Here is a 113,566-nt window from a genome sequence, read left to right on the forward strand (position 1 = left end):
TGCGGATGTTCCGGGGTCACACGCCGTCGGCGCGGATCATCCGCCGTACCAGGTCCACCCAGGTGGCCTGGAGGCGTGCCACGGGGACTTCGCACCCGACGTGCAGGTAGTCCGTCGTCTCGAAGGTCGCGAAGGCGAGCAGGGCGTGGGCGAGCATGTCGTGGTCGCCGTCAACTCCTGCCTCTCGTAGGAGAGTTGATACGTGCTGGTGGAAGGCGCGGCCGGTGTCGGAGGCGTGGCGACGTTCGTGCAGCACCTGGCGCCCGAGCGCGGCACCCAGGTCCGCGTCGGCGGCGATGCGCTCGATCAGGGCACCGCCGAACGCCTCCAGCCGCTCCCTCGGGGGTGCGCCCGGACCCAGCGGCGGGGCACCTTCGGTGTACGCCTGATGGAACGCGGCCTCGGCCTCGCCGAGGAGGGCGAGCAGGAGTCCGTCGCGGTCGCCGAACCGGCGGAAGAGCGTGCCCTTGCCGACTCCGGCGGCCTCCGCGACCTCCCGCATCGTCACGTGCTCGGCCCCGTGCTCGGCCACCAGCCGGGCGGCCGCCTCCAGCAGCCGGGCGCGGTTGCGGGCGGCATCGGCCCGCTCGGCGGCGGTGCCGTCCGGAGCGTCCATCACGGTGTTCCTGTCACTTGTGCCGAGGGGGTGGCCGGTGCGCAGGTCGAGGCGGGAGGCGTGCAGCCGGCACTCGACGGTGAAGCCGTCCACTTCCCCCGGTTCACAGGGGTGCGTCGGGCGGCGGGCTACGGCGTCCGGCCCGGAGAGGCACGTGTGAGGGGGCTGATCGCCGAGGCCGGCGACGCGGCGCCGGGCCGTGACCCGGCCTCGGTCCGAAGCGGCCTCGGCGGATGGGCCCAAGCCTCGTCAGGGGGTGAGCTGCTGGTGCCCTATGACCGAGAGCAGTTCCAGCTTGCTGTGGCTTTCCGTGCCGGGGCGGGTGGTCAGCACCACCAGGGTCTGGGCACGGTTCTCGGTGAACAGGACCTGGCCGTCGACATCGATGCGGCCGAGTTCGGGATGGAGGATGGTCTTGCCCTCGTCGTAGCGCTGGGCGACCTCCTGGAGTTCCCACAGGCGGACGAACTCGGGGCTGTGTTCCTGGAGTTCGGCGAGGATCCGGGTGGCCCGGGGGATGTCGCTGCCGGCGGTCAGCGCGACCCGCAGACGGGCTGCCTGGGCACGGCCGTGGCGTTCGTGGTCCTCCTCGGGATACACCAGGCGCTCGGCGGGGTCCATGAACCAGCGGTAGTAGGCGCTGCGGGCCAGGCCGCTGTGCCGGGTCTGGTCGCCGAGCAGGGCGATGGCCAGCGCGTTCATCGCGAGGGTGTCGGCCATGTCGGTCAGCACCAGGGCCGGGGAGTCGTCCAGCCGGTCCAGCACCCGCATCAGCGTCGGGCTGACGTGCTCGGAGCGGTGGAAACGGGCCGGGGCGTTGTGGCCGATGAGGACGAAGAGGTGGTCGCGCTCGTCCAGGGTCAGCCGCAGCGCCCGGGCGAGAGCGGTGGTGATCTGGACGGAGGGCTGCGGGGCGCGCTGCTGTTCCAGGCGGGCGTAGTAGTCGGTGGACATGCCGGCGAGCTGGGCGACCTCCTCGCGGCGCAGACCCTGGGTACGCCTGCGCTCCCCCTCGACCAGCCCGACATCACGCGGGCGCAGTGCCTCACGCCGGTGGCGCAGGAATTCCGCCAGTTCCTTCTTGTCCATGCCCACCATCCTCACCGCTCGCCGCCCGGCTATCCAGAGACCGCCGATCCATGGATGAACCGTCTCTCCCACCCGCGCGAAGACGCTCATACGGTCGACGCCAGCATCTCCCGACCGAACGGAAGAGCAGATGACCGTTTTCAGCGATCACAGCATCGAGCTTTCGCACCTGCCTTTTCACTATCGCGAGGCGGGTAGTCCTGATGCGCCGCCAGTCGTTCTTCTGCATGGCCTCATGTACGACGCGCGGGACTGGGACGAGATCGCGAGTTTCCTCGCCGAGCGCTACCACGTCCTGGCCCTCACTCAGCGCGGCCACGGCGAAAGCACATGGCCCGGCGAGTACTCCTTCGAGCTGGGGTGCGGCGATCTCGAAGCCTTCACCGATGCGCTTTCCCTGGACCGGTTCACGCTGATCGGCCACTCGATGGGCGCACGGGTCGGGTGCGTCTTCGCGGAGAAATGGCCCGAGCGGATCGAGCGGATGGTCTGGGAGGACACCGCTCCCATCGACGTGGACTTTCCCGAGGGTTCCGAGGAAGTGCCGGGGGCGGCGCGTTTCGATTTCTCCGCGGCCACCTCACTGGTGCACCAGATCCACAACCCCGATCCGTCCTGGTGGAACAACCTTCCCAAGATCACCGCTCCGACGCTCGTCATCGGCGGCGGGTCGACCAGCTACACCCCCCAGGAGGGGCTGGCCGAGGCCGCTCGCCTCCTCCCTGACGGCCGACTGGAGACGATCGAGGGCGCCGGGCACCTGGTCCACCGGACGCGCCCACAGGAATACAAGGAAATCCTGCGTAAGTTCCTTATCGATAACGGAAATTCATGACTACGAACCACATAGCACTCGACGTCGGGGATACCCGGATCACCGGCATCGAGGCATCAGGCCGTCCCGGGATGCCGTTGCTGGTCTGCCTTCCCGGAGGCGGTTACAACGCGTCGTACTTCGACGTGCTCGGGTATTCGCTGGTGGACGCCGCGCGGTGCGAGGGCTTTCCGGTGGTGTCGCTCGACCGTCCGGGCTATGGCGGCAGCACCGCGCTGAAGGGGGAGATCTCGTTCCGCCGCAATGCTCAGGTGCTGCAAGGGGCCATCGCCGAACTCTGGCACCGTCACCTCTCGAACGCACCAGGGATCGTCCTCGTCGGACACTCGGTAGGTGGTGCGGTCGCGCTGCATCTGGCAGCCGGCGATCGCACCTGGCCGCTCCTCGGTGTCTCCGTCACCGGAATCCACGACGAATCGCAGCGGTCGAACGAAGCGTTGAAGTCCGCGCCGCCGGCCAGCTCGATGGAGTTCAGCCGTGAGCACCTCCTGCGGTTCATGTACGGACCTGAGGACACGTACGACCCGAGTGTGCTCGACCTCGCGAAGCACGCCGAGTCCCCCGTTCCCCTGGCTGAGCTGGTGGAGGTGGCGGGCCAGTGGTGCACGGATTTCGCATGGATCGCCGCGAAGATCGAGGTACCCGTCCACTACGGACTGGCCGAGCACGAAGGCTTCTGGCACAGCAGCGACGAATCGGTCGCCGCCTTCGGGAACGCTTTCACCGCCGCGCCCTCGGTAACCGCTCGGCGCATCCTGGGCGGTGGCCACAACATCGATCACCACTATGTCGGCGCGGCCTTCCACAAGGAGCAGCTCGACTTCGCGAAGGGGCTGGTCTCCCCCGCTCAGTAGTTCAGTGGTTCAGAACATGGTGTTGTCGTTCGCGGACGTCTCCGGGATGTCCTGGATGACGTCCCAGTGCTCGACGATCCTGCCGTTCTCGAACCGGAAGATGTCCATCACCGCGGCGCCGCGGTCGGCCGAGTCGTAGGTCCTCTTGTAGTGCACCGCCACCAGGTCCTTCTCGCCGAACACGCGCTTGAAGTCGAACTTCAGCTCCGGGGACAGGGTCGTCCGCCACGTCACGTACGCGACGAACGGCCCCGTTCCGTCGGCGGACAGCGGGTTGTGCTGGATGAACTGCGCGCCCACGTACCGGTCCGCGGCCTCCTGGGGCTGCTTCTTGTTGAAGGCCAGGTCCAGGAAGGCGACGGCGACACGCTTGTTGTGCTGCACCTGGCTCTCCGGCCGGTGGCTCCTGTCATCGGATTCCGGATGGGCGGAAGCAGTACCCGCGGCGGCGAATGCGGCCACGGCAGACGCGCCGAGAGTCGCGGCGACGGCGGAGCGGCGAGAAATGGGGTTCTTCATGGTCATCTCCCGAGGTAAGGACAGAACTGTTCGTGCAAGGCGGGGCTGAGGCGGCGCCGCCTCACCGGGCCTACGTGACCGGCAGGAAGGGCGGGGCGGCGCCTGCCGTCACCGTGGGAGGGCCGCAGCAGGCGACCTGAGGCCGTAGCAGGCGGCCCTGGCGGTCACTTGACCTGTATGACCCGCTTGGAAATGCGCCAGCCGTCGGCCGTGCGGCGCAGCTCGTCGGCGTAGACGGCGCTGACGACGGTGCCGCCGACGAGGCCCAGAGCCTTGGACCGGACCCGGGCCTCGTCGCCGGGCCCCTCCGACACGACGACGTTCGTCGTGTGATGAGCGCTCGCGTGCCCGTCGGCACTCAGGACGGAAGTGATCGCCTCCAGCCCGACGACCGGGGCGAAGCCGAAGACGCTTCCGTCCCATTCCGCGTCTTCGGTGAGGACCTCGCCGAGACGGCCCAGCTCGCGGTCGTCCATGAGGTGGCCCCACAGGGCGAGCACCCGGGCTATCTGGACGGTGTCTTCAGGGGTGGGTCGCATGCCGGATCCTTCGCTCACACGCCGCTGAGGATGGCGAGGACGTTGTCGTAGGAGCCGTTGGCCTCCGCGTCCCGCACGAACCGGGCACGCTCCACGACGAGCTCCTTCGCGTCGGGCTTGTCGCGCAGGATCCCGAGGGTCTCGTCGAGGAACTCGTCCAGCGGCATGGAGTTCTCGTCGTCCTGCTGGCCCAGCAGGGTCGTCCGCACGCCCGGCGGGGCCACCTCGATCACCTGGACGCCGGCGCCGGCCTGCGCGAGCTGCACGCGCAGGCTCTCGGAGAAGGAGTGCAGCGCGGCCTTGGTCGCGTTGTAGGTCGGGGTGATCGGCAGCGGTACGAACGCCAGCGCCGAGGTGACGTTCACGACGGCCGCGTCGGACTTGCCCACCAGCAGCGGCAGGAAGGCGTACGTCACCCGGATCGTGCCGAGCAGATTGACCGTGACATGGTCCTCGGCGACCGGGAGCGAGGCCGGGTCGAGGAGGTTCTCCTTCAGCATGATGCCTGCGTTGTTGACCAGGACGTTCAGCTCGGGGTAGCTCGCCGCCACGGTCTCACGGACCCGGGCGATCGAGTCGGGGTCCGTGACGTCGAGGACGAGCGCATCGATGCCCGGGTGCTCGGCCGTGATCTCGTCGAGCAGCTCCTTGCGCCGGCCGGCGACGATCACCTTGTTGCCGGCCTCGTGCAGACGCAGGGCCAGGCCGAGCCCGATACCCGAGGTACCGCCGGTGATCAGGATCGTGTTGCCGGTCATCTTCATGGGGATCTCTCTCCTTCGCTACGGCGGGCCGGTGAGCGCCCGCAGCCTCGACCGTAGGAGCGCCGGCGAAGGCGCGGGAGAGGAAGGTTTATCCATGGATCAGTGGTCCCTGCGTGGTGGGGACAGTCCTGGACGTGCTCACGCCCAGCAGTCAGCGATCGCCACCGCACGCGGCTGCTTCACCTGACGACTGCCGCCGGCCACCCCCTGCGCGCCTGGCTCGAAGACTGGCCGCCCTTGGTGTCAGCTGCCGTAGAGGGTGGTCAGGTCGACCAGGAGGAGATCGTCACGACGGTCGGCCAGGTCGACCAGGTCGGGGTGGAAGCCGTGCAGGGCGTACAGGGCCAGGGTGGTGGCAGCGGTGTCGTACCCCTGATCCGCGAGCAGGGCACGGATACGTTCCAGGCGCTCCAGGTCACCGGTCCCACGGCGGGCGGCCGTCGCCTTGGCCTCGCCCAGCAGCGCGATCCTTGCGCGAGGGGCCTGCGGGCGCTCGCCGGCCAGAAACACCCAGACGAGGGCCTTCGCGGCTTGATCGGGCCAGGGGTGGCGGCCCCGGCCGTTGCTTCGGTCACGTCCAGGCGTCGTGGATTACGTACCGAACGCCGGGACGGGCAGGGTGAGTTGAGGCCTGGAGAGTCGGCGGCTCTCGGCCAGTTGCTCCTGAGGCTCTTGGTCAGTTGCTCTTGCCGGTGGCCTTGTCGGCCTTCTGCCCATTGCCGGACCCGCCGGCCGAGCCGCCCGAGCCATTCGAGTTGCCGGAGTTGCTCGGATTCTCCGTTTTGCCGGCCTTGCCGGCCGCCTTGTCGCCGTTGCCCGGATTTCCGGTGGCGGTCGCCTGAGCCAGCTGCTGGGCGCAGTACGCGGCGACGTTCTTCTCGCCGCCCGCGGCCGCGATCAGCCGCTGCCAGGCCGTCGCGTCCATCGCCTTGCCGCGGCCCTTGACGTTGTCGTATGCCCGGCAGTGGGCCTCGGTGTCCTTCGCCGTGTCCGGGCGTTCCCGCGTGCCGGAGGCGCCGGACGTGCCGGAGGCGGACGGTCCGGCGGCCTTGTCGGAGGCTCCGGCCGAGGGGTGTGCCTGCCCGTTCTTGTGGCCGTCGTGCGAGGAACCCACCGCGCCGATCGCCGCGACCGCGACGCCGCCCAGGGTGAGGCTCGCCAGGGCCATCGTCAGGGTGGCCTTCAGCGAGCGGCGCGTGCGGCGCTGCTCGCGCGGCCGCCAGTCGTCCCGCCGCCGGGTCCGCGCCCCGTGCACCCCGGCGTCCCGGGCGGCCCGGAACGCGGCCACCGCCCGCCGCTCGCCCTCGGCGTCGAGCGCGTCCTCGCGCATGGCGGCGGCGAGCAGGAGCTCCAGCACCGGACCGGCCGACCCGACCTCGGCGCCCGCCACCGAACCGTCGGGGTGCACGCGCCGACGGCCGCGGGGGCTGCCGTGGCTCTGCCGTTCACCCATGTCCGTATCCATCCCTGTCCGACGGCCGGCCGTCGTGGCCGTTTCTGCCGTCCTTGACGTTCATGCCGCCGTTGTCGTTCATTTCGACTCCCCCAGCGTCCGGGGATCCTCATTCGTCACACCTGCGGTGCCGAGCCGCCGTGCCAGGCCCTTCAGTCCGCGGTGCGCCGCGGTGCGCACCGCGCCCGGGCGCTTGCCGAGGACTCGGGCCGCGGCGGGGCCGTCGAGACCGACGACGACGCGCAGCAGCACGGCCTCGGCCTGGTCGCGCGGCAGGCTGCGGACCAGTTCCAGGGCGCGCTCGGTGGAGAGCGCCTCCAGGGCCAGGTCGTGGGTGCTGTGCGGGCCGGGCAGTTCCAGCACGTCCTGTTCCAGTGCCGAGGACCGGGGCCGTACCTTCTGCCGCCGCAGATGGTCCAGGGCACGGTGCCGGGCGATGGTCGCGGTCCAGCCGCGGAAGCCGGCCCCGTCGCCCTTGAACCGCCTGATGTCCCGGGAGATCTCCAGCCAGGCGTCCGAGGCCACGTCCTCGGCGTCGGCGCCGACGATCCCGCGGAGATAGCCGAGCAGGCCGGGCTGCACGAGCCGGTACGCGACCGCGAAGGCGGCCTCGTCGCCCTCCTGGGCCCGCGCGACGGCCGCCCCCAGCTCCCCGTCGTACGCCTGCCCGCGGCGGGGTTCCCGTCCCTGGCCCAACACTGTCCTCGTTCGTGCGAATGCGAAGCGGACTCTGCCGAGCCCGCACTGCGCGACACGTCCGGCCGTGTGCACGCCCCCACGATCTTCAGCGTCCGCAGTCACAGAAGTGTCACAGCGCATCGGATTTCACGGGTGTGCGGGGCGTGCCACGCCCTCGGCCGACCGACCGTCAGGCCGCGGTCCTCCGCGCCCGCCCGTGCAGCATCAGATAGAAGGTCTGCAGGGACTCCTCGGGACCGCCCGCCTCGAACCGGTTGTGGACTTTGCCCACGGGGTTCCAGACCCGCCCGTCCGGCATCCGTACGCCGACCGGCTGGCCGAAGTAGGCGCGCTGGTCGGCGTCGAAGTCCACCCACACCGCCCCCGCGCGGCGCACGAGCACCTCACCGACGTACGCACCGAGCCCGAACAGCGTCTCCCGCGGCCGCTCCCGGTCGGCCCCGCCCTTGCGCAACCCGTCGACCAGAAAGTCGACCACCCGCAGGCTGGCCACGGAGTAGTCCAACGGCAGCCGGTTGCGTGCGGTGACACGCGCGACAAATGCCGCCGCCCACGACCGCATCTCACCCGCGCACGGAATACGTTCGTCCACTGTGCTCATGGGACCCCACCCCTTCGCTCGGCCGGCGGGGGCCCTTCAACTCCCCCGGCTGACCAGCGGATGCGGCGCCAGGAACATCACGGGGCGCAGACGTGTCGATCAACACATGGGAAAATCACAGGGGTTGTACAACCTTTTCGAGGGCCGCGATGTCGTGCGGCGACCGCGGATCGATTTCGTAGTGGGTGCCGAACTGGCTGCTGAAGCCGACCACCCGCACCGTCTGCCCCAGCCTCAGGCTGGAGACGTCGATCCCCGTCTGCACATTGACGAAGACCTGCACGGGGCCCGAACCGTCGTCGACAGACAGCTTGTACCCATAGGGGAGGTCACTCGTCGGCCCTTGAGTGATCCTGCCGACGACCTTGACGAGCCGCCCCTCGGTGGCCTCTGAGACCGCGGCGGTGCCGACCCGCTCCGGTTTCACCGCCCGGCCCTTGTGACCGAGTTCGACATCGGAAGGATCGGCCGGCACCAGGGTCAGCAGTCCGGAGCTGTCCCGGAGCGTGCCGGTGATGTGTGCGCGCTGACGCGGGTACGCATGCACGTCGCTCTGCAGGCTGACGTAGATGCCGGCGGTCTTGTCCTGGAGTCCGAATCCCTTGTCGCCGAAGCTGGATTCGAAGGCTCCGGAGGGAGTCGTCACCGAGCCCGCCACGGTGACCACGGTCCCGACCGGCAGGCTGCGGGCGTCGGCGATCGAGATCGTCTTCACTTGTGGCACAGCGAACGCCGAACCGGTCCCCAGCGCGGGCGCCAGTATCAGGGCGAGCAGAGGCGCGAAGAGCAGCGTGAGAAGCCGACGGGTCAGGCGCATGAATGCACTGTCCTTTCCGAAAACTGACAATAGGCGTCGAACGGTCTTTTCGGACCTGCCGCCGTCCTTCGCAACCGTGTCCAACGGACTTCGTCCTCGTTCTTAGGAACACACTTCCTAGAAGTACAATCCTAAGAGTCAGGAAAGACAGGCGAGGTTCCCATGGCCCATCCCGGACACCGCAGCCTGCCCAAACCATCCGACATGTTCGCCCGTGACTGGGAGTGGAGCGAGCTGACGGCCTTCGCGACCGCGGAGGGTGCCGGACCGCGACTCGCCGTTGTGTCGGGGCGACGGCGCCAGGGCAAGACCTTTGGACGATGCACTGGAGCTGCTGTTCAACCTGGCCGCCGAACGGCCGACGACCATCGTCATCGATGAATTCCCGTACCTGGCCAGGTCGTCTCCTGCCCTCCCGTCACTGCTCCAGCGGGCCGTCGGCGTCCGCCGTGATGCCGCCCACCACAGCCGGCATCCTCGCGTTCTGCTCTGCGGCAGCGCCATGTCCTTCATGGGCGGCCTCCTCTCCGGCACTTCCCCTCTCTACGGCAGGGCCTCGCTCAACTTGGTGGTGTACTCGCCCGACTTCCGCCAGGCCGCGGAATTCTGGGGCATCGACGATCCGCGGCTTGCCGCTCTCGTTCACGCGGTCGTGGGCGGAACTCCGGCCTACCGGCGCGAGTTCGTAGGCGACGACACCCCCGCCGATTTCGATGACTTCGACGACTGGATCGGTCGCACCGTGCTCAACCGAATGCGACCGATCCACAGCGAGGCCGACTTCCTCCTCGCCTCCGAGCCGGACCTGCGCGACCGCTCCCTCTACCACTCGGTCCTGGCCGCCGTCGCCGACGGCAACAACACCAGCGGAGGCATCGCAAGCGCGGTCGGCCGCAAGGCCACCGACATCTCCCACCCGCTCACGGTGCTACGGAAATGCGGGCTACTCACCGTCGAGCCCGATGCGTTCCGGGGCAATCGCACCGCCTACCGCATCGCCGAACCGCTGATCGCCTTCCACCACGCGGTGGTTCGCCCTCAGGCCGCCTTCCTCGCTCGCCCAGGTGGCGCGGCCAAGGTCTGGGAGCGCGGACAGCACACATTCCTCAGCAAGGTGGTCGGCCCGCACTTCGAGCGGCTGTGCCGGGAGTGGGTCTCCTGGCATGCAGATCCGGAGACCTTCGGAGGGCTACCGATCGACGTCACCACCGGAACGGTCCCCGACCCCGCCGCCCACACCTCCCACGAAGTCGACGTCGTCGTACGCGGGGCGGTCGGCCAGGACCAGGGAATCCTGCTGTCGATCGGCGAAGCCAAGTGGAACAAGGTCATGGACGTACGCCACCTCGAACGGCTCCGCCGCATCCTCGACCTGCTGACCGCCCGCGACGAGGTGATCCTCGTCGACCTGCAGCGGCTGTACGGCGGGGCCTGAGTCCGTGACCGCACCGTTGCCCATCCACGCCGGTCCGGAGGCGTCGACCACCATGGACCAGCGTGTCCATGCTTGGCGAGCAATGCGCGGGCGGGCCCGCTCAGAAGTTGTAGCAGGCGTAGTCGCCGTCGGGGCCCCGGGCAATCCGGTCCGAGCCCCAGCAGTGCAGCATCGGCCCGATGCGGTAGACGGCGGCGCCGCCGACCAGCAGCACGGCTGCGGCGAGCACGGCGGTCACGATCCGCATCACCTTCATCCGCCGTACGATCCACCATGCGCGGGCGACGGCCGGCACTCCCAGGATCAGGGCGATGGCCGAGACCGGCGCGTTGTTGTGCTGGAGCCCGGGGAAGGCATCTGGATCCACGGCCTTCCGGACGGCGGCGTAGGCGAAGAAGAGCAGCACCAGCCCGAGGAGCAGCAGCCCGACGGAGCCCGCTCCGCGCCCGACGGCCCGGCCCCGGCTCGGCGTCGTGTCGGCGTCCGGCGCCGCAGCGGCGTCCGCGCGTACGAGGTGCCGACCGAAGATCGCCCGCAGCCGGTCCGCATCCTCCGGGTTGCTCAGGCCGCGCTTGGGCAGGACGCCGACGCCGACGGCGGACTTGTCGGCGCTGAGCAGCACGAACAGCTCCGGGGTCTCGGCATAGCGCGGGTAGAGGTGCCAGTCGTGGGTGACCGAGCTGTGGGCGGTGGTGAGGCAGATCCCCGTGTCGCCGACGACGGCGCGGAAGTCGCCCTGCCGCTCGCTGAGCCGGTGGAACTGGCGGGCCTGCAGCCGCGGCACGACGGTCATGAAGGCGGCGGAGGCCATCAGCGCCACGTACAGGTACCACGGTGTGTCACGTCGGCCGTCACCGTGTGTCGACAGAAGGACTCCGACGGCCGTGACCACCAGCGCGAAGATCAGTAGCCGGCGCCGGAAACGGCCCGCTCTGGTGATCTTCGCCCGGGTGCGGATCGCTGCCGCGAGGTCGTCGACGGTGAGCCGGTAGCCCAGCTCCACCGATCTCTCCGCGACGGCGTCCGTCGCTTCCCGGTCCTCGGCCATGTCCCCTCCCCGGTTCGGTGATCAACCGGATCGTAGCGTCGGGGAGTGACGGGACGTGCTCGGGGTCAGGAGCCAGGAGCGGAGGGCTCGTTCGCCGACAGCACCTCGTTCGGCCTCGGGGAACAACGGAACGGCCGTTGGCGCCAAGGGACGATCTTGTGCTCTCGGCCGACCAGCAGATCCGGCACCGTCAACGACTCCGACTCGCATCGGGTGCGACTCTCTCGCGCTGGATGCGAGTCAGCGGCACGGCGGTCCTCGTGACTGCGCCCTGGTCGCCTCTCGCAGAACTCCCAATCGCTCGCCCATGCTGGGCGCACCATGACGATCGCCCCCAGGAACCCTGGGGGCGATCGCTGTTCACATGTGCCTGCGGATCAGTTACCGATCAGTCGGTGCGGTCAGGCCACTACCTTCGGGTCGTCACTCGGGAAGCCCTCGGGCAGGCCCGGCACGTCGATGGTCCGCCGGTACACGCCGGCCAGGAACTCCACGGCACCGACCGGGAACTCCGACCAGTCGCCGTTGGCTCCACGCACCACCACGGGCCAGGAGTCCGGGTCGGGTGAGCTCATCCTCCAGTAGAGGTAGTCCCCCTCATTGGACTCCGCCCAACGCAATAGACCACCGGGCCGCGGATAGGGGACGTAGTCCTCGGTGTCGCCCATCTCGTACAGATCCTGGAGGATCTCGGCCGACTCCCTGGCCCCGGACGCCCACGACGTCTCGACCCCGGGCCGCGGAACGGACACGAAGAGGAAGTCGTCGACGACCAGTGCCGGATACGCCTCCGCCAGGGACCGGTAGTCGGACGGCAGCGCCGTACCCAGGTCCGCTTCGAGGGCAGTCCAGTCCACGCTACGCCCCGCCGGCACACGCCACTGCGTCATCGACGGAAGCGCGGCCTCCAGCTCTTCGACCCTCAGCATGTCGTCTGCCAATCCATGCTGTTCTGAACCACGACGTTGGTGAACAATGGCCCGTCCTCGGTGTAGGCGGACATGGTGATGCTGTCCGGTATTCCCGTGGAGTGACTGTAGTTGAGCTTCCCTGTGTACTGGACCCACTTTCCGGCCGCGAGCTGCTTCTCCATCTTGGTCTCGCAACGCCGCATACCACTGGTGTTCTGGCGCCCGAACCCGGTGAAGAGGTTCTCCGAGACCCAGTCGCCGCCCATCTTGTCCCCGAGGATGTGCGAGCGGTGGAAAATGGGGTCTCCGTTCAGGTCCTTGTTCTGCGCCGGGTCCGGGAAGCCGTAGACGTCCACCTTGCTACTGGTGGACCTCTTCGCCCCCTTGGGCTTGTAGTCGCTGGGGCAGATCAGCGCGGTCGCCCCCTGGGAACGGCCCTCCCCGTCCAGCGGCTGGTACTGGAATCGGGATGACTTGGGCTCGCTGTCACACCGCTGCTTGTTGTTCGAGTCGCCGGGCAGGGGACCAGGACGCGACCGGGGAGCCGGCTCCGGTTCGGGCTCCGGTTCGTCGTCGCTGTTGAAGAGGTCCTGGATGCTCGACGTGATCGAGTCGAAGGCGGAGTTGAGGGAGTCCGACACGTCCTTGTCGGTCGCGGCCGCGTACGCCACCACCGCGACGACCACGACGACCGCGGCGGCGCCTTCGATCGCATCGTCGATGCCGAAGAAGTGGCCGTCCATTTCGACGTTGCTCACCGGGTTGCCGCCACCGAAGGCGTAGCGGTTTCCGGTGAACGGGTCGGCACCGAGGCCCATGTCGGCCAGCGCGCCGGTGTACATGTCCCGGGTGGTGAAGCGGTTGAGGCCCGGGCTGTAGTCGCGGAAGCCCATGTCGTACGTGCCGGACTGGGCGTCCCAGCGCTTGCCGTTGTAGCGGTAGGGGTTGTAGTCCTCCTTGGTGGGGTTCTGGGCGTCGGGCTTGTCGATGCCGGTGAACTCCGAGGTGTCGTCGCTGCCGTAGGCGGTGTAGCCGTAAGTGGCCTTGGTGTCGCCGTTCTTGTCGGTCAGCGTCTCGACGTCGGTGTGGTTGTTGTAGCCGTAGTAGGTGTCCTCGGTCGTCCCGTCGGTGTTCTGCTTGACCTGGGACAGGCGCTCGCCCCACGGGCTGTACTGGAAGGACTTGGACAGCTGGCCGGCGACCTTCTCGTCCAGGACCTCGCCGGAGAGGCCCAGGTACTCGTAGTCCGTGGTCTTGCCGTCGGCGGTCTTGGACAGGGTGCGATCGAGCGGGTCGAAGGTGTACTTCGTCGACTTCATCGCGCCGGTCCCGTCCATCTTCTGGGACTCGACGACATGGTCGAAGCCGTCGTACACGCTGCGCCCGACGACCGTGCCGTTGCTGGTGACCGACTCCTGGCGGCCGAACGGGTCGTAGTTGTACTGGAACGCCGTACCCGCGACGGACGCGCTCTGCAGCCGGTTGCGGTCATAGGTGAAGGCCGTGGACGTGCCCTCGACCGTCTGGCTGACGACGTTGGAGTTGTCGTCGTGGACGTACGTGTCGGTCGACGCGCCGTTGCCGGTCTTGACCGACTGCTTGAGCCGGTCGACCGGGTCGTAGGTGTCGTTGGTGGTGGAGTCGAGGTACGCCGAGTGGTTGTCGGCGTTCATCTTCCTCGCGACGTCCTGCGTCTGGTTGCCGTTGGCGTCGTAGGTGTAGATGTGCGAGGCCACCAGGGTGCCGTCGGCCTTCTTCTCCGCGGTGGTCTTGAGCACACCGTCGAGGAAGTAGGTGTTGTCGACCGTGTTGCCGTTGTTCTTGGTCTCCCGCAGGACCTGCCCTCGGTCGGTGTAGGTGTACGACGTGACCTTGGGAGACGTGTCCGTGGGCGACTTGCCGACCGAGATCGTGTCGGTCAGATCACGCGCGTCGTAGGTGTACCTGGAGAACTGGTCGGGGTGGGTGACCGTCTCCGGCTGGCTGTTGGCGTCGTAGGTGTAGGAGGTGGACTTCTTCTCCTGGCCCGCCAGCGCCTCGGTGACCTTCTGGATCTGGTCCAGGCCGGTGTAGGCGATGGTGTAGGCATCGATCTGCGCACCGGGGGAGGTGTCGTCGATCGACGTCAGGTTGCCGTTGACGTCGTAGGCGTAGGCGAAGGAGTGCTTCTCGTTGTCCGTGTCGGCCGAGTTGTCGCGGACGAGCTTGACGCCGTCGGCGACGACCGCGCCTGCGCTGTTCTGGAACAGCTGGAGCTTGGCCGCGTTGCCCTGGGTGAGGGTGAACGAGCCGAGGCTGACCCAGGTGCCCGGGGCCGTGTTCTGGTCCCGGATCACGTCCGTGGTCGTGCCGTCGGACTTGGTGACCGTGTACTTCGCGGTCGTCGCAGCGCCGCTGACCTGGGGGTACTTCACATAGGCCGTGTAGGTGCCGTCCTTGGGGATGTTCAGCGTCCAGGTGAACGAGTCCGTCCCGGTGCCGGCGGCGTGCACCTGGTGGTCGTAGCCCTGCTGGCCGGGGAGGCTCGCATGGGTCCAGGTGCCGGTGGAGCTGGTGTTCTGGGTGTCGGAGTTGTCGACGAGCGGGACCGCGCTGCCGACCGGCACACCGTCGTCCGTCTTCGACTTCAGCTTGCCGTCCGGGTAGAACGACCAGCTCATCGTGCGGTTGGAGGAGCCTCCCGCCGAGGTGAGGGTCCGGGCGGTCTGCCGGCCCAGCTCGTTGTAGTCGTAGGTGGTGACGATGTCCCACGGATCCGTCGACGACTTGGTCCAGCCGTTGTCGAAGTACGAGTACGTGGTGTCACTGCGGACCGTCTGGCCCTCGGACGGCGGCATCGAGGTCTTGGAGACCCGGCCCACCGCGTCGTAGGACGTCTCCGTGTAGACGTTCGGGTCGTTGTAGCGGCCGTCCGCCGGGTCGTACGGCTGGAACTGCTTCACCGGGCGGTTCAGCGCGTCGTACTCGGTACGGGAGGTGAAGTCGTCGGCGGTCGCCGTCTCCGCACCGCGCGGAGTGATCACCTTCGTGGTGTTGCCGACCTGGTCGTACTCGTACTTCGTCGACCGTGTCGTGGTGCCCTCGTGCGGGATCTTGACCTCGGTCTGCTTGCCCCGCTCGTCGTAGGTGATCAGGGTCTGGTTGTTCTCGGCGTCCTTGCTGGCGACGACGAGCGAGTCCTTGTCATAGGTGCGCGAGCTGGACTTGCCCAGCGCGTCGGTGACCGTTACGGCCCGGTGGTCCAGGTCGTAGGCGGTCTTGCTGGTGTAGTCGGTGGTGTCGGCGGTCGCGTTCTTCTTCGGGTCGACGACCGTGACGAGGTTGCCGACGTCGTCGTACTCGTAGGAGATCTTGTCTCCGCCGGAGTTGACCACCGAGGTGAGCTGGTAGATCTCGTCGTAGTTGTGGTGGGTGACGTAGTCGGTGGTGTCCGTCGTCGTCGCCGTGCCCTTGGGCTCGGTCGTCGACTTCAGGTTGCCGACCTTGTCGTACGTGTAGTCGGTCCTGCGCTCCGGGCCGGTCGGGGTGTCCGTGGGGTCCGTCGACGAGACCATCTGGTCCCCGGAGTCGTACGCCGCCGTCATCACCGCACCGTTGGGAGCGGTGGAGGTGGTGACGTTGTCGTTGGCGTCGTACGCCGGCGCGGGGGTCGTGATCAGGACACCGGCCGCCTGGTCCTTGGGCACCGTCTTGACCAGCGGACGCCCGTACGTGTCGTACGTCTGCGTGGTCTTCTTGCCCAGCGCATCGGTGACCTGGGTGACCTGGCCGCGCTCGTCGTAGGCGTAAGTGGTCGCCTTGTTCAGCGCGTCCGTGATGGTGTCCGGGTAGCCGACCGGCGCGAAATCGCTGTACGTCGTCGGGTTGCCGTCGGCGTCCGTCGCCTTGGTCAGCTCGCCGTAGGAGTCGTAGTCGTACGACGTGGTGTAGTCACCCGCCGTGGTCGTCGCGACGCCCTTGGGGTCGGTGACCGTCTTCAGGTTGCCGAAGCTGTCGTAGCCGAACTGCCAGGCGCGGCCCTCCGGAGAGGTCTTACGGAAGAGGTCGGCCGAGAAGCCGTCCGCGCGGGTCTGGTACTCGTACTTCGACGCGTTGACCGGCCACTTGGTGGTGTCCGAGACGCAGGTGGTCGTCTGGTCGGGCACGCCCGACTTGTTGTTCTCCGCGTCGCGCTTCCAGAGCGGGTAGCCCGTCTTCTGGTCGTAGCAGTACGCGGTCTTGGCGCCGTTGTCCTCCTCCAGGTACGTGACGTTGTTGTCCGCGTCCCACGACATCTTCGACGTCTGGGACTTGGCATTCGTCGTCTGGACCGGGCGGCCGAAGTCGTCCGTCACGTACTTCGTGGCGTGCGTCTCGGCATCCGTGACCGTGGTGTCGGTGAACTTGGTGTTCGCGGTGTCGGCCGCGTAGGCGAAGCCGGTGTCACCGTTGAGACGGTCCGTGATCGTCTTCGTCCACCAGTGGTACTTCGGATCGTCACCGGTCTGCGGCGCGTAGTACGCCAGTTTGGTGTCGTGGCCGCGCGGGTCGGTGGCCGTCACCAGCTTGACGTTCTTGTTGCCCTGGGTGGCGTCGTAGGTGAACTTGAAGACCTTCGGCTGGGACGAGCCGTCGCCGTCGGTGAACCGACCGAGCAGGCCCTTGGTCGTGTAGAAGAAGGAGATCTTGCGGCCCGAGATGTCGGTGACCGACTTCAGGTGGTCGTAGATCTTGGAGTTGGTCAGATTGGTGCCGGTGACCTTGGCGCCCGTGTCGTCGATGTAGTCGTACGACGCGTCGCCCTTCTTGTAGTAGTCGACCGTGAGGGACTGACGGCCCGCAGGGTCGGTGATGTACTGCAGGAACTTGGTCGGCTTGTTGTTGGACTTGCGTTCCTCGTACGTGTACGTCTGCGTGTTGCCGTTCTTGTCGACGGCCGACGTCAGATAGCCGTCGCAGCCGAAGTAGAACCGCGTGCCGTCCGGCCGCAGCAGCGTCCACGCGTCCGGCACCGGGTCCTTGTCCGGGGTGCAGTCCAGGCCCGTCTTCATCGTGATGCGGTAGTGGACGCCCGCAGGGGCCTTCCAACTCCCGTCCGCCTGCTTGGTGAAGACGTGCGTGGTGCCGTCGCCGTCCGGGAGACGGATCTCCGTCGGGTTCGGGTTCGGGTGGAAGTCCAGCGGTGCGCCGAGGCGGACGGGCCCGGCGAGCTGAGCGGACCAGCCCGCGCCCGAGACGGTGTCGCTCGTGTCCAGCGAGTTGTACGAGAAGCGCGCGAAGGTCGTTATACCCCGGCCCGGGTTCGTGAACGCGTTGTACGACCACACCGTGTTGCCGGAGGCGAGGTTGTTCATCACGGTCGAGCCGGCGCCCGTGTTCTTCCCGGTGTACGAGTAGAACTTCTCCAGGCCCAGCGAGTCCGAGGTCGGGTCCTCGACCGCCACGTTCTGCTTGAGCGGAGGGATCGACGTGTTCGTCACCGACAGCCAGCTGCCGTCGGAGACCTTCTTGACGTCCCAGCCCAGCACGTAGTCCGTGCGCTTGCTGCCCGAGTCGGAATTGATCGGCGTGGCGACCTGCGCCTGGATCGTCGCCGACTGGCCGGGGTTGAGCGCCGGGATCGCCGTCGACAGCTGGTTGCCGCCGGTCGTCACGTCCGTGCCGTCCGGGAGCTTCCAGGTGTACGAGAGGACCCGCTCACCGCTCGCCCACGCGGAGCTCGTGGTGTTGGTGACCGTGAAGTTCACCGTGTAGGTGGAGTTGGGGGTCATGCGGGCCGGGGTCTGCGGCGCGTAGTACGTGTCGTCGGTGGTGGAGTCGACGTAGATCACGCGCAGCAGCGGGCCGAGCTGCGGGTCGGCGGCCTCCGACGCGAGGAACAGGGTGCGTTCCTGCGGGCCGGTGGTCGTCTCGTCCTTCAGCTTGACCAGGGCGCCGTGGTTGGAGGTCGGCGTCTTGATCCAGCCCTGGGTCAGCGAGGTCGCGTCCCACCAGTGGCGGCCCACCTCCGAGACCGAGGCGACGGTGTCCGACACCGTGCCGGAGTAGTCGCCGCCCGCCGTCGTCCAGGCCGTGCCGGTCGCGGCGTTGTTCCAGGTGGCCTGTGTCTCGTTGAAGTCCTTGTTCAGGCCGTGGAGTTCGTAGATCGCACCGTTGGTGCCGGTGGTCGTCTCCGCGCCCCACATGAACAGGCGCGACTCCAGCACGGTGGCCGTGGTCGGGATGCTCGACGTGGTGAACTTCAGGGCGGCGCGGGCCTTGCCGTAGGTGGTGGAGTTGTTGCCGACCTCCAGCCATTTCTGGCCGACGCCGAAGGAGGAGATGGTGTCCTCGTTCGTGGTCGGCTGGCCGGAGGACAGGGTGGTGTCCGTGACGCCGGAGGTGCCCTGGATCAGGCGCATGGTGCGGCCGGCCTTCGGGACGCCGACGATGCGGGTCGGGGAGCCGAGGAGCTGGCCATTCTTGGTCTTCACCGCGAGCTGGTAGTAGTACGACCGGCCGATCTCCACCGAGGAGGAGTCGGGTGTCGGGGTCGCGGTGGTGTCCGTGTACGCCGTCGCCGACTTGTCGATCGGGGCCACCAGGGTCGCCGCGGACGGCGTGAACACCTGCTGCGTGGAGCGGTGCAGCTGGTACTCGGCGATGTCGTAGCCGGAGTCGCCGGTGGTGTTCGTGTACGCCGGCCAGCTCAGCTCCGGGCCGGTGGAGTGCACCACGGTCGGCGAGTCGAGGGCGGTGCCGACCTTGCCGTACGTGACCGTGAGGCGGGGGATCGTCGCCGTCTCGCCGCCGTAGTCGCCGTCACCGGACTCGTAGCGGGGGCCGCCGGTCGGGGCGGTGGACGACTCGTCCGTGGCCTTGAGGACGAAGCCGTTGTTCGTCGACGTGCCGTCGAGCCACTGCTGGACGGTGTCCGTGACCGGGAACTTGTGCCACTGGTTGTACTCGCCGACGTTCTTGACGATCGACGCCGGGTTCACCCAGCGCACCGCGTCCGCGACGACCGCGGTGGACGCGGAGGCGGGGCCGTCGCCGAGGACGACCTTGCCGGTCGTGCCCGCGGAGAAGTTGATCTGCGAGCCGCCGTTCAGGGACGACCACACGCCGCCCGTGCCCGACTGCTGGTTCACCGTGTACGTCGTGGTGCCGTCCTTGCCGGTCACCGTGTACGGGGCGTTGGTCGCCCGGTCGCTGCCCGCGACGTAGTGCGCGTCGACGCGGTAGGAGGCGGTCTCCGGGAGCTTCGGCTGCCAGGTGTACGTGTCACCGGCGACCGAGTCCTTGTTGGAGCGGTAGTCGGAGCCGATGCCGGACGAGGAGCTGGTGGAGGGCCAGCTGCCGACGGACGCCGTGGTGCCCGAGTCCCCGTCGTCCACCTGGACGGTGGTGCCGGACAGCTCGCCGACCAGGGAGCTGGTGTTGGACCAGGTCGCCGTCGACTCGTCCCAGGCGCCGGTCGCCCGGTAGGCGCCGATGGTGACATCGTTGGCGTTGGTGGTGTGCGCCTGGTCGAAGTACATCTCCAGGCGCGCGGAGTCGATCTTCGTGCCCGAGGGGATCTCGCTCAGCGGGAACTTGATCAGTGAGCGGGCGGTGCCCGTGTCGGTCTTGCCCGCCGACAGCTTCCAGGTCGTGTTGAAGTTCGTCGACGCCTGGTCCGAGAGGACCATCGTGTCCTGGGAGTCGGTCGGCGAGGGCGCGATGGTGATCGTCGGGTCGATGACGACCGGGTACTGGCGCTCCTTGGCCGCCAGCCACTTGGTGTCCGGGGTGACCGTCAGCTTCCAGGACCTGCCGTCCCGGGTGAGCTTCTGGGTGACCCTGGTGCTGTAGGTCTTCCCGAAGACCGACCTGTCGGCCTTCTTCGCGTCCGTCATGTACGGCGCGGGGATGACAAGTTCGGGCGTGTGCGGCAGTTCGCCGTACAGCGCGATCGAGCCGTCCCGCCGGGCCTTCGGGGTGAGACCGTGCGTGTCCAGCGTGAAGGTGAACTTCAGCGGGGCGGCGGGGCGTTCGGAGAGGGTGATGTTCTCCTTCACCCGGCCGGGGCCGACGGCGTACTGCAGGTCGGCGCCCTGTGTCGCATCCTTGTACGTGACGGTGGAGCCCTTGGCCGTCGGCTTCAGGTCGCGGCTCGCACCGTCGAGGCCGAGGCTGACGGAGCGGCCGTCGGGCGACTGGAAGCGGACCAGCCGGTCACTGCCCCCGCCGAACCAACTGCGGCCGTTGTTCGTGGTGTTGGCGAACTCGTAGCCCTTGGTCCTCGACTTCCGGACCGAGGTGTCGATGGGCTTCCAGGACCTGGTCCCGGCGTCCCGGTACGAGGTCGGCAGCGCGGACAGCTCCGCCTGCACCTGGCCGTCCGACAACTGCCAGAAGCGGGCACTCGCCGTGCGCCTGCTCTTCAACTCCTTGACCCGGTGGGCCTTGGGCGCCTTCTTGCCCCTCGGCAGTTTCTGCCGGTCGGCCACGTCCAGCTCGTCGTGGGACGGCGGCTTGTCGAGCTTCGGGCCGTCGTCGTCGGAGAACCAGCCCTTGACCGTGTCGACGATTCCCTTGCCGCCACCTCCCCCGGAATCCGAGGCGGCATAGGCCATCTGCGGCAATGCAGTTGTCACTACCGCAGACACGACAAGGCAGGAGATTGCTCTCCCGTATCGGACTTTCACGTCCAATGCCCTTTCGTAGGCGGCGCCCCCGGAATGCGGGCACGCCGAACTTCCGGACGGGGGTCCCGGCCGGATTCTTTGAAGTTGCTTTGTGGCGGCCCGAGTTGTAATCAGGCAACCGGATCGGTGTCAACAGCAGGCAGTAATCGGACAGTTGATGGTTCGTCCGTTTCCTCCGCCCGCTGGCCTGTGCGTCTTCTGTGCGCTATAAACCCGGCTTCGTAATGCCTCTCAATGCCTCCGAGCCGAAAGCCGAAGCCGATGCCATCGACCGAAAAGGAATCCACCGCGGGCCTGGACCGGCGTGGGCTGGGCATCGCCGCGGCCGTGGTCGCGGCCTGCGGCGGGCTCGTCCTGTACGGCGTCCTGAACACACCGGACGCACCGAAGAAGCCGGACGTCCCGACGGCCGCCGTCACCTACGAGGTGACCGGCGAGGGCAAGGCGGACATCAGCTACGAGTCGGGCGGCAAACAGGCCTCGGTCGCCCGTGCGGCACAGCTGCCGTGGCGGAGGACGGTGCGCGTGCCCCTCGGCCACGCGCCCCTCGTCGCCATCACGCTCGGCGAGAAGGGCGGCCGGGCCGGCTGCTCCCTCGCCGTCGACGGCAGGCATGTACAGGCCGCCTCCGCCTACGGGCGGTACGGGCGCGCCACCTGCCAGAGCGAGCCGGCCTCGCCCGAGGCTGCGGCGACGGCGACGGCGACCGCCGAGTGACGTTTGGCCAGAGCAGAACGCTGTGTGTAAGTGCCACCTGCTGTGACAGGTGTGGCAGTCATGGTCTTTTTCTAGGGGTGGGGTAGTTGAGTCCTCGCGGTACGCGTGCGTACAGACCGCTGAGCATGAAGAGACGGGCGTGGCTGACGATCGGGGCGGTGGTCCTGGGCGGCGGTGGCGTGGTGACGTACGCGGTCGCCAGTCCGTCCTCCGGCCACGGGACCGAGGGACAGGCCAAGCGGCCGGTGAGGGTCTGGGACCTGGCGCTGCAGAGCGCCGGGAGCGGCAAGCGGGAGCTGCCGCGCACGGAGACCAAGCAGTTCTCGATGCTGGGCGTCTCCTGGACGGGCGCCACCAAGCGGCTGCACGGGACGGCCCAGGTGCGCACCCGCGACGCCGGGACCGGCAAGTGGACCGACTGGCAGAACCTTGAGGCGAACGTCGACCCGCTTCAGGACCCGGAGGCCGGCGCCGACGCGCGCGGTGCGTCCGAGCCGCTGTGGGTCGGCCCCTCCGACGGTGTCCAGGTCCAGGTCGTCCACAAGGACGGCTCCACGAGCTCCGGTCTGCCCAAGGGGCTGGAGGTCAACCTGGTCGACCCCGGGGTGGCGACCGCCGCGGAGCAGAAGCAGGCCGAGCCGGCCGCGTTCGTGGCGGACGTGACCCCCAGCGACAGCGCGTCGCCGACCGACTCCGTGACGCCCACCGACTCGGTGACGCCCAGCGACTCCGCGTCCCCGAGCGACAGCGCCACGGCCTCGCCCACGGACAGCACCTCGGCGTCCCCGAGCGACTCGGCGTCCGCTTCGGCCTCGCCCTCGACGTCGAGCAGCACGTCCCCGAGCCCGACGGCCACCACGCCCACCGCGCCGCCGTCGACCGTGCCCGAGCCGCCGATCGTCTCGCGCGCCGGCTGGGGCGCCGACGAGTCGCTGAGCCCCGACCCGTCGGACTACAACGCCGATGTGAAGGCCGTCTTCGTGCACCACACGGACGGCACGAACGACTACTCCTGCGCGGACTCGGCGTCGATCGTGCGGGGCATCTACGCGTACCACACGCAGACCAACGGCTGGAACGACATCGGCTACAACTTCCTGGTCGACAAGTGCGGCACGATCTTCGAGGGCCGCAAGGGCGGCGTCGACCTGCCGGTGCTCGGCGCCCACACTTACGGCTGGAACCGCGAGTCGGCGGGCATCGCGGTGCTCGGTGACTACACCACCACCGGCGCCACCGACGCGGCCCTGGAGTCGGTCGCGCGCATAGCCGCCTGGAAGCTCGGCCAGTACAACGCCGACCCCGCCACCACCGTGCAGCTCAAGGCGGGCGCGACCCAGACGAACTACTTCGGCACCAGCTTCACCGCCGGCAGCTCGTACACCTTCAACCGGGTCTCCGGCCACCGCGACGGCTACAACACCCAGTGCCCGGGCAGCTCGCTCTACGCCCAGCTGCCCACCGTCCGCGCCTGGGCGTCGGGCCCGGTGCAGGGCCTGAAGCTGACCTCGCTGTCCGGTGCGGGCCTGTCCGGCTCGACGTACTACACCAAGGGCGCCGTCACGGCGAAGTGGTCGACGACCACGCCGGGTTCGCTGATCTCCAAGTTCGAGCTGCTGGTGGACGGCAAGGTCGCCGCCACCGCCTCGGGCACGTCCACCTCGGTCGGCACGACCCTCGCCGCGGGCACCCACACCGTCGCCGTACGGGCCGTGCACCAGTCCGGCAAGACCACGACGACCGCCGCCGTGAACGTCGTCGCGGAGACGACCGCACCGACCTTCACCACCGCCCCGAAGCTCTCCCTGCGCACCGGCACGGTCAACACCACCGCCGTCCCGGTCACCCTCGGCTGGAAGGCGGCCGACAACGCCGCCCTGAAGTCGGTGAGCCTGCTGACCCCGACGACGGCCACCTTCGGCCCGACCACCACCAGCTCCAGCCGCACCGCGGGCTCCGGCACGGCGAGCACCTGGTCGATGAAGGCGTACGACTACGCGGGCAACACCGGTACGTCGTCCGCGTCCTTCACCCCGGTGATCCTGCAGGAGACCTCGGCCACCAAGTCCGGCAGCTGGACGGCCCGTTCGTCCACCAGCTACCTGGGCGGGAAGTCGTACTCCAGCGGCTCGAAGGGCGCGAGCCTGACGTGGACCTTCACGGGCCGGTCCGCCTCCTGGGTGGTGTCCCGGGCGTCCACCTCCGGCCAGGCGTACGTCTACGTCGACGGCGTCAAGGTCACGACGGTCGACCTGATGTCGTCAACGACCCAGTACCGCCAGGCGATCTGGACGAAGACCTGGTCCAGCAGCGCCAAGCACACCGTGAAGATCGTGGTGGTCGGCACCAGCGGCCGCCCGACGGTCACGACGGACGGCCTCGTCTACATCAAGTAGGTCGACATCAAGTAGCCGCTCACGAGGTCGTGTCCACCGGTTCGGGCGTCCGCTCCTGCGCAGTCTGCGGGGTGGGCGCCCGGTCCGCGTTCACGACCACTCCCGCGATCGTCGCGGCCAGCAGCAGCGAGCCCATCGCCCACCAGGTGGCGACGTTGAAGCCGTGCACGCTCGCCTCCGCCTGCAACGACCGCGGATCGACCCCCGGCCCCGCATGCGCCGTCAGATACCGCGCCGTCACCGTCGCGGCGATGGTGTTCAGCAGCGCCGTACCGATCGAACCACCCACCTGCTGGGCGGTGTTGAAGGTCGCGGAGGCCGCACCCGAGTCACGCGGCGCGACGCTCCCGGTGGCGAGCGACACGGACGTCATCATGGCCGTACCCATGCCGAGCCCGAGCATCAGCATGCCGGGCAGGATGTGCGAGGCGTAGGCCGGTTCGGTCCCCACCTGGGCGATGATCGCCAGCGCGCCCGCCGCAACCAGCAGCCCCGGCACCATCAGCAGCCGCGGCGGCACCTTGTTGAGGCCCCGGGCCGCGATCTGGGTCGAGCCGACGATCATCCCGGCGGTGATGGGCAGATAGGCGACACCCGTCTTGACCGGCGAATATCCCAGAACGCCCTGCATGTAGTAGGTGAGGAACAGGAACACGCCGAACATGCCGATGGTCACGAGCAGCGTCGTCAGGAAGGCGCCGACCCGCTGACGGTCCTTCACCACCGACATCGGCAGCAGCGGCACCCGGGCCCGCGTCTGCCACAGCCCGAACGCCGCGAGGAGTACGACCCCGCCCGCGAGCAGCGTCAGCACCAGCCCGTCGCGCCAGCCCCTGGACTCCGCCTCGGAGAAGCCGTAGACGAGCGAGAGCATTCCGGCCGAGCCGAGGAGTGCGCCCGGCACGTCGAGACGGCCGCCCGGGTGGCGTTCGCCGGGCGCGAGGAGGGCGAGTGCGCCGAAGAAGGCGACCAGGGCGATGGGGACATTGACGTAGAGGCACCAGCGCCAGTTCAGGTACTGGGTGAGGAACCCGCCCGCGAGCAGACCGACGGCTGCCCCCGCGCCGATGATCGCGCCGAAGATGCCGAAGGCCTTCCCCCGGTCCTTGGGGTCGGTGAACGTCGTCGCGAGCAGCGACAGCGCGGACGGCGCGAGCAGCGCGGCGAACACGCCCTGCAGGGCCCGCGCGCCGAACAGCATCCCGGAGTTGACCGCGGCCCCGCCCAGCGCGGAGGCGGCGGCGAAGCCGAGCAGTCCGATCACAAAGGTGTTCCTGCGGCCGACCAGGTCGGCGACCCGGCCGCCGAGCAGCAGCAGCCCGCCGAAGGCCAGGGTGTAGGCGGTGATGACCCACTGCCGGTTCCCGTCCGACATGTGCAGTGCGGCCTGCGCGGACGGCAGGGCGATGTTCACGATGGTCATGTCGAGGACGACCATCAACTGAGCCAGTGCGATGACGACCAGAGCCCACCAACGACGGTTGTCAGCCATGACCCCATCGTGCGCCCACCCCCTCCATTTTGGGAACGGCAGCGTCTCTTATTACGGTGTTTTTGCCGCGAGGGTGGCGTCCCGGCACAGCAGCCGCAGCGATCCGTCCCCGTGAAAACAGCGGCGGGCCTCGTCGATGGGGTCCCACATCCGGCCGTCCGGGGTGCGTATCCAGTGGTCGCCGCCGGTCGCCCACCACTCGGCGCCGGCCTGACGGACGATCACTTCACCGGCGTAGGCCCCGAAGCCGCGCAACACGCTCTCCACCGCGGCGTACGGCGCCCCCTCCTGCCGTATCCCCTCGATCATCCGGTCGACGCGCCACAGGCTCTGCGCCGAGTAGTCGAGGCGCAGCCGCGCTCCCTCGCGCATCGCCGCGACCGCGTCCGCCGCCCACCGCACGGGCTTCGTCGCCGCGTTCGGCCTGGTCTCGTGGAAGGTAGTCACATACACAGGAGCGGCGTCGGCGGGCCATCCGTCACGTGATTTCCCGGGAGTTCCCGAGACCGGCGCAGTACCGCCCCACGGCCACCGCAGGACAGTCACAGTCCTCCCTCAGGTGGGCGTTCTGCCCGGGAGTGACGCTTCGCCCCTTCCGTGCGCTCCTCTCACTGATGAGCCTGTACTTCCATCTCCGCGCGGTGCCGCCCTCGGCCCTGCGCAACAGCGCGAACTGGCTGCAACGGCTGTTCGAGGACGACTGGGACACCGTGCGCCGACGGATCGACCGCCACCGGGAGGAGATGCTGGACCACCACTACGCCGACCACGACGTCCTCTACGCGGGAACACCCCCGCACCGGACGAAGGACAGCCCGCAGTCCCACGTGATCCTCGGCGGCCGCCCGGTCCCCCACCAGGACCCCGAAGAACCGCCCTTCCTACTCCTGACCGCGGCCCAGACGGCCCGTGTCGCCGTGTACCTCATCTCGGCCGACATCGAGACCCTGTGGCACCGAGCCCGCGACGAACTGCTCCCCCGCTACGGCGGCCCCGACATGGAACAGGAGACACACGCCCTCTTCACCTCGACCCACCGCGACCTCACGGCGTTCTACACGAACACGGCCGAGTACGGCGATGCGGTGGTGAAACGTCTACTGCGCTGAAAACCCCAGGGCGCAGCTTTTAGCTTTTAGGGGCGCGGGGCTGCATCGATTTGCGGCTCCGCCGCGTGGGCGCGAGCAACCACAACAAACCCGCACCCGCCAAACAACCCAAAGCGGCACTACCTTCGGCGAGCCCTCCGCGAGACAACAGCCCGCAACACTCGCCGCCCCTCACCGGACACCTCCAGCGCCTGCCGCAATCCGGCAGAACCATGCCCGGCAAGCAGCTCCAGAACGGTGACCTGTCGCCGAAGCTCCGCGGCAACAAGCGGCGAAATCCCCTCCGTACGCCCCTCCCGCCGGGAGTCGACAGAGGCCCCCGGATCATCCATGGGATCCAGCAGCCGATGTATCTGCAGCGCAGCGACGGAGCAGGCGTCGGCCCACACCCGCACCTGAGCGGCGGCCCGGTCGACCGGCGCCGCCGCCAGCATCCGCCGGGCCAGCAACGCGGCCTCGTCCTCGACGGACTCGTCGTACTCCTCGGGCCCGCCGAGCTTCAGCCGCGCGTGCTCCAGCCGCGCACCCCACTCGCCGACGTCGCCCGAGTCCGCGAGGTTGGCCCACAGGGGCCGCAGGATCTCGTCGTCGCCGCCCAGCAGGGGCACACACCGATCCAAACAAGCCAACCCGCTCGCGGCCAGTCCGCGTTCGTCGGCCTGAGCGATCAGTTCCACCAGGCTCATCCACGCCTCCTTCTGCGGGTCCCGTAAAAGGCCCAGCAGGGCTCTTCCCTTACGGAGCCCGCACTTCCCCTTACTGCGTGCGACGCACCGTGAGTGTCACAGCGGTACCACGCCCAGCCGGTCGAGCAGACGGAAAAAGAGTTTTTCGGCCAACGGATCGGCGTCGGCAGTCAGAACTTCGAGCAACGGCCCGGCGTCCACGTCGTGCCCCGCCTCGGCGGCCCAGGCGACCGCCCGGTCGGCGGCGTCACGCGGCTCCAGGAAGTAGTCCTCCAGCGTGAGCCCCTCGTTCGCGGCACCGAGATACCCGGCCATCGCGGCCCGCCCCAGACACGTCGTCCACGCCCCGCTCTCGGGCGCCGCCGCCTCCACGACCACGCAGTCGCTGTCCATGACGTACCCGAAGAGCGCGGGCGCCGCGGTCTCCCCGGCGAGGACGTTCATGTTCCCGACCTCGCCCTCCCCGTTCGGGTACTCCCAGACCTGCCAGCCGGCGGCCGCCTCCGACCGCTGCGCCATGCCCTTCGCCCCCGCCAGCGCGTCGAGCTCCGCAAGCGGCCGCTCACTGCGTCCCACGACGAAATACCCCCAGTAGCCCATCCCGGCCCCCCACGGCTGTGTCGGCTTCGGCTCGCGCCGAATACACCACAGTCGTACGACAGTTCGCAGCCGTATCGGCCAAGAGGCCCGGGCGTTCCGGCGTCCGGGCGCGCTCAGCCCAGCTTCCCGGCCAGCGCCTTGAACTGCGTCCACGACAGCCCCGGCCGCCCCGGGTCCCACAGCTTCTGGACCGTCGCCCGCAGGGGCATCCGGATCCCGGCCGCGACCTGGTCCTGCGTCTGCGAGCCCGCGAGGTCGCACCACACGGCGAAGGACCCGCCGAGGATCTGCCCGTCGTACCTCGACGAGACCGCCTGCGTGCCGCGCACGACGAGCGGGGTCCACTGCTCGTAGATCCGCTGTCCGGTCGGATAGAAGAACCTGTTCGGCTGCCCGAGGACGTAGTACAGGAACTCGTCGTTGTAGTTGATGACCTTGCGCCCGGCGCTCAGATACTCCACCGGCTGCCGCGCGCCGATCTCCTTGCCGGTCCAGTACCCGACCTGCAGATCCTTGGCGGGCTGCACGGACGTCCCCCGGAAGAAGCCGTCGTTCCACACCCGCATGGTCCGGCCGTGGGCCCGGATCGTGTCGGCACGGTCGTTGAGCCACCCCGTGGTGAGGTCGGAGACGGTCCCGCCCGACCCGTACTTGTTCACAGCGGCGGCGGCCAGCTGCGGATAGGAGGCGGAGGGGTTGGACACCATCAGCGCCCGGTACTCGTCACCGCCGAGATTCCACTGGCTGCCGGGGAACAGTCCGGCGTACTCATTGAGCAAGTCATCGACAATCTTCGCGGCGGCCGGCTTGGAGATGTCGACGGCCCCGCTCGCCGCCACCCCCTGAGCATTGCGCAGCTGCAGCTCGGGATGGGCGGCGATGACGGCCCCCAGATGCCCGGGCGAGTCGATCTCGGGCACGACGGTGATGTGCCGACCGGCGGCGAGATCGACGATCCGCTTCACCTCGGCCTTGGTCAGATGCTGCCGCGACACGACCTCGGGATGCGTGTCGGACTCGATCCGGAACCCCTGGTCGTCGGAGAAGTGCAGCCCCAGCTGGTTGAACTTCAGATCGCCGAGCTCCCGCACCCGGTCCTCGATCCACCCGGCGGTGAAGTGCTTGCGCGCGATGTCCAGCATGAACCCGCGCACCGCCTTCGCCGGCTGGTCGTGCACGACCCCCTCGGGCGCCGTGCCCCCGCCGTGCACCTCCTGCTTCAGCGTCCGCGTGCCGTAGAACACCCCGGCATCCGTCGGCCCGCTGATGTTCACCCGCCCACCGCGCACGGTCATCGCATACGACTCCGGGTTCGCCCCCGCGCCGTCGTTCAGCGCCAGCCGTACGTCCCCGGCCTGCACGTCGCTCTTCTCACCCGCGTACGTCAGCCCCAGCTCACCGGCGATCAGACGCCCCTCGTCGGCCAGCCCGGCGTCGTCCACGACGACGCGCTCGCCACGCACCGGACGCCAGCCGGGCCCGCGAGCCGCGGTGTGGGAGCGCACGGCGGGGATGGTCCGGGGTGCCTTCGACAGGGCGTACGAACGGGTCGGCGTCGGCGTCGGGCTCTGACCGTGCGAGCCGGTGGGCGCCGCCCCTGACCCGCCCGCGGAGGGCGACTGCTGCTGCGCCGACCCGGCCGGCCCGCTGTCGTCGCCGGAGGCCCAGAACCCCAGGCCGATCCCGAGCGCGACCGTCCCGGCGAACGCACCCGCGATGATCATGCGCCGCTGCTGCTTCGCGTTCTGCGCCGGAGACCGGCGCCTGTGCTGGCTCACAGCGTCAACCTAAGGCCCAAGGGCAACATGAAGCGTCCACCACGCGTCCCGAAAGTCTCCCTTGCGGGTGAAATTCGGGCATCCGTCGGACACGTCACGCCCATTCTCGATAACGTGAAACCACATCTCTCACAGCATCCTCTGCCGAAACACACGTGACGCCCACACACCTTCCTGGCCGAGTCGCCGCCATACCGGCGCTGCCCACCATCCTGGACGCCTTCAACATCGCCCCCGCGGAGGAGGCCCGCAACCTCCTCCTGGACTGCCTCCGCAGCCTCCGCTGGGCCCACCGGGTGGCAGATCACCGCCCCTACCCGGACATCGACTCCCTCCTCGCCGCATCGGACGAGGCGGCGTACGACCTGTCTCCGACGGACCTGTCGGAAGCCCTGGCAGGCGAGACACTGCCGACATTGCCGGACAAGACGTATGCGATCGCCTACACGGCCCTGAGCGCAGCCCACGCGGCATACGAGGCAAAGTTCGGCCACGCCTTCGTGATCTGTCTGGACGACCTCTCCCCGAACGAGACCCTGGACCACGTATTGGCAGGAATCCGGTCACGTTTGACGAACGACCCGGAAGAGGAACGGGTGGTTGCGGCAGAGGAGCTCCGGCGCCTCGCAAGGGGACGGCTGACCCACCTCCTCAGGGGCGCGGGGAACTGCGCGACCAGCCCAACACAACCCGCACCCGGCAAATAACAGGACACCCCACCCCAGAAGCCGCAAACACTAACCCATACGCGTGCCACTTTGATCACACCGGTAGGCCCGCTGTAAGCGCCAAGCCAGCGGCTGGCTAACATGCTGGGGGCCGGTGGACCGTACCCGGCCGGGCCCGACCGACAGCACAAGCCGGCGCGGCCCCAATCCCCGCTCCCGGAGGGACTTCCGTGCCGGCTGGAACGCTGTACCGCGGCCGGGAAGGAATGTGGTCCTGGGTGGCTCATCGAGTCACCGGCGTCCTCATCTTCTTCTTCCTGTTCGTTCACGTGCTGGACACCGCTCTCGTCCGTGTCTCCCCCGAGGACTACGACAAGGTCGTAGCCACGTACAAGACCCCGATCGTCGCTGTGCTGGAGTACGGCCTCGTCGCCGCCATCCTCTTCCACGCACTGAACGGCCTGCGCGTCATCGCCGTCGACTTCTGGTCGAAGGGCCCGCGCTACCAGAAGCAGATGCTCTGGTCCGTCGTAGGCCTGTGGGTCGTGCTGATGCTCGGGGCGATCTACCCCGTCCTCGGCCACGCCGCTCGTGAACTGTTCGGGAGCTGAGACCGATGGCCACCACTGAAACCACCGCGTCCGGGATCGGCCCCGTCGAGGGCGCCTCCGTTCACAACGTCGACAACCCGGCGCCCCTCATCGAGGCCCCGCGTAAGCGGACCAGGAAGACCCCGAAGTCGACCCGGGGCAACTTCGAGATGTACGGCTGGCTCTTCATGCGCCTGTCCGGCATCGTGCTGGTCGTCCTCGTCCTCGGCCACCTGCTGATCCAGCTGGTGCTGGACGGCGGCGTGTCGAAGATCGGCTTCGCCTTCGTGGCCGGCCGCTGGGCGAGCCCCTTCTGGCAGGTCTGGGACCTCCTCATGCTGTGGCTCGCCATGCTGCACGGCGCCAACGGCCTGCGCACGGTCATCAACGACTACGCGGAGCGCGCGAACACCCGGCTGTGGCTCAAGGGCCTGCTCTACACCGCCACGGTGTTCACCATCCTGCTGGGCACGCTGGTGATCTTCACCTTCGACCCGAACATCCGCTAGGCACGGGGCTGAGGCAACCACCATGAAGATCCACAAGTACGACACCGTCATCGTCGGCGCCGGCGGCGCCGGTATGCGCGCCGCCATCGAGTCGACGAAGCGCAGCCGCACCGCCGTGCTGACCAAGCTCTACCCCACCCGCTCCCACACGGGCGCCGCGCAGGGCGGCATGGCCGCCGCGCTGGCCAACGTGGAGGAGGACAACTGGGAGTGGCACACCTTCGACACGGTCAAGGGCGGTGACTACCTGGTCGACCAGGACGCCGCCGAGATCCTGGCGAAGGAGGCCATCGACTCGGTCCTCGACCTGGAGAAGATGGGCCTGCCGTTCAACCGGACGCCCGACGGGACGATCGACCAGCGCCGCTTCGGCGGTCACAGCCGCAACCACGGCGAGGCCCCGGTCCGCCGGTCCTGCTACGCCGCGGACCGCACCGGCCACATGATCCTCCAGACGCTGTACCAGAACTGCGTGAAGGAGGGCGTGGAGTTCTTCAACGAGTTCTACGTCCTGGACCAGCTGATCACCGAGGTCGACGGCGTGAAGCGGTCGGCGGGTGTGGTGGCGTACGAGCTGGCCACCGGTGAGATCCACGTCTTCCAGGCGAAGGCCGTGATCTACGCCTCCGGCGGCACCGGCAAGTTCTTCAAGGTGACGTCGAACGCGCACACCCTGACCGGTGACGGCCAGGCCGCCGTCTACCGTCGCGGGCTGCCGCTGGAGGACATGGAGTTCTTCCAGTTCCACCCGACCGGCATCTGGCGCATGGGCATCCTGCTGACGGAGGGCGCCCGTGGTGAGGGCGGCATCCTCCGCAACAAGGACGGCGAGCGCTTCATGGAGAAGTACGCGCCGGTCATGAAGGACCTCGCGTCCCGTGACGTCGTCTCCCGCTCCATCTACACGGAGATCCGTGAGGGCCGTGGCTGTGGTCCCGAGGGCGACCACGTCTACCTGGACCTGACGCACCTTCCGCCGGAGCAGCTGGACGCGAAGCTCCCGGACATCACCGAGTTCGCGCGGACCTACCTGGGCATCGAGCCGTACACGGACCCGATCCCGATCCAGCCCACCGCGCACTACGCCATGGGCGGCATCCCGACGAACGTCGAGGGTGAGGTCCTCAGCGACAACACCACGGTCGTCCCGGGCCTGTACGCGGCCGGCGAGGTCGCGTGCGTCTCGGTGCACGGCGCCAACCGCCTCGGCACCAACTCGCTGCTGGACATCAACGTGTTCGGCCGCCGGGCCGGTATCGCGGCGGCGGAGTACAGCCAGAAGGCGGAGTACGTCGAGCTCCCGGAGAACCCGGCGGAGCAGGTCGTCTCGCAGATCGAGAACCTGCGTACGTCCACCGGCACCGAGCGCGTGGCGAACATCCGCCGCGAGCTGCAGGAGACCATGGACGCGAACGTCATGGTGTTCCGCACCGAGCAGACGATCAAGACGGCGGTCGAGAAGATCGCCGAGCTGCGCGAGCGCTACAAGAACGTCTCGATCCAGGACAAGGGCAAGCGGTTCAACACCGACCTCCTCGAGGCCGTCGAGCTGGGCAACCTGCTCGACCTGGCCGAGGTCATGGCCGTGTCCGCCCTGGCCCGCAAGGAGTCCCGCGGCGGTCACTACCGCGAGGACTACCCCAACCGCGACGACGTCAACTTCATGCGCCACACCATGGCGTACCGCGAGGTGGGCGACGACGGCACCGAGTCCATCCGTCTCGACTACAAGCCGGTCGTCCAGACCCGCTACCAGCCGATGGAGCGTAAGTACTGATGGCAACCCCTGTTCTGGACAAGGTGGAGGCGGAGGCCGCGGCCTCCTCGCACCTCATCACGGTCACCTTCCGGGTCCGCCGCTTCAACCCGGAGGTCTCCGCAGACGCTGTGTGGGAAGACTTCCAGCTGGAGATCGACCCCAAGGAGCGCGTCCTCGACGGCCTCCACAAGATCAAGTGGGACGTCGACGGAACTCTCACGTTCCGCCGCTCCTGCGCGCACGGCATCTGCGGCTCGGACGCGATGAGGATCAACGGCAAGAACCGTCTTGCCTGCAAGACCCTCATCAAGGACCTCAACCCCGAGAAGCCGATCACGGTCGAGCCCATCAAGGGCCTCACGGTCCTGAAGGACCTCGTGGTCGACATGGACCCGTTCTTCCAGGCGTACCGCGACGTCATGCCCTTCCTCATCACGAAGGACACGAACGAGCCGACGCGCGAGCGTCTCCAGACGGCCGAGGACCGCGAGCGCTTCGACGACACGACGAAGTGCATCCTCTGCGCCGCCTGCACCAGCTCCTGCCCGGTCTTCTGGAACGACGGCCAGTACTTCGGCCCGGCCGCGATCGTCAACGCGCACCGCTTCATCTTCGACTCGCGCGACGAAGCCGGCGAGCAGCGCCTGGAGATCCTCAACGACCGTGACGGCGTGTGGCGTTGCCGCACGACCTTCAACTGCACGGACGCCTGCCCGCGCGGCATCGAGGTCACCAAGGCGATCCAGGAAGTCAAGCGTGCGCTGATCACGCGCCGCTTCTGATCTCCCTTTTCGTACGTCTTTCGTACGTCGCTGAGGGCCCCGCACCCGGAATCCGTTCCGGGGACGGGGCCCTCAGTCGTACGCCTCCCCAGGGACCCTGGGGTGGCCGGCCCCAGGGTCTTCCCCAGGCCCGTCCCTGGCGACGCCGTACCCGGTGCGCTGCCAACGTTGCTGTTCCAGGCCCTGGTTCAGGGGTCCGGACAGGTCGCGTCGGCTCACGGCCGGGAGGGGCTGATCACTATGCAGCCGTACGAAGAGGAATACGGAAGGCGTTACCGGGAGGAAGAGGAAGAGGAGTTCGGCGCCGAGGAGTACCGCGAGGAGCGTCGCGAGGAGCGGGTCCCCGAGTCACTGGAGAGTCCCTTCAGTGAGGAGGAGGAAGTCCAGCTGGCCACCGAGCTGTTGGGGGTCACCTCCGAGGAGGAGCTGGAGCAGTTCCTGGGCAACTGGCTGAAGGCCGCGGCGAAGAAGGCCGGCGGCTTTCTGCGTTCCTCGGTCGGCAAACAGCTCGGCGGCATCCTCAAGAACGTCGCCAAGCAGGCGCTGCCGGCCATCGGAGGCGCCGTCGGGTCGGCGATCCTCCCCGGCATCGGCACCGCGATCGGCTCCAAGGCGGGCAGCTGGGCGAGCAACCTGTTCGAGGTGGAGGGCGAGGGCCTCGACCACGAGGAGTACGAGTTCGAGACCGCCCGGCGCTTCGTCGCGCTCAGCGGTGCCGCCGCACGGAACGCGGCGTTCGGCTCGCGCCGGGCGGCCCCGCGGTCACTGGCGCAGCAGGCCGTCCACTCCGCGGCACGCCGCTATGCACCGGGAGTGGGCCGGCGCTTCCGGGCCTTCTCCGTTCCGGCGCCCTGGTACTGGCCGGGCCCCGTGCCCGCGTGCGTCGAAGAGCCGGCCGCGGCACCGGACGCCCCTGCTGCCAAGGAGGAGTGGGGTGGATCCCGCGGGCTGGAGGAGTGGCGGCAGGGCGAGGAGCAGCACGAGGAGTGGGGGAACCGGGAGGAGCAGCGCGAGTTCGGTGAGGAGCGTGGCTGGGAACACGCCGAAGAAGAGGAAGAGGAGGAGGAGTGGGGGCGCGCCGAGGAGGAGAGGCGCGCACGGGAAGAGGGATGGGGGCATGCCGAGGGGACGCCCCACAACGGCCACCACAGCGGGCACCACAACGGTCATGCCCGGTCGGGTCGTTGGGTCCGGCAGGGCCGCAAGATCGTCATCATGGGGGCCTGACCGCCATGGACCTGCGGCCGGCAGCCACCGCGCTGCTCGAAGGCGAGGCCCGCGCGCTGCTGACCCGCCTGAACCGGGTCACGCCGTTCGCACTGCACGAGACCATGGTGCCTGCCGCCTCACCGTCCGCCGCCGCCCAGAGCGCGATCGAGCGCTTCCTCATGGAGGGGCGGGCCAGACTCCGGGGACGGGTCGGTGCGTATCTGGAGTGGCTGGACGGGCCGGGCGGGGAGCGGGACCCCGAGTGGCAGCAGCATCAATTCTCGTTGCTGCGCTGGGAGTTCAACTCCGTACTGACCCACTTCGACCTCTTCCAGGAAGCGGTCACCCAGCGCAGCGAGCGTGACGTCGGGGTGCAGCTCGCCGGGCTCGACGTCGCGGCGGTCGACGCGCTCACCACACCGGGCACACCGCTCGCCGACCCGCCGCCCATCGTCTGCTACCTGGCCCGCGGCCCGGGCGGCGCGATCCGCCGGGTGCACACCCGCATCCCCGGCGGCGGCCGCAGCCCGGTCTCGCTGATCCGGATACCGCGCGAACGCATGGTCGGATACGGGATCGGCGCCTCGCTGGTCCACGAGGTCGGGCATCAGGCGGTCGCGCAGCTCGGGCTGCTGGGGTCACTGCGGCCCGTGCTGTACGACATCGAGCGGCACGCCCGTACGGCGGCCGAGCGGACGGCCTTCCGCTACTGGGGGCTGACCCTCTCCGAGGTGCTCGCGGATCTCTTCGCCGTGGGGAAGCTCGGCATCGGCGGCACCCTGGGTCTGATGGCCGTGGTGAGTCTGCCGCGCCGGCTGGTGCTCGCCCCGGCCCTCGACGACCCCCACCCGTTTCCCTACATCAGGGTCCGGCTCAGCTGCGCCCTGGGCGACGCCCTGTACCCGCATCCCCAGTGGGGGGAGCTGAGCGCGCTGTGGGCCACGCTCTATCCGCCGCACCGCGCCCCGCGGGAACTGCGCAGGCTGACCGGGATCCTCGAAGGGTCCATGCCCCGCTTCGTCCGGCTGCTGGCGGGCCATCGTCCGCCCTCGCTGAGCGGCGCCCGGCTGGCCGACCTGATGCCCCGCTCCAGCCACACCCCCGCCCTGCTTCTGTCGCGCTACCGGCGCTGGGTGCGCCGGCCCGCACTACTGCGCACCGCACCGCCCACGCTCGTCTTCGCGGTCCTCGGCCAGGCCAGGGCCGCCTCGCTGATCACCCCCGAGGAGGAGAGCCGCCTGCTCGGCGAACTGATCGCCCACTGGGCACTCTCCAGCACGCTCGACGCCCTGGCTTTTAGGGGCGCGGGGCTGCATCGATATGCGGCTCCGCCGCGGGGCGCGACCAGCCACGACGGCGCCGCAGACAAACGACAACCCATAGCCGCACATCCCGCGGAGCGCTCCGCGCTCGACAGCCGTTGAGGAGGCCGTCCATGGCCACGATCGAAGTACGGCCCCAGCAGATCCAACAGGGCGGACGGGTCTCACTGTTCGCCACTCCCAGCCGCCAAACCGCCGGCGGGACCACCGAACCCACCGCCGCGGAGGCGGCAACCACCGTCACCTGGGAGGTCATCGGCTTCGGCCCGCTGCCAAGCGACCCGACCGATCCCGTCCGGGCCCTCTGGGACGTCCCGGACGACCAGCAGCCCGGCGCCTACACCGCCCGCGTGACGTTCCGCAGCCCCGGCGTCGCGGACGACGTCGGCACCGCCGACATCACCGTGCAGGTCCGGCCGTTCGCGGCAGGCGACAGCATCAACGTCCAGCTGCGCAGGGCGGGTTCGGACCCGACGGACGACCAGGCCCTGTGGACGGCGATCCGCCGCTCCACCGACCGGATCTCGTTCAACGAGTACAGCGCGTTCATCGACCCGATCATGTGCAACGTCGCACCGCTGCCGGGCGCCCGCGAGCCGCGCAAGTCGATCGGGCCGCGCGCCCTGCCGTTCCCGGGCGTGGACGCGTACCGGCTGCTGAAGGTCGCCACCGAGGTGTTCCTTATCGTGCGGTGCGGGGTCCTCGTAGACAGCAACGACCTGACATCCCCGTTCGAGGGCGTCGACCTGGAGGAGGAGCGGCGCCGGTACGGCGAGTCGGGCGACGTGGACGGCGACGCCTTCGGGCGGGCCATCCAGCAGCGCTGGCTGCGCTACATCTCCGCGCACTCCCCGGGTGAACGCCGCCCGGACGAACAGGACTTGGCGCTGCTGCCCTACCTCGGGGTGATCCGGCTGAAGCTGGGCGAGCTGGCGATCACGGACGCGGACAAGTTCGGCGTGGAGTGCTTCGGCATCCTGCGCGACAAGCTGACCTTTCCCTGCTTCCTCGAACTGATCTGGTCGTACTGGCACGAGGAGGGCATGCTGGTCCAGTCGACCGAGGCGATCGCCTCGCGCTTCCAGAACCTGCACGGCCCCGGCGACTACGACCCGCTGGCCCATGTCGACATCGATCCGCTGCGCGCCCTCAACCAGCTGATGTGGGGGTATGTGCAGGACGAGCAGAACCGGCTATCGCCGCTGCGCCGGGCCTACGAGTACGACCACCAGTACGGAATCACCCAACTCGCGCCCGGCGGACCGCCGTTGCGACCGGTGGACAGCCGTCCCCGTTTCCTGGAGGCCTTCCACACCCTGCTGAGTCTGACCTCCGTCTTCTTCCGCGAGGACGACGACACCACGATCATCGCGGACGGCTTCCCGGTGCTCAACGCGCTCAAGGACGTCCATCTGCTGCTGACCGAGGGGCAGCACAACCAGTACGGCGACCTGCCCTGGACGGCCCGCCAGGAGATGCTGATGGAGGAGTGGCTGCTGGCCCGCCCGGAGATGCGCGAGTTCCTGCCCGGCCGCACGATGGTCGCCTACCCCGAGCAGTGGATGGACCGCGTCGACACCATGAAGCGGCTCCAGGGCTGGACCCCGGACACCGTCATCCACTTCCGCGACCTCGGCCGGTTCGGCGAGCAGCTGCTCCTTTCGATCCGCTACGGCAACTGGAACGCGGTCAACGACCGTACGCAGGCGGCGAACTGGGCCCGCTACTGGCGCTCGGAGATCCAGGGATATCTGCACTCGTACCGCTCGGTGACCGGAGTCGACCTCGGCCTGGAGCGTGTCGACACGCGTATCGACGCCACCATGCCGGCCGTGCATCTGCGGCGCAGGCTGCTGGAGCAGCAGGGCCGGCACACCGTCGGCGCGGGCTCCGACCAGCGCGGGGCGCGTCAGCTGGGCCGGGCCGAGTCCCGGGCGCAGCTGCCCCGCGCCGCCGCCCGCGCACCTCGCGAACTGCCCCGCGGCAAGCAGCCCGAGCGGCGTCCCGCCGGGCTCCCGCCGGGCCGCACCGGCTCAGCCCGGCGCGGCCGCCCGGAAGGGGAGTGAGGTCATGCCGACGACCACGACCGTCCCGCGGAACGGGACCGAGCAGCCGCCCGCCGCCCGGGCCGGGCACGCTCCCGGCACCACCGCCCGCAATCGCGCCTACGCCCGTTCGCTCGGCTGGGAGGCCCACCTCCCGGCCGTCCGGCGGGCCCTGAACCGGCACCGCAAGGACTGGGACTGGACCACTCTCGGCGCCGAGACGCTGAAGTGGCAGCAGGCGCTGGGCATTTCACCCGCGGACGGCGTCATCGGGCCCGCCACCTGGGCGCTGCTGCGCACCGCCGCGGGAGTGGCCAGGGACCCCGCGATCGCCTATCAGCTCCCCGAGTACGGACTCGGTTTCCGTACGACGGGCCGGCCCGCGCACCGGTTCGGGCGGCCGGAGACCGCCCGTGCCCTGCTGGCCGTCGCCGCCGCCTGGCGCCGGGCGCATCCCCAGGGGCCCGTGCTCGACTTCCGGGATCTGTCCCGCAGCGGCGGCGGCCCGCTGCCCGGTCATGCCTCGCACCGGCTCGGCCTCGACGTGGACATCCGCCCGGTGAAGGCGGGCCGCCGCCAGGGCCCGACGAACTGGCGTCACCCCGCCTACTCCCGGGCGCTCACGCAGGAGCTCGTCGACCTGCTGCGGAGCAACGGCGTGCTGCCGGTCCACGTGATCTTCTTCAACGACCCGGAGATCCGCGGCGTACGCCCCCTGAAGAACCACGACAACCATCTGCATGTGCGCTTCGCGCCGCCGTCGGCACCCCCTTCGCCGCCACCGGCACCGGCGTCCGCCGCCCGCCGGAGCTCCGGCCCGGTCCTGGAGGTCACGGCGACCCCGCGGCTGGGCGTGCTCAGCGCCCAGGGCAAGGCGCCCTACCGGTTCACCGAGGACGATGCCGAGTGGACCGCGCGATTCATCATCGGGGAGTCGGGCGGCCGGGACGACGCGGACAGCCATGCGGTGATCTGGGCGATGTTCAACCGGTACGCGCTGCTCACCCGCCCCTACTACCGCACGTTCAACGCCTTTCTGCGGGCCTACTCGACCCCGCTGCAACCGGTCCTCAAGAGCTGGGGTGCGAGCAGGCGGAACATGAACCGCGCCGACTTCGTCCGCACGGGCGGCACCTTCGGACCGCCCGCCCCGCCCGGCATCCCGCGCGGCCAGCGCCGCGCCTATCTGGATCTCCAGCAACGGCCGTGGGCCCAGCTGCCCGCCGCGGCACGGTCGGTGGCGGTGCGGGCGCTCGGCGGGATGATCCCGAACCCGATCGGCAACGCCACGGAGTTCGGCTCCACTTACGTCTATTTCCACGACGCGAACCGCAGGTATCCGAACCCCGACGAATGGCGGCGCTTCACCGAGCAGTACGCCGCCAGGATGGGATGGCAGTGGATCGGCCCGGTACCGGGCCTCGACCAGAACAAGAACACGTTCTTCGTCCAGCGCAGGCTCGCCTCCCTGCCCGTCCCCGCGGTGCGCGTCCTCGCGGGGTGAGACCCCGCCCGCCCCGGCGGCCGGACGAACCGCTCAACGGCACACGCATTGAACCGGCATGACAGGGCGACCACCATGTGCCCTGGGAACACCGACGACTCACGGGGGTAGACGTCGACATGCCGGTGAACGCATTGCCGTACCAAGCGCACCAGTCGGCCGGCGCCGGGGAACTGTCGTTCTACGGCCGAGGGCCGCAGCTCAAAGCGATGGAGAACCGGCTGCGCGAGTCCCGCGGCGGCGCCTCGCGTCTGGTGGTCGTCGAGGGTCCGCCCGGCATCGGGAAGACCGCCCTGGTCCGCCGCTTCCTGCGGACGGCGGACCGGGTACGCGTTTTGGAGGCCAGCGGCGCCGAGAACGAGACGGCACTTGCCTACGGCGTACTCACCCAGCTCCTGAGACAGACCGCGGTGGGCGAGTACGCACCGAGGCCGCAGGACGAGCCCGGTGTGGCCGGCGCGCGACTGCTGGCCCTCGCCGACCAAATCCCCGCGGACACCGTCATCGTGGTCGTCATCGACGACGCCCACTGGGCGGACGCCCCGTCGCTGGACGCCCTCACCTTCGTCCTGCGCCGACTGCAGTGCGAGCCGGTCCTCACCCTGCTGGCCGTTCACGGACCGGAGGAAGCCCAACTCCCCAAGGGAATGGGGAAGTTACTGGCGGACGACGAGACCCTCCGCCTCACCCTCGACGGTCTGACCGCCGAGCAGACCGGCGCGCTCTGCGCCCGGCTGCTGCCCACGCGCCTGCCGCCGCACGCGGTCGGCAGACTGCACGCCCACACCCGGGGCAATCCACTGCACCTGCGCGCCCTGCTGCGCGAGGTGGAGCCGGAGGTCCTGGCCTCCTCCGACTCGCCGCTGCCCGCGCCCCGTTCGTACCAGTCGCTGGTCCGGGACCGCCTCGCGCACTGCGACCCGCCGGCCCGGGACCTCGTCGCGGCGGCCAGTGTGCTCGGGCTGCGCGCGACGCTGCACCGGGTGGCGCAGCTCGCCGGTCTGGAGAACCCGCTGCCCGCTGTCGAACAGGCCGTAGGACAGGGGCTGTTGGACGAGTACACGGCAGGCGGCCCGCCCGAGCTTGCCTTCCCGCAGCCGCTGATCCAGGCCGCCGTCTACCACCTGCTGGGGCCGGCCCGGCGGGCCGCGCTGCACACCCGGGCGGTGCAGGCCAGCAAGGACACCGCCAGCCGTACCTGGCACCAGCTGCTCGCGGGCCGCAGCCCGGATCCGGCGCTGGTCGCCGACCTCGCCACGGGGGCCCGCCGGCAGGCCGCCGCCGGTCACTGGTCCAGGGCCGCGTCGATGGCCGCGCACGCCTCCCGGCTGGCGACGACACGGCCGGAGCGGGAGCGGCTGACCGTGGAGGCGGCGGACGCGCTGCTCTGCGACGGACGGGTGGAGGAGGCCGCCGACCTGGTGCGTTCCCTGCCGGGCGACGCAGCGCGGGCGGCCCATCGCTACGCGCACGGCCATCTGGCGTTCGTCCGGGGCGAGACGCCCAGCGCCCGGCTGCTCCTCGACGACGCATGGCGGCACTGCGACCCGGCCCTGGACCCGGCGCTGGCCCGGCGCATCGCGGAACGCCTCGCCTACGTCTGTCTCATCCAGGGCGAGGCGGCGGCCGCCGTACGGTGGGCGCAGCGGGCCGGGGGTCTGCCGCCGGTGCCGTTCACCTGCGGAATGCTGCGCTACGCCCAACTGGCCGCGCTGGGCCTGACGGGTGCCGCCGAGGAGGGCATCGCACGGGCGGCCGGGCTGCCGGAGTCCGTACTCGTCCAGTCCGGCGACGTCGACCTGCTGCTCGGCCGGAGTGCGCTGCGGCTCGGCTCCGACGACCTGGAGGGCAGCCGTGCGGACCTGCGCTCGGCGGCGCCGCTGTGCCGCAGCGGTCCCGCGCCCCAGCGCGCGATGGCCCAGCTCCTGCTGGGCGAGACCGAACTCCGCCTCGGGAACTGGGACGTGGCCCTGCGCGAACTCGAATCGGCGGCACAGACCACCGCCGCCCGCGGCCTCGCCTGGCTGGAGCCGGTCGCCCACGCAGACCTCGCGGGAGCGCTCGCCCTGAGGGGGCTGACCGAGCGCGCCGCGGAGTACCTCGCGAGGGCCCGCGCGAGCAGCGGATACGGCCATGGCGCCTCGGGCTTCGCCCATGTGGCCAGGGCACAGGCCCAGCTGGCCGCGGCCCGGGGGGCGCCGGACGAGGTGGCGAGTGCGCTGCTGCCCCTGCTGGAGCGGGAGTCGGCGGCGGAGACGGTCGTGGCGCCCTGGCGCGATCTGCTGGTGGATGCGCTGACCGCGCTCGGGGAACACCGGCAGGCCGAGCGGATCCTGGACGGCCTGGACGCGCCCACCGCCCACCGGGGCCGGCACTCCCAGCTGGCGGCGGCGGCCCGGGCACGGGGCACCCTGCTGGCGGCGCGCCGGTCACCGGCCGCGGCGGAGTGGTCGTTCCGCAAGGCGATCGGCCACGCGGAACAGGTGCCGGACCCCTTCAACCGGGCCCGCGTCCACCTCGCCTACGGCGTGTTCCTGCGCCGCGCGGGCAAGCGGACCGACGCCGCGGGGCAGCTGCGCCGGGCCCTGCGCACCTTCACCGAGCTGGGCGCGGCACCCAGTGCGGCCCACTGCGAACGCGAACTGGCCGCCATCGGCGGGGCGATCGTGCCCGACTCCCCCCTCACCCCGCAGGAACTGGCGATCGCCCGCCTGGCCACATCCGGCCTGACCAACCGCCAGATCGCCCGCCACCTGGTCCTCAGCGTCAAGACGGTCGAGTTCCACCTCAGCCACGCCTACACCAAGCTGGGCATCACGTCCCGCATGGGCCTACTGGACAAGCTGCCGACCACTCCAGCGCCCTAAAGGGGCGCGGGGCTGTTTCGATATGCGGCTCCGCCGCGTGGGCGCGACCAGCCACGATGGCGCCGCAGACAAAAGACGGTCGCGCATCCCACGGTACTCGCACCCTCCCTCTTATTCTGACGGTATGTCAGATGACCAGTCGTACGAACTGCTCGGCTTCGACAACATCCTGCTCCCCGTCGGAGACCTAGGCACGGCGCTCGACTTCTACGAGCGCGCCGGCTTCCAGGTGGGTTTCCGGTTCGACGAGGGCGGGATCGCGCTGCTGAAGGTCGGGGGCGAGACACCGGGGATCCTGCTGCGGCAGGAGGAGGAGCTGGGGCATCGCTCGCCGCCGTGGCCCTCTGCGCGCGTATGGATCGAGGTGGCCGACGCACAGACGGCGGCCCGCTCCCTCGTCGCGGCAGGCATCACGCTCCTCGACGAGCCCTTCTCCGTGGCCACCGGCTGGACCGCCGAGATCGCCGATCCATGGGGGAACGTCATCGGGTTCACGGACTACAGCAAGCGCCCGGAGCTCGGCCGCCGCCCCTGAGGCCGCGCCGGGCGGCTCCTGTGTCACCCCGTAGGCTCTCGTTCCGTGCGCGCGAAGAACGACGGCCCCGACGAGGGCGGCAATCCCAGCAAGTCCGAGCACACCCGTGCGCTGATCCTGGAGACCGCCATGCGGCTGTTCCAGGAGCGCGGCTACGACAAGACGACGATGCGGGCCATCGCCCAGGAGGCCGGGGTCTCCGTCGGCAACGCGTACTACTACTTCGCCGGCAAGGAACACTTGATCCAGGGCTTCTACGACCGTCTCGCCGCCGAGCACCGGGTGGCGATCCGGGAGGTCCTGGACCGGGAGACCGACCTGGAGGCGCGGCTGGCGGGCGTACTGAAGGTGTGGCTGGACATCGCGACGCCGTACCACGAGTTCGCGGTCCAGTTCTTCAAGAACGCCGCCGACCCGGACAGCCCGCTCAGTCCGTTCTCCCCCGAGTCCGAGCACGCGCGCGTGGAGGCCATTTCCGTCCACCGGGAAGTCCTGGCGGGTGCGACGAAGACCAAGGTCCCGGAGGAACTGCGGGACGTCCTGCCCGAGTTGATGTGGCTCTCCCAGATGGGCCTGGTCCTGTACTGGATCTTCGACCGGACCGAGGGGCGGGAGCGGAGCTACCGGCTGGCCGAGCGGGGGGCGCGGCTGACGGCCCGTGGTGTGTCGCTGGCGCGGTTCCGGGTGCTGCGGCCGCTGGTGCTGGAGGTGCACGAGCTGTTCACGGACTTCTTGCCGGGGATGACGAAGGTGCTGCCGAACCCCGGCAAGTCCTGAAGGTCCGTACGGGCCGCGGTCAGTTCACCGCGTCCACCTCCCCCTCCGCCAGCTCCACGTCGTACACCAGCGGCCCGTCCGCCACCACGACCTGTGCCGCACGTGAGCCGTACGACGTCGCGCTCGTCGCCAGGAGATACGTTCCCGGTGCCGGTACGGACACGATGTACGAGCCGTCCGCCAGCGAGGTCACCCGGTCCAGCTGCCGTCCGCCCTTCGACAGCAGCGTCACCGAGGCGCCGTCCACCGGCTCGCCGTCCGCGGTGCGTATGAAGCCGTGGACCGCGGAGGCGGGACCGTGCCCGGGCTCGGGCTCGGCCCCTTCCTTCGGCTCGACCGCGAGGTGCGGGAGCCGCTTCTCCAGCCAGCCCGGCAGCCACCAGTTGGAGTTCCCCAGCAGATGCATCGCGGCCGGCACCAGTGCCGTACGGAGAATGAACGCGTCCAGCGCCACCGCGGCAGCGAGGCCGACGCCCGCCATGGCCGCCCCCGAGTCGCCGCTCAGGACGAATGCCAGGAACACACAGACCATGATCAGGGCCGCGGAGTTGATGACGCGGCTGGTCTCCGCCAGGCCGACGCGCACCGCGCGCGCGTTGTCCCGCGTGTGCACCCACTCCTCGTGCATCCGGCTCACCAGGAACACCTGGTAGTCCATCGAGAGGCCGAAGAGCAGGGACAGCATGATGACCGGCAGGAAGGCGTTGATCGGGCCCTCCTTGCCGAGGCCCAGCAGGTCCAGGCCCCAGCCCCACTGGAAGACCGCGACGAGCACACCGAAGGAGGCCGCGGCCGCGATGAGGTTCATCAGGGCGGCCGTCAGCGGCACCACCAGGGAGCGGAAGGCGATCAGCAGAAGCAGGAAACCGAGGCCGATGATCGTCGCGATGAACAGCGGCAGCCGGTCGCCGGTGACGGATGCGAAGTCCTTGGAGACCGCCGTCACGCCGCCGACATGGGCCTGCGCCCCGGCCTGCGGGATCACCTTGTCCCGCAGCGTGTCGATCAGGTCGTCCGTCTCCTTGGACTGCGGTGACGTCTTCGGCACGACCTGGATCACCGTCACGCCCTGCGCGGGCGGCAGGGCGGCCACCCGGGCCACCCCGGGGGTCGCCTCGATGCCCTTGACCAGCGTGACCGTGTCACCGCTCTGGCTGACCACCTGGAGCGGGCCGTTGAAGCCGGGGCCGAAGCCATCGGCCAGCAGGTCGTACGCCTTCCTTGTGGTCGACGAGGCGTTGTCGTTGCCCTGGTCGGTGGCGCCGAGGCGGAGCGAGAGCACCGGGACGGCGAGTACGGCCATGACCACCAGGGCGAGCGCGGCGATCCGGCGGGGGCGCTTCTGGACGTTCGTCGACCAGCGGGCGGCGAGGCCGCTCGCCTTCTCCGGCTCGGGGCCGTCGGCGGCGAGCCTGCGGCGCTGGCGGCGGCTGAGGACGCGCGGGCCCAGGAAGCCGAGCAGGGCCGGGAGGAGGGTCGTGGCGGCCATGACGCTCAGCACCACGGTCAGCGAGGTGCCGATGACCACGCCGTCCAGGAAGCGCAGTTGCGTCACCAGCATGCCGGCGAGTGCGATGCAGACCGTGCCGCCCGCGAACAGCACCGCCCGTCCGGAGGTGTTCAGGGCCGTGACCGCCGACTCCTCGGGATCCAGGCCGCGCAGGATGCCGCGCCGGTGCCGGGTGACGATGAACAGGGCGTAGTCGATGCCGACACCGAGGCCGATGAGGGAGGCGAGCAGCGGGGCGATGTCGGGGATGTCGGTGGTGTGGCTGAGCAGCTGGGTGGAGAACAGGCCCATGCCGACGCCGAAGATCGCGATGGCTATCGGCAGCAGCATCGCGAAGAGCGAGCCGAAGGCCAGGAACAGCACGACGGCCGCGGCGATGATGCCGACCATCTCGGACAGGCCTTGAGGCGGCTGCTGGACGCGCTGGATGGCCTGGCCGCCCAACTCCACGTGCAGGCCGCTCTTCCTGGCGCCCTGCGCGGTGTCCATGACGTTCTGGACGAGGTCCTTGGGCACCTCGTTCGCGCGCTTGGCGAAGGTCAGCTGGGCGTATGCGATCTTTCCGTCACTGCTGATCTGCGCCGCACCCCGGGCGCCGGCGTAGGGGCCGGCGACCGCGCCCACGCCCTTCATCTTCGCGATCTTGTCGAGGGCGGGCCGGATCCGGTCCTGGACCGCCTGGTCCCTCACCGAGCCCTGGTCGACCTTCCACACCACCGTGTCCGTGTCGCCGGACGTGTTCGGGAAGGCCTTCTCCATCAGGTCGAACGCGCTCTTGGAGTCCGTGTCCGGGAGGGAGAAGACGTTCGCGTAGTTCGTACCCGCCGTCGAGGCCGAGAAGCCCAGGCCGAACAGTGCCCCCACCCACAGCAACAGGACCACCAGCCGGTGCCGATAGCACCACCGTGCCAATGCCGCCACGATCAAAGCTCCTTCGTCGGTAATCGGTCGTCGGTCGGTCCCCCAGGTCCTGGGCAACAGGATTGGCGCAGGCACGCGCGCGTGGAGCGAACCGGCAATGACTCTCAAGGAACTCCAAAGACCGTTCCGGACCCGTTGTCAGTGGCCCGGCCGATACTGGGGGGCATGACGACGGCTCCAGGCACCGTGCTGGTGGTGGAGGACGAGCCGAGCATCGCGGACGTCCTCGCCATCGCCCTGCGCTACCACCGGTTCGAGGTGATGATCGCGGGCACCGTCCGCGAGGCTCTCGCGCTCGCCGAGCGCACCCGGCCCGACGCGGCACTGCTCGACGTGATGCTCCCGGACGGGGACGGGCGGGCGCTGGGGCGCGAACTGCGCGCCAGGCGGCCCGACCTGGCGCTGGTCTTTCTCACCGCACGGGACTCCCCCGCCGAGATCGTCGGCGCCCTCGGCTTCGGCGACGACTACATCACCAAGCCGTTCAACATCGACGAGGTCGTCGCCCGCATCACCGCGGTGCTGCGGCGGACGCGCACGGCCGACGTCCTGCCGCAGCGGCCGCCGCTGCGCTACGGCGACCTGGAGCTGGACGAGACGACATACAGCGCCCACCGCGCGGGCCGCACCGTCGAACTCACCCCCACCGAGTACGCCCTGCTGCGCTTCCTGGTGCGCAACGGCGGCCGGATCGTGCCGAAGGAGCAACTCCTGCGCCATGTCTGGCAGTACGAGCACACACCGCCCGAGTCGACCGTCGTGGAGACGTACATCAGCTATCTGCGGCGCAAACTGGAGGCCCTGGGACCACCGATGATCACCACGCGGCGTGGTGTGGGATATGGGCTGGCATGAGGCTCCCGCGCGTGCTGTGCAACAGGCGGGGCATCCACTCCCTGCGCGCCAAGCTGACCCTGGCGAACGTGGCCCTGCTCGCCCTCGGCATCGTGGCGACCACCGCCGTCAGCCTGATGGGCATGCGGTACTACCTGATCGGCCAGATCGACGGCGGGCTGACCAAGATGCGCGACTCGCTGGCCGGTTCGCAGCTCACGATCCGGCAGATCGACTCCCTGGGCGCGCTGACGTTCGTCCACGACCGCCTGGTCCCGGACTCCACGGACAGGGAGCGCTCGACACCGGACTCGATCTACACGGCCGTCGACGGCAGGGGTGCGGCCGTCGGCATCCTCGGCGTCAAGCCAACCGAGGCACAGACCGGCCTGGCCCGCGCGGTCGACGACGCCCGGGCGCTCACCCGGGACGCCGATCCGCACGAGGTGAAGGTGCACGGCGACACCTACCGGGTCACCGCCGTCCGGCTGTCCGACGGCACATACGTCCTCATGGCCGCGTCGACCGAGGCCCTGCACCGCGGCATGGCCAAGGCCCTCAGACTCGACTTCGCCGTCGGCGGCCTGCTGCTCGCGCTGCTGGCCTGTCTGACCCTGTTCAGCGTGCGGCGCCGGATGCTGCCGCTGGAGGACATGGTGGAGACGTCGACGGCGATAGCCGAGGGCGACCTGACCCGGCGGGTGCCCTCCAGCCACCATCCGACGCAGGAGGTCGAGCAGCTGCGGCTCGCCCTCAACTCCATGCTCCACCAGGTCGAATCGGCGTACCGCACGCGCGAGCACAGCGCGGCCCAGCTGCGCCGCTTCGTCGCCGACGCCTCGCACGAGCTGCGCACCCCGCTGTCCGCGATACGCGGCTATCTGCAGCTGTACGACAAGGGCATGCTCACCGACCCGGAGGAGCGCAGAAGGTCCTGGGAGCGGGTGCTCGCGGAGACCGACCGCATGGGGCGGCTGGTGGACGAGCTGCTCACCCTGGCCCGTCTCGACCAGCAGCCCGAGCTGCGCTTCCGCAACGTCGACGTGAGCCGTCTGGTGCGGGACGCGGCCGAGGACCTGAAGGTGCAGCAGCCGGAACGGCCCATCAAGGTCGCGGCCGACGGTGCGGTGCTGGTGCACGCCGACGAGTCGGGGCTCAGACAGGTCCTCGGCAACCTGGTGGGCAACGTACGCACCCACACGCCCGCGGACGTGGCGGTGCGGCTGGGTGTGGAGCGGGAGGACGGCGTCGTACGGCTGTGTGTCGCGGACGAGGGTCCGGGGCTCGGCGAACAGGACGCGGCGCGGGTCTTCGACCGCTTCTTCCGGGCCGGCGGGGGCGCGGGCAGCGGGCTGGGCCTGGCGATCGTGCAGGGGGTGGTGCAGGCGCACGGCGGGGAGGTGGCGGTGTGCACGGCGCCGGGCGAGGGTCTGGCGGTGACGGTCACGCTGCCCGCGCGGACGGCCGTACGGTCGTAACTCGCCTTCTGTTCCTCAGACGTTGGCCATGACGAGCGCCCACACCGTCTTGCCGTGGCGCCCTCTGCTCCACACTCCCCAGGCCGCCGCGATGTTCTCCACCAGATGCAGACCGCGGCCGGCTTCCTCCCACTCGCCGACCACCCGTAATCGGGGCTCCACCTGGCCCTCGTCCGACACCTCTATGAGACAGGATCCGTCGGCGAGCGCGGTCACCGCCACCTCGAACTCCCGCTCCAGGAGCGGCCCGTGGCGTACGACGTTGGTCGCCAGCTCGGAGACCAGCAGCACCGCGTCCGCCAGCGCCGGATCGTCCGGCGTGTGCCCCCAGGCGGCCAGATGATCCCGGACCCGGCGCCGGGCCAGACCGACGGAAGCCGGATGCCGGGGCAGTCTGAAGGAGTTGCGTCTCAACACGTTTGCTCCTCACCCCCCGCACACCTCCGTCACATGTTCCTGCGTCGGGTGAGCGTCCGTCGTCACGGGGGCGAATGTCAATGCCGCAACTTCACGTCAGATCCAGTTGAGGCTCCACAGCCGGAACACTCCGGTGCCGTCGTCCAGATACTGGCCGCCGCCGACGTCCTCGCTGCTCAGGACGTACTCCTTGCCCTGCCACAGCGGGATGACCGGCACGTCGTGGGCGACGTCCTGCTGGAGCGTGCTGAAGTCGGAGGCGGCGTCGGCGCGGTCGGCGTACTGCTGGCTGCCCCGAATCAGCTGGTCGACGGCCTTGTTGCTGTAGCCGGTGTTCATGGTGGAGCCGGTGCCGACGAGCGGGGCGCCGAAGGTGTCGGGGTCCGGGTAGTCGGCGACCCAGCCGACGGCGTACGCGTCCAGCTTCCCGGTCGCCCAGCGCTTCTGGAAGTCGGACCACTCGTAGCCCTTGACGGTCACCTTGAACAGGCCGCTCGACTCCAGCTGCTTCTTGATGGTCCCGGCCTCCTGCTCGGCGGAGGAGCGGCCCTTGCCGTAGCCGTAGGTGAAGCGGACCGGCAGCGTCACACCGGCCTCGGTGAGCAGGGCCTGCGCCTTCTTCGTGTCCTGCTTCGGATAGGCGTCGAAGAACGACGTGGTGTGACCGGTGATGCCCGTCGGGATCAGCGAGTACAGCGGGTCGACGGTCCCCTGGTACACCGTGGCGGCCAGCTGCTCCCGGTTGATCAGCCAGGCCATGGCCTGGCGGACCCTGACGTCGTGCAGGGGCGCGCTCGCGCGGGTGTTGAGGTAGAGGTTGCGGGTCTCGGCGCTGTCGGACTCGTTGAGGCGCTGGTTCGGGTCGCTCGCGGAGAGCCCGGACAGGACCTTGGGCGGCAGCTGGCGGGAGGCGACGTCGATCTGCTTTGCGTTCCAGGCCTTGTCGAGGGCTTCCGAGTCGGCGTAGTAGAGCAGGTCGACGGGCCGGCCCGTCTTCTGGACGGCGCCCTTGTACTCGGTGTTCGGCGTGAGAGCCGCCTTCTTGCCCTTCGTATACGTGTCCAGCTCGTACGGGCCGGTGCCGTCGGCGCCGGGGTCGGTGCGCAGGCTGCGCTTCGGGTACTTGTGGCTGTCGACGATCGAGCCCGCCCCGGTGGCCACCTTGAACGGGAAGGTCGCGTCGGGCGAGGACAGATGGAAGGTGACGGTCAGGCCGTCCGCGTCGACCGAGCGGAGCGTGCTCAGCAGGGAGGACGGGCCGACGTCGGACTTGATCGCCTTGACCCGGTCGAAGGAGTACTTGACGTCCTCGGCGGTCATCGTGCGGCCACTGGGGAAGGTGAGACCCGCCCGCAACTTGCAGCGGTAGGTGGTCAGTTGGCTGTCCACGAAGTCACAGCTCCGGGCCGCGTCGGGCACCGGCGAGGCGCCACCCGGCTCGAAGGTCAGCAGTGACTGGAAAACGTTGCTGAACAAGGCCCAGGAGCCCGCGTCGTAGGCACCGGCCGGATCGAGCGAGGTGATCTCGTCCGTCGTGCCGACCTCGATGGTCTTGTCGGTGTTCTCCTGCGACGGCAGCAGCTGCCAGCCGCCGACTCCCACACCCGCCAGCACCAGCAGCGTCGCAAGAATCCGCATGCGAACCGAGCGCATCGGTTGCCCTCCCCGGGCCCGGCGGGCCCCGCCCCACAGGCCACTCCCCTAGTGGCGCGGCTCACCTAATCACAGGAGTTTCACCTGACGGAAGAGGGGTTTGTTGAATTGAGAAAGAAGTTACCGCAAGGGGTTTCCGCCAGGTTTCACAGGGCTCGCACAGGGTCTGCGGGGGATGGTTTCGGCCAGCGGTTTCTACGGAGCCCACGGGGCCGGGCTCAGGCCTGCGTCGACGCCAGTTCGATCACCGTGATGTCCGACGGTGCGCCCACGCGCGTCGGCGGCCCCCAGGCGCCCGCGCCCCGGCTGACATAGAGCTGCGTGTCGCCGTAGCGTTCCAGGCCCGCGACGGTCGGGTTGGCGGCGGCCGCGATGAAGTTGCCGGGCCAGAGCTGGCCGCCGTGGGTGTGGCCGGAGAGCTGGAGGTCGACGCCGTGTCTGACGGCGTCGTGGATCTGGACCGGCTGGTGGGCGAGGAGCACACACGCGCGTGCCGTGTCCCGGTCACCGAGCGCCTTGGTGAAGTCGGGGCCCTGGCCCTCGCTCTCGCCCGCGATGTCGTTGACCCCGGCGAGGTCGAACCACGGCAGCTCCGTCCGGGCGTTCTCCAGCGGATGCAGCCCGAGCCGCCGTACCTCCTCCACCCACTGCTTCGCGCCGGAGAAGTACTCGTGGTTGCCGGTGACGAAGTACGAGGGCGCCTTGAGCTGCGACAGCGGTGCCGCCGCCGGGCCCAGGTTCTTCACGCTGCCGTCCACCAGGTCGCCGACGACCGCCACGATGTCCGGCCGGGTGGAGTTGATCGTGTCGACGACCTTCTGCGCGAAGCCCCGGCCGAGGGTCGGGCCCAGGTGGATGTCGCTGACCACAGCGATGCGGTAGCCGTGCGCCGCGCGCGGGAGCTTGGCCAGCGGCACGGTGACGCGCTTCACGCTCGGGCCGCGCAGCACGCCGTACGTGCCGTACCCCACCGTCCCCACGGCGGCAGCGGCGGCGGCACCTGCGACGACGCGGGAGACGAAGAGGCGGCGCGAGGGCTCGGGCTCCGGGGTCGGTGCGGATTCGGGCTCCGGCGGCTGTGGCGGGACGGATCCCGCCGGTACCGGCTGTGTCTGCGGTACGGCCGCCGAGGCGCGCGCCCGCCGTTCCAGCAGGCGGCGCAGCAGGGGTCGTACGACCTCGCCCGCCACCACGGCCAGCAGCAGATAGATCGACAGGGCGAGCCACAGGAAGCCGGGCCAGGCCATGACCTGCTGCAGCCAGAAGGGCGCGCCCGCGCGCTCGCCTGCGACGGCCCCGACCGCCAGCACCCAGCCGCCCGCGATCACCACCGCGCCTGCGCGGCGCGCGGGGCCCGGGCCCCGTGTCGTGTCACGGAACAGACGGCGCCACAGGTACCAGTTGCCCGCGACGAGAACACCGAGCGCGAGGAGCGCGAATACCCCGAAGACGACGATGCGCACCGTGCCGAGACCCCCGTTGCCGGATCTGCCGTTTGTGTGTATTTGCCGGGCTATGAGGTCTGGCGCAAAGCACGCAGTCCGCGCAACCCGATGCCCCCGATGACCGTCCCCAATACGAAGGAGACGACGGCGAGCGTCAGATGCACCCAGAAGTACGCCGTCGGGTGACCGTTGTCGAACGCGAGCCCGCTGCCGTCCTTGATGAGATTTTTAACGAAAGTGACCCAGATGACCCAACTCCACACTCCGAAGGCGAGCAGGAACCAGGAGACCGGGCGGCTGAGCTTCATGCCTTCAGTATCGCCGCCGCGCATCCGGCTCCGTGCCCGGGGTGGGGTGGGAGGCGGGACTTCACGCCCGGTGGCATGTACGTTCTCGTCCGTGTCCGCTCCCAAGAAGACCGTCAGGCGATCCCTGCTGGTCACCTCCGCCGTCCTGTCCTCGGTCGCACTGACCGCGCCCGTCTCCTTCGCAGCCCCGGGCCCGTCCACGAATCCCTCGCCGAGTCCGTCGGTCACTCCCCCCGCGGACATGTCGTCCGTGGGCGGCGCCCGTCTCGGGCAGTCGGGCACACAGGCCGATCTGGGCAGCGGCGCCCCCGTGCTCCCCAAGGACATCACCGCGCGCTCCTGGATCGTCGCCGACGCCGAGTCGGGCGAGGTGCTCGCCGCGCACAACGCGCACTGGCGGCTGCCTCCGGCGAGCACGATGAAGATGCTGTTCGCGGACACCGTGCTGCCGAAGTTCCCGAGGACCGAGAAGCACAAGGTCGCGCCCTCCGACCTGGCGGGCATGGGCGCCGGATCCAGCATGGTGGGGATAAAGGACGGCGAGACGTACACGGTCCGCGACCTGTGGCTCGGCGTCTTCCTGCGCTCGGGCAACGACGCCGTGCATGTGCTGTCGGCGATGAACGACGGCGTCGACAACACCGTCAAGGAGATGAACGAACACGCCGAGGAGCTCCAGGCCCTCGACACACACGTGGTCACGCCCGACGGCTACGACGCCCCGGAGCAGGTCTCGTCCGCCTACGACCTGACGCTGTTCGCCCGCTCCGGGCTGCAGAAGAAGGACTTCCGCGAGTACTGCTCGACGGTGCGGACCGAGTTCCCCGGCGAGACGAAGAAGGACAAGAAAGGCAAGTCGGTCCGCGAGTCCTTCGAGATCCAGAACACCAACCGGCTGCTGGCCGGCGACTCCGACGTCTCCGTCTACCAGGGCATCGCGGGCGTCAAGAACGGCAACACGACGAACGCGGGCGCGACCTTCACCGGCGTCGCCGAGCGCAACGGCAGGGTGCTGCTCGTCACCGTCATGCACCCGGAGAAGAACGAGCACAACGAGGTCTACAAGGAGACCGCCAAGCTCTTCGACTGGGGCTTCAAGGCCTCCGGGAAGGCGCGGCCGGTGGGTGAGCTGGTGCCGCCGAGGAGCGCCGCGCAGTCGAGCGCCCAGCCCGGCGGGAAGGCCTCGGCGGGCGGGACCGGCAAGGCGTCCGGCTCACCCGTGGCGAGCGCCTCGGCCGCGGGCCGCTCCGGCGGCATGGGGGTCGCCGTCGCCATAAGCGGTGGGGTGCTGGTGCTGCTCGCGGCGGCCGCGTTCCTGGTCAACCGCCGCTGGCCGCTGCCGGATCTGGTACGTCGCCGGTCCCGTCCGTGAGCTCTTCCGCGGGGCCGCGCTCGGCCCCCTCGTCCGCCTCGGCCCCCTCGTCCGCCTGAGCCTGCTCATCCTGCTCACCGCCCTCGCTCTGCTCGCTCTGCGTCGCCGTCCACGCGGCGCAGAACAGGACCAGCTTCGCCGTGAAGTTGATCCACAGCAGCAGGGCCACGGGCACGCCGAACGCGCCGTACATGCTCTTCCCCGCCACGCCCTGCATATAGCCGCTCAGCAGCGTCTTCAGCAGCTCGAAGCCGACCGCGCCGATCAGCGCGGCGACCGTCAGACGGCGGCGCGGCGGTTCGACGCCGGGCAGCAGCGTGAGGACGTACAGAAGCAGCAGGAAGTCGGCGAGCACGGCGACGGCGAACGCGGCGATGTGCAGCAGGATGCCGCCCCAGCCGCCGTTCTCGATGCCCAGCTGCCTGGTGATCCAGCCGACCATCGCGGAGGCGATGGTGGAGATGGCGAGCGTGACGAGCACGGCGCCGCCGAGACCGACGAGGATGCCCAGGTCCTTGACCTTGCGCAGGACGGGGTTCTCCGCCTGATCGGGCAGCTCCCACACCGCACGCAGGCACTCGCGCATCGAACCGGCCCAGCCGATGCCGGTGACCAGCAGCAAGGCGCCCGCAATCAGCCCGATGGTGCCGGCGTTCTGGACCAGGCTCTGGACGTCGAGCCGGTCGGAGATGCCGGGCACCTGCTCGGCGATCTTGTTCTGCAGGTCGTTCTGCTGTTGCTTGCTGAGCGTGGCGGCGGCGATCGCGGCGGCCACGGTGAGCAGCGGAAACAGCGCGACGAAGCTGGTGAAGGTCATCGCGGCGGCCAGCCTGGTCCACTTCACCCGGTCCAGACGTTCGTACGACCGCCACGCGTGCGTGAGCATCAGGCGCGCCACCAGCGGCCCGACGACGGGGAGCTTCTTCAGCCAGTCCATGATCAGACCCTGCCCCAGGTAGGGAAGACCAATGTGCGAGTACCCCGAAAGTGCAGGACAGTGGGGGCCACGGTAGCGGTTCCGCGAGTCGGTCATAAAGGGGCGATACGGTCAGTTTCATGGCTGCCGACACCGCTCCGGTCCTGTCCCTCCCCCAGTCCCTGCTCGTCCTCGGCGGTACGTCCGAGATCGCGCTCGCCACCGCACGCCGTCTCATCGCCCGCCGCACGCGCACGGTGTGGCTCGCGGGACGCCCCTCGCCCGCCCTGGAACAGGCCGCGGAGCAGCTGCGCGGCCATGGCGCCGACGTGCACACCGTCGCCTTCGACGCGCTCGATCCCGACTCCCACGAGACGGGCCTCGGCAAGGTCTTCGCGGAGAGCGACGTCGACATGGTGCTGCTCGCCTTCGGCATCCTCGGCGACCAGGCGATCGACGAGCGCGAACCGGCCTCGGCGGTGCGCGTCGCGCAGACCAACTACACGGGCGCGGTGTCGGCGGCCCTGGTGAGCGCAACCGCGCTGCAGGCGCAGGGCCACGGCTCGCTGGTGGTGCTCTCCTCCGTGGCCGGCGAGCGCGCCCGCCGCAGCGACTTCATCTACGGCTCCAGCAAGGCCGGCCTGGACGCCTTCGCGCAGGGCCTGGGCGACGCGCTGCACGGCACGGGCGTGCACGTCATGGTCGTACGCCCCGGATTCGTACGGTCGAAGATGACCGCCGCCCTTGAGGAGGCGCCGTTCACGACGACTCCGGAGGCGGTCGCCACGGCCGTCGAACTGGGGCTGCGGCGGCGCTCGGAGACCGTGTGGGTGCCCGGCACGCTGCGCGTGGTGATGTCGGCGCTGCGGCACCTTCCGCGCGGGGTGTACCGGCGGCTGCCCCTGTAGCTACCGGGTGGGCAGGGAGCCGTGCTCCACATGCCCCGCCTGCGGCGGCACCACCGAGCCCCCGAAGGTGTACTCCCGCAGCTTGCGCCAGACGCCGTCCGCGCCCTGCTCGTAGAGGGCGAAGCCGTTGCAGGGCCAGCCGGCCTCGTAGCCGGCGAGTTCCTCGAAGGCGCGGTCCATCGCCTCGTCGTCGATGCCGTGCGCCACGGTGACATGCGGGTGGTACGGGAACTGCAGTTCGCGCGGGACCGGGCCGGCGGGGTCGCGGAGCTGCTTCTGCAGCCAGGTGCAGTCCTCGGCGCCCTCGGCGACCCGTACGTAGACGACGGGTGACAGGGGCCGGAAGGTGCCGGTGCCGGACAGCCGCATCGGGAACGGCCGGCCGGTCGCGGCGACCTCGGTCAGATGCGCCTCGACGGCCGCCAGGTCGCCGCCGTCGACCTCCGTCGGCGGCAGCAGGGTGACATGCGTGGGGATGCCGTGAGCAGCGGCGTCGCCGAAGCCCGCGCGCAGCTGTTGGAGCAGGCTGCCGTAAGGCTCCGGGACCGCGATCGACACGCCGATCGTTACGGTCCCCACGTCGTCTCCTGTCGTCGTGACGGGTCGGTCTGTCAGCCGTCGGCTATCGACTGTACGGCCACGGCTGTGCTGCGGGCAGGCGCAACCATAGTGATGTGCAGCGCTCTGCCGGTGGTACGTGTGTTCGGTGATGTACGTCAGTGCTTGGCGGGCAGGAAGCCGACCTTGTCGTATGCCTGGGAGAGGGTCTCGGCGGCGACGGCACGGGCCTTCTCCGCGCCCTTGGCCAGGATCGAGTCGAGCGTCTCCGAGTCGTCCAGGTACTGCTGGGTGCGCTCCCGGAAGGGCGTCACGAACTCGACCATGACCTCGGCGAGGTCCGTCTTGAGCGCGCCGTACATCTTGCCCTCGTACTCCTGCTCCAGCTCGGCGACCGACTTGCCGGTGAGGGTCGAGTAGATGGTGAGCAGGTTGCTGACGCCCGGCTTGTTCTCGGCGTCGTAGCGGATGACGGTGTCGGTGTCGGTGACCGCGCTCTTGACCTTCTTCGCGGTGACCTTGGGGTCGTCGAGGAGGTTGATGAGGCCCTTCGGCGTGGACGCCGACTTGCTCATCTTGATCGACGGGTCCTGCAGGTCGTAGATCTTGGCCGTCTCCTTGAGGATGTACGGCTTCGGGATGATGAAGGTCTGGCCGAAGCGGCCGTTGAAGCGCTCGGCGAGGTCGCGGGTGAGCTCGACGTGCTGGCGCTGGTCCTCGCCGACCGGGACCTCGTTGGCCTGGTACAGCAGGATGTCGGCGACCTGGAGGACCGGGTAGGTGAACAGGCCGACGGAGGCGCGGTCGGCGCCCTGCCTGGCGGCCTTGTCCTTGAACTGGGTCATGCGGGACGCCTCGCCGAACCCGGTGAGGCAGTTCATGACCCAGGCCAGCTGGGCGTGCTCGGGGACATGGCTCTGGACGAAGAGTGTGCAGCGCTCGGGGTCGAGACCGGCCGCGAGCAGCTGGGCGGCGGCGAGCCGGGTGTTCGCGCGCAGCTCCGCCGGGTCCTGGGGAACCGTGATGGCGTGCAGGTCGACGACCATGTAGAACGCGTCGTGGGTCTCCTGCAGGGCCACCCACTGGCGGACGGCGCCGAGGTAGTTGCCGAGGTGGAACGAGCCTGCGGTGGGCTGGATTCCGGAGAGCACGCGGGGTCGGTCAGAAGCCATGCTCACCATTCTCTCAGAGGTGGGGAGTGGTTTCGGAGCGCGGGGGACTGCGGGCCGGTGGGGGCCGTTCGCGCCCCGCGGCGGAGCCGCAAATGAATGCGGCCCCGCGCCCCTTTCAAGGGCGCTGCCCCTGACCGGCGCCGATCAGCCGAGGTCGATTTCCGGGTACAGCGGGAAGCCCGCCACCAGGTCCGTCGCCCGCTGGGCGATCTCCTCGGCCACCTTCTCGTCCAGGACGTGGGATGCCTTCGACGGGGCCCCGGACTTCGTTGTGCCCGGTTCCGTGGTGGTCAGGACGCGGTCGATGAGGCCCGCGACCTCGTCCATCTCGGCGGTGCCCAGGCCACGCGTGGTCAGGGCGGGGGTGCCGATGCGGATACCGGAGGTGTACCAGGCGCCGTTGGGGTCGGCGGGGATGGCGTTGCGGTTGGTGACGATGCCCGAGTCGAGCAGGGCGGCCTCGGCCTGGCGGCCGGTGAGGCCGTAGGAGGTGGCGACGTCGATGAGGTTGAGGTGGTTGTCGGTGCCGCCGGTGACGAGGGTGGCGCCCCGGCGCATCAGGCCTTCCGCCAGTGCGCGGGAGTTGTCGACGATGCGCTGGGCGTAGTCCTGGAAGGAGGGCTGCCGGGCCTCGGCGAGGGCGACGGCCTTGGCTGCCATGACGTGCGGGAGCGGGCCGCCGAGGACCATCGGGCAGCCGCGGTCGACCTGGTCCTTGAGGGAGTCGTCGCACAGGACCAAGCCGCCGCGCGGACCGCGCAGCGACTTGTGGGTGGTGGTGGTGACGATCTGGGCGTGCGGGACCGGGTCGAAGTCTCCGGTCAGCACCTTGCCCGCGACCAGGCCGGCGAAGTGCGCCATGTCCACCATCAGGGTCGCGCCGACCTCGTCGGCGATCTCGCGCATGATGCGGAAGTTCACGAGACGGGGGTAGGCGGAGTAGCCGGCGACGATGATCAGCGGCTTGAACTCACGGGCGGAGACGCGCAGGGCCTCGTAGTCGATGAGGCCGGTGGCGGGGTCGGTGCCGTAGGAGCGCTGGTCGAACATCTTGCCGGAGATGTTCGGGCGGAAGCCGTGGGTGAGGTGACCGCCGGCGTCCAGGGACATGCCGAGCATGCGCTGGTTGCCGAAGGCCTGGCGGAGCTCGGCCCAGTCCGCCTCGGTGAGGTCGTTGACCTGGCGCACGCCGGCCTTCTCCAGGGCGGGGGTCTCGACGCGCTGGGCGAGGACCGACCAGAAGGCGACGAGGTTGGCGTCGATGCCGGAGTGCGGCTGGACGTAGGCGTGGCGGGCGCCGAAGAGCTCCTTGGCGTGCTCGGCAGCGAGGGACTCGACGGTGTCGACGTTGCGGCAGCCGGCGTAGAAGCGGCGGCCGATGGTGCCCTCGGCGTACTTGTCGCTGAACCAGTTGCCCATCGCGAGGAGGGTGGCCGGGGAGGCGTAGTTCTCGGAGGCGATCAGCTTGAGCATCTCGCGCTGGTCGTGGATCTCCTGGCCGATGGCGTCGGCGACGCGCGGCTCGACGGCGCGGATCACATCGAGGGCGGCACGGAAGGCGGTGGACTCGGTGGAGAGGGGCTGCTGCTCTGACATGTCGGCCTCCGGACGGCGTGGCGTTCAGCGTTCACGGTTCGGCCCAGGCGCACGGCACTCGCTCGTTCACGGGCCGCTCCCCGATGGTTTTCCCATCCCAGCGCGCCAGTCACGGCCCGCCGGTCAGCCTACCGGGCGCGCCGGAACGCAGAGGTCCCGCGTCCACCATGCGAGCGACGATAGGAAAGGGGCACCCTCAGCACCTGGCACCTTCTGGAGATCCCGTGACCACTACGGAGACACTCATCGCCGCCGCCGACGCGCACAGCGCGCACAACTACCACCCGTTGCCCGTGGTCGTCGCCTCCGCGGACGGGGCGTGGATGACGGATGTGGAGGGGAGGCGGTATCTGGACCTGCTGGCCGGTTACTCGGCGCTCAACTTCGGCCATCGCAACAGGCGGCTGGTGGAGGCGGCGAAGGCACAGCTGGAGCGGGTGACGCTGACGTCCAGGGCGTTTCATCACGACCGGTTCGCGGCGTTCTGCTCCGAGCTCGCCGAGCTGTGCGGGATGGAGATGGTGCTGCCGATGAACACGGGCGCGGAGGCGGTGGAGACCGCGGTGAAGACGGCCCGCAAGTGGGGGTACAAGGTCAAGGGTGTGCCTGCGGAGATGGCGAAGATCGTGGTCGCGGGCAACAACTTCCACGGCCGTACGACGACGCTCATCAGCTTCTCCACCGACTCGGAGGCGCGGGCGGACTTCGGCCCGTACACGCCGGGCTTCGAGATCGTGCCGTACGGGGATCTGACGGCGATGCGGTCGGCGGTCTCGGAGAACACGGTGGCCGTGCTGCTGGAGCCGATCCAGGGCGAGGCGGGGGTGCTGCTTCCGCCGGCCGGTTATCTGCCGGCGGTGCGGGAGCTGACGCGGGAGCGGAATGTGCTGTTCGTGGCGGACGAGATCCAGTCGGGGCTGGGAAGGACGGGGCGGACGTTCGCGTGCGAGCACGAGGGCGTCGTACCGGACATGTATGTGCTCGGGAAGGCGCTGGGCGGCGGGATCGTGCCGGTGTCGGCGGTGGTGTCGAGCGCCGAGGTGCTGGGGGTGTTCCGGCCCGGGGAGCACGGGTCGACGTTCGGCGGGAATCCGCTGGCCTGTGCGGTGGCACTGGAGGTGATCGCGATGCTGCGGACGGGCGAGTTCCAGGCGCGGTCCGCGGAGCTGGGCGGTCATCTGCACCGGGAACTGGCGGCGTTGACCGGCACGGGGCGGGTCACGGCGGTGCGCGGGCGGGGGCTGTGGGCGGGGGTCGACATCGCACCGCGGTACGGCACGGGGCGGGAGGTGTCCGAGAAGCTGATGGACCGGGGTGTGCTGGTGAAGGACACACATGGGTCGACGGTGCGGATCGCGCCGCCGTTGGTGATCGGGAAGGAGGATCTGGACTGGGGGCTTGCGCAGTTGCGGGCTGTGCTCGGTGTCTGAGCGGCTCGTGCGAGGGTCGGCGTGGGCCGCCCTCAGCGGATCACATGGGGTACGAAGCGCGCGTACTCGTCCGTGACCAGGCCGGACGACTCGCGGATGCCGAGGCCCGCCGCCTCGTCCTCGACGACCCACGCACCGAGGACGACACGGTTGCCGTCGAAGTCGGGCAGGGGCGCCAACTCCTGGTAGCAGCAGGCCTCTTGGCGCGGGATCGCCTCGGTGCCGGGCTCGTGGATGGTCACGCCGGCGCCCTCGCGGCCGAGCAGCGGCTTGGCGACGTACCCCGTGGTCCCCGTGAGCTCGCGCGGGCCGTCGAGGTAGGAGGGCAGGAGGTTCGGGTGGCCGGGGTACAGCTCCCAGAGGACGGCCAGCAGGGCCTTGTTGCTGAGGAGCATTTTCCAGGCCGGTTCGATCCACAGGGTCGTGCCCGTGCCGCCGCCGTTGTCGAGGGTGTCGAGGACGTGATCCGCGAAGGCGTCGGTGGTGAGCCACTCCCAGGGGTAGAGCTTGAAGCAGCTGCGGATGAAGCGGAGTTGGTTGTCGACGAAGCGTCCGGACAGGGAGTCCCAGCCGATCTCCTCCATGGAGATCCAGTCGGTGTCCAGGCCGGCCTGTTCGGCGGTCTCCTTCAGATAGGCGACCGTCATCAGGTCCTCGCCGAGTTCGTCGGCCGAGGAGTGCGCGAAGTAGAGGGGGTTGCCCGGCGGGAGGAGGGGCGCCTGCTTCTTCCAGGCGGCGATCAGGCGTTCGTGGAGGGAGTTCCACTGGTCGGCGCCGGGGAAGCGCTCCTCCATCCAGAACCACTGAGGGGAGGCGGCCTCCACCAGTGAGGTGGGGGTGTCGGCGTTGTACTCCAGGAGCTTCGCCGAGCCCGTGCCGTCGTAGCGGAGGTCGAAGCGGCCGTAGACGGAAGGGAGTTCGGAGCGGCGGTGCCATGCCTCGGCGACCGCCCGGGCGATGCGCGGGTCGGTGATGCCGAGGTCGGCGTAGCGGCCCGCGGTGACGATGTGGTCGGCCGCCGCGAGGCACATGCGGTGGAGTTCCTCGACGGTCTCCTCCAGGGCCTCGACCTCGGTGAGGGTGAAGGAGTAGTAGGCGCTCTCGTCCCAGTAGGGGCGCAGGGAGCCGTCGGGGTGGCGGGTGAGGGGGTAGATGAGGCCCTGTTCCTCGACGGTCTGCTGCCAGCCGGGGCGCGGGGTGATGGTGTGGCGTTCCATGGCGGGACGGGTCCTGCTCAGTAGTTCCGGTTCGGCTGCGGTTCCGGTTCGGCTGCGGTTCTGGGTCGGCTGCCGTTCCGGTTCAGCCGCCGGAGTGGCCCTCGCCGCCGCCGAAGCCGCCGCGGGAGACTCCGTGGCCGCCGCCGGAACCGCTGGAGGCCTTGCGGGGCTTGGTGAAGGAGCCGCTGTCGACCCAGCTGCCCTGCTTGTTGCCGCCGTAGTACCAGACGCCGTTCGCCGAGGTCTTGGTGGAGGTGCAGTACTTGTCGGCGACGACCTTGTAGCCCTTGGAGAGGTTGTAGCTGTCACGGTCGACGCAGCGCTTGTCGGGGTCGGAGGAGCAGGCGGTGAGGGCTGCCGCCAGAAGTCCCATGCCGCCGAGTACGACCGTGCCCGAGCGAAGTTGGCGGCGTGCGTCTGGCATGTCCGTGTCTCCCCGTTGTCCTGCGATGTCAGGAGGTCAGCCTAGAGATCGGTGAGAGCGTGCTCCAAGGCACCCCCGTTCCTTCCCGTTCCTTGCGCGCCTCCCCTACAGTCACTTTGTGATCTTTGGGATGGTGTGCGCGCTCGGCGCGGCAGTCTGCTTCGGTACGGCGACGGTGTTGCAGGCGGTCGCCGCGCGGGCGGCGAGTACGGACGGCGGCGGGGGCGGGGAGGCGGCGCTGCTGCTGCGGGCGGTGCGGCAGTGGCGGTATCTGGCGGGGCTGGCGCTGGACGGGCTGGGGTTTCTGCTGCAGATCGCCGCCCTGCGGTCGATCCCGATCTACGCGGTCGCGGCGGCCCTCGCGTCCAGCCTGGCGGTGACCGGGGTGGTCTCGGCGCGGCTGCTGCATGTGCGGCTGAGCGGGACGGAGTGGGGCGCGGTCGGGGTGGTGTGCGCCGGGCTCGCGATGCTGGGCCTTGCGTCCGGGGCGGAGGGGGATCGTGCCGGGTCGACGGCTCTGAAGTGGGCGATGCTTGCCGTCGCGGTGGTCGTGCTGCTGCTCGGGCTGTTCGGCGGGCGGTGGTCGGGGCGCGGCCGGGCGCTGGTGCTCGGGCTGGGGGCCGGCTTCGGGTTCGGGGTGGTGGAGGTGTCGGTACGGCTGATCGACTCCCTCGCGCCTTCGGAACTGTTCACCAACCCGGCGACGTACGCACTCGTCCTCGGCGGAGGTGCCGCCTTCCTGCTGCTGACCTCCGCCCTGCAGCGCGGCTCGGTCACCACGGCGACGGCCGGACTAGTGCTCGGCGAGACGATCGGACCGGCCTTGGTGGGCGTGGTGTGGCTCGGGGACCGCACCCGCGAGGGGCTTGCCTGGCTGGTGGTGCTGGGCTTCCTCGTCGCCGTCGTGGGGGCGTTGGCGCTGGCGCGGTTCGGAGAGGCGCCGGCAACGCAGGTGGCGGAAGAAGCAGCGGCGTGATGGACGCCCCGCCGCCTCAAGCCGGCGTCTCGTGATGCCGCCCCACAGGGGGGACCTGGCCTCCAGCGCGAGGGTCGCCGTCTCGCCGGCCTCCGACCAGCAGGCGTCGCCCCTGCCACAGAGGTCGGCGACCATTTGCATGGCCGTGTGGGTGTGAGGCGGTCCGTATCCGGGAGCAGCCGCAGCACATGTCGGCACGCGGCGGGCCTGTTCAACAGTGCCGCCGCCGGGACGGCACTCGGCCATCTGCGGCCACGGCGGCGGACGGTACGGCTGCGGCAACGCGCGGCGGCGGCGCTTGCGCCGGTCCTTCCGTCCTGTGGATCGTGGCTCGAGCACGCGCCGTACGGGCCCCGGGGCGGGGCACCGGCAGTGGCCGGAGGGAAGTACTGAGGCTTCCGGAAGCAGGAAAGGTGCAGTCATGACACAACCGGCAGCGGCGGAAGGCCTGTGGGGCTGGTCGCCGGCCGCCGGGCTACGGCCCGTCGAGGAGGCGGGGACCGGCGGGCCGCTGCTGGTCGCGGACTCCTGGCTGGTACGGGACGGCAGGGTGCGCGGCCTCGACCGGCACCGGGACCGCTTCGTGCGGTCCTGCGGCGAGTGCGGAGGGCCGCCGTCGTACCGGATGCTGGAGTTCTGGGAGGCCATGACGGGCGCGCTGCCGCGCACGGGCGAGTGGTTCCCGCGGGTCGAACTCACCGCCCGCCATGTGATGTTGCGGCTGCGGCATGCACCACCGCTCGGTTCGGAGATCGAGGTGTGGGCGGTCGGCCAGTCGGATCCGCGCACCGCGCCCCGCCGTAAGGGGCCGGACCTGGACGCCCTGGCCCGGGTGCGCGGGCGGGCGGTCGAGGCGGGGGCTCAGGAGGCGGTGCTGGTGGGGCCGTCCGGGGTGGTGCTGGAGGCGGCCACCGCGAGCGTGCTGTGGTGGGAGGAGGACACGCTGTGTCTGCCGCCGCCCCGGCTGCCGGTGCTGCCCGGAGTGACCGTCGCCCTCATCCAGGAACGGGCGCGGCACGAGGGTATCCGCGTCGCCCACCGCGAGCGGACGGTGGCCGAGCTGGACGGGCGTGAGGTGTGGCTGGTGAACGCGCTGCACGGGATCAGGCCGGTGACGCGCTGGATCGACGGATCGATGTCCGCAGCGCCTGCGACGCGGGCCACGGAATGGCAGCAGTGGCTGGACACGACGATGGAGCCGCTTCCGGACGAATAAAGCAACCGGCGGCACCATGGTCTCCCGCCAGGCGTTCAGGGCGTAGATCCGCGCCGCGCAGTCGTATTTTGGGGAAGCAGTCGTATTCGGGAAGGGGAAACGGCGACTACGGCCCCGTCGACTCCGGCAGCGCCGCGCACAACGCGTCCAGCGTCCCCGCCCAGGCGCTGTCCGGCGGCGTCCCGTACCCCACGACCAGCGCGTCGTAAGGCTCGACGGTCGCCTGCGGGTGCCGGTAGCGGTGCAGCCCGTGCACCGCGAGCCCCTGCCAGGCCGCCGCCCGCAGCGTCGCCTGCTCGGTGCCCGGCGGCAGCCGCAGCACCACGTGCAGACCCGCCGCGATGCCGGTGGCGCTGACCTGCGGGGCCCGCCGCGCGAGTTCCGCGACGAGTGCGTCCCGGCGGCGGCGATAGCGCAGCCGGGCGGCGCGCACATGCCGGTCGTACGCCCCGGAGGAGATGAACTCGGCGAGCGTCAGCTGGTCCAGGACCCCGCAGGAGTCGATGTGGCCCTTCGCCTTCGCCGCCTCCTGGGCGAGGTCCGGCGGCAGCACCAGCCAGGCCAGTCTGAGGCCGGGGGCGAGGGACTTGCTGGCCGTGCCCGCGTGGACGACGTGGTCCGGGTCGAGGCCCTGGAGGGCGCCGACGGGCTGGCGGTCGTAGCGGAACTCGCCGTCGTAGTCGTCCTCGACGAGCAGACCGCCGGTACGGCGCGCCCAGTCGACGGCGGCCGCCCGCCGGTCGCGGTGCAGGGTGCCGCCCATCGGGAACTGGTGGGCGGGGGTGAGCAGGACCGCGGCCTCGTCGGTCAACTCCCCCGGATTCGTGCCCCGTTCGTCGAACGGCAGCGGGACCGTCCGCAGACCGGCCTCCGCCAGCAGGTCCCAGTGCACGTACAGGCCGTACGACTCCACGGCGACCGTGCTCGCGCCGCGCGCCCGCAGTACCGCGGCGAGGATCCGCAGGCCGTGCGAGATGCCGGCGCAGATCAGGATGCGGTCGGGGTCGGTGCGCACGCCCCGGGCCCGGGCGAGGTAGCCGGCGAGGGCGGTGCGGAGTTCGATGCGGCCGCGGGGGTCGCCGTAGTCGAGGGCCTGGTTCGGGGCCGCGGCGAGGGCTCGGCGGGCGGCCTTGAGCCACTGCGCGCGCGGGAAGGAGGCGAGGTCGGGGGTGCCGGGGATCAGGTCGTAGGCGGGGCGGCCGGGGGTGCGGGAGCGGGGTGCGGGTGTGGCGGGCCGGCTCACCGCACGGTCGGCCACCCGCGTGCCCGAGCCCTGCCGGGCGGTGAGCCAGCCCTCCGCCACCAGGTCGGCGTAGGCCTCGGCGACCGTGTTGCGGGCGATGCCCAGGTCGGCGGCGAAAGTGCGGGAGGAGGGCAGCCGGGTGCCGGGGGCGAGGCGGCCGGTGCGGACGGCCTCGCGCAGGGCGTCGGTGAGGCCCTGGCGCACCCCCGGCCCGGTCGGCTCCAGGTGCAGGTCGACGCCCAAAGTGGCCCATGGTTTCGCCATGGGAATGGACCATACCTCTGGGCTGCCCTGCTTCTAGGGTCGAGGACATGACCACAGAAGAAGCCACCGCATACGCGCCCGAGCGGCCCGCCCGGCTGGGCTGGGCCCAGCACGCCCCCGAGGTCTACAAGGCGATGGTCCGCCTCGACGCGGCCGCCCGGCAGGGCATCGACCCGACCCTGCTTGAGCTGGTGAAGATCCGTGCCTCGCAGCTCAACCACTGCGCGTTCTGCCTGGACATGCACACCAAGGACGCGCTGGCGGCCGGGGAGAGCGTGGAGCGGATCATCCAGCTCGGCGCATGGGAGGAGTCGAAGCACTTCTACACGGAGAAGGAGCTCGCCGCCCTGGAGCTGACCGAGGCGGTCACCGTGCTGACCGAGGGGTTCGTGCCGGACGAGGTGTACGACCACGCCGCCAAGCACTTCGAGGAGCCGGAGCTGGCGCAGCTGATCGCCGCGATCACGGTGATCAATGCGTGGAACCGGTTCGCCGTGACGTGCCGCATGGTCCCGGGCCACTACGAGGCGGGGCAGCACCGATGAGCAAGGTGGACGTCTTCCGCGCCCTGCACCGAAGGCGCGAGCCCGGTGACCCGCTGGTCCTGCCCGGCCCCTGGGACGCGGTCAGCGCCCGGGTGTTCGTGAAGGCCGGGTTCCCGGCGCTCGCGACGCCCAGCGCGGGGATCGCGTCCTCGCTCGGGTACGAGGACGGGGCCACGCCCGCCGACGAGATGTTCGCTGCGGTGGCGCGCATCTCCCGGGCGGTGGACGTGCCCGTGTCGGCCGACGTCGAGGGCGGGTACGGGCTGGCGCCGAAGGAACTGGTGGAGCGGCTGCTGGAGGCGGGGGCCGTGGGCTGCAACCTCGAGGACTCCAGCGGGGGCGTCCTCAAGGACCCGCACGAGCACGCCGAGTGGCTGGCCGAGGTGCGGTACGCGGCCGGGGACCGGCTCTTCGTCAACGCCCGTGTCGACACATTCGAGTACGGGGACGGCAATCCCGAACGGGCCATCGAGCGGGCCGCGTTGTACGTCGCCGCCGGCGCCGACTGCATCTATCCGATCGGCGCCCCGGCGGACGTACTCCCGCTCCTGCGGTCCGGCATCCAGGGGCCGATCAACGTGTACGGCACGCTGGACGGCGGCGGCCCCACGCCCACCGAACTCGGTGAACTCGGGGCCACCCGCGTCACGTTCGGGCCGGGGCTGCTGCGCTGGGCGGCACTGGCGCTGGAGGGGATGAGCGGAGAGCTCAGGAAGCGGATGTGATCACGACAGCCACGCCTTCCAGGTGGACGCGTGGCTGTCCACCCACTTCTTCGCCGCCTGCTCGGGGGTGAGCTTCTGGTCGGCGATCAGCAGGGAGACCTCGTTCTGGTCCTCGGTCGTCCACTTGAACTTCTTCAGGAAGGCCGCCGCCTTGCCGCCCTTCTTCGCGAAGTCCGCGTTGAGGTACTTCTGCAGCGGGGTGTGCGGGTAGGCGCAGGTGATCTTCGCGGCGTCCGCGTCGCAGCCGTCCTTGTACGGCGGCAGCTTCACCTCGGTCATCGGGACCTTCTTGAACAGCCACTGCGGCGCGTACCAGTAAGTCAGGAAGGGCTTCTTCTCCTTGGCGAACTGCTTCATCTGCGTGATCTGCGCCGCCTCGGAACCGGCGAACACCACCTGGTAGTCCAGCTTCAGGTTGTTCACCAGCGCCTTGTCGTTGGTGACGTAGGACGGGGAGCCGTCCATCAGCTGGCCCCTGCCGCCGCTCTCCGCGGTGCGGAACAGCGACGAGTACTTGTTGAGGTTCTTCCAGTCGGTGATGTCCGGGTGCTGCTCGGCGAGATACGTCGGCACATACCAGCCGATGTGGCCGGTCACCCCGAGTCCGCCGCCGCGCGCGATCGTCTTCTTGTCCTCGACGTAGCGCTTCTCCTGGTCGGGGTGGCCCCAGTCCTCCATGATCGCGTCGACGCGGCCCTGGCTGAGCGCGTCCCAGGCGGGGACCTCGTCGACCTGGACGGTGTCGGCCCGGTAGCCGAGCTTGTGCTCCAGGAGGTACTGGGCGACGGCCACATTGGACTGCGCGCCCACCCAGGACTGGACGGACAGGGTCACGGTCCTGGCGCCCTGCGCGTTGGCGAACGGGGACGCCTGCTTGGTCATGTCGGCTGCGCCGCAGCCGGTCAGCAGCAGAAGCGCCGACCCTGCGGCCACGGCGGTTGTCGTACGAAGTCGCATGTCACGCTCCCTTTTTCGCGCGGCGTTCGGTCGGCTGGGTCACCCGGTCGAGCATCAGGCCGAGGCAGACGATCGCGGCGCCCGCCACCAGGCCGGTCGCCAGGTCGCCCTGCGCGAGGCCGAACACGGTGTTGTAGCCGAGCGCGCCGCCGCCGACCAGGCCGCCGATGACGACCACGGCGAGGACCAGGACCACACCCTGGTTGACGGCGAGGAGCAACGCCGGGCGGGCGAGCGGGAGTTGGATCTGGCGGAGCTGCTGGCCGGGGGTCGCGCCGAGCGAGCGGGCCGACTCCAGGGCGGCCGGGTCGACCTGGCGCAGGCCCTGCGTGGTGATGCGGACGACGGCCGGCAGGGCGTAGACCACGGCCGCCGCGACGGCGGGGGCGCGGCCCACGCCGAACAGCGCGACCACCGGGATGAGGTACACGAACTGCGGCATCGTCTGGAAGACGTCCAGGACCGGCCTCAGCAGCCGCTCGAAACGGTCGCTGCGGGCCGCCGCGATACCGGTCGCGAGACCCAGCACGAGGGTGACGGCGACGGCCGCCAGCACCTGGGAGAGAGTGTCGAGCGACGGCGTCCATACGCCGAGCACGCCGATCGCGGCCATGGCGAGGACCGCGGTGAGCGCGGTGCGCCAGGTGCCGATCAGCCAGGCCAGGGCGGCGACCACGAGCAGCACCGACCACCAGGGCAGCCACTGCAGACCGCTGCGGACGGGGTTCAGCACCCAGGTCGTGAAGTGGGCCGCCCAGTCGGCGGTGCCGCCCACGACGGGCACGCCCGAGTAGAGGTGGGCGGTCATCCAGTCGACGGCGCGATTGACCGGTTCGGCGATGTTCAGCGTCCAGGCGCCGGGCCAGTCGAGACGGCCCGCGAGCCGTCCGGCGAGCGCCACGGCGACGGCGGCGACGGCCGCGTAGAGCCAGGTCCGGGGGCTGCTCTCGTGCTCGCCCCCGGCTCGCTCGCCCGCGGCGCCGGTCACGCGGTCCAGTACGACGGCGAGCAGCACGATGGGGATACCGGCCGAAAGCGCCGCGCCCACGTCGACCGAGGCCAGCGCCTGGTAGACGCGGTCACCGAGACCGCCCGCGCCGATGACGGAGGCGATGACGGCCATCGACAGCGCCATCATGATCGTCTGGTTGAGGCCGAGCAGGAGTTCCTTGCTGGCCAGCGGGATACGGGCGGTCAGCAGCCGCTGGCGTGCGGTGGAGCCGAGCGACTCGACCGCCTCCAGCACCTCCTTGTCGGCGCCGCGCAGACCGAGGGAGGTGAGGCGGGCCATCGGCGGGGCGGCATAGACGACGGTGGCGAGGACGGCCGCGGGGACGCCCATGCCGAAGACCAGCACCACGGGCAGCAGATACGCGTAGGCAGGCATCACCTGCATGGTGTCCAGCACCGGGCGCAGGGTGCGGTCGAGACGGTCGGAGAGACCGGCGGCGAGGCCGAGCACCACTCCGACAGCAACCGACGCGAGCACGGCGACCACCATGAGCGCGAGCGTCTGCATGGTCGGCACCCACATGCCGAGCAGGCCGCAGGTGAGGAAGGCTGCCGCCGTGCCGATCGCGAGCCGTACTCCGGCGACGCGCCAGGCGACGAGCGCTCCGAGGGCCGTGACGCCGGTCCATCCCGCGGCGAGGAGCACCAGGTATACGGCGCGTACGGAGATCACGACGGCGTTGCTCATGTAGCCGAAGCCGTAGAGGAACAGGGGGTGGCTGTCCCGGTTGTCGATGATCCAGTTGCTGGCGGTGGTGAGGGGGTTGGTGAGGTCGACGGTTAGGGCTTCGGGCCAACTGCCGCTTGCCCACTTGGCGTTGGCGAGCGGGACGAGGATCGCGGCGGCGAGGGCGAGAAGCAGGAGCTTCTGGGCCGCGCGGTGCCTGAGCAGACCGCCGGGCAGCGCGCGCGGGGCGGATGCGGTGACCGTTGCCATTAGACCGCCCCCGTGTCTGTGGTGGGGGGCGGGGTCGCTGGCGGGCGCTCGGCCGGTGCCGCTGTCTTTGGGACGGGTGCCGCCCCAGCGGCACGACTGCCCGCAGCTACGGCGGTATCAGCGCCAGCGGCGGCTGTGCCCGCTACGGCGGCATCCGCGGCAACAACGCCCCTGCCAGCCACGGAGGCGATCAGCGTTTCAGCGTCCACCACGCCCAAGCAGCGGCCGTCGTCCACCACGCAAGCCGGTGCGCCCAGGTCGGCGACCACCTTGATCGCCTCGGCGACCACCGCGTCGGCGGCAATGGCCCCCGGATGCTCCGGGCCGCCGCACTCCCCGGCCCGCATCGCCGTACGGACAGTCATCACTTGCTCGCGCGGCACATCCCGTACGAACTCACGTACGTAGTCGTCGGCCGGGCTGCCGACGATCTCCTCGGGGGTGCCCAGCTGGACGACCCGGCCGTCGCGCATCAACGCGATGCGGTCGCCGAGCTTGAGCGCCTCGCTGAGGTCGTGGGTGATGAAGACCATCGTGCGGCCCTCCTCGCGGTGCAGGCGGACCACCTCCTCCTGCATGTCCCGCCGGATCAGCGGGTCGAGCGCGCTGAACGGCTCGTCGAAGAGCAGGACTTCGGGGTCGACGGCCAGGGCGCGGGCCAGCCCCACACGCTGGCGCTGACCGCCGGACAGCTGGCTCGGGCGGCGCTGCTCCATGCCCTCCAGGCCGACCTTGGCGACGACCTCCTGGGCGCGCGCCCGGCGCTCGGCCTTGCTCATGCCCTGGATCTCCAGGCCGTACGCCACGTTGTCGAGGACCGTGCGGTGCGGAAGGAGACCGAAGTGCTGGAAGACCATCGCGGCGCGGTGGCGGCGCAGTTCGCGCAGGCGGGACTTGTCCATGGCGCGGACGTCCTCGCCGTCGATGGCGATCGTGCCGGCCGTCGGCTCGATCAGCCGGGTCAGACAGCGCACGAGCGTGGACTTGCCGGAGCCGGACAGGCCCATCACCACGAACACCTCGCCCTTGCGTACGTCGAAGGAGACGTCACGGACGGCGGCGGTGCAGCCCGTGCGGGCGCGGAGCTCGGCGGGTTCCAGCGAGGTCAGTGCGGGATCGGCGGGGATGCGCTCGGCCTTCGGGCCGAACACCTTCCACAGTCCCTCGACAGAGAAGACCGGCGTACTCATCGCGTTCATCGCGTTCATCACGCATCACTTCCGATCAGGTCTACGGCCTTCTCCCCGACCATCAGCACGCCGATCATCGGGTTCACGGCCGTCATGGTCGGGAACACCGAGGCGTCCGCGATGCGGATGCCGTCCAGACCGCGAATCCTCAACTGCGGGTCCACGACGGCAAGTTCGTCGTCGCCTGCCCCCATACGGCAGGTGCCCGCCGGGTGGTACACGGTGTGCGCGACCTTGCGGGCGTACTCGCTGAGTTCCTGGTCGCCCGTGATGTGCGGGCCGGGGGCCACCTCCCGCTTGAGCCAGCTCGCCAGCGGCTCGGTCTGCGCGATCTCGCGGGCGATGCGGATGCCGTCGACCAGGGTGCGGCCGTCGTAGTCGTCCTCGTCCGTGAAGTAACGGAAGTCGAGGGCGGGCTTGACCGACGGATCCGCGCTCGTCAGATACAGGCGCCCGCGGCTCTTCGGCTTCGGGATGTTCGGAGTCATCGAGACGCCGAACTCCGGCCGCTCGTAACCCAGTCGCTCAGGGTTGTCCGTGAACGGCACCTGGTAGAAGTGGAACATCAGGTCCGGGCCCTGGTGTTCGGGATCGCGCCGGACGAACAGCCCGGCGTCGCTGTCCATCGCGGAGTTCTCCGGGAGCGGGCCGTGGGTCTCCCAGACGATCACCGACTCGGGGTGGTCGAGGAGGTTCTCGCCGACACCCGGCAAGTCGAGTGCGACCGGTATGCCGAGCGCCTCCAGGTCCGCACGAGGGCCGATACCCGAGTGCAGCAGCAAGCGCGGCGAGTCGACGGCACCGGCACAGAGCAGGACCTCGCGGCGGGCCCGTACCAGGATCTCCCCGCCGTCCTTCGTGCGGACGTGCACGCCCTCCGCCCGGGTGCCGTTCAGCTCCAGCTCGTACGCCCAGGTCTCCAGCAGGATGGTCAGGTTGGGCCGCTCGTCCATCACCGGGTGGAGGTACGCCACCGACGCACTCGACCGCTTGTTGTTCTCGGGGTGGTACGCGAGGTCGAAGAAGCCGACGCCCTCGGTGAACGGCGAGCGGTTGAAGCCCTCGATCCGGGGGACGCCGGTCGCGTGCTGCGCGGCGTCGACGAAGTCGTGGGCGATGTCGTTACGGTCCTTCTCGTCGACCGGGACGATGTTGTTCAGCAGCCGGGCGTAGTACGCCTCCATCGGCACCGCGCCCCAGCCCTTGGCGCCGGCCTCCTCCCACTCGTCCCAGTCGGACGGCAGCGGCTTGAAGGCGATGAGGGTGTTGTGGCTGGAACAGCCACCCAGCACTCGGGCCCGGCTGTGCCGGATGTGGGAGTTGCCGCGGGGCTGCTCGGTGGTCGGGTAGTCGTAGTCCAGCTCGCCGCCGAGGAGGCCCATCCAGCGGCGCAACGTCAGCACGTCCTCACGGCCGACGTCACTGGGGCCGCCCTCGATGACGGCGACGGTGACGTCCGGGTTCTCGGTGAGACGGGAGGCAATGACGGACCCGGCCGTCCCGCCGCCGACGACGACGTAGTCGTAGATCTGGGTGTTCTCGGACATGGGGGTGGTAACTCCAGGGGGATCGAACGCGCCCCAAAGGGGCGCGGGGAACTGCGCGACCAGCCACGACGGCGCGTCAGACGACCGACGGCACAGTGGCGCAGGCTCAACCTGCGAACCACCGCACGGGCTTAGGCGCCAGGTTCTGGTAAACGTGCTTGGTCTCGCGATACTCGGCAAGCCCGGCAGGGCCAAGCTCGCGCCCCACCCCGCTCTTGCCGAACCCGCCCCACTCCGCCTGCGGAAGGTAGGGGTGGAAGTCATTGATCCACACGGTCCCGTGCCGCAGCCGCCCCGCAACCCTGCGGGCCCGCCCCGCGTCGGCGGTCCAGACGGCGCCCGCGAGACCGTACTCGGTGTCGTTGGCGAGGGCGACGGCCTCGTCCTCGGTGCGGAAGGTCTCCACCGTCAGCACCGGTCCGAAGACCTCTTCGCGTACGACCCGCATCTCGCGGTGGCACTGGTCGAGGACGGTCGGCTCGTAGAAGTAGCCGCCGTCGGGGCGTTCCGGCGACGGCTCGGGGCGCTTGCCGCCGGACCGCAGCACCGCACCCTCCGCGAGCGCGGAGGCGACGTACGCCTCGACCTTGGCGCGCTGCTGCGCGGAAACGAGGGGGCCGCACTCGACGCCGTCCCCGGTGCCGCGGCCGAGGCGGATCCGGGCGGCCCGGCGGGCGAGCTCGGCGACGAAGCGCTCCCTCACGGACTCCTCGACGATGAGGCGGGCGCCGGCCGAGCAGACCTGACCGCTGTGGATGAAGGCGGCGTTCAGGGCCTGGTCGACGGCCGTGTCGAAGCCTTCGTCCGTCGCGCAGGCGTCGGCGAAGACGACGTTGGGGTTCTTGCCGCCGAGTTCGAGGGCGACCTTCTTGACGCTAGGCGCGGCGGCCTGCGCGACCTTGGTGCCGCTGACCAGTCCGCCGGTGAAGGAGACCAGGTCGACGTCGGGGTGCTCGGCGAGCCGGGCGCCGACCGAGTGGCCGGGTCCGGTGACGATGCCCGCGACGCCGGTGGGCAGCCCGGCCTCGGAGAGCAGGTCGATGAGCGCGATGGTGGTCAGCGGGGTGATCTCGCTCGGCTTGATCACGAAGGTGTTGCCCGCCGCGAGAGCGGGGGCGATCTTCCAACTGGCCTGGAGGAGCGGGTAGTTCCAGGGTGTGATCAGTGCACAGACCCCGACCGGCTCATGGACGACGACGCTGTGGATGTCGGGCGAGCCCGCGTCGACGACCCGGCCCGGGGCCTCGCCGGCCACCAGGTCGGCGAAGTAGCGGAAGGCGTCGGCGACGCAGTCGATGTCGATCCGGCCCTCTTCGGCGGTCTTGCCGGCGTCGCGGCTCTCCAGCAGCCCGAGCCGCTCGCGGTCGCGCACCAGGAGGTCGGCGACGCGGCGCAGCAGCGCGGCGCGCTCGGCCACGGGGGTGCGGGGCCAGTCGCCGTGGTCGAAGGCGTGCCGGGCGGCCGCGACCGCCAGATCCGTGTCCTTCTCGTCGCCCTCCGCGACCAGGGCGAAGGGCTGGCCGTCCGCGGGGTCGAGAATCTCGCGCGTGGCGCCGGAGGCGGCTTCTCGCCACTCCCCTGCCACGTGGATGGTCGCCTGCGCGTCCAGCCCCTGGGTTTCCGCTCTGTCCGCCATGATCCGTATTGCCTTCCGTTCCTGTTCCGTTCCCCTGGGTGACACACGTGTCACTCACGAGGACCGTGAGCGCATGCCCTCGCCCCCGGGATGCATGCGCAATCCATGACCGAAAGTGCGCTGCATCACTGAAGATGCGGACAAACAGGAAGAAAAGTGCGGCGGAGTGATCAGTCGATCCCGGCGTCCGCGTCGCAGGTCGTATAGGGCGGGCAGAACCAGTCCAGCGCCGTGGTGAGGTAGCTGAGCTCGTCGTCGCGGCCGTCGGAGTCGGGGCCGTAGGAGGCGATGGCGTAGATGTTGCCGTCCGCTGCGACGAAGCGCTCGTCGTAGACGTGCCAGGTGCCGACGTCGGGCTCGCCCTTGATGGTGTCGGCCAGATACTCCAGCCGTGAGCCGGTGAACTCGCCGTCGTCGAGCTTCTGCAGATCGAGCTTCTTGAAACCGGCGGGCTTCTTGGTCTGGTCGGACAGATACAGCTGGAAGGAGTCCTCGGGCGACGCCTCCGCCACCTGGTACACCTGCAGCCGGTGCTCCCGGTCGGGGCTGCGGTAGCTGACCACCGCAATCCCGTACTGCGAATCGACGCTGTCGCGCGACCAACCCTCCGGTATCGCGATCCGGAACCCCTCCGTGTCGTTGCGCAGCTCATAGCCCGCGGGCGGCGCGGAGGCCGAGACCGAGGGGGACGGCGACCCCGTGTCCTCGACGGACGGCGACTGCGACAGGTCCGGCGATGCGGAGGCGGAGGACGTGACGGAACCCGCCGCCACCGGCTTCTTCCCCGGCCCGCCACCCTTCCCGACCACCAGGGTCAGTACGAGACTCACGGCGACCCCGACCACGGCGGCACCGACGACCACGGACCAGACGAGCCGACGGTTCAGCCCACCGGCGGGGCCGGGGGCAGGTACGGGGAGCGGCTCGACCGGCGGCCAGGAGGCACCGCTCGACCACTCCGGCACGGTTCCCTCGGCGCCTGGGCCGTGCCAGGTGCTGTCCGCACCGCCACCGGGCCAGCCCTGCTGCGTCCGCACCGCGGGAGTCGACGTCGGGGGCGCGGGGTAGGCCGGGGCGGCCGGAGGCGGATCAGTGACCGGCGGCCCCTCCGCCACCGGCGGTGGCGTCGGCAGCGTGGGCGTGGCCGCCGGGCCGCTGCCCGGACCGTCCTCCCAGCGCTGGGTGTCATCGTTCCAGTACCGCTGTCCCCCGCTCATCGCGTCCCGCTCACCGCCCCAGGAGGCCGGCCACGGCGCCGGCGGAGGAGAGGAAGGTGACCAGGGCCTGGGAGTCGGCGAGCAGTTCGCGCAGGCGCTGGCGGCGCGTCGGCCCCGCCTGGCCGGTGCGGGTGATCTCGGTCTCCGTCTCGGCGAGCGCCGCGCCCAGCGCGACCGTCTGCTCGCTGCTGTTCACCCGCCGCAGATCGTCCCGCAACTGCCGTACCGCTTCCAGGAGTTGCCGGGTGGCCTCGTCCGGCTGTGTCCCCGTGCCGTGGTGCACATGGCTCTCGGCGTGCGCGTTGCTCCCGGCGGCCACGTTGTTGTTGCTGCCGGAGATGTCGCCGATATTGATGCCCTGGTCTTCACTGGCCATTGCTGTCGGCTCCCTTCTGCGGCGCGGTGCCGCCCGAGGCATTCGAGGACGAGGCGGAGTTCTGCATACCGGCAGCGACGTTGTTGTTGCTGCCCGAGATGTTGCCGATGTGCACGTCGCCGTTGCTGATGTTCACGACCTTCTGCATGAACTCCCCGGTTTCGTAACCGGCTTCGGCGAGCGCCGCCCGCACCCCGTTGGCGACGCGGTCCTGCACGCTCTTCAGGTAGCGCGCCACGTCCATCTCCTGGAAGAGCGAGCCGGCGGCCACCGAGCCCAGTTCGCGCACCGACAGCGCCGGCCCGTCGGGCAGCGCGCCCGCGTACCCGCCGGTCAGCAGCCGCCACACGTACACCAGGCCGCGGCCCAACTGGGCCAGCGAGCGCCCGGCCGACGCGGGCACCAGGACGACGGCGCCCGCCGCCTTGCCGAGCACGTTGTTGTTGCGGAACCGGTGCGCCGTACGGTCGGCGTCCTTGAAGTCCGTCCGCACCGGCGTCAGCACATGCGGCGCTATCTCCAGCATCAGCATCCGGCCCTGGGTGTGGATGCGCACGAAGACCGTGACGACCAGCTCCTCCTCCCAGCCGCCGACGCGGATGCGCAGGAAGTGCCGCCGCTTCTCGGCGCCCTCCTCGACCGCCCGCGTCCGGTGGTCCTCGAAGGCCTGGGGGGTGTACGGCGCCTGGTCCCGGGTGAGCAGTCCCTCGACCGGCAGGAACACGCACTCGTCGATCTCCAGCCAGCGCAGCCGGTCGCGAACGCCGGGGCCCGCGTACTCGGCCGGAATGCGGAGCTGTTCGAGCAGCGGCCGGACCGCCTCCAGGACCGTGCGGTTGCTGAGCGGCCGCTGCTGCTTCAGCTCGTCCGGCCGCAGTTCGACGGCCAGCACCCAGGTGTCGTAGGCCGCTCCGGCCCCGCAGAACGGACGCACCTCGTGATACATGACCAGCGGCGCGTGCTGCTCGACACGGATGCGCTGCTTCAGCCGCTGGAAGCGGGGGTTCTCGGCCTGCTCGGCGGGGTCGCTCGCGGCGTCCGGGAAGCGCTGCGGGGAGAGCTCGGCGGCCAGCGCCCGGCTGAACTGGTTGCGCTGGACGTGCACGCACCACGCGATCAGCGCGAACACGGCGAGCGCGAGCCAGGCCTGCCACGGCTTGATCGCGCCGCTGATGCTGCTCGGCGAGAACACGTCGCTGAAGCTCGGCGAGTCCGCATAGCTGGAGTCGTACGAGGAGTCGTACGAGCCGTACGGCGAGCTCTCGTCCGAGCCCGAGCCGAACGCCGCGAGGACGGTGAGGACCAGCACCGTCGCAAAGAACGCACGGCCCCACCAGCGGACCAGGAACGCGGCGATACGGCGGTACAGGGGCGGCTGCTCGGCGCGGCCCCTGACCCAGGGGGCGATGGCGAGCGCCACGCTGGGCAGCACGAAGAGGATCAGCAGACCGCCGCTGAGCGCCGTGCCGACCACCCAGAGGCCGATGATCGCCCCGGCCCACAGCAACTCCTGGCGACGGGCGCGCAGGGCGTGGGCGAGGACGCGGGCGGCGTCGAAGCCGAGCGAGGGCGCCACGATCCGCTGCTCGTTGAGATGCAGTTCCTCGATGACGCGGTCGCGGTAAGCGGAATCCAGATAGGTGCCGGCGCACAGCAGCCGACTGGCCTCGCTGGCGTGCGGCGGAGTGGGCGGTACTGCAGGTGGCGCGGTGCTCACGCGAATCCCCCGATGCGTGGAAATGCCGTTGTCAGACGTTCAGTTGACAAACCATCAGCATAGAGGGGCCGGTGGGAGCAGGGAAGCGGAATACCAAGGTATGGACCCTCGCCAATTCTTTGACTAGAGTCAAAGATTTATGGAGCCAGGACATACGGAGCCGGAGCCGGAGCCGGAGCCGGTGTCGACGGAGCAGGTGGCGGCCCTCCGTCGCTTCAACCGCTACTTCACGCGCCGCATCGGCGCGCTGGACGACCACTACCTCGGCCAGGACCGCCCGCTCGGCGAGGCCCGGCTGCTGTTCGAGATCGCCGAGCAACCGGGCGGGGTGTCCCTCCGGGAACTCAGGAGCCGCCTCGGACTCGACGCCGGATACCTCAGCCGGATGGCCAAGGCGCTTCAGGCGCAGGGCCTGGTCCGGCTCAGCGTCCACCCGGAGGACAACCGGCTGCGCATGATCGAGCCGACGCCCGCCGGCCGCGTCGAGGTCAAGGAGCAGAACCGCCGGGCCAACGCGCTCGCGGCAGGCCTGCTGGACACCCTCGCCCCCGGCCAACGCACGCAGCTGATCGAGGCGATGACCACGTCACAGCGCCTCCTGCGCCTGGCCGCCATCACAGTCGAACTCGTCGACGGCGCCTCCCCGGACGCCCGCGCCTGCCTGGACGCATACGCCGCCGACATCGACGAACGCTTCCCCGAGGGCTTCGACAAGTCGGACCTGGTGGCCCCGGAGGAGGTGTCCGGGGAAGCGGGCGCGTTCTTCGTGGCATACGAGGAGAGCCACCCGGTGGGCTGCGGCGCGCTGCGTCGCCTGGAGCCGGGGGTGGGCGAGATCCGACATGTGTGGGTACACCCGGAAGCCCGGCGCCTCGGCCTGGCCCGCCGGATCCTCACCGCACTGGAGCAGGCGGCGGCCGAGCACGGCTGCACCGTCGTACGCCTGGACACACACGCGACCCTCACCGAGGCGCAGGCGATGTACCGGGCAAGCGGCTACACGGAGATCCCGGCGTACGTCGACCACGTCTACGCCGCCCACTGGTTCGAAAAACGGCTGGACACCCCCCTTTTTTAAGGGGCGCGGGGAACTGCGCGACCAGCCACGACGGCGCCGCGGCCGACAAACAACACCAGGCACCCCCTGGCCACGCAGCCAGCAACTCCCTCAGGGTCTACGAGCAGTCGGCCCCCGCCGGGCAGAAGGACCGCACCGCCATGGCGAGGGGCTCCCGCACCAGTTCGGGGTCCAGGTTCCCGGGGCCGCTGGAGCGGATCGCGTACAGCGTGCCATCGGCGGCCCGGAAGCGGTGGTCGATGACCTGGCGTGCGCCCTTGTCCCCTTGTTCGTCGGAGTCGTATCGATACGACAGCTCGGCCCAGGTGTCGCCGCGGTCGCGCTCGATGACCCGGTATCCGGGCTGCTGCGAGAAGCCGTAACCGGGGTCGGTCTCCGCGAGGGTCAGGGACTCGTACGGGGTCGACTCGGAGACCTGGAAGATCTGCAGCCGGCGGCCATCGGCGGGGGCGTCGTAGTAGACGACGGGCGCCAACTGGCCTTGCTTCTGGCGGCGGTTCCAGCCCTGGGGGACGTCGATCCCGTAGCCGACGGGGTCCTGGGCGCGGCGGTAGCCGGCCGAGGGGGACGAGGACGCCAGGAGCGAGGCGGACGCGGTGGGTGTGGAGGTAGGGGTGGGCGTCGGGCTCTGCGGTGGGGTCGTGGTGGCCGTGACGCTGATGCTCGCAGCGGGCGTGGCCCCTGTGCCGGTCGAGTGGTCGCGGACGACGAGCCAGATGCCCGCACCCAGGCCCGCGCCGAGGACGACCGCCGCGGTGAGCGCAGCCAGCAGAAGGCCGGTACGGCGGCGCGGGACGGGAGGGTGAGGGTACGGGGCGGGCGGCGGGGCCGACCAGGGCGGCGTCGCGTTGACCTGCGTCTCCGCCGAGGCCCAGTCGGGCGGCGGCTGCTGGGCGTTCCAGGCCGCCTGGCCTCTGTCCTCGCTCGGCTCGTGTCCCGCTCCGGAACCGGAGCTGTAGCCGTCCCATCCGCTCATCGCGAACCCCCCGAATCACCCCACCGGGTACCTGTTCCGACGGTAGCGGCGAAAAAGGGAACGGGCCCCGTTCCGGAAGGAAACCGGAACGGGGCCCGTGCAGGTCCGTGACAGAGCCGTGAAGACCCGGCGTCAGCCGCGGGCTCAGATGAGGCCGAGACCGCGGACCGCCTCGCGCTCCTCCTCCAGCTCCTTCACCGACGCGTCGATGCGGGCGCGGGAGAACTCGTTGATGTCCAGGCCCTGGACGATCTCGTACTGGCCGCCCTTGGTGGTGACGGGGAAGGAGGAGATCAGGCCCTCCGGGACGCCGTAGGAGCCGTCCGACGGGATGCCCATGGAGGTCCAGTCGCCGTCCGCGGTGCCGTTGACCCACGTGTACACGTGGTCGATGGCGGCGTTGGCGGCGGAGGCGGCGGAGGACGCGCCACGGGCCTCGATGATCGCGGCGCCGCGCTTGGCGACGGTCGGGATGAAGTCGTCGGCGAGCCACTGCTCGTCGTTCACTACCTCGGCGGCGTTCTTGCCGGCGACCGTGGCGTGGAAGATGTCCGGGTACTGGGTGGCGGAGTGGTTGCCCCAGATCGTCAGGCGCTTGATGTCGGCGACCGTCGAGCCCGTCTTCTTCGCGAGCTGGGTCAGCGCACGGTTGTGGTCCAGGCGGGTCATGGCCGTGAAGCGCTCGGCCGGTACGTCCGGGGCCGCCGCCTGCGCGATCAGCGCGTTGGTGTTGGCCGGGTTGCCGACGACGAGGACCTTGATGTCGTCCGCGGCGTTGTCGTTGATCGCCTTGCCCTGCGGCTTGAAGATGCCGCCGTTGGCGGAGAGCAGGTCGCCGCGCTCCATGCCCTTGGTGCGCGGGCGGGCGCCCACGAGGAGGGCGACGTTGGTGCCGTCGAAGGCGACGTTCGGGTCGTCCGTGATGTCGATGCCCTGCAGGAGCGGGAAGGCGCAGTCGTCGAGCTCCATCGCCGTGCCCTCGGCGGCCTTGAGCGCCGGGGTGATCTCCAGGAGACGCAGCTTGACCGGCACGTCCGCGCCGAGCAGCTGGCCGGAGGCGATGCGGAAGAGCAGGGCGTAACCGATCTGGCCGGCCGCGCCGGTGACGGTGACGTTCACGGGAGTGCGGGTCATGGCGTTCTCCGTATGACAGCTGGCGGTGGGGCGGCACTGCCCCGGGGTGCGGGACGTACAAATGATCGATCTCTTGGCGTCAAGAGATCCACCGCTCAGGCTATCGCGCATCCGGGATCCCGGACGTCCGGGTCCGTGTGGCCCGGCCCACAGAGTGATCCGGCGAGCGAACCAGCTCGAAAAGAAATTGAAGTGGCATGAATAGTCGCCCGCATCCCGGGCACGCGAACCGTACCCCCACGGGAGTCCGGCACGGTCGGTACCCCCCATCGGCGGCCGCCTCAGTCTCTCCTCTCCCGGACGACGGGCGGCCGCCCCCTTCTTCCACCAACTGCTACGGCGTGCAGCCCTTCCGCCCCGTCGCCAGCGTCGCGCAGGCCTTCGCCTCACCCGCGTCCTTCACGGCGACCATCGGGGTGTACGCGATGGTGTCGCCGGCCTGGGCGATGCTGTCGCTACGCTCCTTGGCCTTGCCCGCGGTCACCTGCACCGAGTCGCCCTGCGCGGCCGCGGTGATACGGCCCCACGCGGCGCCGCACGTCTTGCTGTACCGCACCTCGACCGTGGTCGTGCCTACGACGGCGGTCTTGGCGGTCGTCACCGCGGCGGTGTCCTTGGTGCAGCCCATGGCCTCCGCGTCCTTGCCGGTGCAGGAGGCGCCGCTGCACTTCACGCCCGCCGGAAGGTCGACGGAGCTGACCGAGGGCGACGGCGAGGCGTTCTTGCCCTCGTTCTTCTTGCCGCCGCCGTTGTCGGTCAGGTAGAACACCCCGGCTATCACGACCAGCACGCCGACGAGCCCCGCGAGGAACATCGTCAGCTTCCGCCTGCCGCCGCCGGACGAGGAGCTCCCAGCGGGCCGCGGGCCCTGCGGCGGCTCGCCGAACCGGCTCGGCGTCTCCGGAGTCCAGCCGGAACCGTCGGATGCCGGCCGCGGCGCCGGTGCCGCGGCTCCGGGCGTACGCGACCCGGCCGGCGACGGCCCCTTGTACCCGGCGAGCCCCCACGAGTTGGCGCCGGAGGAGCTCTCCGGCGCCTCCGCGGAGGGCGCGCCCGCGCTGGGCGCCGCGCCGCTCTCCCGCACCGCCCCCGCCGCGTCCCGTGCATCCGGGCTCGTCGGCTGCGGCGGCACCGTCGGTGCCACTCCCGCCGGTCCCGCGATCCCCGGCGTCGCCGTCGCGCTGCCGGACCTGCGGGCCGTCGTACTGCCCTTGCTGCTTGCCTTGCCGCTCCCCTTGGCATTGGCGGGAGGCGCCCCGAACTCCCCGAGCGCGGCACGCGCCTGGGAGATGCGGATGGCCTCCATGGTCATGTCGTGGCGCATCTCCGAACGGCTCCAGGCCCGTTCGGCGAGCTCCCACATGGTCGTCAGATGGATCGGGTTGGTGCCCGTGACCTCGGCCAGCGCGACGATCGCGCCCTTGGGCGCGAGCAGCCGGCCGTTCAGATACCGCTCCCAGGACGTCTTGCTGTAGCCCGTGCGGTCGGCCACCGACGCGATGCTCAGGCCGCTGCGGTCCACGAGCCGGCGCAGCTGGCTCGCAAACTCCCTGACCTGCGGATCGAGTTCGTCCGGCAAGGCCCTCCAACGAGGCATTGCTTCCCCCCTCTTCCCCCCGGTTGGTGCTGGTATTCCTCGCGATTCCCCCGCGCGTGGTGCCCGTTCTGGCTACCCACAGGGATGCGCCCAGTAAGGATCTCAGTTCCCGGGATGGGGGCGCACGGGAGCGTTGGGGCCACTCGGCATGCACCGTTGCACGCCGATCCGGCCGCGGTCCAGTGTCCCACCGACGGCCCCTCCACCGCCCGGCCGGACCCGCCCACGCTAGCCCTCCCGTCGAACAACCCCGTGTCAAATCCGCAAACTTGTCAATACATCGACACCGCAGGCACACACGGACATCCCCACCCGCCACGGGCGCATTCACCCCACCCAGGGGCAACCCACCCGGCAACTCACCCGAGCGTCAGGACGCCCACGACCGCGATCACCAGCATGAGGAGCAGCAGCAGTACGGCGCCCAGCAGCAACCGCCCGCCCGGCCGCCGACGGTTCTCCTCGGGGGCGTCCCACCAGGGCAGGGTCGGGTCGTCCTCGTACTCGGGCGCGCTCGCGTCACCGGATTCACCGGCCTCACCGGCGGATTTCGCCGGCCGTGGCCAGGCCTGGACCGCCAGTTCCCAGCGCACGCTGAAGCGCTCGGCCTCGGTGTCGGCGAGCCCCGCGATCCGGCACAGGGCGGTGACCGCCTGCCGGGGCGGGGGCTGGGTGGCGTTGAGGTAGCGGTGCCAGGAGGACTTGCTGTACGCGGTGCGGGCGCCGAGCGAGACGAGGCTGAGCCCCGTACGGTCCTTGAGGAGCCGCAGCTGCTCCACGAAGTGCCGCACCTCCGGCGGCAGATCGTCCGGCAGCGGCTGCCAGCCGCTCATCGCCCACCTCCAGAGTTCACTTGGTCTGAGCAGGTGACGACGCCGGCCGCCCGATGGTTCCCGCGCTGCGGAACGGTCACCTCCGTGCCACAGCTCGGCGCCGGCCCGTCCTTGCTCGGGGGAGAGGACGGACCGTCGTCGCAGAGGGTTCCGGCAGCGCCCCGACAGGGGCGCGGGGAACTGCGCGACCAGCCACGACGACGCCGCAGCCGAACTAACTGCTCACCGTGAAATGCAGCGTGTCCTTCAGGAACGGAATCTGCAGCAACGGGTGCGGCTGCACCATCATCGCCAGCAGCACGATGGCCAGGCCCAGCCCGGCGTACGTGACGATGTCCGTGAAGCGGGAGCGTACGGCGAGCATGCCGACGTCGGGCACGACCCAGCGCAGCACGGCCCCCGCCACCAGGGCGATGCCGATCAGCAGGGTGCCGACCCGGAAGACGTCGAGCGCGGTCAGCAGCAGGCCGAGCCCGACCAGGCCGAGGACGGCGAGGATCGGCCACTGCCGGGCGGGCGCGGGGGCGTCGCCGCGGGCGGCCCGGCCGCCGCCCTCGGGACGTGCGGTGTCCTTGGTGAACAGCGGGAAGCGCCGGGTGGCACGGCGCGGCCTGCCCTCGGCGTCGGGCGCGCTGATCGCGTCGCGGACGGTTTCCTCGGCCTGCTCCTCGGGGTCCTTCACATCGCCCTCCTGGCGCCTCGCCTCAGCCGGCACTGCGCTCCGCCGCCTCCACCACATTGACGAGCAGCTGGGCACGGGTCATCGGGCCGACTCCGCCGGGGTTCGGCGAGATCCAGCCCGCGACCTCGGCGACACCCGGGTGGACATCGCCCACGATCTTGCCCTCGGCGCTGCGCGAGACGCCGACGTCGAGGACGGCCGCGCCCGGCTTGACGTCCTCGGGACGGACCAGATGGGCGGAACCGGCAGCCGCGACGATGATGTCCGCGCGCTTGAGGTGCGACGACAGGTCCCGGGTGCCGGTGTGGCACTGGGTCACCGTCGCGTTCTCGCTCCGCCGGGTCAGCAGCAGCGGCATCGGGCGGCCGATGGTGACACCGCGGCCGACGACCACGACCTCGGCGCCCTTGATCTCCACGCCGTAGCGACGGAGGAGGGTGAGGACGCCGTTGGGGGTGCAGGGCAGCGGGGCGGGCTCGTTCAGCACGAGCCGCCCGAGGTTCATCGGGTGGAGTCCGTCGGCGTCCTTGTCCGGGTCCATCAGCTCCAGGATCCGGTTCTCGTCGATGCCCTTGGGCAGCGGCAGCTGGACGATATAGCCGGTGCACGCCGGGTCCTCGTTGAGCTCCCGTACGACCGCCTCGATCTCCTCCTGCGTCGCCGTGTCCGGCAGTTCGCGCTGGATGGAGGCGATGCCGACCTGGGCGCAGTCGCGGTGCTTGCCGGCGACGTACTTCTGGCTGCCGGGGTCGTTCCCGACGAGGATCGTGCCGAGGCCGGGCGTGATGCCCTTCTCCTTCAGCGCCGCCACGCGGGCGGTCAGATCGGACTTGATCGCGGCTGCGGTGGCCTTGCCATCGAGAATCTGGGCGGTCATGACCCCATCCTCGCGGATGACCGCCCCCCGGTTCCAATCCGGGGCCCTTCCGGACGCCACGGCTCGTATCCGGCCATGATCAGAGATGTTGCACTTGCACAACACATCCTGCCCGCGGCTGGACAATGCCTCGCCCCTCCGAGAACGATGTAAGGCGCTGTATCGCGGCCGATGTTCGGGGGGCATACCGCTTTGATCGTGACGTTCCTCCGCATATTTCCGCAACGTCCCCATGTGTGCAACGGAGGAATCCCGCCATGAGTTTCGGCGACCCGAACAACCCTTACGGTCAGCCCCAGCAGCCGCCGCAGCAGCCCGGCTACGGCTACCCGCAGCAGGGCGGCCAGCAGCCCTACGGCTACCCGCAGCAGCCCCCGCAGGGCGTGCCGCAGCAGCCGGGCTACGGCTACCCGCAGGCGCCCCAGGCCCCGGCCGGCTACGGCTACCCGCAGCAGCCGGGTTACGGGATGCAGCCCCCGTACGCGAGCTGGGGTCAGCGTTTCCTCGGCACCCTCGTGGACATCCTCGTGTTCGTGCCCGCCTACATCATCATTGGCATAGGCGGGGGCACCAAGATCTGGGCTCTGGTGGGCATCGGCTACGTCGCCGCCATCGGCATCGCGATCTGGCAGCTGATCCGGGAGGGCCGCACCGGCCAGACGGTCGGCAAGCAGGCGCTCGGCATCCGCCTGGTGAAGGAGATCGACGGGCAGCCCCTCGGCGTCGGCTTTGCCTTCGTCCGCCGGCTGGCGCACTTCCTGGACAGCCTCGCCTGCTACATCGGCTGGCTGTGGCCGGCTTGGGACCCCAAGCGTCAGACGTTCGCCGACAAGGTGTGCTCGACCATCGTGATCCGTACGAACTGAGCGCTGCTCCACCCCATTTCACGGAGGAACACCCCCCATGAGTTTCGGCGGCCCCAACAACCCCTACGGCCCGCAACAGGGCCAACAGCCGGGCTACGGCTATCCCACGGCTCCCCCGATGGGCCCCTACGGCGGCGCTCCCGTCATGACGACGATGCCGGGCAGCGTGAGCGCGGGCCGTGTGTTCCTGTGGGTGATCGTCCCTCTGCAGCTCATGGGTGTGGCCCTGTTCGCTTTCATCGCCGGGGTCCTTCGGAGGACGTCGAGCGCCGGCGCCGAGAACGAGGCCTCCTTCGAGAAGCTCAAGGAGTACTCGACCGGCGCGCTGTGGGCGTTGGTGGTGTTCGCGCTGGCCTGGGCGGTGTTCGCGGCCGTGCTGGCGTTGAAGTTCAGCGACGGCGGCAACCGTGTCCGGATCACGGCCATCGTCTTCGGCGTCATCACCGCGATGCTGGGCATCTACCCCTTCGTCGTCGTGGGCCTTCTCCACACGGTTCTCGGCATTCTGATAGCCGTGTTCGCCGGCAATGCGAACGGAACCGCCTGGTTCAATCGCGCACGCCAGTGAACCGCCTCGCGCCACTGAACAGTTCGCGCCAATAAATCGCCAAGGGCCGTGTCTCCCCTTCCGAGGGGGACACGGCCCTGGTGCGTCGCCCTACTCTGGCGTGGGTAGCCGGCAGGCACGGGAGAAGCACCTTGTACAGCATCATCGTGGTACCTCCGCCGACCACGGAGAACCAGTCCACTCGCACCCAGCTCAAGCTCGCGCCCGGCGAGCGACTGACCTTCGGGCGCAGCGCCGACTGCGATGTGGAGATCCCGCACAAGGGCGTCTCCCGCAGGGCCGGTGAGATCACCGCGCAGGGCGCCTTCTGGATACTGAGCAACCTCAGCGGCGAGCAGACGTACGTAGTGGAGAACCCGGAGGGCGCCGGCGAGCACATGAAGGTCGGCCCGGGCCGCCTCGACGCCCCCGTCCCCTTCGAGTTCTCGCGGATCGTACTGCCGGCGGCCGGGGACCTCCTGGCCATAGAGGTGTGGGCGCCCCGCCACGACTACCTCCACTCCGAGGGCGGTCTCGACGGCACCACCACCGCTCCCGCCTTCTCCGTCGACCGCACCAAGCGCTATTTCGCGGTCCTGGCCGCTCTCTGCGAGCCCCGTCTACGAGGCGAACCGCACGCCCCTCTCCCCACGGTGGACCAGGTCGTCGACCGCCTGCGCCCCAACTGGCCCGCCGCATCCCGCACTTCGGTGCAGTGGAACATCGACTACCTGGCGGTGAAGCTGCGCCTGAAGCCCGGCCCGGAGGAGGCGGACACGGGCCCGCGCCTCAACGGCAAGAAGGAGTCGCTGGTCTCCCTCGCGCTCCGCTTCGACCTCGTCCGCGAGGACGACCTGGTCGTCCTCGCACCCTCCCCGTCCGGCCGGGCGGTCCGGTGACCGAGCCCTACGCCGTGCCGGTGCCCAAGGGGTACCGGGTCGGCGCCTGGGAGGTACGGGACCCGATCGCGACAGGCGCCTTCGGCAGCGTCTACGAGGCCCGGCGCACCGTCGACTCGCCCGACCTCCCCCGCACGGCCGCCCTCAAGTTCCTGCCCACGGGCACGGGCACCCCCCGCCAACTCACCCACCTGCGCGAACTCATCGACCGCGAGGTCGAGTTGCACCGACGCCTCAAGCAGCCGCGCCTGATCCGGATGTACGACACCCTCACCGTCGACGACCCGTCCCGCCCCACGCTGGACGGCGCCACCGTCCTCGTACTGGAAAAGGCGGAACGCTCCCTGTCGGCCCTGCTGTCCGCCGCCCCCCGCCCGGACGCCGGACCGGCACTCCTCGCCCAGATCTGCGAGGGCCTGGCCCAACTGCACCGCGCAGGCTGGGTGCACGGCGACCTCAAACCGGCCAACGTCCTCCTGATGAAGGACGGTTCGGCCCGCCTCGCCGACTTCAACATGGCCGCGGAACTGGAGGGCACGCACGCGTACACCCCCGCCTTCTCCACCCCCGACTACACCCCGCCCGAACTCCTCTGGTCGGAGATCGGCGCACGCGGCCGCCAGATCCGCCCCTCCGCCGACGTCTGGGCCTTCGGCGTCCTGGCCCACCTGGTCCTGACCGACTCCTTCCCCCTCCCCGGCGCCACCCCCACCACCCGCCGCGACGCGGCCGTCGCCTACGCCCGCGGCACCGACGAGCTGCGCCTCTCCCCCGAACTCCCGGACGCCTGGCGGGAGATCGTCCGCGCCTGCCTCTCCCGTACACACGCGGATCGGGTCGATACGGACGTACTGTTGCGACGGGTCGAAGCGGCGGCCGGCACGACGCGCTCGCCGCGCCTCCCCCGCCTGTTTCCGCTGCTTCCGCGCCGCAGACGCCGCTCGACGGTGATCGCGAGCGCGACGGCCGCCACCGTCGCGATCGCGGCGCTCGGCTACGGCATCAGCACCTGGGCGGACACGGGCGGCGACACCCCGGCCGCCCGCAGCAGCTCCCCAACCGCGAAGTCCGCCACCGACGGCTCCGCCGAACTCCGCACCGACAAGGGCGTCCCGGCCGTCTACCGCCCGATGATCGTCAAGGCGGCTCACGACTGCACCCAGCAGGACGTCACACCCGCGCTCATCGCGGCCATGCTCAAGGCGGAGAGCAACTTCGACCCGAAGCTCTCCGACCCCGGCAAGGACGAGTACGGCATCGCACGCTGGACCCCGAGACTCCTGCGCTGGTGGATCCGGCCCGACGGCCAGCCGGTCAAATCGATCCCCAAGCCACCCCTCTCCGTCCCCGACTCGATCACGGCCCTCGGCCACTACCTCTGCTACATCGAGCCGCAGCTGACACCCGGACTGCCCGGCGACAAGCGGGTGCTGATCGCCGCCGCGTACCGGACCTCGTACAAGCGGGTGAATGCAGTGCGCGGTATTCCCCCCGAATACCGCGACTACTGCAAGCGGCTCACCCAGTACCTCAAGGAGTACACCCCGCCCGGGAGTTGGTGACCCTGAGACTTCCGAGGTACCGGCCGGCGGGCGTCGGCGGCACGGTGGTACCACTCCGCCACGGCGGAACGACCACCAGAGTTCATGGGGGAACGAACGTGAACATCACCAAGCCCGCCGCACTGCTCCTCGCGGCCACCGCCCTGCTCGCCGGCTCCACGGTCGCGGCCACCGCGGCCGACACCCCGGACGGCACCCGAGTGACGTCGACGCCGGACGGCATCCGCGTCAACAGCCTCCAGCAGACCGCCGACCAGGTGCTCGCAGGCCACCCGAAGGCCCTCTCGGTGTCCGCCAAGGAGGTCAAGTACGACGGCCTGAGCCTCACCCGCGCCCCGAAGGGCAAGCTCGGCGCCCAGGACCTGGCCTGCGACTACGGCCATCTGTGCATGATCGTCAAGGGCACCAAGTTCGACTTCTACAAGTGCCAGACCTGGACCGTGAACAACTGGACCGGCGACGGCCCGTTCACCAACAACCAGACGCCCGGCACGGTCGCCAGCTTCTACAACCAGGACGGCAGCACCCGCTGGACGTCCACGGCGTACGAGGCGGGCACGGCGAGCTGGGACCCGATCTACTCCCTGCGTCCCTGCTGACCTGACCTGATCTAACAGGCCCGGCGGTCTCCAGCTCCCTCGGGGGAGGGCTGGAGACCGCCGATGAATGCTGTCCAGGCGGGGGTGGGGACGAGGAGTATGGGGCCCGCCGGGTTCTTGGAGTCGCGGACTGGGACGGTGCCGGGGAGGTCGGCGATTTCTACGCAATCGGCGCCCTCCTCGTCGCTGTAGCTGCTCTTGCGCCAGGCGACGGAGCTCAGGTCAATCCCCTTGCTGTGCTTCATTTCTGCACGTCCTCGCTGCTTCTTCCAACAGAGCCAGGGACGCCTCGGGTGAGAGTGCGACGGCCCTGAGCAGATCGTACCTACGCCGGTACTCCTTGACCTGGGCCGGGTAATCGACGATCTGCCCATCGAAATTCCCTTCCGTCCACACCAGTGGCGGGGCATCAGCGAAGGTCATGATCTTGGCCATGCCATGTCCGAGGGCGTGCCAGGGGGTCGTTTCCGGGACGATCTGCAGAATGCTCTGCGTGGACCGGATCACCTCGCAGATGTGCTCCAACTGCTCGGCCATCGCCCCCAATGGGAGCGGCGTGTTCCGGATGACCGACTCACGCAGGATCCCCCAGTAGGCGGGCCGGTCCTCGCGCTTCCACAGCTCCGCACGCGCCATCCGGGCGTGGACGCGCTCTTCGACCGTCTTCGGCGGCGTCCACGGTGAGCCGTACCGAATGAGACCTCGCATGTACGCCGTCGTCTGAAGAAGCCCAGGAATGACATTGGGCCCCCACTCCTCCAACGTCACCGCCTGCTTCTCCAGGTCCGGCACATCCGCGAAGTACAGCGGATGCCCCACCTGCCGCGCCTTGGCGACGTCTTCACACCGCCGCTCGAAAAACCCGTCCGTGCCCAGCTTCTGGTCCACATGCCGGGCCAGATCGATTGGCATGCCCCGCTCCCCCCGCTCGATCTGACTGAGGAACGAGAGCCCCCGGAAGCTGCCCTCCACCAACTGCTCCAGCGTCAGCCCCGCTTGCTCCCTCCTGTAGCGCAACTCAGCGCCATAGAAGCAGGGAACGCTCACCGAAGCGTCGGGATCCTTCTTGGGAGGCACAACGCACCACCGCCCTTCACTAGTTACCGCGCGCAACCCAAACCCCTTTTACGGTACGCACCCTGACGCCACGCTGTGAGCAATTCCTCACAGAACGCAACGCTCACGGAGGCGTACCCGGATGCACCCCCACGACGACGAGGCCACAACCTGCGTCCACCAGCTCCGCACCGCACTGGCGGCGCACGGCATCACGCTCCCCTCACTCGGGATCGACCTCCCGACCTACGCAAGGCCACTCAACGCACCGCCCCTCATCGCGCTTGGCAACTGCAACACGGCAACCGCGCAAGCCCTGACGGCCGCCCTGCGTAAAGCGACAGGCGAGTGAGTACGCAGGACGGGCTCAAGCTCGACCTGATCGCACTGCCCAAGGCCGTACCGGAGGCGCGCCGAATGGTCCGCGAGTATCTGGGCGGCGCACCGTGCCCCGAAGTCGAGCTCTGCGTGGCCGAGTTGCTGACGAACGTGATCCGACACGTAGGCGAAGGCACGTTCACGACCCTGAAGGTGACAAGAGCCACCGACGGCCGCCGCACCCGCATCGAAGTCACGGACCCCGAGCCGCACTCCTGGCTCGTAGTACGCCACGCCGGTGCAGACGAGGAGTCCGGCCGCGGACTGTTCCTCCTCGACGCACTCGCCCTGCGCTGGGGCGTGGAGCACAGGGCGGACGGCAAGACGGTGTGGTGCGAGTTGCTCACCCGGTAGTCTCTCGTCAACCAGAGTTGCCACAGGGCACGTTGGTGTGACCGAGGTCGAGAGTGAAGTGAACACGTCGGGGGACCGATCCATGTCAGACGCCGCCCTCGCACAGACCTGCGCGCGGCCGCTACGGCCGACCGATCCGGTGCGCGTCGGGCCGTACGTACCGTTGGGACTGCTGGGCAGCGGCGGCATGGGCCGGGTCTACCTGGCGCGGCACGGCGACGGAACGCCGGGGCTGGCCGCGGTAAAGGTGGTCCGGCCCGAACTGGCCGAGGACCCGCGCTTCCGGCGCCGTTTCGAGCGGGAGGCGACCGTGCACGCGCGCGTGGGCGCGCCGTACACGCCGGAGCTCTTCGGTACGGGATTCGAGGCCGACAACGAGCTGCTGTGGATGGCAACGGCGTACCTGCCGGGCCTCAACCTGGCAGAGGCCGTACAGGATCACGGCGTAATCGCACCGCCCGGGGTATGGCGGCTCATCGGGGATCTCGGCCGGGCACTCGCCGCACTGGCGGCCGTAGGGATCGTGCACCGAGACTTCAAGCCATCAAACGTCCTACTCACCCAACAGGGTGCGCACGTAATCGACTTCGGCATCGCGCAGGCGGTCGACGCCAGCGCGATCACGTCCACGGGCAGCAGGGTGGGCACCCCGGCCTTCATGTCCCCGGAATACCTCAGGGACGGCCGCTGCGACACGGCGTCGGACGTGTTCTGCTGCGCCAGCACGGTCGTCCACGCGCTCACCGGACACGCCCCGTTCGGCGACGGCACCGGCATGGACGTCCTGCACCGCATCGCCTCGGAGCAACCGAACACCGAGGTCATGGCGAACGTATCGGCAGCCGACCCCGCCCTGTCGGCCCTCCTCACCGCCTGCCTCGACAAGGACCCCGCACTACGCCCCGGCCCCCAGGACCTCATCGACGCCGCCGCCACGCACCCGCGGGCCATCTTCTGGCAGGAGCCTCTGGGCAGCCGCCTCCGCGCCCGACAGCAGGCGTACGACGCACTCCGGGCCGGCCCCGTACCGGGCGAGCAGACACCGACCGAGCGGGTGACGTACCCGGCGGCAGGACCGGGGTTCGGCCCACCGGTGACTCCGGTTCTACCGGTGCCCCCGCCGGCCGCACCGGCCCGGCGTCGCAGGCGGCCGTACGCCGCCCTCGCCGCCGTACTCGCGGTGTGCGCCGTCGCCGCAACCGCCTTCCTGCTCACCCGCCCGTCGTCCTCCGACGCCATCACAGGCGCCGCCTCCACCGCCGGCACGGCCGACGACGGCGCCGGGCCCTCCTCGCCCTCCAAGAAGCCGCAGGAGAAGGGGCAGGAGAAGCCGAAGGGACAGGGGCAGCTGGTCGACACGGGCGCCTCCGCCACCCCTTCCTCGTCCAGCAACGGCACACAAAGCACCAGCCCCACTCCCCACCCCACCTCCAAGACACCCGGCACTCCGACCCCCACCCCCTCTACGTCGACTCCCGCCCCGGCAAAACCCCCCTGGCTCACCGACTGCACCTACTACTCCGGCACCGAACAAACCCAACTCGGCGACCGCGGCCAACGAGTCGTACAGGTCCAGTGCATGCTGACGAAACGCGGCTACAGCGTGGGCAGTTCAGGCGTGGACGGCGACTTCGGCAAGGACACGGACACGGCGGTACGAAGCTTCCAGACGGCCAAGGGACTGGAGGTCGACGGCCAGGTGGGGCCCAACACGTGGGCGGCACTGCGCAGTTCGACCTGAGGTCCTGAAGCGGAACCCTTACGGAAAGTACGGGGTGTACGTGATCGAGGAGACCTTCAGATACCTCGCACCGTCTCCTGTGGCCCAGGTCGAGTCATTGGGGTTGCCCGGCCAGTCGCCGCCGACGGCGGTGTTGACGATGAAGTGCATCCCGACCCCCGGGGCAGTGGTGTACCACTTGGTGCCGGTGATGGTGCCGTCCACCGCGAAGTCGATGTGATCGGGCCACCAGGTGAACGAGTACGTGTGGTACGCATTGGTCCAGCCCGCAGCATTTGTCTTCGAGAACTGGGTCTGGGCGTTGTTGGCATCGTGGGAGGTCTGGTAAACGGTGTTCGCGTTCTGGCCGACGATTTCGGCGGCGTCGAACTCGGGCAGCCACGGATTCAGGTAGGCCGCCCATACCGCGGGCAGGAGGCCTTGGCCGTTGGGCATGTTCGCAGTGAAGCTGTAGGTGCCGTAGCCATAGAGCGCCTTGGACTCCACGCGGCCCGAATAGTACGTGCCGCCCGACTTGTAGGTCTTGATGACGAGGGTGTTGCCCTCGTACCAGACGCAGTCGGGGGTGTAGGTCTCCAGCTCGTTGTTGGCGGTCCACCGTCCGTTGATCGTGTTCCACGAGTTGATGGTCTGGGCGGCTCCCCAGGACGCCGCGTGGGCTTGCGGCTGTCCCAGGAGAAGCAGTGACAGCGCCGCCAGGGCGGCAACTATCAGGCGTCCCGGCCGGAGAAGTGCAGACGACATCGAAGCTCCATCGCTCGGATGACATGGAGTGGGAGCGCTCCCCCACTTCTCTATCAACCGGACTGTAGGAGTCCGTTCAATGTTTGACAAGATGCGGGGGTGCGGGGCGAATCCTGGCTTCTGGAGTTGAAGACACCTAGCCGAAGTCCAAGACGGCCGGGGATGTCCAGAAGGTCCTCCCTGAGCTGATCGTCGTCTGACCGGGAAGTGTTGATGAAGACATCCCGCAAACTGACCTGATTGACGACCGCTTCGATTCGTCCCCGATCATCGCCCAGACTCGTGAACCAGTTGTCGACCGTGCCCTGGCAGAAGTTCTCCTTCAGGAACACGCAACCGCGGTACTCGACCGTCTCGGGACAGAACAGCCAGGCCGCAGCCAGGACAAAACGCAGGCCGCCCTCGAAGTCGAGGTAGTTGGAGGGGGAAAGCTCCTCGTCCTTCCACTCGGCGCGCCACCGCCGGAAGAACACCGGCAACTCACGCCCGGACCACACCGGTCTCGTCTCCGCCATACCCGCTGTCTCTCCATGCTGTACGGTCCCGATGCCGCGCCCGGGACCGGGGCGCGGGCCTGCTGACAGGGGGATCATGAACCTACAACGCGTTCCGGCACCAAAGAAGCCGCTGAGCAAGAGAAGAAAGACCGCTGTCGCCGTGGGGGCGCTGCTCGCAGCTCCCCTACTGATGGCCGCCACAGCCTGCGGATCCAGCAACACCGACACGAACGACACCTCGACTGCGGCCGCGAAACCTGCGTCGAGTCCCAGCCCGTCCACCCACCCGTCGGCCCCACCCGGCCCGGACCAGAAACTGGCCGCCCTCGACGGCAATCTCCGCCCCGCCGACCAGTACCAGCAGGTCCTCTCCGCACTGGCACCGCGCTGCAAAGAGGACGTCTCCCACCTGGCAACGGTCGTCGACACAACGCTGAAATCCCTGAAGAAGAAGGGCGCCACCGACGAGGACGAATTCAGCGTCCTGCAGAAACTGGAGGCCTGGGTGCCCGCCGGGGATCCGCGGGTCAACTGCGCTTCGAAGGCGGCGGCTTACGTCGCTCAGCGCCAAGGGAGCTGATCAGCAGACGCGACGGCGCCCCGCACAGCCGGAACTGTGCGGGGCGCCGTCATTCCAAATTCCAGGACGGACAACCGACCCGTCAGTGGAAGAAGTGCCGAGTCCCCGTGAAGTACATCGTCACGCCCGCCTTCTTCGCGGCCTCGACCACCAGCTCGTCGCGGACCGAACCGCCCGGCTGGACCACGGCCTTGACGCCGGCCTCGATCAGGATCTCCAGGCCGTCCGGGAAGGGGAAGAACGCGTCCGAGGCGGCGTACGAGCCCTGGGCGCGCTCGGCGCCGGCCCGTTCGACGGCGAGCTTCGCGGAGTCGACGCGGTTGACCTGGCCCATGCCGACGCCGACGGAGGCGCCGTCCTTGGCGAGGAGGATCGCGTTGGACTTCACCGCGCGGCAGGCCTTCCAGGCGAAGGACAGCTCCGCCAGTTCGTCGGCGGACAGCGCCTCGCCGGTGGCCAGCGTCCAGTTGGCCGGGTTGTCGCCGTCCGCCTGGAGGCGGTCCGTCACCTGGAGGAGTGCGCCGCCGTCGATGGGCTTGACCTCGGCCGGGTGGGAGGGCGCTGCCGGGGCCTTGAGGACGCGGATGTTCTTCTTCTTGGCGAGGGCTTCGAGGGCGCCGTCCTCGTAGTCGGGCGCGACGATGACCTCGGTGAAGATCTCGGCGACCTGCTCGGCCATCTCCTTCGAGACCGGGCGGTTCACGGCGATGACGCCGCCGAACGCCGACAGCGGGTCGCACGCGTGCGCCTTGCGGTGGGCCTCGGCGACGTCCGAACCGGTCGCGATACCGCACGGGTTGGCGTGCTTGATGATCGCCACGGCCGGCTCGTCGTGATCGTACGCGGCACGGCGGGCGGCGTCCGTGTCCGTGTAGTTGTTGTACGACATCTCCTTGCCGTGCAGCTGCTCGGCCTCGGCGAGACCGACGCCCGTGCCGTCGACGTAGAGCGCGGCGGGCTGGTGCGGGTTCTCGCCGTAGCGCAGGGTGCTCTTGCGCTCCAGCGCCGCCGCGATGAACTCGGGGAACTGGGAGTCGTCGGCGGGCGCGTAGGCCGACGCGAACCAGCTCGCGACCGCGATGTCGTACTCGGCCGTGTGACGGAAGGCCTCCGCCGCCAGCCGCTTGCGGGTGGCCAGGTCGAAGCCGCCGTCCTGGACGGCGGCGAGCACGTCGGCGTAGCGGGCCGGGCTGGTGACCACCGCGACCGACGGGTGGTTCTTGGCGGCCGCGCGGACCATCGACGGGCCGCCGATGTCGATCTGCTCGACGCACTCGTCGGGGGACGCCCCCGAGGCGACGGTCTCGCGGAAGGGGTAGAGGTTGACCACGACCAGGTCGAACGGGGCCACACCCAGCTCGGCCAGCTGCTCGCGGTGGCTCTCCAGGCGCAGGTCGGCGAGGATGCCCGCGTGCACCTTGGGGTGCAGGGTCTTGACCCGGCCGTCCAGGCACTCGGGGAAGCCGGTGAGTTCCTCGACCTTGGTGACGGGGACGCCCGCGGCGGCGATACGGCCGGCGGTGGACCCGGTGGAGACGAGCTCCACGCCCGCCTCGTGCAGGCCGCGTGCGAGGTCTTCGAGGCCCGTTTTGTCGTAGACGCTGACGAGCGCCCTGCGAAGGGGCCGCTTGTTGCTCTCGGCGGTCACTGGATAACTACCTTTCGTCCCTCAATGCGATAGCCGTTGCGGGCGAGCCGCCCCACGACATCCACGAGCAGCCTTCGCTCGACTTCCTTGATGCGCTCGTGCAGAGCGCTCTCGTCGTCCTCGTCCCGGACCTCCACCGCGCCCTGAGCGATGATCGGCCCGGTGTCGACGCCGTCGTCGACGAAGTGGACGGTGCAGCCGGTGACCCTGGCGCCGTACGCGAGCGCGTCGCGCACACCGTGGGCTCCCGGAAAACTGGGGAGGAGGGCAGGGTGCGTATTCACGAACCGGCCGCCGTAGCGGGCCAGGAACTCCTTGCCCACGATCTTCATGAACCCGGCGGAGACGACCAGATCGGGCTCATGGGAGGAGACGGCCTCGGTGAGGGCGGCATCCCACTCCTCGCGGGTCCCGTAGTCCTTGACCTTCGTCACGAAGGTCGGCAGCCCTGCGAGCTCCGCGCGTGCGAGGCCCTCGATGCCGTCGCGGTCGGCGCCGACGGCCACGATCTCGGCGCCGTAGGCCTCGATGCCGGTGGCCGCGATCTCGTCGAGGAGCGCCTGCAGGTTGGTGCCTGATCCGGAGACCAGCACGACGAGGCGCTTGACCACGGGCTTGGCGGCCACGGTGGGGCCCTTTCTCGGGGGAGCGGTCTTCGAGCGGCCGGTGCTTTGCACTGCTGCGCCTTGTACATTCGTACGAATGCATCGCACCCCGGGATACGGGGAAGTCTACGAAGCGGCCGACCGTCAGCAACGATACCGGCACACCGGACAGCCCCCACGGGACGGGGGCGTGGCCGGAAGGTAGCGTCTGGGGGGAGCTGGCCGGGGAACGCGGTGGTGGTGCGGTGCGTTCACCAAGTGACAGCTCATTCCGGATCAGTCGTTCACCAAGGGGAAGACGCTCACTTGATGTCGGACCGCAGCCTGCGACTCCTCACACTCCCTCCGCAGTCCGTGCAGGGAGGGAAGCGTGGCGCCGTCCTGCTGCGGGAGCGGCCCGCCTCGCCTCCCGACGCACCTTCGGACAAGAAGCCCGGCGACGAGCAGAGCGGCGGCACCCAGGACGACAACCCCTTCGCCCCGCCGCCGGAAGGCACACCGGACCGCCCGTGGCGGCCACGCCGCCCGGCCGACGGGGAGAACGGCGACGGATCGGGCGGCGCCGGTTCCCCCTGGGGCAGCCAGTGGAGCGACCGCCAGCCGGGCCGCTCCCCCGGCGGCTTCGGCGAGCGCCCCGGCGGTCCGCCCCCCAGCCCCGAGGGTCAGGGCGGCAACAACAACCAGGGCTCCGGCATGCGCTGGGACCCGACGGACCCCGCCCAGCGCCGCGCCCGCTATGCCCTGCTGTGCGGCATGTGGGCCTTCTTCTTCGCGCTCTTCAGCTGGCCTTACGTGGCCCTGCTGTTGGGCGCCCTCGCCCTGTACTGGGGGGTGAGCGCCCTGCGCGCCACCAAGGCCGGCGCCTCCGAGCACGCGGGCGACCCGGGCGGCCGCCCGCAGGCGACGGCGGCGGTGACCGGCCTGGTGACGGCCTCCCTGGCCATCGCCCTGGTCGCCGCAAGCTTCACTGCGCAGATGGTTTACAGCGACTACTACACCTGCACGAACGACGCCCTCACGAACCAGGCGAAGCAGTCCTGCAGTCAGCTTCTGCCGAAGGAGCTGCGGGGGTTGCTGGGGACCAACGGCTGACGGACGGGAGCGGCTGACGACCGGCCGCCCTGGCGGCACGGTCGGCGGTCATGGCAGGTCCGGCGCGTCCGGTACGTCCGGCGCCTCAGGCGTCCGCGGCTGATCGGACGCGTCCTTCAGCGCCGCCCAGCGGGACTCGCGGGTGGCGTCGCCGGGCCATGGAGCCTGCGGCTGGGGCGACGGCTCGGCGGGCAGGAAGTCGTACGGCCCGAACCCCGCTTCCTCCTGGTCGCGGAGCGCGTCGTACGCGTCGTCCTGGTCGTCCTGGTTGTAGGGCACGGGCGGCCTTCCGGCGTCCGCCGCCTTCGGCGCCCCCTCCTTGCCGCCGGACCGCTTCCGGAGCCCGAACCATGCCCTGCCGGAAGCCGACTTCCTGCGGCGACGGCCCTTGCCCTTCGGCTCTTCCGACCCGGGCGCCACGGCCTCCGGCCTCGGCTCCACGATCTTCGGCATCGGCGCCGTGGTCTTCTGCGTCAGCTCCAGGGTGTTCGGCCCGGGCCCTCCGGCCGCCCGGCGTCGCCGACTCGCCATGCCCCGCCAGGCCCGCACGCACACTGCCGTCGGAATCGCCGCAACGGCCGTCCAGACGAGCGTCGCGCCCCCCGTCTCCCACCACACCGGCCCGAACCGGGCAAGCTGGCCGACCCCCAGCCGCCCGCCCGCCATCGCCGCGAGTACGGCCATTCCGGCCCCGCACAGCAGCGCCGCCAACGCGGCGGTACCGGCGGCCTGCCGGGCACCTGACGCACCGGGAGCTGCATCAAGTGATGCACCGGAGGATGTGACGGGGGATGCGCCGGACGTCGTACCGGAGGATGCTGCGCCCGCTTCCGCCGCGCCCACAAACCAGCCCACCACCAGCCCGGCCGCCAGCGGCACCGCTCCCGCGACCCAGTTCGGCCACGCCGCGGCCCCCGCGTCCGGCACCGCGGCCAGCAGCGGAAACGGTGGCAGGAGCGGCGCCGGGGCCGAGGACAGCTGATCCACCACATGCCCCGTGCCCAGCACGAACCCCGGCCCGAGGGCGTAAGCCGCCCCCCAGACCGCCGCGTTCGGCACCAGCACCAGGCAGAGGAACAGCACGGCGAAACGACCCGACCAGCCCTCCGTCAGCTGCAGGAAGGACACCCGCGCCAGCCCGCCGTGCCACACCAGCGACACGGCCACCAGCACCGCCCCGCCCCCGACGAGCACCGCCGCCCCCGCCCCCGCGGCCCGCGCCGCAGCGCCCAGACGGGTGCGGGGCTCCGGCCCGCGGACGAACCGCCGCACCCCGCCCGGCAGCAGCTTCAGCACACCGTCGAACGCCCCGCGCGGATGCCCGTACGCCGTCCACACCCCGGCCCCCGCCATCACCATGACGAGCAACGGGAGGCACAGCACGGCCCGCCCCCACGAGAGCCGCAGCTCGCCGCCCGAGGTGTACAGCGCGGCGGCCGCGCCGACGCCGAGGTAGCCGAGGACGACGCCCGCCCAGGCCGTACGGCCGGACAGGAGTGGCACGTCGGCCTCGTCCTCACCGCCGTAGACCACGTCCCGTGCCGCCCGGTGCAGCAGCAGCACCGGCACCACCATCAGCAGCAGCGGCGTGACACCCACCGGAGCGGGGACACCGGAGAGCGAGTCGGTGCGCAGCAGTTCGGCGCCGTGCGCCAGCAGCCACAGGGCCGCGGCGACATGCAGCGCACCGGCCGGCCCGCTGTCGGGGTACGGCGAGCTGATCCAGAACACCATCACCATCACGGTGATCGCCCCGAGCCCCAGCCCGGCGGCCACCGCACCGGCCGTCACGCCGGCGCCCATCCCCGGCGATCGGTCGCGCATCCGGGTACGCAGCCGGGTGCGCAGGTACGACAACGGAGGCCGGCGGGCGGTGCTCATCTGGATCACGACCGCCATGCTCCCAACGACACGCGCTTTCTCGTCGTAACAGGCAAACCTCCGAAGTGTCGCTCAATATACGTTTATGTACTTTTTCCCACGGAAGGGCGCACCGTGACGCAGGATCAGGTCGCTCCCCTGACACCCGCTCAGGCCTTCGACGCGCTGTACGCGTTCTGCGCCCCCGCCCTCGTACGGCAGACGTTCCTGCTCACCGGGCGGCGCCTGCTGGCGCGTGAATCGGTCGAGCGGGCCTTCCAACTCGCCTGGCAGCGCTGGCCCGAGGTGGCCGTCGACCGGGACCCGGCGGGGTGGGTGCGGGCGACGGCGTACGAGTACGCGCTCTCCCCCTGGCACGAGTTCCGCCCGCTCCTGCGCCGCCGCGAGCCACCGCTCACCGACCGGTGCGACCGCGCGCTGCTGGGCGTACTCCTGGAACTCCCGCCGTCGTATCGCCGGGCACTGCTGCTCTACGACGGTGTCGGCCTCGATCTGCCGGAGACGGCGGCCGAGGCGGAGGCGAGCACTCCGGCGGCGGCCCACCGGCTGCTGCACGCGCGCGAGGCGGTCGCCGCGCGCCTGCCGGAGCTCGCCGACCCGTCCGCCCTGAACCGCCGTCTGGCCGAACTGGCCTCCGCCGAGCGGCTGCACGCACCCAAATCACTGACGGTGCGCAGGGGCGGCGAGCGCAAGACACGCTTCTGGACGCGGGCCGCCATCGCCTTCACGGCGGCCCTGATCGGGACAACGGCGCTGGCCCTGCGGACGGCCCCGACGCACTACGAGCCCCCGGTACCACCGGGCGCGATAGTGCAGGGAGTCCCGCCACGGGTCGCCCTGGGTGCGCTGTCACAGGCAGAGGCACAGCTGCGGGCGAAGCTGCGCGGGGCGACGGCACACGGCCCGGAACGGCTCGTGCCACAGACGCAATAGCCCCCGCGTAGCCTGCGGGCAGTCGTGCCGCTGGGGCGGCACGGGTGGGCGCAGGCGGCACCCCGCCAGCGCGGGCAAGCGAAAACGCCGGTGGGCCCGCCCCCACCCGGGGAACGGGCCCACCAACGTTCAGCTAAGAAGCCGCTGTTCAGCCGGCCAGGATCTCGCGCGCCAGCTTCGCCGTCTCGGTCGGCGTCTTGCCGACCTTGACGCCGGCGGCCTCGAGGGCCTCCTTCTTGGCGGCAGCCGTACCGGAGGAACCGGAGACGATGGCGCCGGCGTGGCCCATGGTCTTGCCCTCGGGCGCGGTGAAGCCCGCGACGTAGCCGACGACCGGCTTGGTCACGTTCTCCTTGATGAACGCGGCCGCGCGCTCCTCGGCGTCGCCGCCGATCTCACCAATCATCACGATCAGGTCGGTGTCGGGGTCGGCCTCGAAGGCAGCCAGCGCGTCGATGTGCGTCGTACCGATGACCGGGTCACCGCCGATGCCCACAGCCGACGAGAAGCCGATGTCACGCAGCTCGTACATCATCTGGTACGTCAGCGTGCCGGACTTCGAGACCAGGCCGATGCGGCCCGGCTTGGTGATGTCGCCCGGGATGATGCCGGCGTTCGACTGGCCCGGGGTGATGAGGCCGGGGCAGTTCGGGCCGATGATGCGGGTCTTGTTGCCCTGCGACACGGCGTACGCGTAGAACGCGGCCGAGTCGTGGACCGCGATGCCCTCGGTGATGACGACGGCGAGGGGGATCTCGGCGTCGATCGCCTCGACCACGGCGGCCTTGGCGAAGGCCGGCGGGACGAAGAGGACGGATACGTTCGCGCCCGTCTTCTCGATCGCCTCGGCGACGGTGCCGAAGACCGGGATCTCGGTGCCGTCGACGTCGACGGTGGTGCCCGCCTTGCGCGGGTTCACGCCACCGACGATGTCGGTGCCGTCGGCGAGCATGAGCTTGGTGTGCTTCATGCCCGTGGAGCCGGTCATGCCCTGGACGATGACCTTGCTGTCCTTGTTGAGGAAGATAGCCATGGCTGTTTGTCCTCGTCCCTTACTTCGCAGCCGCGAGCTCGGCGGCCTTGTCGGCCGCGCCGTCCATGGTGTCGACGCGCTGCACCAGCGGGTGGTTGGCGTCGGTGAGGATCTGGCGACCCAGTTCGGCGTTGTTGCCGTCGAGACGGACGACGAGCGGCTTGGTGACGTCCTCGCCGCGGTCCTCCAGGAGCTTCAGCGCCTGCACGATGCCGTTGGCGACCTCGTCGCACGCGGTGATGCCGCCGAAGACGTTGACGAAGACGGACTTGACGTCCGGGTCGCCCAGGATGATCTCCAGGCCGTTCGCCATGACCTGCGCGGAGGCGCCGCCGCCGATGTCGAGGAAGTTGGCGGGCTTGACGCCACCGTGGTTCTCACCGGCGTACGCGACGACGTCCAGGGTGCTCATGACGAGACCCGCGCCGTTGCCGATGATGCCGACCTCGCCGTCGAGCTTGACGTAGTTGAGGTTCTTCTCCTTGGCGGCGGCCTCCAGCGGGTTCGCGGAGTCCTTGTCCTGGAGGGCCTCGTGCTCCGGCTGACGGAACTCGGCGTTCTCGTCCAGGGAGACCTTGCCGTCCAGCGCGATGACGTCACCGGAGGCGACCTTCGCGAGCGGGTTGACCTCGACGAGGAGCGCGTCCTCTTCGATGAAGGTCTTCCACAGGGTGACCAGGACGTTGACGACCTTGTCGGCGACCTCGGCCGGGAACTTGGCGGCCGCGACGATCTCGCGGGCCTTCTCCTCGGTCACGCCGACGTTGGCGTCGATCGGGGTCTTGGCGACGGCCTCGGGGCGGGTCTCCGCCACCTCCTCGATCTCCATGCCGCCCTCGACGGACGCGATGGAGAGGAAGGTGCGGTTGGCACGGTCCAGGAGGTAGGAGACGTAGTACTCCTCCACGATCTCCGGAGCGGTCTCGGCGATCATCACCTTGTGGACCGTGTGGCCCTTGATGTCCATGCCGAGGATGTCCGTCGCGCGGGCGACGGCCTCGTCCGGGGTGGCGGCGAGCTTCACGCCACCGGCCTTGCCACGGCCGCCGACCTTCACCTGGGCCTTGACGACAGACTTGCCGCCGAGACGCTCGGTGGCTGCGCGGGCCGCCTCAGGCGTGTCGATGACTTCACCGGCCAGCACCGGTACATCGTGCTTGGCGAAGAGGTCCCTCGCCTGGTACTCGAACAGGTCCACGCGCTTCCGTCCCTATCAGTGATCTCGCGGTTCGTTGGATGCGTGGGCGTGCCGCGAAGGGCAACGTGACGTCCGCTAGTCACAGGGGAGGCGCACACGGTGTCCGAGCGCGCGGCATGTCCGTCTCGCAGGTTATCGCTGCTTGCGGAGGGCCCCTAAATCGAGGGTCACACCTGAGCGGTGATACCTGTCACATGATGCCGCGCTCACTGGCACGGCGTGCCGGATGTGAGGCGCGGGGGAGCTGTGGGGCGGGCACAGGGAAGGGCCTCACCGGGCTGGGGTTTACCCGGTGAGGCCCTCTGTAAAGCCCCGAAGAGGGGCTCGGAGCAGTTGATCCCCACCCCAATGGGGATCACCTGGCTCCGTCCGCGGGAGTGCGGCCGGACGGATCGACGGCTTTCGGCCGTCCGGGTCCTCGGGCCCGCGGAGTCGATGCGATCAGACGCCGTACGGGTTGCCGTAGTGCAGGTTCTGCGCGTTCTGGACGTAGCCCGGCGTGATCGACTCGCTGACGCCCTCGACACCGGTGACGGCGTGAGCGGCGAGCGGGCCACCGGTGGAGCGGACGGTGCCGGTCAGATCGCCGGCGAAGGGCGCGACCTGGCCCGCGACGCCGTACGTGAACGGGTCGACGTCGCCGACGACGCCGTACGCGAAGGGCGCGACATCGCCCGCGACGCCGTACGCCAGCGTCGTCGCACTGCCGCCGACGCCCTGGACCACGGGCTCGACCAGGTCGACGACGGGCTGCGCGACCTGCGTGACACCCTGCGCGAACTGCGGCACCTGGCCGGTCACGCCGTACGCCAGGCCGGTCGCGTCACCGGTCACGCCGTACGCGAGCGGCGCCACGTCCGCGGCGATCCCGCCGGCGAACGGCCGGACGTCACCCGCGACGCCGTACGCCAGCCCGCCCGCGTCCCCGACGGCCTGCCCGGCGACCGGCAGCACGCCGTCCACAGTGGTGTGCGCGACGGGTGGCAGCACGCTGCCCGTGACATCACCGGTGACGTCACCGACCAGGCCGGTGGCGTACGGCGGTACGTCCGCGACGACGCCGGTCGCGACCGGCGCCACGCCGTACACGGCACCGCCGGCCACCGACTGCACGTCGTACACCGCGCCACGCGCGACGGGCGTCACGCCGTGGACCACACCGCCGACCACCGGCTGCACGCCCTCGACGGCGTGGGCGGCGACCGGCTGGACGCCCTGCACTGCGTGCGCGACCACCGGCTGGACGCCCTCGACGACCCCGCCCGCGACCGGCTGGACGTCGGCCACGACGCCGTACGCCAGCGCCGTCACGGCGTCGACCGTGTGACCGGCGGCCTGCCGGACCCCGGTCACGGCGCCGCCCGCGACGGGCAGCACGCCGTTCACCGCACCGGTGGCGACCGGTGCCACGCCGTCCACCGCGTGGGTGGCGACCGGCAGCACGCCGCTCACGGCGCCCGTGGCGACCGGCGTCACGCCGTCCACGGCGTGCGTCGCGGTGGGTGCGACCCCGCCGCCGGTCCGCTCGGCGACCGGGACGACGCCCGCCACCGCCTGACCGACGACCGGCGTGATGCTGTGCACGGCGTCGGCCGCGAGGGGCGGGACGACGGCCGCGGCCGTCTCCGCGACGACGGGGGTGACCGTGCCGGGGACGCTCTTGACGGTGCCGACGACCTTCAGCTCGACGCCGTCCACCGTGCCCGTGACATGGCCCGGCACCGCGGAAACGGAGGCCTGGGCGGCGCCGGCTACGGCACCGGCCTCGCCCTGCCCGATGGCGGCCACGCCTGCGGCACGGCCCTGGACGCCCGCCGCGGTGCGGCCCGCGCCCGCGACGGTGTGCTGCGCCTTCGTCCGTACGACACCGTCGACGCCCTGCGCCTGGGTGCGGGCCGCCGACTGCACGCCCTGGAGCTTCGTCTGGGCGGCGGCAAGGGCCTGCTCCAGCTCCGGCGCGAAGGCGGCCAGCGGGCCGAAGAGGTAGTCGACCTCGCCCCGGGGGGAGTCGGTCGTGTCGGTGACGGTGGTGCGGGCGGTGGCGTTGGCGCCCTGGGCCGCGGCCTTCGCCTCGGCCTGCGCGGCACGGGCGGCCTTGGCGCCCTGGATGGCGGCGGTGCCCTTGACCTTGGACGCCTTCTTGGCCGCCTGCGGGACGGACACCTTGCCGTCGACGTACTTGCGGACCTGCTCGGCAGTGCCACCGGGCGTCGCCTTCTCGGCGCCGGCGACGGTGCCGGTGGCCGTGGAGGTCGCCTTGGCCGCGGTGCCGCCGACCGTCCCGGTGACGCCGGAGACGGTGTCCTGGACGCCGGTGACGACGCCGTCGACCGTGCCGGTGACGGTGTCGGTCAGCGTGCCGAGGGTGCTGTCGGTGTCGACGGTCGCGTCGGCGTTCGTGTCGGAGACGGACAGGGAGGAGGAGGGCAGCTCGTCAGCGCTGGCGACAGCGGAACCGAGCGCCCACGCGCCGGTGACACCGGCGGCTATGACGATGGAGCGACGGATGTTCTTGTTCATGCGTGCGTCAGATCCTTAGATCCCTGGGAGCTCCGAGGCTCCTTGATCTCAGGGGAGATCCGGGGAGCTCAGGGGAGTTCCGGGGCTTCTTCGAAGGGCTTGGAGCGCCGCTTCCGGTCCTGGTCCGGGGAGTCGGGACCAGCGGAATCGGCGGCTTCCGTCCGGAGAACGAAGGACGTCCGGACGGGCGGGCAGACCTGCTCCGCCCCCGCGCGGCAGGTCCGTAGCGGGGGGAAGGACCGGCCCTAGCCGGGGAATACGGGAATGTCCCGGTGCCTGTCCCGGGTCCCGGCCGCGGCTGCGCGAGCGGCGGCGCCGGGCACAAGCCGCACGGGCGCCCGGTGGTTCAGGGCGACGGCGTGCGCGTCACCGTGCCTGGAGCTGCCGTTGTCGACCGCGGCCCGGTTGGCCGACGCATCGGCCGGGTCGCGGTCGGGAGCCTGCTGCGCCGGGGCATACCCGGCACCGGCGGGCCGCTGCGCGGAGGCCGTGTGGGTGGCATTGGCGGTGACGGTGACGTCGGCGGCGAACCGCGGCCCGTCCGCCGTACCGCTCGACCTCGCTCCGGAGCGCCTGTCGTCGACGGCGCCATCCGTCGCCGAGTGCCCCGCGGCACCCGGCTGCGGCGCCTGCGCGACCGGCGCGGGAAGTATCTGGCCCGGCTGCGCGGGAAGACCGGGAAGGCCCGGCACCGACGGGGACCCGGGCAGTCCCGGCAGGGCGGGCAACGACGACAACGGCGGTATCTGCGCGGTCGCCCTGCCCAGCCCGGCAGTCACCGCCTCCACCAGACCACCGACCGGCCGCACGACACGATCGCCCACGGACTGGACGAGGTCACCGGTCAGGGGAGCGAGGACCTGATCGGCCGCGCCCAGGTGCGAGAGGGACTCGGTGATCGGGTGCGCGGGTCCGGGATCGGGCTTGGCGTCGGCCGGCGCCGGCGCGGCGGGAGCCGTCGGCTTGGGCTCGGCGGCGGGCGGCGCGGTGTGCGTCGCGGGTACGGCCGCAGCGTTCGTCAGCCGACCGACCGTACCGACCGCACTGCTAGTCAACGACCGGACGCCGTCCGCCGGAGCGGTCGACACGGCCTCGGACGCGGAGGCGGCCGGCGCCCCCTCCGCCGCATGCGCCTGCTCCCCGCAGAGGAAGCCCAGCGCGAACAACCCGCCCACCAGCAGGACCACTTGCAGCGCACGCCGTCCGGCCGCCGTGCGCATCACGCGCAGAGCGGCACCGGGCAAGGCTGCTGGCCAGGTCAAGAGGGGGTGGTCCTCCCGTGCGGCGGAACGAATTTCACGCGACGAGCCGTAATGAACCGTAACGAGCCGTAACGAGCTATGAGTCGGCGCGACGTGGTCCGGAACGAGCGGAGCAACGGCGCACCGCTGATGAGGCGTCGATACTCGCACGGCCCTCCCGAGGTTGCGCAAGCCCCCCGTTACTGATGGGTAGGCATGTCCGTTTTGCTGGTCGAAGTCGGACGACGATGCATCGACAAATCGTCAGCGAACGCTCCATCTCTGCCCGGTCATGCCGTGTCAGGTATGGGCAGCGGGCGCTTCTCGATCGCCGCCGCCATCACTTCGGGGAACAGATCGGGGGTGCACGCGAACGCCGGTGCCCCCAGCGCGGCGAGCGCGGCCGCATGCTCCCGGTCGTAGGCGGGCGCCCCTTCGTCCGACAGCGCGAGCAGCGTCACGAACTGCACTCCCGACGCCTTCATCGCCGCGACCCGCTTGAGCATCTCGTTCCGTATCCCTCCCTCGTACAGATCGCTGATGAGCACGACCACCGTCTCCGCGGGTCGGGTGATCTGCGACTGGCAGTAGGCGAGTGCCCGGTTGATGTCCGTGCCGCCGCCGAGCTGGGTCCCGAACAGCACGTCCACGGGGTCGTCCAGCTGGTCGGTGAGGTCGACGACCGCCGTGTCGAAGACGACAAGCCGCGTGTTGATCGACCGCATGGACGCGAGCACCGCCCCGAAGACGGACGCGTAGACCACGGACGCCGCCATCGACCCCGACTGGTCGATGCAGAGGACGACCTCCTTCTTCACCGACTGGGACGCCCGCCCGTAGCCGATGAGCCGCTCCGGCACGATGGTCCGGTACTCGGGGAGATAGTGCTTGAGGTTGGCCGCGATGGTGCGGTTCCAGTCGATGTCGTGGTGGCGCGGCCGGTTGATACGGGCGCTGCGGTCGAGGGCCCCGGTGAGGGTGGCCCGGGTACGGGTGGCGAGCCGCTTCTCAAGGTCCTCGACGACCTTGCGCACGACGGCCCGTGCCGTCTCCTTGGTCGTCTCCGGCATCGCCTTGTTGAGCGAGAGCAGCGTGCCGACAAGGTGTACGTCGGCCTCCACCGCCGCCAGCATCTCCGGCTCCAGCAGCAGCGCGGACAGCCCCAGCCGGTCGATGGCATCGCGCTGCATGACCTGTACGACGGAGGAGGGGAAATACGTCCGGATGTCCCCCAGCCAGCGCGCCACCGACGGCGCCGATGCCCCGAGCCCCGCCGAACGGTCCCGCCCCGTCTGTCCCTGCTTGTCCCCCTTCCCGTACAGCGCGGCCAACGCCCCGTCCATCGCGCTGTCCTGCCCCGACAGCGCGCATCCCGTGCCGTCGGCGGCGTCGCCCCCGAGCACGAGCCGCCAGCGCCGCAGCCGCTCCTGTCCCGGGGCTGCCGGGTCCATGGCCTCGGTCGTCATCGGCACACCTCCGTACGGGGCCGGTCCCAGAGCGGCATCACCGGCACGGTCGTCGTCGGCACCCGGCCCTCCTCCCGGAGCTTCTGCGCGACGCCGCGGACGGCGTCGCCCCCACTGCCCCGTCGCCTCTGCTCCCGCAGTCCTTCGGCTGTCATCCCGCCACCCCCACAAGGTTGTTGTCGACGCCGTCGTCCTCGGCACCCGATGCTGCTCCGCCCGGTTCCAGCCCCAGCAGCAGCCGGACCACCGGTAGCACGGCGTCCGCGCGCCCGGGGTCGAGGTCGGCTCCGAAGCCCGGTATGCCGGAGCCGGCGGCCGTCACGCTCCCCCGCTCCCCCGGTCCGCGCCGGACCAGCTCGCCCAGCGTCCGGCGCACCCCCGGCTCGTACGCCGAGAACGTCCGCCGCAGCAGGGGCAGTACGTCCGTGAACGCCTCCGCCGGCACTCCGGTCAGCCAGGCGTCGACCAGTCCGAGCAGCCGCTCGTCGTGCACGAGGAGCATCCCGCCGCCGGATCCTCCGCCGACGAAGCCCTCGATCCACGCGGCCGCGTCCCCTGGTGGCGTCCCCGGCGACAGCATGAGCCCCATGAGCCGTGCCGCCTCGTCCTGCGCCAGCTCCCCGTCGTCCAGCAGCAGCCGCACGGCCCGCCCCCGGACCACACCGGGCACCGTGTCCCGGACGGACAGCACACGCAGCACCGAGTGCCAGCGGCCACGCAGATCACGGTGGTCCTGCGCGGGGGCCGTGCCCGAGTGCTCCGTCGCGCGGTGCCCGGGGGCCGAGCCGGAGTGCTCCGTCGCGCGGTGCCCGGGGGCCGAGCGGTCGGCGGGCACGTCTGCCGTGCGGTTCGCCTGCGGGGGCAGGTCGCCGGTGGATTCAGCCACCCGGTGGGCAAGCGCGGCCGCATCGCCCAGCAGCCCCACCGCCCCGTGCACCGCGTCCACATGGCGCCGCATCTCCTCGGCCGCGTCCGCGTCCAGGGCCGCACAGGCCGGGGGCAGGCCGACGAATATCCGCTCGGCGAGACCCGCGGCGACCCCTGCCAACGCCCCGGTGTCCGTACCGCGCACATCGCCGTACCTCAGGGAACGGACCAGTGCGGGCAGGGCCTGCGCGAGGTGGCCGACGTCCGTGTCGAGTGCCGCCCGGTCGGCGAGGACCTGCATCACCACCGGTAGCGCCGCAGGTAGTTCGGACAACAGGCAGCGCTCAGCGAGCCCGGTGACGTCCGCCAGGGCCTGTGCGGCGACGGCGTCCGCCTCCGCCTTGGCCGTCGCGGCGGCGAGCACCGTCGTACCCCACACCCCGGCCTCCGCCACCCGCACAGACAGCTCCGGTTCCCAGCGCAGCCGCCACGTCTCCCGGAACGTGCCCGTACTGCCCCGCGAGGCCACCGGCTCGCCCCACGTCACACCCAGCAACCGCAGCCGGTGCAGCAGCCTGCTGCGCCCGGCGTCGGTCTCCTTGCGCAGGTCGAGCTCCAACTCCCGCTCCAGCGCCTCCGGTTTGAGTCGCAGTCGGCGCTGGATCCGGTCCAGATCCCGCTGCAATGGCACCGCGGGCGCGGCCTGCGGCACCTCCCCCAGCACGTCCCCGACGACCAGCCGGTCGTGCACCAGCGCCAACGGCACGTCCGAGCCCTCGCACATCACTGCGCGCACCGCGTCGGTCGTCTCGCCGAGTCCCGGCAGCGGACGGCCCCGCATCACGGCGAGCGTCTCCGCCAGCCGCACCGCCTCGATTACATGCGCCGAGGAGACGATCCGGTCCTCGTCCCGCAGCAGTCCGGCCACCTTGGTCATCCACCGCTCGACCGGCCGGTCCGGGGCGGCGAACAGATGCCCGTACCAGCCAGGCGAGTCGATTCCCGCCCCGTACCCGCTGACCCGCGACAGCCTCCGGTACGTCCACGGCACCCACGTCATGTCCGCCTTGACCTTGGGCAGCCCCTTCACCAACGCCCGGTCGGCGGCGACGGCCGTCTTCTGCCGCAGCGCCGGAACGTGCCAGGCCCCACACACGACGGCCACCGCATCCCCGAACTCCCGCTGCGCCGCCCGCACCTGGAGCCGCATATACGCCTCCCGCACGAGATCCCGGTCATGCCCGCCACTGCCGTACGCCTCCCGCAGCGCCCCCATGGCCTCTTCGAGCACGAGGAACGGCGCGAACGCGCCCCCCTCTCCCATCCCCCGGTGCTCGACGACGTCCTCCCACCACCGCTCGGGGTCGTCGTACCCGGCGGCTTCGGCAAGCACGGCAAGGGGGTCGACACGGACGCCGACCTCGACGGCCGAGCTGCCGGCGGAGGGCTGCGCACGTGGATCGGCATCGGGGGCGTGGTCGGTGTCGAGGTCGAGGTCGCGGTCGCGGTCGCGGTCAGTGTCTGTGTCGGTGTCTGTGTCGATGTCGATGTCGATGTCGGTATCGGTATCGACGCCGGAGCCGGCTCCGGCTCCGGTCTCTGCCTCGGGGCCGGAGCCGCCCCCAGTGTCGGCTCCGGCCCCTGCCCCGACCCCGGAGTTGGCGTCGGATCCGCCCCCGGTCCCGCCCCCAGCACCGGAGTTGGTATCGCCCCCGCGCTCGGCGCCCTCGCCGCCCACGCCCCCGCGCCCGGCGTCGCTGTCGGCCACGCCGCCCGCGGCCGAATCGCCGTCGCCCCCAGGCCCGTTGCCGACTCCCCCGCCGGGCCCGCCCTCATCGTCCTTCCGCCACGCCAAGGTGTGCGTCGCAGGCAAATCGATGAAGCGTGCCGGGACTTCGTGCTCCAGGGCCCACCGGATCGCGACCCACTCCGGGGAGAACTCGGCGAGCGGCCAGAAGGCCGAGCGGCCGGGCTCGTCCACGGCGTGGGCGAGGAGGGCGACCGGAGGCCGCATGTCCTCCTCGGCGGCCAGCGGGATCAACGCGTCGGCCTCGGGCGGCCCCTCGATCAGGACGGCCCGGGGCCGGGCCGCGTCCAACGCCGCCCGTACCGCCCGCGCCGAGCCGGGTCCGTGATGCCGTACGCCGAGCAGCAGCGGCCCGCCACCGGCCTGGAAGCTCCCGCCCCTCGCAGTCCCTGTCACGCCGTCCCCCTCGTCGTCCTGGTCATCGGACCCCTCGATTGCCGCCGCCGGACGGCTTCCGGCTGTACTCCGCGCCGCTGCCGTTCCCGACGTACGCCCCGTCCTCGTATGCCATGCGCACGGAGCCGCCACCCGGCCCCTGGCCCCCGCCCGACCCCTTGTTCCCACCGCTCCCACCCGGTCGCCCCCACCCCAGGTCGTTCACGCGCTCACCTCCCGGCAGGCCCGGTAGAAGTCCTTCCAGCCGTCGCGCTCGCGGACGACCGCCTCCAGGTACTCCTGCCAGATGACGCGGTCGGCCGCCGGGTCGCGGACGACGGCGCCGAGGATGCCCGCGGCGACGTCGCCGGCCCGCAGTACGCCGTCGCCGAAGTGGGCGGCCAGCGCGAGCCCGCTGGTGACGACGGAAATCGCCTCCGCCGTCGACAATGTCCCGCTCGGCGACTTGAGCTTCGTACGGCCGTCGGACGTGACCCCGTCGCGCAGCTCTCGGAAGACGGTCACGACGCGGCGGATCTCGTCGGCGCCGTCGGGCACGGCCGGCAGGTCCAGCGAACGGCCGATCTGGTCGACCCGGCGCGAGACGATGTCGACCTCCGCCTCGACGCTCTCCGGCAGCGGCAGCACCACCGTGTTGAAGCGGCGGCGCAGGGCGCTGGACAGGTCGTTGACCCCGCGGTCCCGGTCATTGGCCGTGGCGATCAGGTTGAAGCCGCGGACCGCCTGCACCTCCTGCCCCAACTCCGGTATCGGCAGCGTCTTCTCGGAAAGGATGGTGATGAGCGTGTCCTGGACGTCGGCGGGGATACGGGTCAGCTCCTCCACCCGCGCCGTCATCCCCTCCGCCATCGCCCGCATGACCGGGCTGGGCACCAGGGCGTCCCGGCTCGGGCCGTTCGCCAGCAGCTGCGCGTAGTTCCAGCCGTAGCGGATCGCCTCCTCCGGTGTGCCCGCCGTGCCCTGCACGAGCAGCGTCGAGTCTCCGCTGACCGCCGCGGCCAAGTGCTCGGACACCCAGGTCTTCGCGGTGCCGGGCACGCCGAGCAGGAGCAGGGCGCGGTCGGTGGCGAGCGTGGTGACGGCGACCTCGACGATGCGGCGCGGGCCCACGTACTTCGGCGAGATCACCGTGCCGTCCGGCAGGGTGCCGCCGAGCAGATACGTCGCCACCGCCCACGGCGACAGCTTCCAGCGGGCCGGGCGCGGGCGGTCGTCCTGCTCGGCCAGCGCGGCGAGTTCACCGGCGAAGGCATCCTCGGCATGCGGCCGCAATGCCTCGGCCGGCTCCTTCGCGAGTACTTCGGCCACTTCGACGGTCGTCGGTTCCACGGACACAGACATGGCTGAGTCCCCCTCCAGCTCGGCCGGTTCGGATCTGACACCAACCGTGCACCACGCCACTGACAATCCGTTCCGACCTGCGAAAACGTGCTCGCGAGACCGTTTGCGAGATCGCTCGCGGACCGATTGTCAGTGGTGGGATCTACCGTCGGAGACATGACTCAGCAGGGGGTGCGCTGGAGCGCGGATCAGGTGCTGGCACTGGCGCCTGACGCCGCGTCACGCAAAGCGGGAAGCAAACTCGGCGCGGCCGGACCGTGGTCCGAGGCGGGGAGTTCCGACGAGGGGACGGTGTGGGGGCTGTGCAAGGGCAGTGGCAGCAAGCCGTATCAGACGGTCGTGGACATCGCGGACGCGGCGGGCCCCGCGTACAAGTGCAGTTGCCCGAGCCGCAAGTTCCCGTGCAAGCACGCGCTCGGGCTGCTGCTGCTCTGGGCGGGCGAGGATGGCGCGGTCCCGTCGGGGCAGGTGCCGGACTGGGCCGAGCAGTGGATAGAGGGGAGAAGGCAGCGCGCCGAGCAGAAGCGGACGGCGGGGGCATCCCCTTCCTCGTCCGGGTCCGGTGATCCGGAGGCCGCGCATCGCCGGGCTGAGCGCCGGGCCGAGCGGATCACCGCGGGCGCGACCGAGTTGGAGCAGCGCCTGGCCG

At 70.4% G+C, this 113,566-nt stretch carries 98 protein-coding genes, 3 pseudogenes and 1 riboswitch (1 of these 102 running past the window's edge); of the genes and pseudogenes, 41 read left to right on the plus strand and 60 right to left on the minus strand.

All coding sequences use genetic code 11. The features are described from left to right. Positions 1 to 16: 16 nt before the first annotated feature. On the minus strand, positions 17 to 616 hold the full coding sequence (locus P2Q00_RS26460; protein WP_275775683.1) for a TetR/AcrR family transcriptional regulator: 600 nt from the start codon (positions 614 to 616) through the stop codon (positions 17 to 19). A gap of 249 nt (positions 617 to 865) precedes the next feature. Further along, the gene (locus tag P2Q00_RS26465) at positions 866 to 1,705 is read right to left on the minus strand and encodes a helix-turn-helix transcriptional regulator (RefSeq protein ID WP_275775272.1); all 840 of its coding nucleotides are present in this window, start codon (positions 1,703 to 1,705) and stop codon (positions 866 to 868) included. 130 nt (positions 1,706 to 1,835) lie between these two features. Between P2Q00_RS26465 and P2Q00_RS26470 the strand changes: the two genes are divergently transcribed. Both P2Q00_RS26470 and P2Q00_RS26475 read left to right on the plus strand, forming a co-directional pair. Beyond that, positions 1,836 to 2,540: an alpha/beta fold hydrolase gene (locus P2Q00_RS26470; RefSeq protein WP_275775273.1), complete on the plus strand. Its 705-nt coding sequence runs from the start codon at positions 1,836 to 1,838 to the stop codon at positions 2,538 to 2,540. Beyond that, positions 2,537 to 3,394 carry an alpha/beta hydrolase gene (locus P2Q00_RS26475; RefSeq protein ID WP_275775275.1) on the plus strand — a complete coding sequence of 286 codons (858 nt, stop codon included), beginning with the start codon at positions 2,537 to 2,539 and terminating at the stop codon, positions 3,392 to 3,394. The genes P2Q00_RS26470 and P2Q00_RS26475 overlap by 4 nt, the downstream gene beginning before the upstream one ends. A gap of 9 nt (positions 3,395 to 3,403) precedes the next feature. Here the strand turns inward: P2Q00_RS26475 and P2Q00_RS26480 are convergent, their stop codons facing one another. The 8 genes and pseudogenes from P2Q00_RS26480 to P2Q00_RS26515 all read right to left on the minus strand — a co-directional run bounded on the left by P2Q00_RS26480 (position 3,404) and on the right by P2Q00_RS26515 (position 8,786). Beyond that, positions 3,404 to 3,913: a nuclear transport factor 2 family protein gene (locus tag P2Q00_RS26480; protein WP_275775276.1), complete on the minus strand. Its 510-nt coding sequence runs from the start codon at positions 3,911 to 3,913 to the stop codon at positions 3,404 to 3,406. A gap of 164 nt (positions 3,914 to 4,077) precedes the next feature. Then, entirely contained in the window at positions 4,078 to 4,452 is a 375-nt protein-coding gene (locus P2Q00_RS26485; protein WP_275775278.1) for a nuclear transport factor 2 family protein, read from the minus strand. A gap of 14 nt (positions 4,453 to 4,466) precedes the next feature. Further along, positions 4,467 to 5,216: an SDR family oxidoreductase gene (locus P2Q00_RS26490; RefSeq protein WP_275775280.1), complete on the minus strand. Its 750-nt coding sequence runs from the start codon at positions 5,214 to 5,216 to the stop codon at positions 4,467 to 4,469. A 243-nt stretch (positions 5,217 to 5,459) separates the two neighbouring features. Continuing rightward, positions 5,460 to 5,717, minus strand: a pseudogene (locus P2Q00_RS26495) (ATP-binding protein); the annotation flags it as partial. 175 nt (positions 5,718 to 5,892) lie between these two features. Next, positions 5,893 to 6,669, minus strand: a complete 777-nt coding sequence (locus P2Q00_RS26500; protein WP_275775281.1) for a hypothetical protein — start codon at positions 6,667 to 6,669, stop codon at positions 5,893 to 5,895. Between the two features lie 78 nt (positions 6,670 to 6,747). Next, a complete protein-coding gene (locus P2Q00_RS26505) occupies positions 6,748 to 7,365 on the minus strand; it encodes an RNA polymerase sigma factor (protein WP_275775282.1) in 618 nt (205 codons plus the stop codon). 172 nt (positions 7,366 to 7,537) lie between these two features. Next, positions 7,538 to 7,969: a hypothetical protein gene (locus P2Q00_RS26510; RefSeq protein WP_275775284.1), complete on the minus strand. Its 432-nt coding sequence runs from the start codon at positions 7,967 to 7,969 to the stop codon at positions 7,538 to 7,540. A 115-nt stretch (positions 7,970 to 8,084) separates the two neighbouring features. After that, positions 8,085 to 8,786, minus strand: coding sequence for a hypothetical protein (locus P2Q00_RS26515; RefSeq protein ID WP_275775286.1), 702 nt, complete (start codon positions 8,784 to 8,786; stop codon positions 8,085 to 8,087). Between the two features lie 313 nt (positions 8,787 to 9,099). On the opposite strand from P2Q00_RS26515, the gene P2Q00_RS26520 reads away from it, so the two are divergent. Then, positions 9,100 to 10,221, plus strand: coding sequence for an AAA family ATPase (locus P2Q00_RS26520; RefSeq protein WP_275775288.1), 1,122 nt, complete (start codon positions 9,100 to 9,102; stop codon positions 10,219 to 10,221). A gap of 100 nt (positions 10,222 to 10,321) precedes the next feature. On the opposite strand, the gene P2Q00_RS26525 is transcribed toward P2Q00_RS26520, so the two are convergent. From P2Q00_RS26525 to P2Q00_RS26535, 3 genes are all read right to left on the minus strand, one after another. Further along, entirely contained in the window at positions 10,322 to 11,269 is a 948-nt protein-coding gene (locus tag P2Q00_RS26525) for a YcxB family protein (protein ID WP_275775289.1), read from the minus strand. A gap of 401 nt (positions 11,270 to 11,670) precedes the next feature. Further along, positions 11,671 to 12,198, minus strand: coding sequence for an SMI1/KNR4 family protein (locus tag P2Q00_RS26530; protein ID WP_275775291.1), 528 nt, complete (start codon positions 12,196 to 12,198; stop codon positions 11,671 to 11,673). Further along, positions 12,192 to 20,756 (minus strand): golvesin C-terminal-like domain-containing protein, encoded by an 8,565-nt coding sequence (locus P2Q00_RS26535; protein WP_275775293.1) that lies wholly within the window; start codon positions 20,754 to 20,756, stop codon positions 12,192 to 12,194. The genes P2Q00_RS26530 and P2Q00_RS26535 overlap by 7 nt, the downstream gene beginning before the upstream one ends. 333 nt (positions 20,757 to 21,089) lie before the next feature. Between P2Q00_RS26535 and P2Q00_RS26540 the strand changes: the two genes are divergently transcribed. Together P2Q00_RS26540 and P2Q00_RS26545 are read left to right on the plus strand one after the other, a co-directional pair. Next, positions 21,090 to 21,545, plus strand: coding sequence for a hypothetical protein (locus tag P2Q00_RS26540; protein WP_275775294.1), 456 nt, complete (start codon positions 21,090 to 21,092; stop codon positions 21,543 to 21,545). A gap of 125 nt (positions 21,546 to 21,670) precedes the next feature. Then, positions 21,671 to 23,941, plus strand: coding sequence for a peptidoglycan recognition protein family protein (locus P2Q00_RS26545; protein WP_275775295.1), 2,271 nt, complete (start codon positions 21,671 to 21,673; stop codon positions 23,939 to 23,941). Between the two features lie 19 nt (positions 23,942 to 23,960). Here P2Q00_RS26545 and P2Q00_RS26550 read toward each other — a convergent pair whose 3' ends face one another. Next, positions 23,961 to 25,433 (minus strand): MFS transporter, encoded by a 1,473-nt coding sequence (locus tag P2Q00_RS26550; RefSeq protein ID WP_275775297.1) that lies wholly within the window; start codon positions 25,431 to 25,433, stop codon positions 23,961 to 23,963. A 51-nt stretch (positions 25,434 to 25,484) separates the two neighbouring features. Further along, positions 25,485 to 25,880 carry a hypothetical protein gene (locus P2Q00_RS26555; RefSeq protein WP_275775298.1) on the minus strand — a complete coding sequence of 132 codons (396 nt, stop codon included), beginning with the start codon at positions 25,878 to 25,880 and terminating at the stop codon, positions 25,485 to 25,487. Between the two features lie 167 nt (positions 25,881 to 26,047). Here P2Q00_RS26555 and P2Q00_RS26560 point away from each other — a divergent pair, with 167 nt between their 5' ends. After that, positions 26,048 to 26,542: a DUF1877 family protein gene (locus tag P2Q00_RS26560; RefSeq protein WP_275775299.1), complete on the plus strand. Its 495-nt coding sequence runs from the start codon at positions 26,048 to 26,050 to the stop codon at positions 26,540 to 26,542. 119 nt (positions 26,543 to 26,661) lie between these two features. Here P2Q00_RS26560 and P2Q00_RS26565 read toward each other — a convergent pair whose 3' ends face one another. The 3 genes from P2Q00_RS26565 to P2Q00_RS26575 form a co-directional block, all read right to left on the minus strand. Further along, entirely contained in the window at positions 26,662 to 27,228 is a 567-nt protein-coding gene (locus tag P2Q00_RS26565) for a hypothetical protein (RefSeq protein WP_275775301.1), read from the minus strand. A gap of 96 nt (positions 27,229 to 27,324) precedes the next feature. Further along, a complete protein-coding gene (locus tag P2Q00_RS26570) occupies positions 27,325 to 27,828 on the minus strand; it encodes a hypothetical protein (RefSeq protein ID WP_275775302.1) in 504 nt (167 codons plus the stop codon). A gap of 113 nt (positions 27,829 to 27,941) precedes the next feature. Next, a complete protein-coding gene (locus P2Q00_RS26575) occupies positions 27,942 to 29,552 on the minus strand; it encodes a beta-N-acetylhexosaminidase (protein WP_275775684.1) in 1,611 nt (536 codons plus the stop codon). Positions 29,553 to 29,761: 209 nt separating this feature from the next. Here P2Q00_RS26575 and P2Q00_RS26580 point away from each other — a divergent pair, with 209 nt between their 5' ends. The 12 genes from P2Q00_RS26580 (at position 29,762) to P2Q00_RS26635 (ending at position 44,173) form a co-directional block, all read left to right on the plus strand. Continuing rightward, the gene (locus P2Q00_RS26580; RefSeq protein ID WP_275775303.1) at positions 29,762 to 30,313 is read left to right on the plus strand and encodes a 2-oxo-4-hydroxy-4-carboxy-5-ureidoimidazoline decarboxylase; all 552 of its coding nucleotides are present in this window, start codon (positions 29,762 to 29,764) and stop codon (positions 30,311 to 30,313) included. 191 nt (positions 30,314 to 30,504) lie between these two features. Continuing rightward, the gene (sdhC, locus tag P2Q00_RS26585; protein WP_037884595.1) at positions 30,505 to 30,885 is read left to right on the plus strand and encodes a succinate dehydrogenase, cytochrome b556 subunit; all 381 of its coding nucleotides are present in this window, start codon (positions 30,505 to 30,507) and stop codon (positions 30,883 to 30,885) included. Between the two features lie 5 nt (positions 30,886 to 30,890). Next, on the plus strand, positions 30,891 to 31,373 hold the full coding sequence (locus tag P2Q00_RS26590; RefSeq protein ID WP_275775306.1) for a succinate dehydrogenase hydrophobic membrane anchor subunit: 483 nt from the start codon (positions 30,891 to 30,893) through the stop codon (positions 31,371 to 31,373). A gap of 22 nt (positions 31,374 to 31,395) precedes the next feature. Beyond that, positions 31,396 to 33,150, plus strand: a complete 1,755-nt coding sequence (sdhA, locus tag P2Q00_RS26595) for a succinate dehydrogenase flavoprotein subunit (RefSeq protein ID WP_275775307.1) — start codon at positions 31,396 to 31,398, stop codon at positions 33,148 to 33,150. Next, a complete protein-coding gene (locus tag P2Q00_RS26600) occupies positions 33,150 to 33,914 on the plus strand; it encodes a succinate dehydrogenase iron-sulfur subunit (protein ID WP_275775309.1) in 765 nt (254 codons plus the stop codon). The genes sdhA and P2Q00_RS26600 overlap by 1 nt, the downstream gene beginning before the upstream one ends. A gap of 240 nt (positions 33,915 to 34,154) precedes the next feature. Beyond that, the gene (locus tag P2Q00_RS26605; protein ID WP_275775310.1) at positions 34,155 to 35,141 is read left to right on the plus strand and encodes a hypothetical protein; all 987 of its coding nucleotides are present in this window, start codon (positions 34,155 to 34,157) and stop codon (positions 35,139 to 35,141) included. Between the two features lie 5 nt (positions 35,142 to 35,146). Continuing rightward, positions 35,147 to 36,547, plus strand: a complete 1,401-nt coding sequence (locus P2Q00_RS26610; RefSeq protein ID WP_275775311.1) for a hypothetical protein — start codon at positions 35,147 to 35,149, stop codon at positions 36,545 to 36,547. A gap of 11 nt (positions 36,548 to 36,558) precedes the next feature. Further along, positions 36,559 to 38,511: a hypothetical protein gene (locus P2Q00_RS26615; protein ID WP_275775314.1), complete on the plus strand. Its 1,953-nt coding sequence runs from the start codon at positions 36,559 to 36,561 to the stop codon at positions 38,509 to 38,511. Between the two features lie 4 nt (positions 38,512 to 38,515). Further along, a complete protein-coding gene (locus P2Q00_RS26620) occupies positions 38,516 to 39,994 on the plus strand; it encodes a penicillin-insensitive murein endopeptidase (protein WP_275775316.1) in 1,479 nt (492 codons plus the stop codon). 119 nt (positions 39,995 to 40,113) lie between these two features. Continuing rightward, complete coding sequence (locus P2Q00_RS26625; protein WP_275775318.1) at positions 40,114 to 42,861, plus strand: helix-turn-helix transcriptional regulator; 2,748 nt, start codon at positions 40,114 to 40,116, stop codon at positions 42,859 to 42,861. A 124-nt stretch (positions 42,862 to 42,985) separates the two neighbouring features. Beyond that, positions 42,986 to 43,396 carry a VOC family protein gene (locus P2Q00_RS26630; RefSeq protein ID WP_275775319.1) on the plus strand — a complete coding sequence of 137 codons (411 nt, stop codon included), beginning with the start codon at positions 42,986 to 42,988 and terminating at the stop codon, positions 43,394 to 43,396. Positions 43,397 to 43,441: 45 nt separating this feature from the next. Then, a complete protein-coding gene (locus P2Q00_RS26635; protein WP_275775320.1) occupies positions 43,442 to 44,173 on the plus strand; it encodes a TetR/AcrR family transcriptional regulator in 732 nt (243 codons plus the stop codon). Between the two features lie 19 nt (positions 44,174 to 44,192). Here the strand turns inward: P2Q00_RS26635 and P2Q00_RS26640 are convergent, their stop codons facing one another. Further along, positions 44,193 to 46,595, minus strand: a complete 2,403-nt coding sequence (locus P2Q00_RS26640; protein ID WP_275775685.1) for an MMPL family transporter — start codon at positions 46,593 to 46,595, stop codon at positions 44,193 to 44,195. A 174-nt stretch (positions 46,596 to 46,769) separates the two neighbouring features. Here P2Q00_RS26640 and P2Q00_RS26645 point away from each other — a divergent pair, with 174 nt between their 5' ends. Together P2Q00_RS26645 and P2Q00_RS26650 are read left to right on the plus strand one after the other, a co-directional pair. Further along, positions 46,770 to 47,459 (plus strand): response regulator transcription factor, encoded by a 690-nt coding sequence (locus P2Q00_RS26645; RefSeq protein WP_275775322.1) that lies wholly within the window; start codon positions 46,770 to 46,772, stop codon positions 47,457 to 47,459. Beyond that, positions 47,456 to 48,916 carry a sensor histidine kinase gene (locus P2Q00_RS26650; protein ID WP_275775324.1) on the plus strand — a complete coding sequence of 487 codons (1,461 nt, stop codon included), beginning with the start codon at positions 47,456 to 47,458 and terminating at the stop codon, positions 48,914 to 48,916. Before P2Q00_RS26645 ends, P2Q00_RS26650 begins: the two co-directional genes overlap by 4 nt. A 15-nt stretch (positions 48,917 to 48,931) precedes the next feature. Here the strand turns inward: P2Q00_RS26650 and P2Q00_RS26655 are convergent, their stop codons facing one another. The 4 genes from P2Q00_RS26655 to P2Q00_RS26670 all read right to left on the minus strand — a co-directional run bounded on the left by P2Q00_RS26655 (position 48,932) and on the right by P2Q00_RS26670 (position 52,739). Next, positions 48,932 to 49,333 (minus strand): ATP-binding protein, encoded by a 402-nt coding sequence (locus P2Q00_RS26655; RefSeq protein WP_275775326.1) that lies wholly within the window; start codon positions 49,331 to 49,333, stop codon positions 48,932 to 48,934. 96 nt (positions 49,334 to 49,429) lie between these two features. After that, positions 49,430 to 50,986, minus strand: coding sequence for an ABC transporter substrate-binding protein (locus tag P2Q00_RS26660; protein ID WP_275775327.1), 1,557 nt, complete (start codon positions 50,984 to 50,986; stop codon positions 49,430 to 49,432). 218 nt (positions 50,987 to 51,204) lie between these two features. After that, on the minus strand, positions 51,205 to 52,449 hold the full coding sequence (locus P2Q00_RS26665) for a metallophosphoesterase (RefSeq protein WP_425579598.1): 1,245 nt from the start codon (positions 52,447 to 52,449) through the stop codon (positions 51,205 to 51,207). 50 nt (positions 52,450 to 52,499) lie between these two features. Continuing rightward, complete coding sequence (locus P2Q00_RS26670) at positions 52,500 to 52,739, minus strand: SCO4848 family membrane protein (protein ID WP_275775328.1); 240 nt, start codon at positions 52,737 to 52,739, stop codon at positions 52,500 to 52,502. A 91-nt stretch (positions 52,740 to 52,830) separates the two neighbouring features. Between P2Q00_RS26670 and P2Q00_RS26675 the strand changes: the two genes are divergently transcribed. Next, complete coding sequence (locus tag P2Q00_RS26675; protein ID WP_338059343.1) at positions 52,831 to 54,111, plus strand: D-alanyl-D-alanine carboxypeptidase family protein; 1,281 nt, start codon at positions 52,831 to 52,833, stop codon at positions 54,109 to 54,111. On the opposite strand, the gene P2Q00_RS26680 is transcribed toward P2Q00_RS26675, so the two are convergent. Further along, entirely contained in the window at positions 54,059 to 55,048 is a 990-nt protein-coding gene (locus P2Q00_RS26680) for a YihY/virulence factor BrkB family protein (RefSeq protein ID WP_275775330.1), read from the minus strand. The two genes, P2Q00_RS26675 and P2Q00_RS26680, sit on opposite strands and share 53 nt — an antisense overlap. Before the next feature lie 119 nt (positions 55,049 to 55,167). Here P2Q00_RS26680 and dprE2 point away from each other — a divergent pair, with 119 nt between their 5' ends. Next, positions 55,168 to 55,935 (plus strand): decaprenylphospho-beta-D-erythro-pentofuranosid-2-ulose 2-reductase, encoded by a 768-nt coding sequence (dprE2, locus tag P2Q00_RS26685; protein WP_275775331.1) that lies wholly within the window; start codon positions 55,168 to 55,170, stop codon positions 55,933 to 55,935. On the opposite strand, the gene P2Q00_RS26690 is transcribed toward dprE2, so the two are convergent. The 3 genes from P2Q00_RS26690 to P2Q00_RS26700 all read right to left on the minus strand — a co-directional run bounded on the left by P2Q00_RS26690 (position 55,936) and on the right by P2Q00_RS26700 (position 59,261). Further along, positions 55,936 to 56,514 (minus strand): 2'-5' RNA ligase family protein, encoded by a 579-nt coding sequence (locus P2Q00_RS26690; RefSeq protein WP_275775333.1) that lies wholly within the window; start codon positions 56,512 to 56,514, stop codon positions 55,936 to 55,938. Between the two features lie 137 nt (positions 56,515 to 56,651). Then, positions 56,652 to 57,665, minus strand: coding sequence for a tryptophan--tRNA ligase (gene trpS / locus P2Q00_RS26695; protein WP_275775334.1), 1,014 nt, complete (start codon positions 57,663 to 57,665; stop codon positions 56,652 to 56,654). A 144-nt stretch (positions 57,666 to 57,809) separates the two neighbouring features. Next, complete coding sequence (locus tag P2Q00_RS26700; RefSeq protein ID WP_275775336.1) at positions 57,810 to 59,261, minus strand: glycine hydroxymethyltransferase; 1,452 nt, start codon at positions 59,259 to 59,261, stop codon at positions 57,810 to 57,812. A 34-nt stretch (positions 59,262 to 59,295) separates the two neighbouring features. Further along, positions 59,296 to 59,384, minus strand: a riboswitch (ZMP/ZTP riboswitch). Positions 59,385 to 59,485: 101 nt separating this feature from the next. Between P2Q00_RS26700 and rocD the strand changes: the two genes are divergently transcribed. After that, entirely contained in the window at positions 59,486 to 60,691 is a 1,206-nt protein-coding gene (gene rocD, locus P2Q00_RS26705; RefSeq protein ID WP_275775337.1) for an ornithine--oxo-acid transaminase, read from the plus strand. A 32-nt stretch (positions 60,692 to 60,723) separates the two neighbouring features. Here the strand turns inward: rocD and P2Q00_RS26710 are convergent, their stop codons facing one another. Beyond that, a complete protein-coding gene (locus tag P2Q00_RS26710; protein WP_275775338.1) occupies positions 60,724 to 61,908 on the minus strand; it encodes a glutathionylspermidine synthase family protein in 1,185 nt (394 codons plus the stop codon). Positions 61,909 to 61,990: 82 nt separating this feature from the next. Then, complete coding sequence (locus tag P2Q00_RS26715; RefSeq protein WP_275775340.1) at positions 61,991 to 62,332, minus strand: hypothetical protein; 342 nt, start codon at positions 62,330 to 62,332, stop codon at positions 61,991 to 61,993. Between the two features lie 130 nt (positions 62,333 to 62,462). Here P2Q00_RS26715 and P2Q00_RS26720 point away from each other — a divergent pair, with 130 nt between their 5' ends. Then, positions 62,463 to 63,308 (plus strand): DMT family protein, encoded by an 846-nt coding sequence (locus tag P2Q00_RS26720; protein WP_275775687.1) that lies wholly within the window; start codon positions 62,463 to 62,465, stop codon positions 63,306 to 63,308. Between the two features lie 42 nt (positions 63,309 to 63,350). On the opposite strand, the pseudogene P2Q00_RS26725 reads toward P2Q00_RS26720, so the two are convergent. Beyond that, positions 63,351 to 63,554: pseudogene (locus P2Q00_RS26725) on the minus strand (DUF3050 domain-containing protein); the annotation flags it as partial. On the opposite strand from P2Q00_RS26725, the pseudogene P2Q00_RS26730 reads away from it, so the two are divergent. Both P2Q00_RS26730 and P2Q00_RS26735 read left to right on the plus strand, forming a co-directional pair. Then, positions 63,501 to 63,701: pseudogene (locus tag P2Q00_RS26730) on the plus strand (monooxygenase); the annotation flags it as partial. The pseudogenes P2Q00_RS26725 and P2Q00_RS26730 overlap by 54 nt on opposite strands. 28 nt (positions 63,702 to 63,729) lie before the next feature. Then, on the plus strand, positions 63,730 to 64,524 hold the full coding sequence (locus P2Q00_RS26735; protein WP_275775341.1) for an aminotransferase class IV: 795 nt from the start codon (positions 63,730 to 63,732) through the stop codon (positions 64,522 to 64,524). Between the two features lie 106 nt (positions 64,525 to 64,630). Here P2Q00_RS26735 and pdxR read toward each other — a convergent pair whose 3' ends face one another. After that, a complete protein-coding gene (gene pdxR, locus P2Q00_RS26740; protein WP_275775343.1) occupies positions 64,631 to 66,031 on the minus strand; it encodes a MocR-like pyridoxine biosynthesis transcription factor PdxR in 1,401 nt (466 codons plus the stop codon). Positions 66,032 to 66,078: 47 nt separating this feature from the next. On the opposite strand from pdxR, the gene P2Q00_RS26745 reads away from it, so the two are divergent. Next, a complete protein-coding gene (locus tag P2Q00_RS26745) occupies positions 66,079 to 66,576 on the plus strand; it encodes a carboxymuconolactone decarboxylase family protein (protein WP_275775345.1) in 498 nt (165 codons plus the stop codon). After that, positions 66,573 to 67,301: an isocitrate lyase/PEP mutase family protein gene (locus P2Q00_RS26750; RefSeq protein WP_275775346.1), complete on the plus strand. Its 729-nt coding sequence runs from the start codon at positions 66,573 to 66,575 to the stop codon at positions 67,299 to 67,301. The genes P2Q00_RS26745 and P2Q00_RS26750 overlap by 4 nt, the downstream gene beginning before the upstream one ends. Here the strand turns inward: P2Q00_RS26750 and P2Q00_RS26755 are convergent, their stop codons facing one another. The 8 genes from P2Q00_RS26755 to P2Q00_RS26790 form a co-directional block, all read right to left on the minus strand. After that, entirely contained in the window at positions 67,302 to 68,258 is a 957-nt protein-coding gene (locus P2Q00_RS26755) for an ABC transporter substrate-binding protein (protein WP_275775348.1), read from the minus strand. A gap of 1 nt (position 68,259) precedes the next feature. Further along, positions 68,260 to 70,206, minus strand: a complete 1,947-nt coding sequence (locus P2Q00_RS26760) for an ABC transporter permease (protein WP_275775349.1) — start codon at positions 70,204 to 70,206, stop codon at positions 68,260 to 68,262. After that, entirely contained in the window at positions 70,206 to 71,414 is a 1,209-nt protein-coding gene (locus tag P2Q00_RS26765) for a quaternary amine ABC transporter ATP-binding protein (RefSeq protein ID WP_275775350.1), read from the minus strand. Before P2Q00_RS26765 ends, P2Q00_RS26760 begins: the two co-directional genes overlap by 1 nt. Continuing rightward, on the minus strand, positions 71,414 to 72,943 hold the full coding sequence (locus P2Q00_RS26770) for a GMC family oxidoreductase (RefSeq protein ID WP_275775351.1): 1,530 nt from the start codon (positions 72,941 to 72,943) through the stop codon (positions 71,414 to 71,416). Before P2Q00_RS26770 ends, P2Q00_RS26765 begins: the two co-directional genes overlap by 1 nt. A gap of 106 nt (positions 72,944 to 73,049) precedes the next feature. Continuing rightward, a complete protein-coding gene (locus P2Q00_RS26775) occupies positions 73,050 to 74,579 on the minus strand; it encodes an aldehyde dehydrogenase family protein (RefSeq protein ID WP_275775353.1) in 1,530 nt (509 codons plus the stop codon). Between the two features lie 170 nt (positions 74,580 to 74,749). Next, positions 74,750 to 75,796 carry a serine/threonine kinase C-terminal domain-containing protein gene (locus P2Q00_RS26780; protein WP_275775354.1) on the minus strand — a complete coding sequence of 349 codons (1,047 nt, stop codon included), beginning with the start codon at positions 75,794 to 75,796 and terminating at the stop codon, positions 74,750 to 74,752. Between the two features lie 10 nt (positions 75,797 to 75,806). Then, positions 75,807 to 76,172 (minus strand): hypothetical protein, encoded by a 366-nt coding sequence (locus P2Q00_RS26785; protein ID WP_275775355.1) that lies wholly within the window; start codon positions 76,170 to 76,172, stop codon positions 75,807 to 75,809. Continuing rightward, complete coding sequence (locus P2Q00_RS26790) at positions 76,162 to 77,889, minus strand: AbeC-like domain-containing protein (RefSeq protein WP_275775356.1); 1,728 nt, start codon at positions 77,887 to 77,889, stop codon at positions 76,162 to 76,164. Before P2Q00_RS26790 ends, P2Q00_RS26785 begins: the two co-directional genes overlap by 11 nt. A 139-nt stretch (positions 77,890 to 78,028) precedes the next feature. Here P2Q00_RS26790 and P2Q00_RS26795 point away from each other — a divergent pair, with 139 nt between their 5' ends. Further along, positions 78,029 to 78,967, plus strand: a complete 939-nt coding sequence (locus tag P2Q00_RS26795; protein WP_275775357.1) for a helix-turn-helix domain-containing GNAT family N-acetyltransferase — start codon at positions 78,029 to 78,031, stop codon at positions 78,965 to 78,967. A 97-nt stretch (positions 78,968 to 79,064) separates the two neighbouring features. Here the strand turns inward: P2Q00_RS26795 and P2Q00_RS26800 are convergent, their stop codons facing one another. The 6 genes from P2Q00_RS26800 to P2Q00_RS26825 form a co-directional block, all read right to left on the minus strand. Next, entirely contained in the window at positions 79,065 to 79,943 is an 879-nt protein-coding gene (locus tag P2Q00_RS26800; protein WP_275775358.1) for a serine/threonine kinase C-terminal domain-containing protein, read from the minus strand. A 144-nt stretch (positions 79,944 to 80,087) separates the two neighbouring features. Then, positions 80,088 to 81,077 (minus strand): malate dehydrogenase, encoded by a 990-nt coding sequence (locus tag P2Q00_RS26805; protein ID WP_275775359.1) that lies wholly within the window; start codon positions 81,075 to 81,077, stop codon positions 80,088 to 80,090. A gap of 334 nt (positions 81,078 to 81,411) precedes the next feature. Beyond that, positions 81,412 to 82,656, minus strand: a complete 1,245-nt coding sequence (locus tag P2Q00_RS26810) for a helix-turn-helix domain-containing protein (RefSeq protein ID WP_275775360.1) — start codon at positions 82,654 to 82,656, stop codon at positions 81,412 to 81,414. Positions 82,657 to 83,033: 377 nt separating this feature from the next. After that, positions 83,034 to 83,507 (minus strand): helix-turn-helix domain-containing protein, encoded by a 474-nt coding sequence (locus P2Q00_RS26815; protein ID WP_275775361.1) that lies wholly within the window; start codon positions 83,505 to 83,507, stop codon positions 83,034 to 83,036. A 214-nt stretch (positions 83,508 to 83,721) separates the two neighbouring features. Beyond that, on the minus strand, positions 83,722 to 84,189 hold the full coding sequence (locus P2Q00_RS26820; RefSeq protein WP_338059344.1) for a DUF3017 domain-containing protein: 468 nt from the start codon (positions 84,187 to 84,189) through the stop codon (positions 83,722 to 83,724). A gap of 22 nt (positions 84,190 to 84,211) precedes the next feature. Further along, positions 84,212 to 85,066 carry a bifunctional methylenetetrahydrofolate dehydrogenase/methenyltetrahydrofolate cyclohydrolase gene (locus P2Q00_RS26825; protein ID WP_275775363.1) on the minus strand — a complete coding sequence of 285 codons (855 nt, stop codon included), beginning with the start codon at positions 85,064 to 85,066 and terminating at the stop codon, positions 84,212 to 84,214. Between the two features lie 257 nt (positions 85,067 to 85,323). On the opposite strand from P2Q00_RS26825, the gene P2Q00_RS26830 reads away from it, so the two are divergent. From P2Q00_RS26830 to P2Q00_RS26850, 5 genes are all read left to right on the plus strand, one after another. Continuing rightward, on the plus strand, positions 85,324 to 85,932 hold the full coding sequence (locus P2Q00_RS26830) for an RDD family protein (protein WP_275775364.1): 609 nt from the start codon (positions 85,324 to 85,326) through the stop codon (positions 85,930 to 85,932). A gap of 37 nt (positions 85,933 to 85,969) precedes the next feature. Beyond that, positions 85,970 to 86,500 carry a hypothetical protein gene (locus P2Q00_RS26835; protein WP_275775366.1) on the plus strand — a complete coding sequence of 177 codons (531 nt, stop codon included), beginning with the start codon at positions 85,970 to 85,972 and terminating at the stop codon, positions 86,498 to 86,500. Between the two features lie 131 nt (positions 86,501 to 86,631). Beyond that, positions 86,632 to 87,378 (plus strand): FHA domain-containing protein, encoded by a 747-nt coding sequence (locus P2Q00_RS26840; RefSeq protein WP_275775367.1) that lies wholly within the window; start codon positions 86,632 to 86,634, stop codon positions 87,376 to 87,378. Next, the gene (locus tag P2Q00_RS26845; protein WP_275775369.1) at positions 87,375 to 88,940 is read left to right on the plus strand and encodes a serine/threonine-protein kinase; all 1,566 of its coding nucleotides are present in this window, start codon (positions 87,375 to 87,377) and stop codon (positions 88,938 to 88,940) included. Before P2Q00_RS26840 ends, P2Q00_RS26845 begins: the two co-directional genes overlap by 4 nt. A 98-nt stretch (positions 88,941 to 89,038) precedes the next feature. Continuing rightward, on the plus strand, positions 89,039 to 89,539 hold the full coding sequence (locus P2Q00_RS26850) for a hypothetical protein (protein WP_275775370.1): 501 nt from the start codon (positions 89,039 to 89,041) through the stop codon (positions 89,537 to 89,539). Positions 89,540 to 89,550: 11 nt separating this feature from the next. Here the strand turns inward: P2Q00_RS26850 and P2Q00_RS26855 are convergent, their stop codons facing one another. Next, the gene (locus P2Q00_RS26855) at positions 89,551 to 89,784 is read right to left on the minus strand and encodes a DUF397 domain-containing protein (RefSeq protein WP_275775372.1); all 234 of its coding nucleotides are present in this window, start codon (positions 89,782 to 89,784) and stop codon (positions 89,551 to 89,553) included. Continuing rightward, positions 89,762 to 90,616, minus strand: a complete 855-nt coding sequence (locus P2Q00_RS26860; RefSeq protein WP_275775374.1) for a helix-turn-helix domain-containing protein — start codon at positions 90,614 to 90,616, stop codon at positions 89,762 to 89,764. The genes P2Q00_RS26855 and P2Q00_RS26860 overlap by 23 nt, the downstream gene beginning before the upstream one ends. A 121-nt stretch (positions 90,617 to 90,737) precedes the next feature. Between P2Q00_RS26860 and P2Q00_RS26865 the strand changes: the two genes are divergently transcribed. From P2Q00_RS26865 to P2Q00_RS26875, 3 genes are all read left to right on the plus strand, one after another. Continuing rightward, the gene (locus tag P2Q00_RS26865) at positions 90,738 to 90,947 is read left to right on the plus strand and encodes a hypothetical protein (protein WP_275775376.1); all 210 of its coding nucleotides are present in this window, start codon (positions 90,738 to 90,740) and stop codon (positions 90,945 to 90,947) included. Beyond that, positions 90,944 to 91,327 (plus strand): ATP-binding protein, encoded by a 384-nt coding sequence (locus P2Q00_RS26870; RefSeq protein WP_275775378.1) that lies wholly within the window; start codon positions 90,944 to 90,946, stop codon positions 91,325 to 91,327. Before P2Q00_RS26865 ends, P2Q00_RS26870 begins: the two co-directional genes overlap by 4 nt. 82 nt (positions 91,328 to 91,409) lie before the next feature. Beyond that, positions 91,410 to 93,068: a serine/threonine-protein kinase gene (locus P2Q00_RS26875; RefSeq protein WP_275775379.1), complete on the plus strand. Its 1,659-nt coding sequence runs from the start codon at positions 91,410 to 91,412 to the stop codon at positions 93,066 to 93,068. 18 nt (positions 93,069 to 93,086) lie between these two features. Here P2Q00_RS26875 and P2Q00_RS26880 read toward each other — a convergent pair whose 3' ends face one another. Both P2Q00_RS26880 and P2Q00_RS26885 read right to left on the minus strand, forming a co-directional pair. Beyond that, positions 93,087 to 93,812 (minus strand): glycoside hydrolase family 16 protein, encoded by a 726-nt coding sequence (locus tag P2Q00_RS26880; RefSeq protein WP_275775381.1) that lies wholly within the window; start codon positions 93,810 to 93,812, stop codon positions 93,087 to 93,089. Positions 93,813 to 93,865: 53 nt separating this feature from the next. Continuing rightward, positions 93,866 to 94,327, minus strand: a complete 462-nt coding sequence (locus tag P2Q00_RS26885; RefSeq protein WP_275775383.1) for a hypothetical protein — start codon at positions 94,325 to 94,327, stop codon at positions 93,866 to 93,868. Positions 94,328 to 94,499: 172 nt separating this feature from the next. Here P2Q00_RS26885 and P2Q00_RS26890 point away from each other — a divergent pair, with 172 nt between their 5' ends. After that, positions 94,500 to 94,889, plus strand: a complete 390-nt coding sequence (locus tag P2Q00_RS26890; RefSeq protein ID WP_275775385.1) for a hypothetical protein — start codon at positions 94,500 to 94,502, stop codon at positions 94,887 to 94,889. An 82-nt stretch (positions 94,890 to 94,971) separates the two neighbouring features. Here P2Q00_RS26890 and purH read toward each other — a convergent pair whose 3' ends face one another. Further along, positions 94,972 to 96,537 carry a bifunctional phosphoribosylaminoimidazolecarboxamide formyltransferase/IMP cyclohydrolase gene (purH, locus tag P2Q00_RS26895; RefSeq protein WP_275775387.1) on the minus strand — a complete coding sequence of 522 codons (1,566 nt, stop codon included), beginning with the start codon at positions 96,535 to 96,537 and terminating at the stop codon, positions 94,972 to 94,974. Then, positions 96,534 to 97,163: a phosphoribosylglycinamide formyltransferase gene (gene purN / locus P2Q00_RS26900; RefSeq protein WP_275775388.1), complete on the minus strand. Its 630-nt coding sequence runs from the start codon at positions 97,161 to 97,163 to the stop codon at positions 96,534 to 96,536. The genes purH and purN overlap by 4 nt, the downstream gene beginning before the upstream one ends. Before the next feature lie 288 nt (positions 97,164 to 97,451). On the opposite strand from purN, the gene P2Q00_RS26905 reads away from it, so the two are divergent. Next, complete coding sequence (locus tag P2Q00_RS26905) at positions 97,452 to 98,234, plus strand: hypothetical protein (RefSeq protein ID WP_275775389.1); 783 nt, start codon at positions 97,452 to 97,454, stop codon at positions 98,232 to 98,234. Between the two features lie 48 nt (positions 98,235 to 98,282). On the opposite strand, the gene P2Q00_RS26910 is transcribed toward P2Q00_RS26905, so the two are convergent. Next, a complete protein-coding gene (locus P2Q00_RS26910) occupies positions 98,283 to 100,133 on the minus strand; it encodes a cell division protein PerM (RefSeq protein WP_275775390.1) in 1,851 nt (616 codons plus the stop codon). 57 nt (positions 100,134 to 100,190) lie between these two features. On the opposite strand from P2Q00_RS26910, the gene P2Q00_RS26915 reads away from it, so the two are divergent. Next, complete coding sequence (locus tag P2Q00_RS26915; RefSeq protein ID WP_425579602.1) at positions 100,191 to 101,048, plus strand: SigE family RNA polymerase sigma factor; 858 nt, start codon at positions 100,191 to 100,193, stop codon at positions 101,046 to 101,048. 148 nt (positions 101,049 to 101,196) lie between these two features. Here the strand turns inward: P2Q00_RS26915 and sucD are convergent, their stop codons facing one another. The 8 genes from sucD to P2Q00_RS26955 form a co-directional block, all read right to left on the minus strand. Further along, on the minus strand, positions 101,197 to 102,081 hold the full coding sequence (sucD, locus tag P2Q00_RS26920) for a succinate--CoA ligase subunit alpha (RefSeq protein ID WP_275775392.1): 885 nt from the start codon (positions 102,079 to 102,081) through the stop codon (positions 101,197 to 101,199). 19 nt (positions 102,082 to 102,100) lie between these two features. Next, positions 102,101 to 103,279 (minus strand): ADP-forming succinate--CoA ligase subunit beta, encoded by a 1,179-nt coding sequence (sucC, locus tag P2Q00_RS26925; protein WP_275775393.1) that lies wholly within the window; start codon positions 103,277 to 103,279, stop codon positions 102,101 to 102,103. 441 nt (positions 103,280 to 103,720) lie between these two features. Continuing rightward, the gene (locus tag P2Q00_RS26930; RefSeq protein WP_275775394.1) at positions 103,721 to 105,799 is read right to left on the minus strand and encodes a hypothetical protein; all 2,079 of its coding nucleotides are present in this window, start codon (positions 105,797 to 105,799) and stop codon (positions 103,721 to 103,723) included. A 245-nt stretch (positions 105,800 to 106,044) separates the two neighbouring features. Then, entirely contained in the window at positions 106,045 to 107,061 is a 1,017-nt protein-coding gene (locus tag P2Q00_RS26935; protein WP_275775395.1) for a hypothetical protein, read from the minus strand. Positions 107,062 to 107,330: 269 nt separating this feature from the next. After that, positions 107,331 to 108,506 carry a VWA domain-containing protein gene (locus P2Q00_RS26940; RefSeq protein WP_275775396.1) on the minus strand — a complete coding sequence of 392 codons (1,176 nt, stop codon included), beginning with the start codon at positions 108,504 to 108,506 and terminating at the stop codon, positions 107,331 to 107,333. Next, positions 108,503 to 108,661 (minus strand): hypothetical protein, encoded by a 159-nt coding sequence (locus P2Q00_RS26945; RefSeq protein ID WP_275775397.1) that lies wholly within the window; start codon positions 108,659 to 108,661, stop codon positions 108,503 to 108,505. The genes P2Q00_RS26940 and P2Q00_RS26945 overlap by 4 nt, the downstream gene beginning before the upstream one ends. Then, positions 108,658 to 111,576, minus strand: a complete 2,919-nt coding sequence (locus P2Q00_RS26950) for a DUF5682 family protein (RefSeq protein ID WP_275775398.1) — start codon at positions 111,574 to 111,576, stop codon at positions 108,658 to 108,660. Before P2Q00_RS26950 ends, P2Q00_RS26945 begins: the two co-directional genes overlap by 4 nt. A gap of 201 nt (positions 111,577 to 111,777) precedes the next feature. Then, positions 111,778 to 112,917 (minus strand): ATP-binding protein, encoded by a 1,140-nt coding sequence (locus P2Q00_RS26955; RefSeq protein ID WP_275775399.1) that lies wholly within the window; start codon positions 112,915 to 112,917, stop codon positions 111,778 to 111,780. Between the two features lie 156 nt (positions 112,918 to 113,073). Here P2Q00_RS26955 and P2Q00_RS26960 point away from each other — a divergent pair, with 156 nt between their 5' ends. Beyond that, positions 113,074 to 113,566, plus strand: the start of a protein-coding gene (locus tag P2Q00_RS26960) for an SWIM zinc finger family protein (protein WP_275775400.1). The gene runs 863 nt beyond the window's last position; 493 of the gene's 1,356 nt are visible here — the first part of the coding sequence; its start codon is at positions 113,074 to 113,076; its stop codon lies beyond the right edge, outside the window.

It is taken from the genome of Streptomyces coacervatus, assembly GCF_029223485.1.
Classification (GTDB): Bacteria; Actinomycetota; Actinomycetes; order Streptomycetales; family Streptomycetaceae; genus Streptomyces; species Streptomyces coacervatus.

Bases quoted from the DNA above. Each gene is read 5' to 3' on its own strand.
- P2Q00_RS26880 (WP_275775381.1), bottom strand. From the start codon at position 93,812: ATGTCGTCTGCACTTCTCCGGCCGGGACGCCTGATAGTTGCCGCCCTG.
- P2Q00_RS26765 (WP_275775350.1), bottom strand. From the start codon at position 71,414: ATGAACGCGATGAACGCGATGAGTACGCCGGTCTTCTCTGTCGAGGGA.
- P2Q00_RS26470 (WP_275775273.1), top strand. From the start codon at position 1,836: ATGACCGTTTTCAGCGATCACAGCATCGAGCTTTCGCACCTGCCTTTT.
- P2Q00_RS26530 (WP_275775291.1), bottom strand. From the start codon at position 12,198: ATGCTGAGGGTCGAAGAGCTGGAGGCCGCGCTTCCGTCGATGACGCAG.
- P2Q00_RS26605 (WP_275775310.1), top strand. From the start codon at position 34,155: ATGCAGCCGTACGAAGAGGAATACGGAAGGCGTTACCGGGAGGAAGAG.
- P2Q00_RS26630 (WP_275775319.1), top strand. From the start codon at position 42,986: ATGTCAGATGACCAGTCGTACGAACTGCTCGGCTTCGACAACATCCTG.
- P2Q00_RS26650 (WP_275775324.1), top strand. From the start codon at position 47,456: ATGAGGCTCCCGCGCGTGCTGTGCAACAGGCGGGGCATCCACTCCCTG.
- P2Q00_RS26680 (WP_275775330.1), bottom strand. From the start codon at position 55,048: ATGGACTGGCTGAAGAAGCTCCCCGTCGTCGGGCCGCTGGTGGCGCGC.
- P2Q00_RS26715 (WP_275775340.1), bottom strand. From the start codon at position 62,332: ATGCCAGACGCACGCCGCCAACTTCGCTCGGGCACGGTCGTACTCGGC.
- P2Q00_RS26945 (WP_275775397.1), bottom strand. From the start codon at position 108,661: ATGACAGCCGAAGGACTGCGGGAGCAGAGGCGACGGGGCAGTGGGGGC.
- P2Q00_RS26610 (WP_275775311.1), top strand. From the start codon at position 35,147: ATGGACCTGCGGCCGGCAGCCACCGCGCTGCTCGAAGGCGAGGCCCGC.
- P2Q00_RS26620 (WP_275775316.1), top strand. From the start codon at position 38,516: ATGCCGACGACCACGACCGTCCCGCGGAACGGGACCGAGCAGCCGCCC.
- P2Q00_RS26540 (WP_275775294.1), top strand. From the start codon at position 21,090: ATGCCATCGACCGAAAAGGAATCCACCGCGGGCCTGGACCGGCGTGGG.
- P2Q00_RS26500 (WP_275775281.1), bottom strand. From the start codon at position 6,669: ATGGGTGAACGGCAGAGCCACGGCAGCCCCCGCGGCCGTCGGCGCGTG.
- P2Q00_RS26735 (WP_275775341.1), top strand. From the start codon at position 63,730: ATGACACAACCGGCAGCGGCGGAAGGCCTGTGGGGCTGGTCGCCGGCC.
- P2Q00_RS26940 (WP_275775396.1), bottom strand. From the start codon at position 108,506: ATGACGACCGAGGCCATGGACCCGGCAGCCCCGGGACAGGAGCGGCTG.
- P2Q00_RS26535 (WP_275775293.1), bottom strand. From the start codon at position 20,756: ATGGCCTATGCCGCCTCGGATTCCGGGGGAGGTGGCGGCAAGGGAATC.
- P2Q00_RS26890 (WP_275775385.1), top strand. From the start codon at position 94,500: ATGGCCGCCACAGCCTGCGGATCCAGCAACACCGACACGAACGACACC.
- P2Q00_RS26745 (WP_275775345.1), top strand. From the start codon at position 66,079: ATGACCACAGAAGAAGCCACCGCATACGCGCCCGAGCGGCCCGCCCGG.
- P2Q00_RS26720 (WP_275775687.1), top strand. From the start codon at position 62,463: ATGGTGTGCGCGCTCGGCGCGGCAGTCTGCTTCGGTACGGCGACGGTG.
- P2Q00_RS26515 (WP_275775286.1), bottom strand. From the start codon at position 8,786: ATGCGCCTGACCCGTCGGCTTCTCACGCTGCTCTTCGCGCCTCTGCTC.
- sdhA (WP_275775307.1), top strand. From the start codon at position 31,396: ATGAAGATCCACAAGTACGACACCGTCATCGTCGGCGCCGGCGGCGCC.
- P2Q00_RS26875 (WP_275775379.1), top strand. From the start codon at position 91,410: ATGTCAGACGCCGCCCTCGCACAGACCTGCGCGCGGCCGCTACGGCCG.
- pdxR (WP_275775343.1), bottom strand. From the start codon at position 66,031: ATGGCGAAACCATGGGCCACTTTGGGCGTCGACCTGCACCTGGAGCCG.
- P2Q00_RS26600 (WP_275775309.1), top strand. From the start codon at position 33,150: ATGGCAACCCCTGTTCTGGACAAGGTGGAGGCGGAGGCCGCGGCCTCC.
- P2Q00_RS26785 (WP_275775355.1), bottom strand. From the start codon at position 76,172: ATGGCCAGTGAAGACCAGGGCATCAATATCGGCGACATCTCCGGCAGC.
- P2Q00_RS26645 (WP_275775322.1), top strand. From the start codon at position 46,770: ATGACGACGGCTCCAGGCACCGTGCTGGTGGTGGAGGACGAGCCGAGC.
- P2Q00_RS26825 (WP_275775363.1), bottom strand. From the start codon at position 85,066: ATGACCGCCCAGATTCTCGATGGCAAGGCCACCGCAGCCGCGATCAAG.
- P2Q00_RS26510 (WP_275775284.1), bottom strand. From the start codon at position 7,969: ATGAGCACAGTGGACGAACGTATTCCGTGCGCGGGTGAGATGCGGTCG.
- P2Q00_RS26475 (WP_275775275.1), top strand. From the start codon at position 2,537: ATGACTACGAACCACATAGCACTCGACGTCGGGGATACCCGGATCACC.
- P2Q00_RS26805 (WP_275775359.1), bottom strand. From the start codon at position 81,077: ATGACCCGCACTCCCGTGAACGTCACCGTCACCGGCGCGGCCGGCCAG.
- P2Q00_RS26835 (WP_275775366.1), top strand. From the start codon at position 85,970: ATGAGTTTCGGCGGCCCCAACAACCCCTACGGCCCGCAACAGGGCCAA.
- P2Q00_RS26575 (WP_275775684.1), bottom strand. From the start codon at position 29,552: ATGATCATCGCGGGTGCGTTCGCCGGGACGGTCGCGCTCGGGATCGGC.
- P2Q00_RS26750 (WP_275775346.1), top strand. From the start codon at position 66,573: ATGAGCAAGGTGGACGTCTTCCGCGCCCTGCACCGAAGGCGCGAGCCC.
- sucD (WP_275775392.1), bottom strand. From the start codon at position 102,081: ATGGCTATCTTCCTCAACAAGGACAGCAAGGTCATCGTCCAGGGCATG.
- P2Q00_RS26480 (WP_275775276.1), bottom strand. From the start codon at position 3,913: ATGAAGAACCCCATTTCTCGCCGCTCCGCCGTCGCCGCGACTCTCGGC.
- P2Q00_RS26775 (WP_275775353.1), bottom strand. From the start codon at position 74,579: ATGGCGGACAGAGCGGAAACCCAGGGGCTGGACGCGCAGGCGACCATC.
- P2Q00_RS26525 (WP_275775289.1), bottom strand. From the start codon at position 11,269: ATGGCCGAGGACCGGGAAGCGACGGACGCCGTCGCGGAGAGATCGGTG.
- P2Q00_RS26670 (WP_275775328.1), bottom strand. From the start codon at position 52,739: ATGAAGCTCAGCCGCCCGGTCTCCTGGTTCCTGCTCGCCTTCGGAGTG.
- P2Q00_RS26910 (WP_275775390.1), bottom strand. From the start codon at position 100,133: ATGGCGGTCGTGATCCAGATGAGCACCGCCCGCCGGCCTCCGTTGTCG.
- P2Q00_RS26760 (WP_275775349.1), bottom strand. From the start codon at position 70,206: ATGGCAACGGTCACCGCATCCGCCCCGCGCGCGCTGCCCGGCGGTCTG.
- P2Q00_RS26460 (WP_275775683.1), bottom strand. From the start codon at position 616: ATGGACGCTCCGGACGGCACCGCCGCCGAGCGGGCCGATGCCGCCCGC.
- P2Q00_RS26955 (WP_275775399.1), bottom strand. From the start codon at position 112,917: ATGTCTGTGTCCGTGGAACCGACGACCGTCGAAGTGGCCGAAGTACTC.
- P2Q00_RS26885 (WP_275775383.1), bottom strand. From the start codon at position 94,327: ATGGCGGAGACGAGACCGGTGTGGTCCGGGCGTGAGTTGCCGGTGTTC.
- P2Q00_RS26700 (WP_275775336.1), bottom strand. From the start codon at position 59,261: ATGTCAGAGCAGCAGCCCCTCTCCACCGAGTCCACCGCCTTCCGTGCC.
- P2Q00_RS26795 (WP_275775357.1), top strand. From the start codon at position 78,029: ATGGAGCCAGGACATACGGAGCCGGAGCCGGAGCCGGAGCCGGTGTCG.
- P2Q00_RS26830 (WP_275775364.1), top strand. From the start codon at position 85,324: ATGAGTTTCGGCGACCCGAACAACCCTTACGGTCAGCCCCAGCAGCCG.
- P2Q00_RS26485 (WP_275775278.1), bottom strand. From the start codon at position 4,452: ATGCGACCCACCCCTGAAGACACCGTCCAGATAGCCCGGGTGCTCGCC.
- P2Q00_RS26855 (WP_275775372.1), bottom strand. From the start codon at position 89,784: ATGAAGCACAGCAAGGGGATTGACCTGAGCTCCGTCGCCTGGCGCAAG.
- P2Q00_RS26660 (WP_275775327.1), bottom strand. From the start codon at position 50,986: ATGCGCTCGGTTCGCATGCGGATTCTTGCGACGCTGCTGGTGCTGGCG.
- P2Q00_RS26465 (WP_275775272.1), bottom strand. From the start codon at position 1,705: ATGGACAAGAAGGAACTGGCGGAATTCCTGCGCCACCGGCGTGAGGCA.
- dprE2 (WP_275775331.1), top strand. From the start codon at position 55,168: ATGGCTGCCGACACCGCTCCGGTCCTGTCCCTCCCCCAGTCCCTGCTC.
- P2Q00_RS26800 (WP_275775358.1), bottom strand. From the start codon at position 79,943: ATGAGCGGATGGGACGGCTACAGCTCCGGTTCCGGAGCGGGACACGAG.
- P2Q00_RS26545 (WP_275775295.1), top strand. From the start codon at position 21,671: ATGAAGAGACGGGCGTGGCTGACGATCGGGGCGGTGGTCCTGGGCGGC.
- P2Q00_RS26490 (WP_275775280.1), bottom strand. From the start codon at position 5,216: ATGAAGATGACCGGCAACACGATCCTGATCACCGGCGGTACCTCGGGT.
- P2Q00_RS26550 (WP_275775297.1), bottom strand. From the start codon at position 25,433: ATGGCTGACAACCGTCGTTGGTGGGCTCTGGTCGTCATCGCACTGGCT.
- P2Q00_RS26590 (WP_275775306.1), top strand. From the start codon at position 30,891: ATGGCCACCACTGAAACCACCGCGTCCGGGATCGGCCCCGTCGAGGGC.
- P2Q00_RS26710 (WP_275775338.1), bottom strand. From the start codon at position 61,908: ATGGAACGCCACACCATCACCCCGCGCCCCGGCTGGCAGCAGACCGTC.
- P2Q00_RS26615 (WP_275775314.1), top strand. From the start codon at position 36,559: ATGGCCACGATCGAAGTACGGCCCCAGCAGATCCAACAGGGCGGACGG.
- trpS (WP_275775334.1), bottom strand. From the start codon at position 57,665: ATGGCTTCTGACCGACCCCGCGTGCTCTCCGGAATCCAGCCCACCGCA.
- P2Q00_RS26770 (WP_275775351.1), bottom strand. From the start codon at position 72,943: ATGTCCGAGAACACCCAGATCTACGACTACGTCGTCGTCGGCGGCGGG.
- P2Q00_RS26560 (WP_275775299.1), top strand. From the start codon at position 26,048: ATGAGCCTGTACTTCCATCTCCGCGCGGTGCCGCCCTCGGCCCTGCGC.
- P2Q00_RS26625 (WP_275775318.1), top strand. From the start codon at position 40,114: ATGCCGGTGAACGCATTGCCGTACCAAGCGCACCAGTCGGCCGGCGCC.
- P2Q00_RS26815 (WP_275775361.1), bottom strand. From the start codon at position 83,507: ATGAGCGGCTGGCAGCCGCTGCCGGACGATCTGCCGCCGGAGGTGCGG.
- P2Q00_RS26930 (WP_275775394.1), bottom strand. From the start codon at position 105,799: ATGAACAAGAACATCCGTCGCTCCATCGTCATAGCCGCCGGTGTCACC.
- P2Q00_RS26565 (WP_275775301.1), bottom strand. From the start codon at position 27,228: ATGAGCCTGGTGGAACTGATCGCTCAGGCCGACGAACGCGGACTGGCC.
- P2Q00_RS26755 (WP_275775348.1), bottom strand. From the start codon at position 68,258: ATGCGACTTCGTACGACAACCGCCGTGGCCGCAGGGTCGGCGCTTCTG.
- P2Q00_RS26905 (WP_275775389.1), top strand. From the start codon at position 97,452: ATGTCGGACCGCAGCCTGCGACTCCTCACACTCCCTCCGCAGTCCGTG.
- P2Q00_RS26780 (WP_275775354.1), bottom strand. From the start codon at position 75,796: ATGAGCGGGGGACAGCGGTACTGGAACGATGACACCCAGCGCTGGGAG.
- P2Q00_RS26570 (WP_275775302.1), bottom strand. From the start codon at position 27,828: ATGGGCTACTGGGGGTATTTCGTCGTGGGACGCAGTGAGCGGCCGCTT.
- P2Q00_RS26865 (WP_275775376.1), top strand. From the start codon at position 90,738: ATGCACCCCCACGACGACGAGGCCACAACCTGCGTCCACCAGCTCCGC.